This window comes from Stenotrophomonas sp. INTA L402-1 (assembly GCF_059295135.1).
The window spans coordinates 1-96554 of record NZ_JCAFWP010000015.1; the positions used below are offsets into that span (position 1 = coordinate 1).

The window sequence follows — 96554 nt, forward strand, 5'->3', positions numbered from 1 at the left end:
ACCTCCACCCATATGGGTCGCGCGCGATTTGTGGAGGGTTTCTGGCTGATGTTCACCTGGCAATGCGCCGTCCGCCTGCTGCGCTGGGGGGGGGGGGGCCCGGGGGTTGGGCCGGCCGGGGGCGGGAATCCCCATCGGTGTACAGAGATGGCTAATCTGCCGGCCAGCGGCCGGCACTACCGGGAAACAGAACAGAGCTTCACGCGCTCTCGTGCGCGGCCACCGCGTCCATCACCCGTGCCGAGTACACCAGCGCGGCGCCTGCATTGAGCGACACTGCCACGCCCAGCGCCTCGGCGATTTCCTCGCGGCTGGCGCCGTGCTTCAGCGCTGCATCCACATGCACGGTGATGCAGCCGTCGCAGCGGGTGGTCACTGCCACGGCCAGCGCGATCAGCTCGCGGGTCTTGGCATCCAGGTGGTTGGTCTGCGCGCCGGCATTGGCCAGTGTGGCATAGCCCTTGACCGTATCCGGCGAGAGCTTGCCGATCTCGCCGATGCGGCCCTTCAGTTCCTTGCGGTAGGTATTCCAGTCGAGCATGGTCGTGACTCCTGTGAAAGGAGCTCCACGCTACCACCGGGAATGTTGCGCCGATGCCTGCACCGGCGCGCCACATCGTTGCATTGCCGGCCAGCGGCCGGCACTACCGGGTTCAGCGGTTGCGCAGCGCGTGTACCGCCGGCGCCACCTGGGCCTGGCGACCCAGCTCCAGACCCACCTGGTCCAGTGCATCGGCCAGTGCATCAGCAGCATCATCGCGCAGCGTGGCATGACCGACCTTGCGGCCCTCACGCGGCTCCTTGCCGTAGTCGTGCCAGTGGCCGCTGGCCTGGGCCAGCACCGGCGCCGGGTCCGGCATCGCGCCCAGCCAGTTCAGCATGCAGGCATGGCCGAGCATGCGGGTGCTGCCCAGCGGCAGGCCCAGCACGGCGCGCAGGTGATTCTCGAACTGCGAGGTCTCGCTGCCTTCGATGGTCCAGTGGCCGGAGTTGTGCACGCGCGGCGCCATCTCGTTGGCCAACAGCTCGCCATCGCGGCAGAACAGCTCCAGCGCGAACACGCCGACATACTGCAGGTGCTCGGCGACGCGACGGGCATAGCCGATCGCGGCCTCGTGCTCGGCGGCCGACAACACGGCCGGCGCCACGCTGGCCGACAGCACGCCGTCGACGTGCCAGTTGCCGGTGACCGGCCAGGCCTCGAAGCTGCCATCGCGGCCACGCACGGCAACCACGCTGACCTCCCGCTGGAAGGCCACGAAGCCTTCCAGGATCAGACCAGTACGCTCGACCTGCGCACCCAGCGCATCCCATGCGGCATCGATGTCGGCCTCGCTGCGCAGGCGGAACTGACCCTTGCCGTCGTAACCGAGGCGGCGGGTCTTGAGGATGCACGGCAGACCGAACTCGGCAGCCTTCGCGGCCAACTCGTCACGGCTGCGGATATCAGCGAAGGCCGGCAGCGGAATGCCCAACTGCTGGAACAGGGTCTTCTCGCTCAACCGGTCCTGGGCCACGGCCAGTGCGGCCGGCGGCGGGTAGACCGGCACGCGGTCGGCCAGGAACTGCGCGCTGTCGGCCGGCACGTTCTCGAAATCGAACGTGACCACGTCGACCTTGGCCGCGAAATCCGCCAACGCCTGGCGGTCATCAAAGGCACCGACGGTGAGCGGTGCCAGCGGGCCGCTGCAGGCGTCGGCTGCGGGGTCGTACAGTTCGAAGCGCAATCCCAGCGGCGCACCGGCCAGTACCATCATGCGGGCGAGCTGGCCGCCACCCAGGATGCCTACGGTCAGGCTCATTGGCGCGGATCGTCGTGGGCCATCACGTCTTCGGTCTGGCGTGCGCGGAACGCGTCGAGCGCCTGGCCGATCGCCGGCTGGTCACTGGCCAGCATCGCGGCGGCGAACAGCGCGGCGTTGGAGGCGCCGGCATTGCCGATGGCGAAGGTGGCGACCGGGATGCCGGCTGGCATCTGCACGATCGACAGCAGCGAATCCATGCCGTTGAGGGCCTTGGACTGCACCGGCACGCCCAGCACCGGCACGGCGGTCTTGGCGGCGATCATGCCCGGCAGGTGCGCGGCCCCGCCGGCACCGGCGATGATCGCGCGCAGGCCACGCGGGCCCGCCTGCTCGGCGTAACTGAACAACACATCCGGCGTCCGATGCGCGGACACTACCTTCACTTCGAACGGAACACCCAGGGCTTCAAGCTTCTGGGCGGCGTGCTGCATGGTTTCCCAGTCGGAACGGGAACCCATGACGATGCCGACAAGCGGCGCGATCGGGTTGGGGGTCATTGGCCGTCACCTGCCTTAAAGACGTATTCTAGCCATCTTCCACGCAAGACGAAGAACCATGGATCGCAAGCTGCTCGACCTGCTGGTGTCACCGGACACCCGCCAGCCCCTGTCCCTGCTGGATGGCAAGGGCCTGGAAGCCCTCAACAAGGCCATTTCCACCGGCGCGGTGAACAAGGCCGATGGCAACCCGCTGGCGCAGCCGCTGCGCGAAGCGCTGGTCACCCGCGACCGCAAGCAGGTGTTCCGCGTTGACGACGGCATCCCGGTGCTGCTGGCCGAGGAAGCCATCCCGACCGCCCAGATCGCCGACTTCCCGGCCGCATGAGCGCGCTGCCGACGCCGGATGCGGCCGTTGTCGCCGCCGATGTCGCGCGTGCGCTGGCCGAGGACCTGGGTAGCGGCGACGTCACCGCCGCCCTGCTGCCCGACCAGGCCGACAGCGCCTACCTGCTGTGCAAGCAGGACGGGGTGATCGCCGGCCGCCCCTGGTTCGACGCCACCCACCGCGCACTCGATCCGGACGTGCGCATCGAATGGCATGTCTCCGAGGGCGACACGGTCACCGCCGGCACCGTACTGGCGCTGCTGCACGGGCGCAGCCGCAGCCTGGTGAGCGCCGAGCGCACTTCGCTGAACTTCCTGCAGACGCTGTCCGGCACCGCCACGACCACCGCGCGCTACGTGGCGGCCGTGGCCGGCACCGGCACGCGCATCCTCGACACCCGCAAGACCCTGCCCGGCCTGCGCCTGGCGCAGAAGTACGCGGTGCGCTGCGGCGGTGGAGAGAACCATCGTTTCGGCCTGTACGACACGGTGATGCTGAAGGAAAACCACATCCGCGCTGCCGGTTCGCTCGCCGCAGCCGTGGCTGCCGCGCGCCGGCAATGGCCCGCGCTGCCGCTGGTGGTCGAGGTGGAAGACCTGGCACAGCTGCGCCAGGCGCTGGAAGCCGGTTGCGAACGCATCCTGCTGGATGACTTCGGCCCCGACCTGCGCCGCGAGGCGGTGCGCATCACGGCGGGCCGCATTCCGCTGGAAGTGTCTGGCAGCGTGGGCCTGGGTGGCCTGCGTTCGATCGCCGAGGACGGCGTGGACTGCATCTCCATTGGCGGCCTGACCAAGCACGTGCAGGCGATTGATCTGTCGCTGAAGCTGGGCCCGCCGCCGGGCTGAGGCCTGACCCGGTTCTCACACCCGGCGTTCACGACAGCGCTGCGACGCTGCGGTCATCCCCCACAGGAGCCGCGCATGCGCCGGATGCTCTTGCCTGCCTGCCTGCTGCTGGCCGCAGCCCCCTTGTCCGCAGCGGCCGCCGAAGCCTGCGATGTGCCGCCCCGCTTCGGCCTGAGCCCGTTGGCGGTGGCCATCCGCGATACCGCCTGCAACGAGCACCGGCTGTGGTTCCGGCCCTTCATTGATCGCGATGGCCGCGCCGCCAGCCTCAGTGTCACCGAGGCCGAAAGCGATCACCTGGCCGACAACGGCCTGATCGCCTGGCAGCGCGTGGCCGGCTACTGGCGCAACAGCGGCACGCTCAACGCAATGGGCAGCATCGCCGGCGCCAGCAGCTGCCTGGCACCGCTGGGTACGCGCTACACCGACAGCGACTGCCGCGCCTTCCTGGTCGACAACCCGTGGTCAGCCGCGTTCATTTCCTGGGTGATGGTGCAGTCCGGCGTTCCTGGCTTCAACACCTCGCCACGCCACATCGACTACATCCGTGCCGCGTACCAGGGCGGCCCCTCGGGCGTGCCGTACCGGTTGGTCGATCCCGCGACCGCAAAGCCCGCACCGGGCGACCTGCTGTGCTTCCTGCGCGACCGCAGCACCACGCTCAGCTACAGCGGGCTGGTGCAGGCACTGGGCAATGGCTCGGTGGGCCACTGGAAATCACATTGCGAAGTGGTGGTAGCGGCCAATCTTGGCGGCGACCAGACCCTGTACCTGGTCGGTGGCAACGTGATGAACACCGTGGCGATGCGGCTGCTGCAGCTGGACCGCACCGGGCTGATCAAGCTGCCGCCCGCGCGCGAACGCAACAGCACCGGCATCGACCCCAGCTGCACGCCGGGCCGCGAGGACGAATGCAGCTTCAACCGGCAGGACTGGGCAGCGCTGCTGCAGTTGACCGCCACATCACCGCTGGTGATGCCCTCTCCCACTGCGACGCCGATGCAGCCCGCCCCGACACCGCAACCGGTCATCGTGCCCGCGCAACCGGTATCCAGCGAACCGCAGCCGCGGCGGTGAATCCAGCGCTTGATCCAGCGCACGTTCGCCGCCATCTTTGCGGAATCGACCTCTGACGGCTGACGCCATGCCCACCCTGCTGCTGTTGCTGATTGCCGGCGGAATCATCTACTTCTTCTGGAACGCTGCGCGTTCGGCCGCCGAGCGCGCGGTCGAGCTGGGTCGCAATGCCTGCCGCGCAGCCGACGTGCAATGGCTGGACCAGGCGGTGCATGCCACCGGCCTGCGCCTGTCGCGCGGCGAGGATGGCCGGCTCGGTTTCGAGCGCACGTTCAAGTTCGAGTATTCCTACGATGGCATCGATCGCCACGTGGGCCGCATGGTGCTGCGCGGCGACCAGTTGATCTCGTTCACTGGCCCGGGCGCGGCGCGGATCAGCCAGATCCGGCCGGATGCGGAGGATGCCGAGGATGTCTAAGGGCTTTGAGTGCCGACCAACGGTCGGCACCCACCGGTAAATCCTGTAAAGGAAAACGCCGCCCATCGGGGCGGCGTCAGAGGGATTACTTGACCACGCGCAGGTTCGGGCGACCCTTGGGCGGCGGACTGGCCGGCGGGGTATCGTCCGGCGGCGTGCCTTCCTCGTGCAGCAGTTCGTCGCTGGTCGGCGCAGTTTCGCTGCCCGGAATGTCATCCGGCAGTGCCATGCCCTGCCCGGTCTCGCGGGCGTAGACGGCCAGCACGGCGCTGATCGGCACCTGCACCGGGTAGCTGGTGCCGGAGAAGCGCGCCGAGAAGCTCACCATCTCGTTGTCGATCATCAGCCGCACGACAGCGCGTTCGGCGATGTTGAGCACAACCCGGCCATCCTTGACCGCCGAAGGCGGGACCTGCACGCCGGGGACGCCGGCGTCGACCAGGATGTGCGGGGTCAGCTGGTTGTCGTTGATCCATTCCACCAGCGCCCGCAGCAGGTACGGGCGGTGGCTGGTCATGTGGAAGAAGTCTTCGGTCATGCGTGAAGTGTACGCGCCCGGCGCCCCGCCGGGGCGGATCGCCTGCACGCCGGTCGGCGTGCAGACGGGTAAAGCAAGACGGGATCAGCCCGGCAGATCGCGCAGCTTCTTTTCCTGGTCGGTCAGGCTGCGGACAAAACCCGGATGGCGGAAGATGCGGTTGCCGTAGTCTTCAATCGCCTTGCCGTCCTTCGGCAGCGGCACATCCAGCGACTGCAGGCGCCAGATGATCGGCGCCATCGCGCAGTCGGCCAGGCTCATTTCCGGGTTGAGGAAGAACTTGCTGGCCTTGAACAGCGGCAGCGAGGCCGTCAGCAGTTCTTTCAGGCGCTTGCGACCGGCCTCGGCCTGGGTCTTGTTGCCCAGCTGGATGGCCTGCACCTGCGGCACCCAGTCGTGCTCGATGCGCAGCATGGCCAACCGGATGCGGGCACGCGACAGCGGATCGACCGGCATCAGCGGCGGATGCGGATAGCGCTCATCGAGGTATTCGCTGACCACCGACGCGGCGTAAAGCACCAGTTCGCGTTCGACCAGGGTCGGCACCGAGTGGTACGGATTGAGGTCGATCAGGTCTTCAGGCGGGTTCTGTGGATCGACCGGAACGAAGTCGAAGGTCACACCCTTGGCCGCCAGGACCAGGCGTACACGGTGGCACAGTACGTCGTCGTTCGAGGAAAACAGCGTCAGTGTATTGCGCATGCGTACGCTCGCCGCCATCAAAGGCTCTCCCACGACAGGAGACCGCCTGCCGCATCGGCGCCGCCGGCACCGTGCCAGCGATCGACTCCTCCCCGAGTGTGCAACCGACCATCACAAAAGCCAATAGGCCCGTGCGATGGTCGGCGGCAGATTCAGTGAACGTCCTTCCAGTATTCCTTCTTCAGCAGGTACAGCAGGAAGGTCAGCAGGGCCAGGAACAGGATCACCCACACGCCCAGCTGCTGGCGCTTGAGCGCGGCCGGTTCACCGGCGTATTCGAGGAAGTTGGTGATGTCGCGCACGGCCTGGTCGTACTGTCCGGCATCGACGTTGCCTGGCGTTTCCAGGCGCAGGCCGGTCACCGGCGGGTCCATGCCCGGCGCCTCCGGTTTGCCATGCACGGCATGCTGCAGGCCCTGCATTTCCCACAGCGGGTTGGGCATGGACGCGTTGGCGAACAGCGCGTTGTTCCAGCCCAGCGGCCGGCTGCTGTCCAGGTAGAACGACTTGAGGTAGGTGTAGACCCAGTCACTGCCGCGCACGCGCGCGATCAGGCTGAGATCCGGCGGCATCTTGCCGAACCACTTCTCGGCGTTCTCCTTGGGCATCGCCACCGGGATCGGGTCGCCGATCGCCGAGCCGGTGAAGTTGAGGTTGTTCATCACCTCTTCCTCGGTCAGGCCCAGGTCCTGCGCCATCCGCGAATAGCGCAGGTACTTCAGCGCATGGCAGCCGGAGCAGTAGTTCATGTACAGCTGCGCGCCGCGCTGCAGCGAGGCGCGGTCACCGAGATCGTTGCCGGCCTGCAGCAGCTTGGTGCCGCCTTCGGCGGCGGAGGCCAGGAAACTGCCCAGCATCAGGGCGGCCGTCAGGGCCAGCCGGACCATCCAGCGTTCAGTCATGGGTGGTCACCCTCTCCGGTACCGGCTTGGTCCTGTCCAACCTTGTCCATAGCGGCATGGTGATGAAGAACGCGAAGTACAGGAAGGTCAGCACCCGCCCGATGTAGGTCTCGTGCACGTCGGTGCCTGGGCCGGAACCGATCACGCCCAGCCAGACGAAGCACACCGCCAGTACGCCCAGCATCACCTTCGAGATCCAGCCGCGGTAGCGCACCGATTTCACCTTCGCCTTGTCCAGCCACGGCACCAGGAACAGGATCGCGATGGCCGAGAACATCACGAGCACGCCGCCCAGCTTGTTCGGCACCACGCGCAACATCGCGTAGTACGGCGTGTAGTACCAGACCGGCTTGATGTGCTCCGGGGTCACCAGGCGGTTGGCCTCGGTGAAGTTGTCGTGCTCCAGGAACAGGCCGCCGAAACCGGGCGCGAAGAAGATGATGAAGGCGGCGATGATCAGCAGGAAGCCGGCGCCGACACCGTCCTTGAGCGTGTAGTACGGGTGGAACGGGATGCCGTCGGCCGGCGCGTTCGGCGACCAGCGGTTGCCCTTCGGCCCCTTCTTGATCTCCACGCCGTCTGGGTTGTTCGACCCCACTTCGTGCAGCGCGCCCAGATGCAGCACCACCAGCAGCAACAGCACCAGCGGCAATGCGATGACATGCAGCGCGAAGAAGCGGTTGAGCGTGGCGTCACTGGGCAGGTAGTCGCCCATGATCCATTCGGTCAGGCCGTTGCCGATCACCGGTATCGCGCCGAACAGCGAGATGATCACCTTGGCGCCCCAGAACGACATCTGGCCCCACGGCAGCACGTAGCCCATGAACGCTTCGGCCATCAGCACCAGGTAGATCAGCATGCCCAGGATCCACACCAGCTCGCGCGGCTTCTGGTAACTGCCGTACAGCAGGCCGCGGAACATGTGCAGGTAGACCACGATGAAGAACAGCGAGGCCCCGGTGGAGTGCATGTAGCGGATCAGCCAGCCCCACTCCACATCACGCATGATGTATTCGATGGAACCGAACGCCTCGGCGGCGTTGGTCTTGTAGTGCATCGTCAGGAAGATGCCGGTGACGATCTGGTTGACCAGCACCAGCAGCGCCAGCGAACCGAAGTAGTACCAGATGTTGAAGTTCTTCGGCGCGTAGTACTCGCTGACGTGCTTGCGGTACACCGGCATCAGGCCCGGTGCGCGGGCATTGACCCAGTCGGCCACGCCGCTGGCGGTACGGCTGAGGATATTGGCCATCAGGCAGCCCCCTGCGGATCGACACCGATGATGATGGTGTTGTCGTCCTGGTAGTGGTGCGCGGGCACCTTCAGGTTGATCGGCGCCGGCACGTCCTTGAAGACGCGGCCGGACATGTCGAAGCGCGACTTGTGGCAGGGGCAGAAGTAACCGCCCTTCCACTGCGGGTCGTAGGGTTCAGGCCGGATCTCGGCGACCATTTCCGGCGAGCAGCCCAGGTGCGTGCACAGGCCGACCAGCACGGAGATGTCCGGCTTGATCGAGCGCAGCTCGGGGTTCTGCTTCAGCACGTACTCCGGCTGCTGGTCCTTCTCGCCGGACTCGGGGTCCTTGAGACGGCCATCCAGCCCGTGCAGCGCATCGAGGATCGCCTTGGACCGTTTGACGATCCAGATCGGCTGGCCACGCCATTCCACGATCAGGCGTTGGCCTTCCTGCAGGGCGCTGATGTCGGCCACCACCGGTGCGCCGGCAAGCTTGGCGCGGGCACTGGGGTTCCAGGATTTGATGAAAGGAACTGCGGTGAATCCGACGCCGACGGCGCCCACCACGGCTGTGGTGGCAGAAAGAAAACGCCGACGTCCGGTGTTGACTGGATCGTGTACCCCATCGTTGGCCATCCGGCACTCCGATATTGATTAGGTAGCTTTAAGGCTGCCAGCGGATCCGGTGGGGGCCAGAGCCGCATTGAATCACGGTCGAGTGTAGCGGAACCGTCGCGCGCCACACAACGCATTGCAACAACATTGATTGCGGGGTTGCCGGCCAGCGGCCGGTCGGTACCGGCCATTGCCCAGGGGTTGCCGGCCAGCGGCCGGCACTACTGGTGCGTCAATGCGGTGCGGTAACGCTCGGCCAGCTGCCCGACCCGGCGCACGTAGTACTGGGTTTCGCTGTAGGGCGGCACGCCACCGTGGCGGTCGACCGCGCCTTCGCCGGCGTTGTAGCCGGCGGCAGCCAGGGTCAGATCGCCGTTGAAGCGCTTCAGTAACCACGCAAGATACTGCACGCCACCGCGGATGTTCTGCCCGGCATCGTAGGAATCACCGACCCCGAAGCGGGCGGCGGTGGGGGGCATCAGCTGCATCAGGCCCTGGGCGCCGGCGCGGCTGAGCGCGGTCGGGTTGTAGGCCGACTCGGCATGGATGATCGCGCGCACCACCGCCTCATCGACGCCGAACTCGCGTGCGGCCGAGGTGATCTCGCTCTGGAACGCGGTGGTGTTCAGGCGCACGGTGCCGAAGTCAACGCGTGGATTGACCCCGCACGCGTAGCAGCGCTCCATGAAGCTGTAGCGGATGGTCCGCACCGGGCCGAGGTTGGCGACCTGGGTCGGGCGCGCACTGGTGTAGTGGCGCACGCCGTCCTTCATGAAGGAATAGACCTGGCCGCTGACCATGCGTCCGGCGCGCGAGGCGACCGGCTGTGCCGGAGCAGCTGCGGGCGCGGATGCAGGCGCAGGCGCAACCGTTGCCGGCGTGGCGGCGCTGGCGGCAACGGCAACCGGGTTGCGTTCGATGCTGGCCACCGTGGTCGGCGCCGGCCTGGGCACGTCCACCACCGGGCGCGGTGCCGGACGGGTGTCGCGGCTGTAGCTGATGGTGCTGCAGCGCGCACCCGCCACCCGCTTGCTCACATAACTGGTGACGCCGTCAGGGCCCTGGCACTTGTACAGGGTTCCGGCGCTGGCCGGCGCAGCGGTCAGCGCAGCGATGATGATCGCCGTTGTCCCCAGTATCCCCTTCATGGCGGCGAGTGTCCCAGCTTCGCCGGGGCTTGCCAAGCGATGTGGCTCAGCCTGTGACCGGCGGCACAGCCAGCACCCGGCCGAGCCCGGCCAGGCGCTGGGCCAGTTCGTCGCGCAGGCCTGGCGGCGTGGTCCACAGCGCCACCGGCACGCGGTCCAGGCTCAGGATCTGCGCCAGCATCATGCCCCGGCTCTCAGCACCCATGCGCAGCAGGCAGTGCTCGGCGCCGTCCGCCTCCAGCACCCCGCACCAGGGCGGAATGCGGCCTTCCAGCTCGGCGCGACTGCCGGCCAGGCGGACGATGGCCTGCAGCGCGAACGGGGCCTGGCTGACCGCCTGCCGCACCATCACATCCGGCGGCGCCGGGGTGCGCCGGTGCATGCCCGGCTCGGAGCACTCACGCACCGCGCCCATCCGGTCCACGCGCAGGGTGCGCCAGTCCTGCCGGCCCAGATCCCAGGCCAGCAGGTACCAGCGCCGCCCGTAGTTGACCAGGTGCTGGGCCTCGACCTCGCGCTGGGTGACGGCGTCCTGTGCGCTGCGGTATTCGAAGGCCAGCCGTGACGCCTGCCGGCAGTACTGGGCCAGCCGCCCGAGCACGCGCGCATCGGTGGACGGAAGATCGGACAGGGTGGCCGTCGCTGCATGCACCTCGCCGGCCTGCTGGCGGCGACGGGTCGGCACCAGCGGATCGAGCTTGGACAGCAGGCCACGCGCGGTGTCGTCAATGCCGGCGACGGTGGCCGAGGCCGCGCGCAGGGCGATGGCCAGGGTGGTCGCCTCTTCCTCATCCAACAGCATGGGAAGTACGGGTGCCCCTGCCCCCAGCTGGTAGCCGCCGCCGACCCCGGATGAGGCCTGCACCGGATAGCCCAGTTCGCGCAGGCGCTCGATGTCACGGCGGATGCTGCGCCGGTCCACGCCCATGCGCTCGGCCAACTCGGCCCCGGACCACTGGCGACGGGCCTGCAGCAGGGCGATCAGGCGCAACAGTCGATGGGCGGTATGGCGCATGAAGGATCGAGGACAGAAGTCGTCCGCAATAGTGCCCCAGGATGAGCTCCAGTTCACCACCCACCGCAAGGAGCAATGCCATGACATCCCGCCAGATCACCCTGTACCACGCCGCCCGTTCACGCTCGAGCGGCGCCGTGGCCCTGCTCGAAGCGCTGGGTGCCGACTACCGCATGCAGGTGCTGGACCTGAAGGCCGGCGCCAACCTGGCCCCGGCCTACCTGGCCATCAACCCGATGGGCAAGGTACCGGCCATCGTCCACAACGGCGCACTGGTGACCGAGCAGGTGGCGATTTACCTGTACCTGGCCGACCTGTACCCGGAAGCCGGGCTGGCCCCGCCGATCGGCGACGCCCTGCGCGGCCCCTACCTGCGCTGGATGGCCTTCTACGGCGCCTGTTTCGAGCCGGCGATGATCGACAAGGCAATGCACCGCGAGCCGCCGCCGCGCCTGATGTCGCCCTACAACGACGCGGAGACCGTGCTGCAGGTGGTCGAGGCCCAGCTGGCGCAGGGGCCGTACCTGCTCGGCGAGACGATGAGCGCCGCCGACGTGCTGTGGGGCAATGCGCTGGCCTGGACCACCGCCTTCGGCCTGGTGCAGCCGGCGCCGGCCACGGCTGATTACATTGCACGGATGAGTGCGATGACCGCTTTCGACCGTTCGCGGCAGATCGATGCGGAGCTGGCAGCGGCCTGAGGCGTGTCGACGGGCGCGGCCGGGCGCTACCGGGGGGGCGGACCCGGAATTCCAGTAGATCCACGCCATGCGTGGATGACCCGCCCGCCGTGCCTGCGGGACGGAAAGCAGCCAGGCATGGCCTGGCTCTACTGGGCCGGCGCACGCGCTGGGATGCGGGTAGAATTGCCCGCTTTCCCGCCACCCGAATGGATTAAGCGCCATGACCGGGACGCCAGACGTCTTTCCGCCCGCCACGCCGGGCGGTACCCCGCTCGTTGCCCTGCCCGCCGGTCCGCGCAAGCCCGACCAGGTGAAAGGCAAGCTGTACATCAAGACCCACGGTTGCCAGATGAACGAGTACGACTCGGCCAAGATGGCTGACGTGCTTGCCGCCAGCGATGGGCTGGAACTGACCGACAGCCCGGACGACGCCGACGTCATCCTGGTCAATACCTGCTCCATCCGCGAGAAAGCGCAGGAGAAGGTATTCAGCCAGCTGGGCGTATGGAAGGGCCTGAAGAACAAGGGCCGCGAGGTCATCATCGGCGTGGGCGGCTGCGTTGCCTCGCAGGAAGGCGAAGCGATCATCAAGCGCGCCCCGTTCGTGGACCTGGTGTTCGGCCCGCAGACCCTGCATCGCCTGCCGGAACTGATCCGCGCACGCCGCGAGCAGAAGCGCCCGCAGGTGGACATCAGCTTCCCCGAGATCGAGAAGTTCGACCGCCTGCCCGAGCCACGCGCCGAAGGTGCTTCGGCCTTCGTCTCGATCATGGAAGGTTGTTCCAAGTACTGCTCGTTCTGCGTGGTGCCCTACACCCGTGGCACCGAAGTCAGCCGTCCGTTCGAGGACGTGGTGGTGGAAGTGGCGCAGCTGGCCGCGCAGGGCGTGCGCGAGATCAACCTGCTCGGCCAGAACGTCAACGCCTATCGCGGGCCGTATGGTGAGGGCGAATTTGCCGACCTCGGCCTGCTGATCCGCACCATCGCCGAGATCGATGGTGTCGGCCGCATCCGCTTCACCACCTCGCACCCGCTGGAGTTCAGCGATTCGCTGATCGATGCGTTCCGCGACGTGCCGCAGCTGGCCAACTTCCTGCACCTGCCGGTACAGGCAGGCAGCGACCGCGTGCTGTCGGCGATGAAGCGTGGCTACACCGCACTGGAATTCAAGTCGAAGATCCGCAGGCTGCGCGCGGTGCGCCCGGACATCTCGATCAGCTCGGACTTCATCGTCGGCTTCCCCGGCGAGACCGATGCCGATTTCGAGAAGACCATGAAGCTGATCGAGGACATCGGCTTCGACCACAGCTTCTCCTTCATCTATTCGCGTCGCCCGGGCACGCCGGCCGCGGATCTGGAGGACACGATCAGCGATGCCGAGAAGCACGCTCGCCTGTCGCGCCTGCAGGAACGCATCAATGCGCACGCTGCCGGCATTTCCGAAAAGATGGTCGGTACCGTGCAGACGGTGCTGGTGGAAGGTCCTTCGCGGAAGAACCCGAACGAACTGACCGGCAAGACCGAAAACATGCGTTCGGTGAATTTCCCGGCGCCGGCACGATTGATCGGCCAGTTCGTGGACGTGGTGATCACCGAAGCGCTGACCAATTCGCTGCGCGCGCGCGTGGTGGCGGAATAAGGTTAGGGTGTGCCGACCAACGGTCGGCACCCACCGCGGTAGTTGTGGATGCCGACCGTTGGTCGGCATTCCCTAATCCAATCGCTTGCGGAAACGCAGGATCGCCAGCGTCATCATCACCACGATGAAGGCCAGCAGCGCCAGCGCATCGTGCCACAGCTCCCACAGCGAGGCGCCACGCAACATGATGCCGCGCACCAGGCGCAGGAAGTGGGTCAGCGGCAGCACTTCGGCCAGCCACTGCACCGGCCGTGGCATGCCGGCGAACGGGAACATGAAGCCCGACAACAGGATCGACGGCAGGAACAGGAACAGCGTCATCTGCATCGCCTGGAACTGCGAGCGCGCGCGCGTGGAGATCAGCAGGCCCAGCGCCAGGTTGGCCAGCACCAGCAGCACCGCGGCCAGATAGATGTCCAGCAGGCTGCCGCGGATCGGCACCTGGAACAGCCAGGTGCCCAGCACCAATACCAGCGTGGTCTGCAGCAGACCGATAGCCGCATAGGGCAGCACCTTGCCGACCATCAGTTCGCTGCGCGACACCGGTGTGGCGATCAGCAGTTCCATGTTGCCGCGCTCGCGTTCGCGCACCACCGCTACGGCCGTGAACATCACCAGGGTCATGGTCAGGATCACCCCGATCAGGCCCGGCACGATGTTCACCGCCGAACGCCGCTGCGGGTTGTAGAAGCTGGTCACGCTGATCGGACCACCAGCGATGCTGCCTTCGCGCAGCGGCCGCGTGTTGCTGGTCGGACGCGTATCCAGCGGCACCTGTGCCAGCTGGATCGCTGCGCTCTGCACCACGGTGTCGCTGCCGTCGACCAGCACCTGTACCGCTTCGCGTCCATCGAAGCGACGACGCTCAAAGTCGGCCGGCACCACGATGCCGACACTGATTTCGCCACGGCGCAGCGCCTGCATCAGTTGATCGGGCGTGTACGCCTCGCTGCGCGGCGTGATCACGCCGGTGGCGACCATGTCCTGCACCAGCGCGCGTGACGCCGCGCTGTTGGCCTGGTCGGCGACACCGGCGTTGAGATGACGCAGGTTGAGATTGATCGCGTAGCCGAACAGCAGCAGCTGCATCACCGGAATGCCGACGATCATCGCCAGCGTGATGCGGTCGCGGCGCAGCTGCCGCAGCTCCTTGAGCATGATCGCCCACAGGCGGCGCAGGTTCATGCCGCCGGCTCCCGGCCACGGCCGCGGGTGGCGGCCACGAACACGTCTTCCAGGTTCGGTGCCACCGCCTCGATGCGGGCCTGCGGATCGGCGCTGGCCAGCGCGCGCCGCAATGCGGCGGCGTCCGCGACATCCTCGCTGCACAATACCCGCAGCTGGGTGCCGATCTGCGCCACGCTCAGCACGCCGGGCAGCTCAGACAGTGCGCGGCTGGCCTGGCGCGGCTGCGTCGAGGTGACCTGCAGCGTGCGGCCGTCCAGCCGTGCACACAGTTCGGCCGGCGTGCCGTCGGCGACCAGCGCGCCTCGATCGAGGATCGCCAGCCGGTGGCAACGCTCGGCCTCGTCCATGTAGTGGGTCGACACCAGCACCGTCGTACCGGCATCGGCCAGCTCGAACAGGGCTTCCCAGAAATCGCGGCGCGATTCGGGATCGACCGCACTGGTCGGCTCGTCCAGGAACAGCAGTTCGGGCGAATGGACCACTGCACCGGCCAGGGCCAGGCGCTGCTTCTGGCCACCACTGAGCGTGCCAGCCAGTTGTGGCTGGCGGTCCTGCAGCCGGTATTGCTGCAGCAGCGTGTCGACCCGCTGCCGGGCCTGTGCACGCGGCAGGTCCTGGATGGCGGCGAGGAATTCCAGGTTCTCGCGCACCGACAGATCTTCGTACAACGAGAAGCGCTGGGTCATGTAGCCGATGCGTCGGCGCAGCGCTTCGGCCTGCTCGGGAACCGCCAACCCCAGCACCTCGATCTGCCCTGCGCTGGGTTCCAGCAGGCCGCACAGCATGCGGATGGTGGTCGACTTGCCAGACCCGTTCGGGCCCAGAAAACCGTATACCTGTCCGCGCGGTACGGTCAGGTCGACGTTGTCCACGGCCAGCAGCTCGCCGAAGCGGCGGGTCAGGCCCTGCGCATGCACCGCGATGTCCGCACCGGTGTTCAGAAGCGCACCTGTACCGGAAGACCCGCTGGCAGTTTCTGCATGTCGCTGTTCCCGTCCACTTCAATCTCGGCCAGATAGCTCAGCCGTTCGACGTCATCGCCGGTCAGTGCGTAGTACGGCGTGAACGATGGTTCGCTACGGATTGCACGTACATGCCCCTTCAGCACGGTGTTGCCGCCTTCCAGCTGTATCTGTGCGGCCTGCCCGACCTTCACCTGCAGACGCAGCGGTTGCGGCAGGTAGACGCGCGCATAGGGGCGCTCGCCGACCAGCATCACTGCCAGCGGCGCACCGATCGGTGCCTGGTCCCCCTGCCGGTAGGGCAATGCATCGACTACCCCGTCGCGCGGTGCACGCAACTGCAGCTTCTGCAGGTTCACGCTCTGTACCACCTGCTGTGCCCGTGCGGCATCGGCGGCCGCCTGGCCCTGGGCGATATCCTGCACACGGCTGCCGTGCACCTGCTCCAGCCAGGCCTGCTCGGCAGCACGCACGCTGGCTTCGGCATTGCCGGCGGCGGCGCGTGCTCGATCCAGTTCAGCGGCGGCAATCAAGCGCTGCTGGGCCAACGGCTGGACCCGTCGGTAATAGGCACTTGCTTCGGCAGCCTGTGCGCGCAACGCGGCCAGTTGTGCCTTGGCCTGAGCGATCTGCTCCTGGCGTGGGCCGATCTGCAGTTCTTCCAGCTGCGCCTGCGCACGCGCCGTATCAGCCTGCGCTGCGGCGAACTGCGCGTCTCCCCGCACCGGGTCCAGCTGCATCAGCACGGTCCCGGCCTTGACCTGCTGGCCCTCGCGCACCTCCACCGTGGCGATCACTTCGGCCGCCGGTGCCGGCAACGTGATCCGGTCCCACTCCAGCGTGCCCAGGGCAGTCGGCGTTGACTGCCCACACCCCACCAGCAGGCCGATGCCCGCCAGTCCGATTCCACGCATCCCGTTGCCGATGCCCATGCCATCCCCTCCTGCGACGGCGACACGGTGCCATGTGCCCCGTGCACCCTCAATGATTCCAATCAGCCCTGACGGTTTTTTCACCACGCGTGGGCAAGCCTTTTGCTGCAAGGCTCCGCACCAGCTATCCACAGGTTGATTCGGCATCATTCCACAACCGTTGTGGAAATCCGGCACGACCTCGCGCTGTTGCTCGCCGGGCAACGAAACCTGCACTGCCATCACGATGAATGCCCCCCGCGCAGGCCACCCGTGGCAGTGCTGCCGTAGCGACCGGCGACCATGACGTTTTTTTCACCAGGACCTCATGGGCCTTGTGGCACAAGCATTGCGAAGGTCTATCCACAGGTTTCCGCGTGCCCCGTCCACACCGGGTGTGGAAAACGCTGTATCGACCGTCTGCTGGCCGTGTGCCCCGCACGCGCGCTACCCTTGTCCTCCCTGAATACACTGCGGTGGAAGGCGTCAGCCCCACCCCAAGCAATGAAAAGCATCGATCATCGAGACTTCACCCTGTCGCCGGAAGACAACGAGCGACTGGCCAACCTGTGCGGCCCCTTCGACGGGCACCTGCGCCAGATCGAGCTGAAGCTCGGTGTGGAGATCGCAAATCGTGGCTTCGTGTTCCGCATCAGCGGGCCCAACGAGGCCATCGTCGAGGCGCAGAAGCTGGTTGAAGCGCTGTACGCCGAAGCCGGCGAAACCACCTTCGACAACCACGCCATCCATCTGCGCCTGGCGCAGGCCAATGTCGAGCAGATCGCCGAGCGCTCCTATGAAGCACAGGACGTGGCGATCAAGGTCAAGCGCGGCACGGTACGCGGCCGCGGTGCCAACCAGGGCCGCTACCTGCACCAGATCGCCACCCACGACATCAACTTCGGCATAGGCCCGGCCGGTACCGGCAAGACCTTCCTGGCCGTAGCCAGCGCGGTCGAAGCCCTGAACGAATCGCGGGTGCAGCGCCTGATCCTGGTGCGCCCGGCGGTGGAGGCCGGCGAGAAGCTGGGCTTCCTGCCCGGCGACCTGAGCCAGAAGGTCGACCCCTACCTGCGACCGCTGTACGACGCCCTGTACGAGATGATGGGCGTGGAGAAGGTGGTCAAGCTGCTGGAGAAGAACGTCATCGAGATCGCGCCGCTGGCTTACATGCGCGGCCGCACGCTCAACGATGCGTTCGTGATCCTGGACGAGGCGCAGAACACCACCATCGAGCAGATGAAGATGTTCCTGACCCGCCTGGGTTACGGCTCCACTGCGGTGGTCACCGGTGACCTGACCCAGACCGACCTGCCCAAGCATGTGAAGTCCGGCCTGCGCGACGCCATCGACGTGCTGCGCGAGGTCGAGGGCGTCAGCTTCACCTTCTTCGAATCCCGTGACGTGGTCCGCCACCCGCTGGTCGCGCGCATCGTCAGCGCCTACGACCGCCGCGACCTGCATCAGATCCAACCAGGAGCAACTCCATGACCCGTGGCCCCGTGCGATTGGACGTCGCCGTCAGTTATGCCCTGCCGCGTGCCGGCCTGCCGGCGGCGGTGAGCTTCCGCAAGTGGGTGGCCGCCGCGTTGAAGGGCCGCATCCGCGAGGCCGATCTGGCCATCCGCGTGGTCGATGCCAAGGAAGGGCAGTCGCTGAACCGCCATTACCGCGGCAAGGACTACGCGACCAACGTGCTCAGCTTCCCGGCCGAAGTGCCCGAAGGCCTGCCCAAGGGCGTCAAGTTCCCACTGCTCGGTGACCTGGTGATCTGCGCACCGGTGGTGGCCCGCGAAGCCGACGAACAGGGCAAGGCGCTCAACGCCCACTACGCGCACCTGACCGTGCACGGCGTGCTGCACCTGCTTGGCTGGGACCACGAGGACGACAAGGAAGCCGAGGCGATGGAGCAGCTGGAGCGCGACATCCTGGCCGAGCTGGGCATCGCCGACCCGTACGCGGGCGAGCGCTGACACCGGGCTCTGTTCCGGGCCCACGCACTCACGGAAGAGGAGCGCAGCATGACCCTGCCCGCACTTGTGCTTGCCGCGCTACTGCAGTCCGGGGCAGGCCTGATGCCCGATCCTGACCGTCCTTCACCGTTCCCTACCAGCGACAGCGAGGCCGACATCGCCGCAAAGGTCGCCGAACTACGGGCGTTCTTCGGCAGCAGCGAGCGCGACACCCGCAACACCGTCGCCACCGCCCAGCAGCGGGCGCTGATCGAGCGCCTGGAAGCGCGGCACGCGGCACGTCTGGCCGGCATCTGGGTGGACAATGCGAGGGGCTGGAACGTTGTGGTGCGACTGACAGGCGCCGCACCCGAGGCCGATGAGACACACCCAGGGGCGGATGGCCCGCAACGTGTGCACTACATCACCGGTGCCGCGATGACCGAAGCGGAGATGACGCGCCGCCTGCATGCACAGCGGGACTGGCTGCGGGCCCAGCTGCCCGACCTGTTCGGCTATAGCCTGGATGTCAAGACCGGGGAGCTGGAGGTTGAGCTGCGGGATACCCCAGCCAACCGCGCGACCGCAGCGGCCCTGCGCGACCACCTGCAGGTGCAGCTGGGCTACCCGGTCAGGCTGCGCTGGTACCCGGCGACCACGCGCCGGAATCCGCCCTGACTGCGCCCGGGCTGAGTGCCAGCCCATGCGCTGCGCTATTGTTCAACACCGGCCAGGACGCGGAAGGAAAAAGGATGAACCCAGGGAACGGCTTCATGACGATCATGATGGCTGCCGGCCTTCTCGCCATTCTGCTGGTGCTGGGCGCGCATGCCGTTCGCCGTGTAAGTGCACGCGACCCCAGCGGGCAGCACTGGCTGCTGCGCACGCTGGCACTGCTGTCACCGGCGTGCGTCATTGCCAGCCTGGTCGTCGGCGGGATCGGGCCTCACCTGCTGCAACAGCGGCACGGGATGAGCACCACGACGGGCCTGGTGACGGGGGCCCTGCTGCTGATGCTGATTGGCGCGTTCACCGCGCCGGTGGCCTGGCGCGTGGTAGTCCAGCAGCGCCTGCGACGCTCGGCGGCGACGTTGCCGTTCTTCCATGCCTCAACCGCCTCACTCTGGCTGTTGTACGCGCTCTGCGCAATGTACGTGCCACTGGCAAAGGCCGCCGAACCGGCACTGATGCCCTGGTTCGAACAAACGGGCCTGCTGCAGTTCGCGGCCCGCGGGCTGGTCACGGTCCTCCACGTTTCGATGCAGGCGGTGCTGCTCACGCTGCCGGTGATGGGTCTACGTGCCCTGCTGACCCGCGGCCGCCGCCGCAACAAGGCTGAGAACCCGCGCCCGTCACCGTTATGATGTCCGGCCCGACTGCGGAACCTGCCCGTGTCCCTGCGTTGCTGCCTGCCCCTGCTGTGTGCCTTTGCGGTGCCTTCGGCCCTCGCCTCCAGTCTTGACCTGCCGGCCCTGATCGAATGCCGCCAGGGCGTGGCCGAGCAGGCCGCGCTGGCGCCGCTGCTGGCCGATCCGCTGAAGGCCGTGGCCCAGGGCCTGCAGCCGCTGCCGCAGGGCAACCAGTTCATGAGCGAGTACCGGCTGGCCAGCCCGATCACCGTCTTCGGCCAACAGACCGAGCGGGTGGCGGTGGCCGGCGCCAGCATCATGGCCGTCCTCGACCAGGCCGACCCACGCCCGCTGGCCAAGCGCCTGGCGCTGGAGACCGGCTACGACCAGAACGGCAAGTTCATGGCCGGCCGCGAGGTGGTCAGCCGCGACGTGACCGACCCGAAGACCGGCGAGGCCCAGATCGAGTCGATCATCCTCAGCGTCTCCACCGTGGCCTCCCACCCCGGCAAGACCCTGGCCGGCTGCACCTACAGCCTGGACCTGCCCGAGGACGAGCCGGCCCCGGCCGCCCCTGCCCCGGCCACCGGCAGTCACTGACAGGCCGTCACATCCTGCTAGACTTGGGCCAACGCCCGGCCTGCCGGGTGCCTTTTTTCCAGAGATGTCAGAAGACGACAGTAGTAGCTCCCCTGCGGAGCACAGTGAAAAGAAGCGCGGCTGGCTTGAACGCCTGACCTCCGCCTTCTCCGGCGAACCCCATACCCGCGACGAGCTGGTCGCTGTCCTGCACACCGCGCAGGAAGAGGGTCTGATCGCCGCCGATACCCTGAAGATGATGGAAGGCGCCATTTCGGTCGCCGAGCTGACCGTGGGCGACGTGATGATCTCGCGCTCGCAGATGGTCTCGCTGCCGGTAGAAGCGCCCTTCCTGGAACTGATGAAGCAGGTGGTCGAATCCGGCCATTCACGCTTCCCGGTGCACGGCGAGAACAAGGACGACATCCTTGGCATCCTGCTGGCCAAGGACCTGCTGCGCGGCGTGGTTGCCGACAACGGCCCGGCCAACGTGCGCGAGCTGCTGCGCCCGGCGGTGCTGATCCCGGAGGCGAAGAAGCTCAATGTGCTGCTGAAGGAATTCCGTCTGTCGCGCAACCACATGGCCATCGTGGTGGACGAGTACGGCGGTGTCGCCGGCCTGGTCACCATCGAGGACGTGCTGGAACAGATCGTCGGCGAGATCGACGACGAGCATGACGAGGCTGAAGATCCCTCGGCGCAGATCGCCATCCAGTCCGACGGCCAGTACGTGGTCGACGCGCTGACCCCGATTGGTGACTTCAACGAGCGCTTCGGTGCCACCTTCTCCGACGAGGACTACGACACCATCGGCGGCCTGGTCACCGAGGCCGTGGGTCACCTGCCGGAAGTCGGTGACGAGCTGGCGCTGGACCGTTTCATGTTCCGCGTGGCCCGCGCCGATGCGCGCCGGGTACAGGCCTTCCACGTGACCGTGCTGCCGCCGGACGCGCAGGACGACGCTTGAAGCGCCGCGGCCTGATCCTCACGGTGTGGCTGGCACTGTGCGTGCTGGCCATGGCCCTGCCACTGGCCGCGTTCGCGCAGCCGGCGGCAGCCACACCTGCCGTACCCGCGACCAATGCTGAAGCCCCTGCCCCGCGCATCGGCGTGGTGACCATGCAGCCGGGCACCGTGTTCTTCGAACGCTTCGGCCACGACGCCATCGTGGTGCTCGATCCGGTCAGCGGCGAGGCGACCTCGTACAACTTCGGCTACTTCGATCCGTCCGAGGACGATTTCATCAGCCGCTTCGCACGCGGCGACATGATGTATTACCTGGTGGCGCTGCCGTTGCAGCAGGACCTGTCGTACTACGACGAGACCGGCCGCGGTGCCAGCGTGCAGTGGCTGGACCTGCGCCCCGACCAGGCGCGTGCGCTGGCGGCCGACCTGGCCGAGCGGGCCAAGCCGGAGAACGCGCGCTACCACTACGATTACTACACCGCCAACTGCGCCACGATGGTGCGCGACACGGTGGACAAGGCATTGGGTGGCGGCCTGCAGTCGCAGCTGTCGGGGCGCTCGCGCGGCAATACCTACCGCAGTGAATCGGTTCGCCTGGCATCGCCGGCACCGTGGATGTGGCTGGGCTTCGATGTAGGCCTCGGGCCGTTCGCCGACCAGCCGCTGTCGCGCTGGCAGGAAGCGTTTGTGCCGATGCGTCTGGCCGATGCGCTGCGCCAGGCACGCAACAGCGATGGGCGTCCGCTGGTGCAGTCCGAACAGGAACTGCTGCCGCACCGCATCGACCCGGAGCCGAAGGAGTTCGCACGCCGTTGGTGGCCGTGGCTGCTGTGCGGCCTGGTAGTCGCCGCTGGCGTGATGGCGCTGCGCAACCGCCCGCGCCTGCTGGCGGGGCTGGCCCTGCCGTTCTGGCTGCTGTGCGCCCTGTTCGGTGGCGTGCTGGTGTTCCTGTGGAGCTTCAGCATTCACTACGCCGCCTGGGCCAACCGCAACCTGCTGTTGCTCTCGCCGCTGGCGGTGCTGCTGCTGCCGGGTGCGATCGCCCTGCTGCGCCGGCGCGTGCCGGGCCGCATGTTCAGGATCGTGCTGTGGCTGCTGGCGGTACAGGCAGTGGCCGCGCTGGTGCTGCACTGGCTGAGCCTGCAGGCACAGTACAACGTGCAGTGGATCGTGCTGCTGCTGCCGGTGCACGTGGCGCTGGCCTGGGTGCTGGGGCGGCGTCCTCACTTGTCGGAAACACGGCACTGACGCACGATGGCGGGCATGTCACTGCCCGCCTCCGCTTCCGCCCCTGCTTCGGCCAACCCTGCCTGCGTCATCAACTGCGTCCACTACGATGACGAGGGCAAACGCCACGACATCAGCCTGGATGCCATCAGCGATGTCATCGCCAGCGGCAACGGCTTCGTCTGGGTCGGCCTGTATGACCCCAACGACGATGTACTGCTGAAACTGCAGGAGGAATTCTGCCTGCACGACCTGGCCATCGAGGATGCGCGCAACGCGCACCAGCGTCCCAAGGTCGAGACCTACGGCAATTCGCTGTTCGTGGTGGTAACCACCGCACAGATGGTCGACGAACGCATCCAGTACGGCGAAACCCACGCCTTCCTCGGCCCGCGCTTCCTGGTCACGGTGCGCCACGGTGCCTCGCTGTCCTACGCGCCGGTGCGTGCGCGGGTGGAACGCGAGCCGCAGCTGCTGAAAATGGGCCCGTCGTACTGTCTGTACGCGGTGACCGACTTCGTGGTCGACAACTACCTGCCGATCGTGCACCGCTTCCGCGACACCCTGGACCTGTTGGAAAAGGACATCTTTGCGGACAACTACAAGCGCAGCACGGTGGTGCGGCTGTACGAGCTCAAGCGCGAGCTGAACAAGATGCGGATGGCGGTGGCACCGCTGCAGGACGTACTGGCGCAGCTGCGCCGCTACCAGGGCGAGCTGATCCCCGACGAAGTGAAGCTGTACATCCGCGACGTCCACGACCACGCAGTACGCATCAGCGATGTGATCGACACCCTGCGTGAGATGCTCGGCACCGCGCTGAGCGTGAACCTGTCGCTGGTGACGCTGGCGCAGGGCGAGACGGTCAAGCGGCTGGGTGCATGGGCCGCGCTGCTGGCGGCGCCGACACTGATCACCAGCTGGTACGGCATGAACTTCAGCCACATGCCTGAGCTGAGCGAGCCGTGGTCGTACCCGCTGATGATCGTGGGCGTGGGCGGTGTGTGCGTGGGGCTGTACCGGTTGTTCAAGCGCGCGAAGTGGTTGTGAGGGGTATCGACCAACGGTCGATACCCACCAGGCACGGGGGGCGTCGATACCCACCGAGCACGTGGGCATCGATACCCACCAAACCGGTAGGCCACGACCGTGGGTCGTGGCGAATGACCCGCTTCTGGTAGTGCCGGCCGCTGGCCGGCAACCAGGCAATGCCTGCCAGCGGCCGGCACTACCGTTCGGAATCAAGCCACGTAGACGGTCTTGATGTTCATGAACTCATGGATGCCGTGGTCGGCCAGCTCCCGGCCGAAACCGGACTGTTTGCTGCCGCCGAACGGCAACCGCGCGTCGCTCTTGACGATGGCGTTGACGAACGCTGCACCACACTCCATGCGCTGCGCGAAACGTTCGCCGCGCACTGGATCGCGCGTCCACACGCTGCCGCCCAGGCCGAAGCGGGTGTCGTTGGCCACGCGCAGTGCCTCGGCCTCATCCTTGACCCGGATCACCGCAGCGACAGGTCCGAACAGCTCCTCGTCGTAGGCCGGCATGCCCGGGCCGACCTGATCGAGCACGGTGGCCGGATAGCCGGCATGTGTACCCGCAATCGGCTCACCACCCAGCAGTACCCGCGCGCCCTTGGCCACGCTGGCCCGCACCTGCTTGTGCAGTTCGTCGCGCAGGTCCGCGCGCGCCATCGGCGCCAGCGTGGTACCGCGCTCGTCCGGATCACCGTACTGGCGCTCGCCCGCGGCTTCCACGAAGCGCCGGGTGAACTCATCGGCCACCGCCTCGACCACGATGAAGCGCTTAGCTGCGATGCAGGTCTGCCCGCTGTTGTCGAAGCGCGACTTCACCGCCGCCGCCACGGTCTTGTCGAGGTCGGCATCGTCGAGCACCACGAAGGCATCGCTGCCACCCAGCTCCATCACCGACTTCTTCAGCTGGCTGCCCGCGTTGGACGCGATCGAGCGCCCTGCCCGCTCGCTGCCGGTCAGCGTCACCGCCTTCACCCGTGCGTCGCGCAGCACCTCGGCCGCCTGGTCGTTGTCGATGTGCAGTACATCGAACACGCCGTCAGGCAGGCCACCGTCACGGCATACCGCCAGGATCAGGTCGGCGCACTGCGGCACGTTGCTGGCGTGTTTGAGCAGGGCCACGTTGCCTGCCATGAACGCCGGGGCGAGGAAACGGAACACCTGCCAGATCGGGAAATTCCACGGCATCACCGCGAACACGCAGCCGATCGGCTCGTAGCGCACATAGCTGCGCTGGGCTTCGGTGTCGATCAGCTGCGGCTTGAGATAATCAGCTGCGTGGTCGGCGTAGAACTCGCAGGCCGCCGCGCACTTGTCGACCTCGGCCAACGCCTCTGCCTTGAGCTTGCCCATCTCGTGGGTCATCGCCTGCTGCAGACCATCGCGGCGCGCACGCAGTTGGCCAGCGATCTGCTTGAGGATCGCCCCCCGCTCCTGCAGCGAGCGCTCGGCCCAGCCGGGGAAGGCATCGGCAGCAGCCTGCAGGCGCTGCTCGACGTCGGCAGCACCCATCAGTTCATGGCGGTAGGTCACCTGGCCGGTGGCCGGGTCGACAATCTCGACGGTCATGGGGGATCTCCATCTGGAAGACCCCCATTGTGCGCCGCCGCCCGTGAGCCGGATGTTGCCGGCACTGTCGACAGACCGTGTGCTCAGCCGTTTTCCTGCCGCGCCAGCTGCAGGTCGCGCTGGCGCCGTTTCTCGGCGCGGGCGTTGATGTACCAGCCGATCACCGCGGCGATCGATACCGCCGACACCAGCAGCGTGGCCAGTGCGTTGATCTTCGGGCTGATACCCATGCGCACCGAGGCGAACACCTTCATCGGCAGCGTGGTCGAGCCCGGCGTGGCGACGAAGCTGGCCACCACCACGTCATCCAGCGACAGGGTGAACGCCAGCAGCCAACCGGCCACCAGCGCCGGCGCGATGATCGGCAGCGTGATGCGGCCGAACACGGTCAGCCGGCTGGCGCCAAGGTCCATCGCGGCTTCTTCCAGCGACAGGTCCATTTCCTGCAGGCGCGAGGACACCACCACGGTGACGAAGCACAGGGTGAAGGTGACGTGGGCGATCCAGATGGTGGTCAGGCCGCGCGCCGGAAAGCCGGGAATCGCGCCCATCGAGGCCAGCAGCGCCATCAGCGAGAAGCCCAGGATCACATCCGGCATCACCAGCGGCGCGGTCACCAGCGCGCCGAACAGCGGCTTGCCACGGAAGCGCTTGAAGCGCGTAATCACCATTGCCGCCAGCGTGCCCAGCACGGTGGCGGTACAGGCGGTCCAGAACGCGACCACCAGGCTGGTCCACATCGCATCCATCAGCGCGCGGTCGGCGAACAGGTCGCTGTAGGCGCGGGTAGAGAACCCGGCCCAGACCATCGCCAGCCGCGAGCTGTTGAACGAATAGAACATCAACAACAGGATCGGCAGGTACAGGAAGGCGAAGCCGAGCAGCAGCACACCCAGCCCGAGGCCCTTTGCGCTACGCGGGCTCATGCCTGCTTCCCTTCCAGCAGGCGCTGCTGGGAACGGTTGAACAGCAAGATCGGCACCAGCAGCAACAGGATCATCGCCACCGCCATCGCCGAGGCACCCGGCCAGTTGCGGTTGTTGAAGAATTCATTCCACAGCTGGCGGCCGACCATCAGCGTCTCCGAGCCACCCAGCATTTCCGGAATCACGAATTCGCCGATCGCAGGGATCATCACCAGCATGCAACCGGCGATGATGCCGGCCTTGGACAGCGGCAGGGTGATGCGCAGGAACGCCTGCCACGGCTTGGCACCGAGGTCGTAGGCCGCTTCCAGCAGGCGGTGGTCGTGCTTGACCAGATTGGCGTACAGCGGCAGCACCATGAACGGCAGGTAGCAGTAGACGATGCCGATGTAGGCGGCGGTCGGGGTGTCGATCAGCTGCAGTTTCGGCAGGCCCATCGACGTCATCAGCGTCTGCAGGCCGGTGAACTGCAGGAACTGGTCGAGCAGGCCATTGCGGTCCAGGATCGCCTTCCACGCATACACGCGGATCAGGAACGAGGTCCACGACGGCAGCACCACCAGCATCATCGCCACGTTGCGCGCGGCCGGCGACAGGCGGGCGATGGCATAGGCCATCGGGTAGCCGATCAGCAGGGTCAGGAAGGTCGAGATCGCCGCGATCTTGATCGAGCTCAGGAACGCCTGCGCATAGATCGAGTCGCGGAACAGCGCCAGGTAATTTTCCAGGTTCAGCTTCAGCGAGAAGCCGCCATCGGCGTACTGCAGCAGCCAGGTGTACGGCGGCGAGCCGACCCGGCTGAGCGAGAAGCTGATCATCAGCACGATCAGGAACGGCACTGCGAAGAACAGCAGCAGCCACAGATACGGAATGCCGATCACCGTGGCACGCAGCCCCGGCAACCAGCGCTTCAGGCCGGCGACGCTCATGAGGTCAGCACCACGCCGTCGTTGTCGCGCCAGTGCACCCACACCTCGTCGCCCCAGGTGAGGCCATCACTGGCCCAGCGCTGCGAGTTGGCGAAGTTGGCCAGTACCTTGGCACCGCTGGGCAGGCGCACGTGGTACACCGAGTGGCTGCCGAAGTAGGCAATGTCCTCGATCACGCCCTGCGCCTTGTTGGTGTGCCCTTCCGGCTCGTCCTTGCCGATCATCACCTTTTCCGGGCGCAGCGCGAACGCGACCGGCTGCCCTTCATAGCCGGTGATGCCATGGGCGATGTAGATCGGCGCAGGGAACAGCGGCGAGCGCACGGTCACGTACTCGGGAAGGTCCTCGTCGATCACCCCGTCGAACAGGTTGACCGAACCGATGAACTCGGCGACGAAGCGGTTGGCCGGCTGCTCGTAGACCTCGTCCGGCTTGCCGACCTGCTGGATCCAGCCGGCATCCATCACCGCGATGCGGGTGGCCATGGTCATCGCTTCTTCCTGATCGTGGGTGACCATCACGCAGGTCACACCCGACGATTCGATGATGCTGACCAGTTCCAGCTGCATCTGCGAGCGCAGTTTCTTGTCCAGCGCGCCCATCGGCTCGTCCAGCAACAGCAGCTTCGGCCCTTTGGCCAGCGACCGCGCCAGCGCCACGCGCTGCTGCTGGCCGCCGGACAGCTGATGCGGCTTGCGCTTGCCCAGGTGGCCCATCTGCACCAGGTCGAGCATCTCGCCGACGCGCTTGCTGATCGCGTCCTTACCCAGGCCATCCTGCTTCAGGCCGAAGGCAATGTTCTGCTCGACCGTCATGTGCGGGAACAGGGCATAGGACTGGAACATCATGTTGACCGGCCGCTGATACGGCGGCAGCGCGTCCAGGCGCTGGCCGTCGAGGGTGATGCTGCCCTTGGTGGGCGTCTCGAAGCCACCCAGGCAGCGCAGCAGGGTCGATTTGCCACTGCCGGAGCCACCGAGCAGGGCAAAGATCTCGCCCTTGCGCACGTCCAGATTGACGTCGTCAACGGCGACGAAACCGTCGAATTCCTTGCGCAGGTCACGAATGGAGAGATAGCCGGGCGCACCGGTCGTGTCGACGACGGTGGCTACCGGCTGGGCTTCAACGGGCATGGGGGCTCCGGGAGCGGGCGGTGGACAGCGGCCGCCATTCTAACGGCCGGGGGGCCCAGGGGATATGACGGCGGCAGGCGGAAGCGGCCGCTGGCCAGCCCCGGGGGCCCTGGGAGTGTCGGTTTTCCCCCGCCATGGTGGCCTGTCCGCGCAAAGGCCCGGGCTCCCCTGGACGCCCCTGCGGTCGTCCCGGCCAGACACCACAGGCGACGCCTCGATCTGCAACGTTTTTCAGAACCGGATCTGTTGATGGCCCGGGGCATTCCCCGCGCAATGGCCCGGATCAAGCCCTTGCATGGACCCACCCTGGTGACTTCCCCGGACCGCCCCTCCCCTTTCCCGCCCCGCCTGCCGGGCTCCCTGCCTGCAACGCTGCCGCTGGTCATCATCGGCGCCGGCCAGGCCGGGCTGTCCCTCAGCGCGCTCCTGCAGGAAGCCGGCGTCGAGCATCGCGTGCTGGAGGCCGAAACCGTGGGCGCCAGCTGGCAGCGCCGCTGGGATTCGTTCCAGACCAACACCGCCAACGCGACGATGGCCCTGCACGGCCATGCCTATGCGGGTGACGACCCGGAAGGTTTCATGGGGGCCCCGGAGGTGATCCGGCGGCTGCGCGACTATGCCGACGAACGTTCGTTGCCGATCAGCGAAGGTTGTGCGGTTCAGCGGGTCACGCCCGAATCGGGCGGCTATGCCATCGAAACCAGCCACGGATTGATCCGGGCTGGGGCGGTTGTGGTCGCTACCGGCGAATACCGGCGCGCGCGGATGCCCCGGGTCCCCTTCGCGCCCGCACCGGGTCTGACGCTGCTGCACTCCGGCGACTACCGCAGCCCCCGCCCGCTGCCCGACGGCGGCGTGCTGGTCATCGGTGGCGGCCAGTCCGGCGCGCAGATCGCCCAGGACCTGCGCGACAGCGGTCGCAGCGTGCACTGGTCACTGGCCCAGCGGCATTCGCATACCCGCCGGCTGCGCGGCAAGGACTCGATGACCTGGTGGGACATGGCCGGGCGTATCCACCAGCATGTGAGTGAAGCGGCCGCCGTCCTGGCCGGAGAACCGGATGCGCTGCGCAAGGCCCGTACCGCCGAATTCCCGCTGATTTCCGGCAAGGGGCGTGCCGGCCTGGGCAGCTCGATCAGCCTGCTGGCGATGCACCGCGCAGGCATCAGGCTGCTGGGTCGGTTGCAGGGCTTCGATGGAAACGTCGCCCGCTTCGCCGATGTGCGCCCGCAGCTGCGCACCGCGATCGAGGCGACACGGACCGAATATGCCTATCTCGATTCGCTGGCCAGCGCGTACTACGCCACGCGGCCCGAACCGCGCACCGACGATGCCCGCTACATTCCCGACGAGGTCTATCTGCATTGGGAGCCGGACGCCGCCCCGCGTGAACTGGATCTGCGGACGGAAGGCATCCGTTCGGTGGTGCTGGCCACCGGCTTCGTCGCCGAATGGCCGTGGCTCGACGTGCAGGGCGTGCTGGACGCACATGGCTATCCGCTCGGCGAGTTCGGCGTTTCACCGCATCCGGGGCTGTTCTTCATCGGCATGCACAACCTGCAGCGGATGAGTTCGTCGTTCTTGTGCAACGGCGGTCGCGATGCACGTGACCTGTTGCCGGCGATCCTGCGGCACCTTGACCAGGGCGGCAGTACCGCGCCCGGCCAAGGATGAAGCAATCCGCCGGGCATGGCCCGGCGGCGCCAGACCGGCTTAACGGCCGGTCTTCACCTCGGTCCACAGCCGGGTGTAGAGCTTGTCGGTTTCCGGCGTATTGATCGAATAGGTGAACATCTTGTCGGCCACGTCGGCCGGCGGGTAGATGGTCGGGTCGGTACGGATCGCCTCATCCACCAGCGGGGTCGCGGTCGGCACCGGGTTGGCGTAGTGGATGAAGTTGGTGTTGGCCGCGGCAACCTTCGGCTGCAGCAGGTAGTTGATGAACGCGTACGCGGCTTCCGGATGCTTGGCATCCTTCGGGATCGCCAGCATGTCGAACCACTGCGGGGCGCCTTCCTTCGGGATCGAGTAGGCCACGTGCACGCCATTGCTGGCTTCCTCGGCGCGGTCGCGGGCCTGGATGATGTCACCCGACCAGCCCACCACCAGGCAGGTGCCGCCATTGGCCAGCGAACCCACGTACTGCGAGGAGTGGAAGTTCTGCACGTACGGACGGATCGACTTCAGCAGGTCGGCCGCCTTCTGCAGCTCGGCCGGGTCGCCGCTGTGCGGGTCCAGGCCCAGGTAATGCAGCGCGATCGGGATCATGTCCGCCGGCGTGTCCAGGATGGTCACGCCGCAGTCCTTCATCTTGCTGATGTTCTCCGGCTTGAACACCAGGTCCCAGCTGTTGGCGATGTCGGTGCTGCCGCCGAAGCGCTGCTTCAGCATCTCCACGTTGTAGCCGATGCCAGTGGTGCCGATCATGTACGGCACGCCGTACTGGTTGCCCGGGTCCTGGGTGGCGATGCGCTTCATCACCGCCGGATCGAGGTTGGCCAGGTTCGGGATCTTGCTCTTGTCCAGCGGCAGGAACACGCCGGCCTGGATCTGGCGACCGAAGAAGTTCAGGGTCGGCACCACCACGTCGTAGCCGCTGTTGCCGGCCAGCAGCTTGGTCTCGACCATCTCATCACTGTCGAACACATCGTAGGTCACCTTGATGCCGCTCTCCTTCTCGAAGGTCGGGATGGTGTCCTCGGCGATGTAATCGCTGTAGTTGTAGACGTTCAGGACCTGGCTGTCCTGCGCGCCGCCGTTGCCACCGCTGCAGGCGGCGAGCATGGCGGAGGCCAGGCCGAGCGTGAGGATACGCAGCTTCATCGGGTGCTCCAGAATGCGGGAAGGGGGGCCGGCGGGGCCGGCAACGGGTGCCAGCCTACCCCCCGGCGGCGGATTTTTCTATTCCAGATGCTCAGACGTTCAGCAGCAGGAACTCGCGCTCCCACGAACTGATGACACGGAAAAAGGTCTCGTATTCCTTGCGCTTGACCGAGATGTAGGCACGGCAGAAGCGCTCGCCCAGCAGGGCCTGCAGCTCGCTGCACTGCTCCAGCCCGTCCAGCGCTTCGCCCAGCGAGCGCGGCAGGTTGTAGCCCAGTTCCTTGGCGCTGCCGGTCACCGGCGCATCCGGTGCCAGCCGCTCGCGGATGCCCAGCAGGCCGCAGGCCAGGGTCGCCGCCATCGCCAGGTACGGGTTGGCATCGGAACCGGCGAAGCGGCTTTCCACGCGCATGTTCTCCGGCGTGTCCAGCGGCACGCGCAGCCCGCAGGTGCGGTTGTCATAGCCCCAGTGCACGTTGCTCGGCGAGACCTCGCCGAACACCAGCCGGCGATAGGAATTCACGTTCGGCGCAAAGAAGGCCATCGCCTGCGGCACGTACTTCTGCAGGCCGCCCAGGTAGTGGCCGAACACCGGGCTGAACTCGCCCTCGGCATGGGTCTCACCGGCGAACACATTGCTGCCATCGCTCACCCGCACCAGGCTCTGGTGGATGTGCATGGCGCTGCCCGGCTCGTTTTCCATCGGCTTGGCCAGGAACGTGGCATACACCCCGTGGCGCATCGCCGCTTCGCGCATGGTGCGCTTGAACAGGAATACCTGGTCGGCCAGGTCCATCGCATCGGCATGGGTGAAGTTGACCTCCAGCTGTGCCGCGCCGGATTCGTGGATCAGCGTGTCCACGTCCAGCTTCATCGCATCAGCGTAGTCGTACATCAGGTCGAGGATCGGGTCGAATTCGTTGACCGCATCGATCGAGTACGACTGCCGCGCGGTTTCCGGACGCCCGGAGCGGCCGGCCGGTGGCAGCAGCGGGAAGTCCGGGTCGGTGTTCTTCTGCACCAGGAAGAACTCCAGCTCCGGCGCCACCACCGGGCGCAGGCCCAGCTCGGCGTAGGCCGCCAGCACGCGGCGCAGCACGTTGCGCGGTGCCAGCTCGTGCGGCTCACCGCTCTTGGTGTAGCAATCGTGGATGACCTGCGCGGTGGCATCGGCCGCCCACGGCACCATCCGCACCGTGTCCGGATCGGGGCGCAGCATCATGTCCGAGTCCGACGGCGAGGTCAGGTCGTAGTAATCGTCAGGGAACTCGCCGGTGACGGTGGTGGCGAAGATGCCTTCGGGCAGTCGCGTGCCGTAGTCGTGCGAGAACTTGTCAGCCGGAATGATCTTGCCGCGCGCGTTGCCGGTGATGTCCGGCACCAGGCACTCGACCTCGGTGATGCGCCGCTCCTTCAGCCAACGCAGCAGACTGCTTTCCTGCGGTGCGGGGGGCGTAGCCGTCTTGCGCGGGCGCGTTCGGGAACTCATCGGGAATCCAGTCGGTTCTGTTGGTGCTGCCGGCAAGCTTGGCCGAACGCACGGAAAATAGCGTGATAGAACGGCGAATCCATGACACGCCACTCCGGGTGCCACTGTACGCCGAGCACGAAATCATGGTGCAGGCTGCGTGCCGCCTCGACCAGGCCATCATCGGCCACGGCTTCGACCTGGAGCCCCTGCGCCAGACGAGCGATACCCTGCCCGTGTACCGAATTGACCTGCGTCCGGTCACTGCCGCTCCACCGCGCCAACCAGCCATCAGCGGCCAGGGTGACCGTGTGGGCCGGCCCGTACTGCACCTCCACCGGCGCCTGCGGGTCTTCGCGATGGTCGGCCAGACCAGGCACCGCGTGCACCTGCGGATGCAGGTTGCCACCCAGCGCGACGTTCAGCTCCTGGAAGCCGCGGCAGATCGCTAGCACCGGCAGGTCCAACGCCAGCGCTTCGCGCAGCAGCCCGAAGGCATTGGCATCGCGGGCCGGGTCGTGCGGATTGCCTGGCCAGCTGCGGCCGCCCTCGTAGTGCTGCGGTTCGATGTTGCTGACCGCCCCGGTCAACAGCAGGCCATCGAGCCCCTGCAGCCATTCGCCAGCCGGCAAAGGAGGCTGCAGGCTCGGCAACACAACCGGGGTCACCTCGGCCGCCTCGGCCAGCGCGCGCACGTACTTCTCGCCGGCCACCGCGAAGCGGTGATGGCCGAGCACGGTGCTGTCGGTGGGCAGGCCCACCCAGGGCAGGCGGCGCATGGGAAAACTCCTTGGCGTGCCGACACGTTACCCGTCGCCCGGCGAACGCGGCAAGTCGTCGCCGTCACACCATGGCCGTCACGCATCGGCGAAACTAAGCGCGTGAACGCTGATCGCCCTCCCCCGCTCCGCCCGTCCGTACTGCGCCCGCAAGGCCTGCGATGAGCGCCGCCTTCCCGCCCAGCTGGTACGCCGCCAGCTTGCCCGAGCCGCCCGCACTTCCCTCGCTGCAGGGGAATGTGCAGGCCGATGTCGCAGTGCTTGGCGCGGGCTACACCGGCCTGACCGCAGCACTGGAACTGGCTACGCGTGGCCAGCGCGTGGTGGTGCTGGACGCGCAGCGGATCGGTTGGGGCGCGTCCGGTCGCAACGGTGGCCAGGCGCTGGTGGGCTATGGCTGCGAGGTGGACGAGCTGGAGCGCCAGCTCGGCCGCGACGATGCACGCCACCTGTTCGACTGGTCGCGTGACGCGGTGCAGGCGATGCGCACCCGCATCGATCGCCACGGCATCGACTGCCATTGGGTGGAAGGCCATGCCAGCGTCGCCATCCGCGAACGGCATGAGCGTGAACTACTGGCCAACTGCGAGCACCTGCAGCGCCACTACGACTACCCGATGCAATGGTGGAACCGTGATGCCCTGCGCGCGCAGCTGGACAGCCCACGCTACCGCGCCGCGATGTTCGACCCGCTCAGCGCGCACCTGCAACCGCTGGCGTATGCACGCGGGTTGGCCGACGCGGCGCGCGCCGCCGGCGTGGTGATCCACGAGAACTCCGCGGTGACCCGCGTGCAGCGGGGACCACAGCCTTCCCTGCATACCGCTCAGGGCAGCGTGCGCGCTGCGCATCTGGTGGTGGCCGGCAACGCCTGGCTGCAGGGCCTGCTGCCCGTGCTGGAGCGGCGGATCATGCCGGTCGGCACCTATATCGGCGCCAGCGAACCGCTGGGTGCTGAACGCGCCCGGGCGCTGATCGGCAACAACATGGCCGTGGCCGACACCGCATGGGCTCTGGACTACTTCCGCCTCAGCCACGACCACCGGCTGCTGTTCGGCGGCCGCGCCAGCTACTCGGCCCTGCCCCCACCCGGCCTGCGCGGGGTGATGCAGCGGCGCATGCACCAGGTGTTCCCGCAGCTGGCCGACGTGGCACTGGACCAGGTCTGGGGTGGTTATGTGGACATTACCCGCAACCGCGCCCCGCATTGGGGTCGGCTGGACGGCAACCTGTACTTCGCGCAGGGGTTCTCCGGCCATGGGGTGGCCGCCGCCGGGCTGGCCGGCGAGGTGATCGCCGCCGCCATTGCCGGCCAGAGCGAGCGTCTGGACGTGTTCCAGCGCCTGCGGCACGCGCCCTTCCCTGGTGGGCGGCTGCTGCGGATGCCGCTGCTGGTGGCAGCGATGTCGTGGTACAAGCTGCGGGATGCGTTGTGGTGAAGCAGTGAGCTGACACGGAGAGATTCCGAAGAACCGGCAATTCCTGGTCCTCCACGGCATGTGAAGAGCACTCATCCAGGAGGGCGTGACGGAATTCTCATTTGATCGGCAGATCGCATCGGCAATTGCATTATCTATTTCATGCCGATACCGTCCCTCAGAACCGGGTCCCGCGGCGAATGGATACTGACAGGGAACGTACTAGAGGGAGATGTGCGATTGAACTGGTGGAATGAAGGCCTGCAGTTGAAGTTGCGTATCCGCCCGGCGGGGCTGGTCCTTGCGCTGTTGTACGCCATCGCATGCTGGGCGTCTCGTCAGTTGTCGCTCGACCAGTTCTACCTGCCCGCCGGCGTCCGCGTGGCTGCGGTGCTGTTGTTTCCCCCCCGATGGTGGCCGTATCTGCTGCTGGGCGAATACGCCTACTTTGCACAGATGCGCGTGCCAATGATCGAGAAGTATGGACTGGCCTGGATAGTGCTTGGTTCGGCACTGCTGATGCCTGCAGTGATGCTGATCGTGCATCTGCACCGGAAAATGATGGTGACCACGAAGAATGCGTGGCTGATTTCAGTCGCGGCGGCTTCGGCCATGGTCGTCACAGCGCTCAATCTGATGTTGGCGCACCTTCTGTGGCCGACACCGCCGGAGATGCCGGTGCTTGCCAGCATCGCGCGCTTGGTCGTTGGCGACTTCATCGGCATACTAACCCTTGCACCGCTTGCGTTGCTGTGGACACGCCGGACCGGCAACGCCCGTTGGACATCAGGTTTCGCCCCGCCTGCACTCGCTGCCCTGACGCTGATGGCGATGATTGGCCTGTATGCCGCACAGCTCCCCCTGGACGAAGCCAACGCCAAGACATCGATGCAGCTGCTGATGGCTCTGCCTGTCGTCGTGCTCACCTGTCTGTATGGCTGGCGAGGTGCGGCGATCGGAGTACCGTCGCTCAACCTGATCATTGGCCTGACCACCCCAAGCCCCTACACGGGTGCATTCGATCCAGCTGCGTTCGCGACCCAGCAGATCATGGCGGTCACCGGCGCTGCACTGCTGGTGTTAGGGTCGCGCATCACCCACTATTACCACCGTTCGCGATTGGGCGAAGTGGGTGAAAGAGATGCGCTCAAGCACGCGCGGAATTCACTGGTCGCAAGCGAGCTTGATCTCCGTGAGCGCGCGCGGCACCTGAGGAAGCTGGGGGACGGCATCGACACCTCGCTCGGCGAGGTAGTGAATTGGCTCAATGCGCATGGCCATCCCACGATAGCGAACAGTCTCCTGCATATGGCTTCGGTCCATTCGCGACAATTCCGCGAACAAACCAGCATGGTCTACCCCGCAGCATTGGAACATCTTGGGCTCTACGTCGCCCTACAGGCCGGCGGCGTACGCGAAACCTGGGACCTGAGCCATCGCGTGATGCGCCCTCGATTGCTCGGCGATCCCTGTCAGCTCAGTGTCGGCCTGCAGCTGGCCGCCTATCGCGCCCTCACCGATGCCGTTTCGCTGTTGATCAACAGTGAATCCGGCCAGATCAGCATCCGCGTGCGTTGCGGCAGGAGAGGAGGACGCCGCGGCATCCTGATGACGGTCGCACTGCTGGATTCATACCGCAGCCTGTCGCCGTCCACTGTCACCGCCACTGTCGAGCGCTTGGCTGGCCGAACGATTGCCTATGGCGGAACAGTGCAGTGCCATCGGAATCGGATACGAATGGCGATGGTGGAAACGGGGGACTCCGCCGCCATCGGCATTGCGTCGTTCAACGCTATGGATCACGTGACGACCTCCGGACAAGGAAACTCGCAGACCCAGATCTGATGGCCGGTGTCCGCCAAAAGGCCGGCCTTACCATAATCGCCCTCTGCCCGCGTTCATCGCGGCAAGCGCAGCGGCGCAGAAGATCCCGACGCCGCTGCGCACTTCTGCGCCTTTACGGTGTTTCAACCGACCAGATGACTTCGCCGCCACTACGATAACGCACCAGCGAAAAATCGCTGCCGCTGTAGATCTGCGAGCGGCTGGCGCCTGCCGGTATCTGGATCTTCTGCTGGGGCAGCGAAACCCTGGCCACATTGTTGCCTGCCGGCAGCACCCAGTAGGCCCCACCTGCGTTGCCGATGATCAACTGCACGTTTCCGAGGAGGTCGTTCACCTGCAAATAGGTGATGCCGTCACGCTGGAATCCATACAGCTGCCAGCTGGGATCCTGGCTGAGATTGACTGCAGCCGGACTGGCCTGCCCCAACCCAGCCGTAGCCAATGGCTTTCCATGAAAATCCGAGGGACCGCCCGCGATTGCCGGGGCAGCGGCAAGCATCAGAAATCCAGTGGCCGCACCAAAACATGAAAATCGCACAGTGACCTCCAGGTCGAAGTTGAAGTCGAGAACCTCCAGCTGATACTAACCGCTTCCCATCTGAGCAATAGGCCAAACGACGAGCACGGACGTTTTCGTCCTAAAGTTACACCCGAAACCGCCGCTATCCGTGCCGAGCCCTCCTTCGTGAGCCACCGCATCATGCCCGTCCTGCCGCAGGCCGCCGTCGATGGCGACCTGACCGATCCGCTGCCACAGCGGATCCTGCTGGTCGAAAACTCCCGTGCGTTCACCGGCATGCTGCGCGAGGCCATCGAGCAGCGCCTGGAACTGCCGGTGGTGATCGCCTCCACCCTGGCCGAGGCCGATCGCCTGCTGAGCGAGGGTGGCGGCTGGTTCCTGGTGCTGACCGGGTTGGTGCTGGCCGACGGCGACCGCGATGCGGTGGTCGAGTTCTTCCTCAAGCGCGACCTGCCGACCGTGGTGGTCAGCGGCGTGTACGACGAGGACCTGCGCAAGCGCGTGCTGCAGCAGCAGATCATCGACTACGTACTGAAGAACACCCCCGGCAGCATCGACTACCTGGTGTGGCTGGTACAGCGGCTGGAACGCAACCGTCGCATCGCGGCGCTGGTGGTGGACGATTCGCCGTCCGCGCGCGGCTATGCCGCCGCCCTGCTGCGTATGTACGGCCATGAGGTGCACGAAGCGGCCGATGGCAACGAGGGCCTGGCCGCGATCGAGGCGCATCCGGCGATCCGCCTGGCGGTGGTCGACCAGGAAATGCCCGGCATGCAGGGCGTGGAATTCACCCGCCGCCTGCGCACCCTGCGCTCGCGCGACAAGGTGGCGGTGATCGGTATCTCCGGCAACACCGACGCCTCGCTGATCCCGCGCTTCCTGAAGAACGGTGCCAACGACTTCCTGCGCAAGCCATTCTCGCGCGAGGAATTCTTCTGCCGGGTCTCGCAGAACGTGGACCAGCTGGAACTGATCGGCACCCTGCAGGACCTGGCCACCCGCGACTTCCTCACCGGCCTGCCCAACCGCCGCTGCTTCCTGGAACAGAGCCAGCGCCAGTTGCCGCAGCTGCAGCTGCATGGCCAGTGCGTGGCGGTGGCGATGATCGACATCGATCACTTCAAGCACATCAACGACACTCACGGCCACGAGGCCGGCGATGATGCGCTGCGCGCGGTGGCCGGTGCGGTGGCCGCGCATGCACGCAGCCAGGACCTGATCGCACGCTTCGGTGGCGAGGAGTTCTGCCTGCTGGTGCCGGACATGGAACAGGACGAGGCACTGCAGTACTTCGAGGAGCTGCGCCAGCGCATCGCCGCGCTGGAAGTGGACATCGGCACCGCGACGCTTCGCATGACCGTCAGCATCGGCCTGTGCTGCCTGCGCCCGCAGCGCGATGCGCTGCACCGGCTGATCTCCGAGGCCGACCGCCAGCTGTACCTGGCCAAGGCCGGTGGCCGCAACCGGGTCAGCTGCACCACGGTGGCCAGTCAGCTGCGCCCCCGCGAGCCCGCCCTGCCCTGACCGGCCTGCTTTGATCCAGATCAACGCCGCCCAGTCGCGGCGGCCCTACAGTCGGCCCCGACATACGCATGAAGGGGAGCCGGGGATGGCACTACTGGTCTGGCAGGACGATCTGAACATCGGCATCGATGTGATCGACCAACAACACCGCCGCATCATCGAAATGCTCAACCACCTGCACGTGGCACAGACCAGCATGCAGCGTGCGGCAGTGGGTGAAGTCATCGACGAGGTGGTGGACTACACCATGTCGCACTTCGCGTTCGAGGAAGAGCTGATGGAGGAAGCGGGCTATCCGTTCTGTGCCGCGCACAAGCGCGTGCATGAGGTCTTCATCAAGCGCGTGGCCGAGTACCGGCTGCGCTTCCAGGCTGGCGAAGACATCAGCGACGAGCTGCGCACCATGCTCTCGCGCTGGCTGTTCAACCACATCCGCGGCGATGACCAGGCCTACGCCGATCAGGTCAAGGCACACCTGAACCAGTTCGCCCGCGAACACCAGAGCGGCGGCTGGCTGGGGCGCACGCTCAAGCGCTTCTTTGGTTGAGCCGCAGTGCGCGCCGATGCAGCGCGATCAGCGCGCACAGGGTCGCCACCGCGGTCAGGCACAGGTAGTAGCCCACCGCGACCAGGCCGAAGCGTTCAGCCAGCCAGGTGGCCAGGTAGGGCGCCGGTGCCGCACCCAGGATGCCGGCCAGGTTGAACGACAACGAGGCACCGGTATAGCGCACTTCCACCGGGTAGATCTCGGCCAGGAAGGTGCCACAAGGGCCGTAGGTCAGGCCCATCAGGAACAGGCCCAGGCACAGGAAGCCGGTGACCAGCCACGGGCTGTCCGGCTGGAACAGCGGTGCGAACAGCACACCGAAGCCGACGATCAGTACGCTGGCGACGATCATCGTGCGCCGCGTGCCCCAACGGTCGCCATAGCGCGCCGACAGCGGGATACCCAGCGCGAAGAACAGCATGCCGGCCATCTGCATCAGCAGGAACTGCTCGCGGCTGTAGCCCAGCACCGCGGTGCCATGGCCGAGACTGAACACCGTCATCAGGTAGAACAGCACGAAGGTGGCGAACGCACCCAGCGTGCCCAGCAGCATCGGCACCGGATGGTCACGCAGTACCGTCCACATCGGCAGCCGCACCGGCGCCTTGCGCTCCAGCGCTTTCTTGAAATCGGGCGTCTCGTGGATGTTCAGGCGCACCCACAGGCCAAGGCCGACCAGCAGAGCGCTGGCCACGAACGGGATACGCCAGCCCCACTGCAGGAAGTCGTCCTGGCTCAGGCAACGGCCGAGCACCAGGAAGATGCCGGCTGACAGCAGGAAGCCCAGCGGTGCGCCCAGCTGCGGGAACATGCCGTACCAGGCGCGCTTGCCCGGCGGCGCGTTCTCGGTGGCCAGCAGCACCGCCCCACCCCATTCGCCACCCAACCCCAGGCCCTGGCCGAAACGGCACAGCGCCAGCAACGCCGGGGCCCACAGGCCAATCTGCGCGTGGGTTGGCAGCAAACCGATCAGCACCGTGGACAGGCCCATGGTCAGCAGCGCGGCCACCAGCGTGGCCTTGCGGCCGATACGGTCACCGAAGTGGCCGAATACTGCCGAGCCCACCGGACGCGCGATGAACGCGACCGCGAACGTTGCCAGTGACTGCAGCAGCGCCGCCTGTTCGCTGCTGTCCGGGAAGAACAGGTGCGGGAACACCAGCACCGCGGCCGTGGCGTAGATGTAGAAATCGAAGAACTCGATGGTGGTGCCGATCAGGCTGGCCAGCAGGACTCGACTGGGGGAATTCACGGAAGGCGCGGCAGCGGTGATCGTCGACATCGGCAACACGGGTAACGGCGGATCGCCCGATTCTGCCACGGGCCGGTGGCCGCACGGGGCGATGGTTTCAACCGACACCGATGCCAACAAGGATGGCAGGCGCCATTCTTCTGCAGCGTCGAGCAGCCGCGTCGTTACAGCTGGATCCAGGTGGCCTTGATCTCGCTGTACTTGTCGAACGCATGCAGTGACTTGTCCCGGCCGTTGCCGGACTGCTTGTAACCACCAAACGGTGCGGTCATGTCGCCGCCATCCCAGCCGTTCACCCAGACGCTGCCGGCGCGCAGCTGGCGCGCAACCCGATGCGCGCGGCCCAGATCGCGTGTCCAGAGACCGGCGGCCAGTCCGTAGCGGCTGTCGTTGGCCACGCGCACGGCTTCGGCCTCGTCGTCGAAACCGAGCACCGCCAGCACCGGCCCGAACACTTCCTCGCGTGCCAAGGCCTGCTCCGGGCGCACCTGGTCGAACACCGTGGGCTGCACATAGCTGCCACCCGCCTCCACCTCGGCACGATGCCCGCCCAGCAGCAGGCGGGCACCTTCAGCTTCGGCGCGTGCGATATCCCGCATCACCTTGTCCAGATGCGCGGCGTCCACCAGCGCGCCCATCGGCGCGTCGGCGTCCAGCGGATGCTGCGGCTGCATGTGCTGGCCATAAGCAACCACCTGGTGCACGAAATCCTCACGGATCGAGCGCTGCACCAGCAAGCGCGACCCGGCGGTACAGACTTCGCCCTGGTTGAAGAAGATGCCCTGCGCCACGGCCTTGGCCGCCGCGTCCAGATCGGGAGCGTCGGCGAACACCACGTGCGGGCTCTTGCCGCCGCATTCCAGCCAGACCCGCTTGAGGTTGGATCGCCCGGAATGCTCCAGCAGCTTCGCGCCGGTGGCAGTGGAACCGGTGAACGCCAGCACATCCACGTCCATGTGCAGGGCCAGCGGTTCGCCAACGCGCGCGCCATGGCCCGGCAGCACGTTCAGCACGCCCTCCGGCAGGCCCGCCTCGGCGGCCAGCGCCGCCAGCCGCAGCGCACTCAGCGGCGACCGCTCCGAAGGCTTGAGCACCACCGAGTTGCCCATCGCCAGCGCCGGCGCGATCTTCCAACAGGCCATCAGCAACGGGAAATTCCACGGCACGATGGCCGCCACCACGCCCGCGGCTTCGCGGGTGACCAGTCCGAGTTCGTGCGGGCCAGTCGGCGCGATCTCGCCGTACAGCTTGTCCACCGCTTCGGCGGTCCAGCTCAGGCACCGCACCACGCCGGGCAGGTCGATACGGCGTGCGTCACGCACCGGCTTGCCCATGTCCAGGGTTTCCAGCAGGGCCAGTTCATCGGCGTGCGCTTCCACCAATGCTGCCAGCGCCAGCAGCACGCGCTTGCGATGGGCCGGGCTCGCCTGCGACCAGTGGCCCGCCTCGAAGCTGCGCCGCGCGGCCAGTACCGCGCGTTCGACATCCTGCGCGTCGCAGTCGGCAACCGCACCCAGCACGCGACCATCGATCGGGCTGATGCAGTCGAAGCGGGCGCCGCTGGCGGCATCGACATATCGGCCATCGATGAAGGCCTGGCCCGGCATCGAGAGCTGAAGGGACAGCGCCTGCCAGTGGCTGCGGTCGGGGAAATCGGCCATGGGAAACTCCAGCGGTCAACGAGCTTTGGTTATACCGGGACCGCCGCGACTCCACCGTGACGCGGCTGCGCTACATTCGTCGCATCGGACCCGATGGAGCTGGCATGAAGCGTCCCGAAAGCGACCTGCACGACCTGGCCACCCAGCGCCCCGAGTCACTGGACGCGTACTGGATGCCGTTCACCGCCAACCGCCAGTACAAGGCCGCGCCGCGCATGCTGGTACGCGCCGAAGGCATGCACTACGAGGACGTTGACGGCCGCCAGATCCTCGACGGCACCGCAGGCCTGTGGTGCTGCAACGCCGGCCACGCCCGCCCGCGCATCGTCGAGGCCATCGTCGAGCAGGCACGCACCCTCGACTATTCGCCGGCCTTCCAGATGGGCTCGCCGCCGGCCTTCGCGCTGGCGCAGCGGCTGGCCGCGCTGGCGCCTGCCCTGCTCAACCATGTGTTCTTCACCAGCTCCGGTTCCGAGGCGGTGGATACCGCGATGAAGATCGTGCTGGCCTACCATCGCCAGCGTGGCGAGGGCCAGCGCACCCGCTTCATCAGCCGCGAGAAGGCCTATCACGGGGTCGGCTTCGGCGGCATGGCGCTGGGCGGGCTGCCCAACAACCGCAGGCCGTTCGGCCTGCAGCTGGGTGGCGTGGACTACCTGCGGCACACCCTGGACCTGCAACGCAATGCGTTCAGCAAGGGCCTGCCACGCCAGGGTGCGGAGCTGGCCGACGACCTGGAGCGGCTGATCGCGCTGCACGATGCCTCGACCATCGCGGCGGTGTTCGTCGAGCCCATTGCCGGTTCGGCCGGGGTGATTCTGCCCGCGCCCGGCTACCTGCAGCGCCTGCGCGAGCTGTGCGACCACCACGGCATCCTGCTGGTGTTCGACGAGGTCATCACCGGTTTCGGCCGGGTCGGCATGCCCTTCGCCGCGCAGCGCTTCGGGGTCACCCCGGACCTGCTGACCTTCGCCAAGGCGGTCAGCAACGGCGCGGTACCGCTGGGTGGCGTGCTGGCCAGCGACGCCGTGCATGCAACCCTGATGCAGGCACCGCCGCAGGCCATCGAGCTGTTCCATGGCTATACCCATTCCGGCCATCCGCTGGCCTGCGCCGCAGCGCTGGCCACGCTGGAGGTCTATGCCGAGGAGCGTCTGTTCGAGCGTGCCATCGAGCTGGGCGAATACTGGCAGGAACGGCTGCATGCGCTGCAGGGCCTGCCCAACGTGATCGACATCCGCAACTTCGGGCTGGTCGGCGCGGTCGAGCTGGCGCCGCGCCGCGATGCCCCCGGCAGCCGTGGCTACGAGGTGTTCCGGCGCTGCTTCCAGGACGGCCGGCTGCTGGTGCGCTGTACCGGCGACATCATCGCGCTGTCGCCACCACTGATCGTGGACAAGGCGCAGATCGACCAGATCACCAGCACCCTGGGCGAGATGATCCGGGCCACCGCCTGAGCCCGGGCCGGCGGTGGCGAGCGGGTACAATGCGCGGTTCCGCTCCTGCTCGCTGCCGTGCCCATGGATATCGTCGTCAAAGAAGAACTCAAGGCCTACATCGACCCGCTGACCGCGGACGAACATGACGCGCTGGAGCGCAGCATCCTGGCCGAAGGCTGCCGCGATGCGCTGGTGCTGTGGGGTGATGTGCTGGTCGATGGTCACAACCGTTTCGGCATCTGCCAGAAGCATGGCCTGCCCTTCAATACCGTGCAGAACACCCGCTTCCAGAGCATGGAAGACGTGCACCTGTGGATGATCGAGCAGCACCTGGGCCGCCGCAGCGTGTCCGACTTCCAGCGCGGCGTGCTGGCGCTGCGCAAGCGCGACATCCTGGCCGCCCGCAAGCAGATCGAGCAGGCGCAGCTGCAACGCGAGAGCGACGGCACCGCCGAAGCCATCGAGGACGCGGGTGAGGACAGCCCGCCGTGGGAACCGGCACCGAAGATCAGCCGCGCCGAGCTGGCCCGCGAGGCCAAGCTGAGCACCAGCCAGGTCGGCATGATCGAACGCATCCACGCCCAGGCCGCGGCCGAGGTGGTGGAAGCGGTGAAGGCCGGCGTGATCTCGATCAGCGCTGCTGCTGCCGTGGCCGACCTGCCGGAAGACGAGCAGCGCGCCGCTGCCGCCGGTGGCAAGGATGAGCTGAAGCAGGCCGCCAAGCGCGTGCGCGAGTCCAAGCGCAAGCCGCGCGCACCGAAGCCGGAAGCAGCCGAGATGGACTTCGAGGAAGCGGACGAAGAGCAGATCGCCAGCCGCGACGCCGAGGTGCTGTCGGCACTGGAGCAGCTGGGCGAGGATGCCCCGGCGCTGCGCCGCCGCGTGGTCGCCCTGACCCGCGAGAACGACACCCTGCGCGCGCAGCTGGCTGCGTTGCGCAAGCAGCTCGAAGCGCTCTGAACCAACGGGTAGTGCCGGCCGCTGGCCGGCAACCCCATGAACGTTCCGGGTGCGTTGCGGATGCCGGCCAGCGGCCGGCACTACCAGATGCTCATGCCGTGCCGGTTAGACTTCCGGCATGACGTCTGCCAACGATCCGCGCCGCGCACAGCTGCGGCGCCTGAAAGCCCTCGCGCTGGGACTGCTGCTGTTGATGCTGGCCGGTTTCGCGGTCAGCCACTGGCAGGGCGAGCGCGGCATCTGGGCCTGGGTCTCGGCCTTCTGCGAAGCAGCGGCCGTCGGCGCACTGGCCGACTGGTTCGCGGTCGTCGCGCTGTTCCGGCGGCCGATGGGCCTGCCGATCCCGCATACGGCAATCATCCCACGCAGCAAGGAACGCATCGGCGACAGCCTGGCGCTGTTCGTGCGCGACCAGTTCCTGGAGCCGGGTGTGCTGCTGGCCAAGCTGCAGGTGTTCGATCCGGCCAGCCGCCTCGGCAGTTGGCTGGCCGATCCGGCGCGCTCACGGATGCTGGCCGACATGGCCCGCGGCTGGGCCTTGCAGGCACTGGACTTCTTCGACGAAACCGCGGTGCGCCGGCAGCTGCACGCCTTCGTGGTGCAGCAGCTGCGGCAGTGGAATGCCGCCGCCACCGCCGGTGAGCTGCTGGCCCTGCTGACCGCCGATGGGCGCCACCAGCGCGTGCTGGACGAGGGCCTGCAGCGCTTGGGACGCTGGCTGGAGCAGCCGGAAGTGAAGGAGCGCGCCTCGCAGCTGATCGTGCGTTACATCCAGCGCGAGTGGCCGACGCTGTCGAGCACGGTGAACTGGGTCAAGCCGATCGATGAGATCGGCGACAGCCTGGCCGAGCGACTGGCGCGGGCGGTGCTGGAAGAACTGCAGCAGGTGCTGGCCGAGCCGCAGCATCCGCTGCGCCAGGACTACGAGAGCTGGCTGCAGAACTACGTGCAGCGCCTGCGCGAGGACCCGGTCCTGGCCGAGCGCATCGAACAGCTCAAACAGGAAATGATCGACCACCCTGCCCTGCAGGAGTACGTGCAGGGGCTGTGGGCGCGCATCCATGCCAGCCTGCGTGCCGACCTGCAGCGTGAGGATTCGGCGCTGGTCGGCCACCTGCAGCGCAGCCTCGCGTCACTGGGCAGCAGCCTGCAGGCCGACCCGGCCCTGCGCGACGCGCTGAACCAGCATCTTCTGGAGGGCGCCCAGCGCCTCACCGGCCGCCTGCGCGAAGGCGTGACCACGCATATCGCGCAGACCGTGAAGAGCTGGGACGAACGGCATCTGGTCGAACAGCTGGAACTGAGCGTGGGCCGCGACCTGCAGTTCATCCGCTTCAACGGCACCCTGGTGGGCGGCCTGATCGGCCTGCTGCTGCACGCCGCGACGGTGGTGTTCAGGTTCTAGGACCCCATCCGGCAGTCGATCCACGCCCTGCGTGGAGACGGAATTCGTCACGCTTGATTAACGAAATGCGAATGCCTATCATTTGCCGATCGGTTGTACGCTTAGCCAAGCGGGGCACGGAAGCACGCACCCACCCGCCCCTTCGCCCGTGTACATCCCCCGACTACCGGGTCGCCCGCACCAAGCGGGTGGCGCACCGTCGATGGGACTCGCTGGGCGACGTGCGCGGAGCGCACGGCTGCTGTGTCTGCGCATTCCATCGCTTGTTTCGTCCTGCATGGAATCGCACCGATGGCAATGCCGCTGAACCACCCTCGTCCCACTCTGCTGGCCCTGGCCGTGACCGCACTGATGATCGCCCCGCTGGCCCACGCCGACGGCACTGCCGATCCTTCCGCGCGCACGCTGGATACGGTCCAGGTCACCGCTGACGGCGATATCGTCGACAGCTATACGGTCAAGCGTGCCAGCACGGCCACCAAGCTCGGCCTGTCGCTGCGCCAGACGCCGCAGTCGATGACCGTGGTCACCCGCCAGCGCCTGGACGACATGGGCCTGTTCTCGCTGTCCGATGTGATGGGCCAGGTCACCGGCGTGGCGGTATCGGTTACCGACAGTGAGCGCATCAACTACGTCTCGCGCGGCTACAACATCACCAATTTCCAGGTCGATGGGATGCTCAACACCTTCGGTGGGTACATCAAGACCAACACCGACAGCGTGATCTATGACCGCATCGAAGTGGTGCGCGGCGCAACCGGCCTGACCACCGGTGCCGGCGATCCCTCGGGCACCATCAACTTCGTGCGCAAGCGTCCTACCGACAGCTTCCAGATAAGCGCCAACCTGACCCTCGGGCGTTGGGGCAACCAGCGCCTGGAGGCCGACCTCGGTGGCCCGGTTGCGCTCGACGGCCGCATCCGCGCGCGCGTGGTGGCGGCCAAACAACAGAGTGACTCGTTCCGCGATGTCTACAAACTGGACAAGGACGTGTTCTACGGCATCGTCCAGGCCGACATCACCGACACGACCCTGCTCGAGGCCGGCTACGAATACCAGTCGCCGCGCACCACGGGCGTGACCTGGGGCGTGGTGCCGTACTGGGGGTCCGATGGCCAGCCCGCCAACCTGCCGCGCTCGACCAACCTGTCCGCCCGCTGGAGCAGTTGGCCGATCATCGAAAAGAGCGCATTCGCACGCCTTGAGCAGCAGTTGGGCAACGGCTGGACCGCGAAGGCCGCCTATACCCGCTCCAAGCGCGAAACCGACGGTGCGGTGTGGTACGGGGCCTCCGGCTACCCGAATGCCGATGGCAGCGGCATCAGCGCCTTCGTCGGCAGCTTCGGCGAGAACGGCGATATGCAGGTGTTCGACTTCAACGTTGGCGGTCCGTTCCGGCTGTTCGGCCGGGAACACGAGCTGGTGCTCGGTTTCGGCCAATCGGTGCGCAAGGGTGACGTGCCTGCCACCGACACTGCTGCCTACCCGGACAGCTACACCCGTGTACCGGATTGGCATCGCTGGAACGGCGACGTCGCGCCGCTGCAGGTCACCCGCCTGGGCTATCTGGCTTCTGAAGACGAACTGCGCCAGCGCGCGGCCTATCTGGCGACGCGCCTGCAGCTGGCCGATCCGTTGACCGCGGTGCTCGGCGCGCGCTACGGCAGCTGGGAAACGCGCACCTGGAACTACACCCATGACGCCGCCGGTCGCCTGACCGATACGCGTCGCGGCGGCTACAAGCCGGACGACTCGCTCACTCCGTATGCCGGCTTCATCTACGACTTCAACCGCTACTTCAGCGGCTACGTCAGCTACACCGACATCTTCCAGCCGCAGAACTACCGTGACCGGGACAACAACTACCTCGAACCGGTGGTCGGTGACATGTGGGAGGCCGGCGTCAAGGCCGAGTTCTTCGACGGTCTGCTGAATGCTTCCGCGGCCGTGTTCAAGGGCCAGAAGGACAACGTTGCCGAGCTCGACGACTCGGTGCCGGAAAACTCGCTGCCGGGTGGGGTCAGTGCCTACCGCTCCACCGGCAAGGGCAACAAGGTCAAGGGCTGGGAGATCGAAGCACAAGGCAGCCTTGGTGAGAACTGGAACCTCGCGGCCGGCTTCACCCACACCGTCAGCCGCAATGCGCAGGGCGTGCGCCAGAACACCGTCGTCCCGGTCGATCTGTTCCGCCTCAACGCCAGCTGGCGACCGGGCGGTGCTGAAGGCCGCTTCTGGCTGGGCGGTGGCGCCACCTGGCAGAGCGGTATCTGGAGCCTGAGCAACAAGCCGCGTGCGGATTTCCTGACCAGCGGCAAGCGCGACCGCGTGGCAATCGAACAGGGCGACATCTACCTGCTCAACCTGTCGGCGGGCTATCGCTTCAACGAGAACTTCACCGCGCAGATAAACGTGAACAACCTGCTCGACAAGAAGTATTACAACCGCGTCGGTTTCTATGACGGCGTGTTCTGGGGCGAACCGCGCAATGTGACGATGACACTGCGCTGGAAGCTCTGACCCTCGATGGATGGCACCGGTTCTGCGACCGGTGCCCGGCCACGGATGGCCAACCCCGGCGCGCTGCGGTGCGCCGGTTCCTTTTCACTGAAACCTGCAGGAACGCCGTGGACCGCTCGCCCGCAACCGCCAGCCCCCGCACCTTCTTCTCCAACCCGCGCTGGGGCGTGCTGTCACGCTCGCTGGCGGCGATCTTCGGCGGCTACGCGCTGGCTTCCGTGACCAGCGTATTCTGCGCGGTGGCGCTGCCCGGCGCACGTGGCCAGACCGTGCTGACCGGCATGCTGCTGGCCATTCTGGTGGCCGCCTGCGCGGCGCTGTGGGCGTTCGCCACCCGCAGTGCGCTGCGTGCGTGGGTCGGCATCCTCGCCCCCACCCTGCTGATGGCAGTCATCGCGCGCATGCTGGGGGCTTGGGCATGAAGAACGGATTCCGCCAGTCGATGGCCTGGCTGCACACCTGGACCGGCCTGCTGGTCGGCTGGTTGCTGCTGCTGATCTTCATGGCCGGCACGGCCAGTTACTACCGCGAGGAAATCAGCCGCTGGATGCGTCCTGAGCTGCCCTCCAGCAACGTCAGCATCGACGTCGCCGCGCAGCGTGCCGTGGATTACCTGCAGGCCAATGCCGCGCAGGCCGAGAACTGGTTCGTAACGTTGCCGCAGCCGCGCAATCCCGCCATGCAGATGTTCTGGCGGCTGCCGCCGGAGCTGGCCGACCCCAGCCGTGGCCGTCGAGGGGGCTTCGGCGACGCAACACTGGACCCGAACACCGGGCAGGCGCTGAAGGCCCGCGAGACCCGAGGCGGTGATTTCTTCTACCGCCTGCATTTCGACCTGCACTACATCCCGGTGCTGTGGGCGCGCTATCTGGTCGGCTTCTGCGCGATGTTCATGCTGGTGGCAATCATCACCGGCGTCATCACCCACAAGAAAATCTTCAAGGACTTCTTCACCTTCCGCAAGGACAAGGGCCTGCGTTCCTGGCTCGATTTCCACAACGTCAGCGCGGTGATGGCCCTGCCCTACCACGCGATGATCACCTACACCGGCATCGTCACCCTGATGATCATGTACCTGCCGTGGGGCGTGAAGGTGGCCTACCCGCAGGACGAGGATGCCTTCTACAGCGAGGCCTTCGGTGGCATGCCGGAGGTGACTGCACCTGCCGAAGGCCGCGCCACCCCGCTGCCGATCGCGCAGCTGCTGGACAGCGCGCGTGCACACTGGCACGGCGTGGAAGTGGCCGGCTTCACCGTGTCCAACCCCGGCGCGGCCAATGCAGTGATCGACATCCGCCAGCGTGACGGCAAGCGCCTGTCCACCGACACCCCGGCCGTGCGCTACGACATGGTCAACGGCACGCTGCTGGAAGAAACACCGCCTTCCGGTGGCGCCACCGCCACCCGCGGCGTGCTGTACGGCCTGCACCTGGCGCGCTTCGCCGACTGGGGCCTGCGTGCACTGTTCTTCCTGTCCGGACTGGTCGGCTGCCTGATGGTGGCCAGCGGCGTGGTGCTGTGGGCGGTGAAGGAACGGCCCAAGCACGCCAAGAGTGGCCGCACAGGCTTCGGCCTGCGCCTGGTCGATGCGTTGAACATCGGTACCGTGGCCGGCCTGCCGATCGCCTTTGCAGCGTACTTCTGGGGCAACCGCCTGCTGCCGCTGGACATCGCCGAGCGCTCCAGCGCCGAGGCCAACGTGTTCTTCTACGCCTGGGGCGCGGCACTGCTGGCCGCCTTCATCTGGCCGAAGCGGATGATGTGGGCCTGGCAGCTGTACCTGGGCGCAGCCGCGTTCGCGCTGGTGCCGGTGGTCAATGCGCTGACCACGCATGCGCACCTGGGCAACACCATGCGCAACGGGGACTGGGTGCTGGCTGGCTTTGATCTGTCGATGATCGCGTTCGGCGCGATGCTGGCGCTGTGCGGCTGGCGCATGCAGCGCTGGACACCACCGCTGAGCGCGGCCGAGAAGAAGAAGCGTGCAGCGGCGGCGGTGGCGCCCAAGGCCCCGGTGGACGCTGCAGAAACCGCCGAAGCGGAGGCCAGCGCATGATGCTGCTGGCGTTGACCCTGTCGTTCTCTGCGTTCACCGCGCTGTCGCTGGCGATGGAGAAGCACCAGCACGACCTGCACGGCAAGGCTGCAGCCACCTCGGCACGGCGCACGCAGTGGCGGGTGCTGGGTTGGGTGCTGCTGACGGTAGCGTTTGCACTGTGCGTGGTCGACCACGGCTGGGCGATGGGCCCGGTGCTGTGGCTGGGCGTGATGACCGTGGGCGGCGTGGTGCTGTCGTTCGGGTTGTACCCGTACCGGCCGAAATGGATCGCGCCGCTGGCGATCGCGCTGCCCGTGGCCGGGCTGCTGGTGGCGTTGCTGTAACCGCCATCCACGCATGGCGTGGATCTACTGAACAGCCCTCCACGCATGGCGTGGATGTACCGGCCAAATATGGGGAGTGCCGGCCGCTGGCCGGCATCCCATGAACCCTCTGCGGATCTGACACCGTTGCCGGCCAGCGGCCGGCATTACCGGACTTACCCCAACCGCTTCAGTTCCCACGCGCGGTGGATGCGCGCGTTGCGCTCGAAATCCGGGCCGATGGTGCGTGCGGTGATCTCGCGGCACTGGGCAAATTCGGCGATGGCGTTCTCTTCCAGCTTGAAGCGGCGGAAGTTGTTGGAGAAGTACAGCACGCCACCCGGTGCCAGCCGCGCCACCGCCGCGCGCAGCAGCTTCAACTGCTCGCGCTGCACGTCGAAGTCATCGGCGCGTGCGGAGTTGGAGAAGGTCGGCGGATCGCAGAAAATCACGTCGTACTGGCCACGGTCGCCTTCCAGCCAGGCCATGGCATCGGCCTGCACCAGCAGGTGCTGGTTGCCGCCCTGCCCGTTCAGCGCCAGGTTGTCGTAGCACCACTGCAGGTAGGTCGCCGACAAGTCGACGCTGGTGGTGCTGGCCGCACCGGCCACGGCGGCCTGCACGCTGGCCACGCCGGTGTAGCAGAACAGGTTGAGGAAACGCTTGCCACGCGCCTGCTCGGCCATCATCCGGCGCAGCGGGCGGTGGTCGAGGAACAGGCCGGTGTCCAGGTAGTCGAACAGATTCACCTGCAGCAGCGCGTTGTTCTCGCGCACCACGATGAATTCGTCACGCTGCTCGAAGCGGCCGTACTTGCTGCCGCCCTTGCCGCGCTCGCGCGACTTCATCGAGACCTGCTCCGGCGGCACGCCGAATACTTCCCGTGCAGCGGCCAGCAGTTCGTTGCGGCGACGGCGCACGTCGTTCTCCGGAATCGCCGCCGGTGCCGCGTACTCCTGCACATGCAGGAAGGTACGGCGCTTGCCACCGTCTTCCTCGTAGACATCGATGGCCGCCGCGTACTCCGGCAGATCGGCATCGTAGGCGCGGAAGCAGGTGATATCCTCGCGGGCACGCCAGCTCTTGAACTTCTTCAGGTTCTTGCGCAGGCGGTTGGCCACCATCTGCGCACCTTCGCTGAGTTCGCGCGGCTGCGCCGGGTCGCGGCCCGGCACGGCGATCGGGTCGCAGACGATCAGCGCGCATTCCAGCGCACCGTTGAACATCTGGTACTTCTTGCCCGCACGCAGGCCGGTGGCAAAGGCCAGTTCGTCGTTGCCGCACAGCAGGCTGGCGCGCCACTGCGGCACCGCCCTCTGCAGGGCATTGCCCAGTGCGCGGTACAGCGCCGGGTCGGCGGCCAGGCGTTCGTCATACGGCGGGTTGCAGACCACCGCACCGATCTCCTGCTCCGGTGCGGCCAGGTCGGCCACATCGGCGCGGGTGAAGCGGATCGCGTGGGCGACACCGGCCACCTCGGCATTCTCGCGTGCCGCCTGGATCGCGGTCGGGTCGATGTCGCTGCCGTGGATGACCGGCTTCAGCGCAGCCAGGCCAGCCGCTTCGCGGTCACGCGCCTCGCTCTGGATGCTCTTCCAGGCGGCCTTGTCGAAGCCCAGCCAGCGGCTCGGCGGCAGGCTGCCGTGGCGCATCAGGCCGGGAGCAACGTCGGCGGCCATCAGCGCGCCTTCGATCAGCAGCGTGCCGCTGCCGCACATCGGGTCCAGCAGGCCGCCACCGGCGGCGTGCAGCCGCGGCCACTGCGCGCGCAGCAGCAGCGCGGCGGCCAGATTTTCCTTCAGCGGTGCCTCGTGAGCGGCGCCGCGCCAGCCACGGCGATGCAACGGGCCGCCGCCGAGGTCGATCGACAGCGAGGCACGGCCTTTGCGCAGTGACAGGTTGACCCGCACATCCGGCAGGTCGGTGTTGACCGACGGGCGCTCCAGGCCTTCATCACGCATGCGGTCGACGATGGCGTCCTTGATCCGCTGCGCGGCAAAGCGGGCATGGGTGATCTTGTCGCCGGACACGTGCGCGTCCACCGCCAGGGTCATCTCCGGCTTGATGTGCTCGTGCCACGGCAGCGCACGCACGCCGTCATACAGGGCCTGCTCGTCCGGGCAGTCGAACTCGTCGATCGGCCACAGCACGCGGCTGGCCAGGCGCGACCACATCACGATCCGCAGCGCCTGCTCCAGTTCGCCCTCGGCGTTGACGCCGGCAATGGTGGCAGTGGCCTTGCCAAGGCCCAGGGCCGACAGTTCATCGGCAAGCAGGTATTCCAGGCCCTTGGCGCAGGAGACGAAGAATTTCACAGGATCGGTTCGCAGGTGGTCGGGCGCGGCACAGGGGCCGGGCCAGTCGGAAAGGAGGGCCGTAGGCACGGCCGGCAGGCCCGCGCCGGGGGCGGCGGGGCTGCCATTGTAGTCAATGCGGGCGGGCGCGCCGTGCGCCCGGGCTTCACAGTTGCCGCAGCAGGCGCTCGAAGGCCTGCGCGGAGGCCTCCACGTGGTGCTCCAGGCGGTGGCCGTCGTCGACCAGCAGCAGCTGCGCCGAACGCGCCTGCGCCCAGGCAATCACCCCGGCGGCCGGAACCACGTCGTCATGCCAGGCCTGGACCACGGTGGTCGGCACGGCGGCGGCGTCCAGCGCCGGCATCGGGCCCATGGTGGTCGGCGGCACCATCAGGAACAGGCCGGCCACCGACACCTGCAGCGAGGCGACGGCAGAGATGTAGGCACCCAGGCTGGAGCCGGCCAGCACCACCGGACCCTGCTGGGCAGCGATGGCGGTGCGTTCGACCAGGCGCTGCAGGCGGGTGCGCACGTCTCCCACCCGGCTGACCTCGCTCATCGCATCGAGGTCGGTGTAGTCCGGACGCTCATGGGTCCAGCCCAGGCGCTGCGCCACGTCGGCCAGCGCGGTGACCTTGGTCGCCTCCGGGCCGCTCTCGAAACCGTGGGACAGGATGCAGTGGCCGCGGCTCATGCGCGCGCTCCATGGGAGCGGACCGACGAGGAAAGGGAAGGAAGGTTCATGCCGCAATGCTAGCATCGCCGGATGCCCAACCCGCTCCTGCCCGGCCTGCAGCTGCAGCCCCTGCCCTACGAAGACCGTCTGCCACTGCGCGACCCGACCACGCTGGAGATGGTGGTGATCCACTGCACCGAGCTGCCCGATCTGGCGATGGCCCGTGAGTACGGCGAGCGCGTGCTGTATGACAGCGGCGCCGGCAACAGCGGCCACTTCTACATCGACCGCGATGGCAGCGTGGTGCAGTACGTGGCGCCGGAACGCGTGGCGCATCACGTGCGCGGCATGAACGCGCATACGCTGGGCATCGAGCTGATCAACACCGGGCGCTACCCGCACTGGTTCGACAGCCGCCAGCAGGCGATGGACGAGCCCTACACCGAGGCACAGCTGCAGGCGCTGGAAGGCCTGCTGCAGGCGCTGGTGGCGCACTATCCGTCGCTGCGGCGGATTGCCGGGCATGACCAGCTGGACCTGGAGCAGGTGCCGGCCAGCGATGACCCTGCGCTGATGGTGGCGCGCAAGCGTGATCCGGGGCCGTTGTTCCCGTGGGCGCGGGTGCTGGCGAAGGTGCCGTTGCAGCCGGTTGGGTGAGGGTTTGCAGGGCTGCGCCCTGCACCTGCAGAAGCCTAAGCCAGAGCAACAGCAGAAGCTGACTTCCTGAGGGGAGGCGGGGTGGGTCCGGTTGCGGGGGGCGCTGCAAGTACGTCCATGGGGGCTTGGCCGCGGCTTGCTCGTGTGCGCTGTCCTGCGCACACGGCAAGACCGGGGTTGGGCGTCCTGCCCAACCCGCCCGAGGCATGCCTCGGGCCCATGCGGCTCACGCCCCCGCAACCGGACCCACCCCGCCTTCGACAGATTCCGGCTGCTGTTGGTGGGTGCCGACCGTTGGTCGGCACGGGATCGAATCGATCGGAGGGTGCTTTGTAGAGTCGAGCCACGCTCGACTGCTCTTTGCATGCGAATCGGGCACGAGGGGGGTCAGAGCCGTTTTCCGTTGGAAAACGGATCCGACCCCGCGCGCCTCAGGCGCCGCTGGCCACGGGGCGGCTGCTGTCGCTCACCCAACCGCTCCACGAATCGGCGTAGATGCGCGCGCCGGAGAGGCCCGCCGTTTCCATCGCCAGCAGCAGGTGGCAGGCAGTGACGCCGGAGCCGCACATCAGCACCACCTGCTGCGGATCACGGTTGCCGATAACGCCCTGCAGTTCGGCGCGCAGTTCCTGTGCATCACGCAGGCGGCCGTCGGCGACGTTCAACGCAAACGGACGGTTGACCGCGCCGGGCACGTGGCCGGCGACCGGGTCCAGCGGCTCCACTTCGCCGCGGAAGCGCTCACCCGCGCGTGCATCGACCAGCCAACCGGGTGCATGCTTCAAGCGTGCAGTGATTTCATCGGCATTGGCGATCTGGGTGGTGTCGAAACGGCCCGGGTAAACCGGCAGCGCGGTCACCTCATCCTGCCCCGTCGCCAAGGGATGCCCTGCGCCCTGCCATGCGGCGATGCCACCATCAAGCACGGCCACCTTGCTGTGCCCGATCAGGCGCAGCAGCCACCACAGGCGCGCGGCGGCCATGCTGCCATCGCTGCCGTCGTAGACCACCACCTGGGTGTCGGGACCGATGCCCCACTGGCCCAGTTTCGCGGCGAAGGCATCGCTGTCCGGCAGCGGGTGACGGCCGTGGCCGCTGCGGGTCAGATCCGACAGGTCCCGATTGAGGTCGGCATACACCGCGCCCGGAACATGCCCCGCCAGATACTGGCCGTTACCCGCCTGCGGATCGGCCAGCGAGGAACGTGCATCGACCACGCGTACGGCGGTACTGGCAGTAGCACGTGCGTCGACCACGCGAACGCCCTCGCCCAATGCAGCGGCCAGGGTGGCGACATCGACCAGGGTGGTCCACGGCGGATCGATCGGCTTCATTGCACTTGCTCCAGGCGGCGACGCAGGTTGTAGAGGATGGCGGCGGTGGCGCCCCAGATGCGCTGGCCGGGCCAGCCATATTCGAGGACGTGGCGGACGCGGCCGCGATGATTGATTTCGACCTGGTGCAGGTTGTCGGCTGCCATCAGGTAATCGAGCGGCACTTCAAACACTTCGGCCACTTCACTGGGCTGTGGCACCGGCACGAAATCCGGATCGACCACGGCCACCACCGGCGTGACCCGGTAGCCGGTGATCGTCACGAAGGGATCGAGATAGCCCAGCGCCTGCACCTGGCCGGGCGCCAATGCGATTTCCTCCTGGCTCTCGCGCAGTGCAGCGGCCAACGCATCGCGGTCATCGGGTTCGGTGCGGCCACCGGGGAAACCGACTTGGCCACCATGGGTACGCAGGGTTTCGGTGCGACGGGTGAGAATGACCTGTGCGCCGTTGGCGCGCGGCACGATGCCGGCCAGTACGGCGGCTTCCACCGGGGGCCCGGGCGGCAGCAGGTCACTCAGTTCACTGCGGTTCCAACCGTCGCCGGCCGGCGGCTCGGCCAGTGGATGCAGCGCGCGCATCAGGCGTTCGTGATCAGCCAGCGAGCCGCGCAGTGATTGCTGCAGCTGTTCACGCAGAGGTTGCACGCGATGCAGGATGCGGCTGCGTTCCTCGTTGCTCATCGACGACCACCGCGCGATCTCATCGATATGCCGCCCGCAGCCGGTGCATTGCCGGTGCGGATCCAGCGTGCACACTCCGATGCAGGGACTTGCGACAACACGCGCCGTTTTTTCCATTGTTTGCACCCGGCAACAGTAGCGCGATCGGGCTGAATTTGCGCGGGGTCAATATGCAGTGCACGGCAGCGTCGCGCTCCGCGCAAACAAAAACGCGCCGGTGGGATCACCGGCGCGTTTCGTTTACCACTTCGATTTACTTGACGCTGACCAGCTTGATCTCGAACTGCACAGCCACGTTCGGCGGGAACGGGGTGCGCGGGTCGGCACCGTAGGCCTGGTCCGGCGGCAGGGTGACTTCCCACTTCGAGCCTGCCGGCATCTGCAGCAGGGTCTCGCGCATGGCCTTCATTTCGACTTCGCTGACCTTGATCGACGGAATCTGCTGGGCCGGGCGCGCTTCGGTCGGGCGCTGGCCGTACGGGAACGGACCGGCCACTTCCAGCTGCACGGTGCTGGCCTGGGTCGGCTTGGCGCCCTTGCCGGCTTCGATCACGCGGTACTGGACGCCGCTCGGCAGGGACTGCACGCCGGCCTTGGCCTTGTTCGCCGCGATGAACTGATCGCTCTTGGTCTTGTTTTCGGCAGCAGCCTTTTCGTACTCGGCCTTGGCAGCCTGGGCACGGCCCTGCTCGCGCTTCTGGAACGCTTCAACGGCCGGCTTCAGCTGGTCGGCGGTAATCGCCGGCTGCTTCTTGGCGTAGGCGTCCTGCAGACCCTTCACCACCGAGTTGATGTCCAGCTGCTCACCACGACCGGTCAGCTCCGCCAGGTTGTTGCCGTAGTCGTAACCGAAGTAGTAGCTCAGCTTGCCCTTTTCGGACGAGACGTCCTGGGCGAAGGCATTGCCCGTCAGGGCCAGGGCCGCGACGGCGACCGCGATAGAACGCAACTTCATCAAACAGTTCTCCAGGGGTGGTAACTCAGGGACGTTCTGCGCCGCCCTGAGGCGACGGGTTAGGATAACGGGCACAACGTGTAACCGCTACTCACGATGCAGGCTAAGACCCGTCTGCGTTGGCGGAGTTCAATCTCACTTTTTTTTAACGTTTCAGGAGTTTCCCCGTGGCCGATGCCCTGATCGCTGTCGCCGACGACGGCGCCATCCGCACCGTGACCGTCCAGCGCCCGGACAAGCTCAACGCCTTGAATGCCGCGACCCTGCAGGCGCTGACCGAGGCGTTCAGCGCCGCCGCAGCCGACCCGGACGTGCGCGTGGTGGTGCTGACCGGTGCCGGTCCGAAGGCTTTCGTGGCCGGGGCCGACATCGCCGAGATGAACACACTCAGTGCGGTTCAGGGACGTGATTTCTCCCTGCTCGGCCAGGCCCTGATGCGCCAGATCGAGCGCATGCCCAAGCCGGTGATCGCACGCGTGAACGGCTTCGCCCTGGGCGGCGGGCTGGAGCTGGCCATGGCCTGCCACCTGCGCATCGCTGCCGATACGGCCAAGGTCGGGCAGCCGGAGATCAATCTCGGCCTGATTCCCGGCTTCGGCGGCAGCCAGCGCCTGCTGCGCCTGTGCGGCCGCGCCGCCACCCTGGAGCTGTGCCTGCTGGGTGCACCGATCAACGCCGCGCGTGCACTGGAACTGGGCATCGTCAACGAGGTGGTGCCCGCCGATGCGCTGGACAACCGTGTACAGGACATCGCGCGCCAGCTGGCACGCTCGGCCCCGCTGGCCCTGCGTGGCCTGCTCGACGCGGTACACGTGGGTGGCGAATGCAGCCTGGAGGCTGGGCTGGAGTACGAAAGCGCGCAGTTCGGCCTGCTGTTCGCCACCGAAGACATGCGCGAAGGCACCAGCGCCTTCCTGCAGCGCCGCCCGCCGGCCTTCCAGAACCGCTGACGCCATGGCATCCCGACCCAACCCCGCGCAGCTGTTCGCCCGGGTCCAGGCAGACGATCTCGATGGCGCCCTGCAGGCCGGTCTCATGGACTACGTTGCCCGTGCCGGCGACGAACAGCTGCTGCCCGGCCACCCGGACCTTCCACGACGCCTGCAGCAGGCCCAGCAGCAGCTGCACGCGGCCTGGGCCGCACGCGAACGCTACCGTGCCCGTGCCGTGCGCCTGGCGCGCCGCGAGGCCGAACGCGATGCGCGACGCACGCCAGCCCCGGCGCCGGACGTGAAGCCCGCCCTGCCCCCGGCCGCCGCCGCGATTCTCGCCCGGGCCAAGGCCCGCGCCACCGGCAAGGAGCAGTAATGGCCGCTGCGAAGAAGACCCCGCGCGCGCCGGCGCGACGCGGTGGCAGCATGCCGCGCGCCGATGTGGTGGAAATGTTCACCCGCCTGCGCGAACTCAATCCGCACCCGAAGACCGAACTGGAGTACAGCTCACCGTTCGAACTGCTGGTGGCGGTCGCGCTGTCGGCGCAGGCCACCGACGTGGGCGTCAACAAGGCCACGCGCCGCCTGTTCCCGGTGGCCAATACCCCGGCAAAGATCCTCGCGCTTGGCGAGGTCGGGCTGAAGCAGTACATCGCCACCATCGGTCTGTTCAACGCCAAGGCGAAGAACGTGATCGCCACCTGCGCGATCCTGCTGGAGAAGCACGGCGGTGAAGTGCCGCGCGATCGCGATGAACTGGAAGCGCTGCCGGGCGTGGGCCGCAAGACCGCCAACGTGGTGCTCAACACTGCGTTCGGTGAGCCGGTGATGGCGGTGGACACGCATATCTTCCGCGTCTCCAACCGTACCGGCCTGGCCCCGGGCAAGAACGTGCGCGAAGTGGAAGACAAACTGGTGAAGGTGATTCCGGCCGAGTTCCTGCTCGACGCGCATCACTGGCTGATCCTGCACGGACGTTATGTGTGCAAGGCGCGCAAGCCGGATTGCCCGGGCTGCGTGATCGCCGACCTGTGCCGGTTCAAGGAAAAGACCACGGCCGAGGCGTGACCGCGTTCGTGGTGTGACAAAACAAGGACGGCGGGCACAGGGCCCGCCGTCTTTGCTTGTAGACAAGAGTGCTTCAGGACATCAGAACGACAGGTCGCCCCAGACGCCGAACTCCTTGGTCTTGTCGTTCTTCTTGTCGCTGGCGTTGGCCAGGTGCGTGTACTTGTACACGGTCGACAGCTTGAGGTTCTTCATGACCGGGAACTCGACGCCGACGTTCCAGTACTTGTCGCTCAGGGTCGGGTCCAGCGTCTTGCTGACGTCGGTGTCATCGTAACGACCGAACACGTTGATGCCGCCGTCGGTGACGCGCACGCTGCCCCACACCGACCAGCCGCTGGTCTTGTCGGTGGCAACGGTCATCACGTTGTTGAGGTTCTTGGCCTGGAAGTACTCGCCACCGACGCGGAAGTCGCTGCTGGCGTAGGCCACCATCGCATTGGCGCGGGTGTAGGTGTTCTCGGCGCTCTGGATGTCGGTTTCCTTGCCCAGCTTGCCGCTGTAGCCACCGACGGCAACCACGAAGTTCTCGTTCGGGGTATAGGCCGCGCGGCCTTCCACGTCCATGCCCTTGCTGCGGGTCGGGTTCTTGTAACCAGCGCCGGACACAACCGAGACCGCGTAGTTGAAGTTGTTGCCCAGGTTGCCGAAGCCATGCAGGCCCCAGTCGGACGAGTTGCCGTACTTCAGGCGGTCGGTCAGGGTGTTCTCGACATAACGCATGCCGTAGAACTTCTCGACGTACGGAATCCACGGCATGTCGGCGGCACCGACGCGCAGGTTGAAGGCGGGGTCGAAGCTGCCCTGCACGTAGGCCTTCTTGACGAACAGTTCGGTGTTGCCGATGGCCGAGCTGTACTGGAAGTCGGTGGTCAGGTTGGCCGACCAGATGTCGTTGAACTTGTGGTCGACGGTCAGGTAGAAGCGCTTGACGTCCAGGCCGGTGCCGCTGGCGGCGGTGTCCTTGCCGTTGCTGGTCTTGTCGATGTTGGTCAGGTCGAAGAACATGCGACCGCCGATCTTGTTGTCATTGACCAGCTTGGCCAGCTTGTCGACGCTGGTCTGGGTCTTCTGCGCACCTTCCAGGGCCTGGGCCTGGGTGATGTTCACTTCGGACTGCGCGTCAGATTGTGCCTGCAGCGCCTGCGAATCGTTCTGCAACTGCTGGACCTGGGCCTGCAGGGCAGCGATCTGCGCCTGCAGCTGCTGCAGCTGTGCCTGGGATACGCCCGTGCTGGCGGGAGCTGCGAAGGCGTCGGCGGAAACCAGACCGAGGCTTGCAACGACCGCGGCGGCGAGCAAATGGGAACGCATTTTGGATTTCTCCAGAGGGTTGGAATGGCTTGGGCAGAACGCCACGCCGGCTGGCCGGTCAAGCGTTTTGCGAACATTCCGTTAAAACCATGACAGCCGAATGACAACCTGAGCACCAACCACAGATTTCTTCGTGCGGTCATGCGTACGACTCATTTGCCGCCACATGCTTGTCGATCCCTTGCCGCATATGGCGTCACGTATCAGCGTCCCGGCCCGGGCCGACCGCCGCGCAGCCCTCACCAGCAGCGATGGTTTCGTGTGGATGACGCGGCATCACTGCGGAATGCCAGGCCGGGATGGCATTGACGACCACAGCGGGCAGGCCATCAGCGACATATAGAACGTGATCGCAACCGGGCCAGGCCCGTCTCCGTTGCATTGGTCATCACGTTGCCCGCAGCACTCAGAACCTTCACGCCCCTGGCTGTGCGGGCGCCGGGCAGCGCTGTAATGGTTGCGTCATACAACGGTCCCTGCGCTGTCATCGAACCGTTATGGAATGTGCGCCGGGCGGGTAACCCCGCATCCCAATCAACCCAGGAGCCACCCCGTGATCCACGCCTTCAAGTCGCGCGTTGCCGTTGCCGTCTTCGCAGCGTCGTCCGTGTTCGCCGCCAACGCCGCTGAAATCACCGGCGCGGGCGCCTCGTTCATCTACCCGGTGATGTCGAAGTGGTCGGCCGACTACAACGCCGCCACCAGCAACAAGGTCAACTACCAGTCGATCGGTTCCGGTGGTGGTATCGCCCAGATCAAGGCCAAGACCGTTGATTTCGGCTCCTCCGATGCTCCGCTGAAGCCGGAAGAACTGGCTGCTGCGGGCCTGGCCCAGTTCCCGTCGGTGATCGGCGGCGTGGTACCGGTGGTCAACGTGGCCGGCATCGCCCCGGGCGCGCTGAAGCTGGACGGCACCGTGCTGGCCAACATCTTCCTGGGCAAGATCAAGACCTGGAACGACCCGGCCATCGCCGCACTGAACCCGGGCGTGACCCTGCCGAGCGCCAAGATCACCGTCGTGCACCGTTCGGATGGTTCGGGCACCACCTTCAACTTCGTCAACTACCTGTCCAAGGTCAGCCCGGAGTGGAAGAGCTCGGTCGGTGAAGGCACCTCGGTCCAGTGGCCGGCCGGCATCGGCGGCAAGGGCAACGAAGGCGTTGCTGCCTACGTGAAGCAGATCAAGGGCGGCATCGGCTACGTCGAACTGTCCTACGCGCTGCAGAACAAGCTGTCGTACACCGCGATGAAGAATGCCGCCGGCCGCTTCGTGCAGCCGAGCGACGCCTCGTTCGCCGCCGCTGCTGCCAGCGCCGACTGGGCCAGCGCCAAGGACTTCTACCTGGTGATGACCAACGCCCCGGGCGCCGAGTCCTGGCCGATCACCGCCACCAACTTCATCCTGGTGCACAAGAAGCCGAAGAACCCTGCCAACGGCAAGGCCACCCAGGAGTTCTTCCGCTGGGTCTACAAGAGCGGCGACGCCCAGGCCCGCCAGCTGGATTACGTGCCGCTGCCGGACAGCCTGGTCCGCCAGATCGAGACCTACTGGTCGCAGAACCTGAAGTAAGCAAGCGCGTTCCCCCGCAGGAACGGGATCGGCGGGTCCTCTCTCCCCCGCCGATCCCACCCCGGGCGCGAGATCCTCGAGATCTCGCGCTCTTCTTGTTTTTGGGGGCACCTGCCTCTGTAGAGCCGAGCCCACGCTCGGCTGGGTGCTGGAGCGTGCGGACCAACGGTCCGCACCTACCGAGGGCAGGGAGCAGCCGAGCATGGGCTCGGCTCTACCTTGCGCCTGCCGTCATACCGGTGCGCAGATCGGGGGTCTCCCGGCTCCTGCCGGGTCGGCGCCAACCCCGTGAAACCCTTGTCAGAACGTGATCCAGGACACCTCTGTCATGGTCGTAATACGGCTGTAACAAAAACATCATTTCATAGCCGCATCCGCCGACGACGTCGGCTCTTCCCCGCTATGGAGTGACCATGAAACTGCACTCGGCCGGCCTTGCCGCCCTTTCCCTGGCCATCGCCCTGGGCCTGTCGGCCTGCGGTGGCGACAAGCAGGCCGCGCAGCAGCCGGCTGCCGACGGTGCCGCCGCCCCGGCCGCTGCCGGTGCCAAGGTGACCGCCGAAGTGTCCGGCGCGGGCGCGTCCTTCATCTTCCCGCTGGTCTCCAAGTGGTCGGCTGACTACAACGCCAGCACCGGTGCCAAGATCAACTACCAGTCGATCGGCTCCGGTGGCGGTATCGCACAGATCAAGGCCGGCACCGTCGACTTCGGCTCCTCCGACAAGCCGCTGAGCAGCGAAGAGCTGGCCCAGGCCGGCCTGGCCCAGTTCCCGTCCGCCATCGGCGGCGTGGTGCCGGTGGTCAACATCGAAGGCCTGGAAACCGGCAAGCTGCGCCTGAGCGGCGCCCTGCTGGCCGACATCTTCCTGGGCAAGGTCAAGACCTGGAACGACCCGGCCATCGTCGCCGCCAACCCGGGCGTGAAGCTGCCGGACGGCAAGATCACCCTGGTCCACCGTTCGGACGGTTCGGGCACCACCTTCAACTTCTCCAACTACCTGTCCAAGGTCAGCCCGGAGTGGAAGAGCAAGGTCGGCGAAGGCACCTCGGTGCAGTGGCCGGACGGCGTCGGTGGCAAGGGCAATGAAGGCGTCGCTTCCTACGTGAAGCAGATCAAGGGCTCGATCGGCTACGTCGAACTGGCCTACGCGCTGCAGAACGGCATGCCGTACGCCGCCATGCAGAACGCGGCCGGCAACTGGGTCGAGCCGAGCGCGGAAACCTTCGCCGCTGCGGCTGCCAGCGCCGACTGGGCCAGCGCCAAGGACTTCAACCTGGTCATCACCAACGCCCCGGGCGAGCAGGCGTGGCCGATCACCGCCACCAACTTCATGCTGATGCAGAAGCAGCCGAAGGACGCCAAGCGCAACCAGGACACCCTGGCCTTCTTCAAGTGGGCCTTCGAGAACGGCCAGGCCCAGGCCAACGAGCTGCACTACGTGCCGCTGCCGGCCGAACTGGTCAAGCAGATCGAGGCCTACTGGGCGACCGACCTGAAGTGATGGACACGACGGTGCCCGCCCCGCGCGGGCACCGCTTCTTCCACGCCGTGCCGCCCCGCCCCTTCCTGGCCCTGCCGTCCCCATGAATGCCATCGCCCAGCCTGTAGCCGCCCCGTCCACGCGTGATGCGCGTGATGCCCGCAACGACAAACTGTTCCGATGGGTGCTGGTCGGCACCGTCATCTTCGTCCTGATCGCCCTGGCCTGCGCCGCGCTGTCCATGCTGTGGGGTGGCCGCCATGCCCTGCAGATGCAGGGCCTGAGCTTCTTCTTCTCCGCCGACTGGAATCCGGTCGAAAACAAGTTCGGCGCTCTCGCTCCGATCTACGGCACCCTGGTCACCGCGCTCATCGCGATGGTCATCGCCGTGCCGGTCAGCTTCGGCATCGCCTTCTTCCTCACCGAAGTCGCGCCGCGCTGGCTGCGTGGCCCGGTCGGTACCGCCATCGAACTGCTGGCCGGCATTCCTTCGATCATCTACGGCATGTGGGGCCTGTTCGTGCTGGTGCCGGTGATGACCGAGTACGTCACTCCGTTCCTCAACGAAACCCTGGGCGAGATGCCGATCATCGGCCCGCTGTTCCAGGGCCCGCCGCTGGGCATCGGCATGCTCACTGCCGGTTTCGTGCTGGCCATCATGGTCATTCCGTTCATTTCCTCGGTGATGCGCGAAGTGTTCCTGACCGTGCCGACCCGCCTGAAGGAATCGGCCTACGCACTGGGCTCCACCAAGTGGGAAGTGAGCTGGGACATCGTCCTGCCCTACACCCGCTCGGCGGTGATCGGTGGCATCTTCCTCGGCCTCGGCCGCGCCTTGGGCGAGACGATGGCGGTGGCCTTCGTGATCGGCAACAGCGTGCGTCTGTCGCCGTCGCTGCTGGAACCGGGCACCACCATCGCCGCGCTGATCGCCAACGATTTCGGCGAAGCCACTGAAACCTACCGCTCGGCCCTGCTGCTGCTCGGCTTCGTCCTCTTCATCGTCACCTTCGTGGTGCTGGCCATCGCCCGCCTGATGCTGATGCGCCTGTCCCGCAAGGAGGGCAACTGATGTCCACCACCGCTGATTCGCTGTACCTGCGCCGTCGCATCGGCAACGTCGTTGCGATCACCGCCTCCTGCGCCACCGCCCTGTTCGGCCTGTTCTTCCTGGGCTGGATCCTGTTCACCCTGGCCTCCAAGGGCCTGGCCGGCATCAACTGGGATCTGTTCACCAAGATGACGCCGCCGCCGATGCAGGAAGGCGGTCTCGCCAACGCCTTCTTCGGCAGTGCGGTGATGTGTGCGCTGGCGATCGGCATCGGCACCCCGCTGGGCGTGCTGGCCGGCACCTGGCTGGCCGAGTACGGCAACGCCCGCAAGGCCGGCACCGTGGTCCGCTTCGTCAACGACATCCTGCTGTCGGCCCCATCCATCGTGCTTGGCCTGTTCGTCTACACGCTGTACGTGATGCAGACCGGCGGCAACTTCTCGGCGTTCGCCGGTGCACTGTCGCTGGCCTTCATCGTGCTGCCGGTGGTGGTGCGCACCACCGACGAGATGCTGCGCCTGGTGCCCTCGCAGATGCGTGAGGCAGCCCTGTCGCTGGGCATCCCGCAGTGGAAGGTGATCGTGCAGGTGCTGTATCGCAGTGCGTCGGCCGGCATCATCACCGGCATCCTGCTGGCGCTGGCCCGCATCTCCGGCGAGACCGCACCGCTGCTGTTCACTGCCTTCGGCAACCAGTACTGGAACAACAACATCTTCCAGCCGATGGCCTCGGTGCCGGTGGTGATGAACCAGTTCGCCGGCAGCCCGTATGAATCCTGGCAGGTGCTGGCCTGGGCCGGTGCCCTGGTGCTGACTGTCTTCGTGTTGCTGGTCAGCCTTGCCGCCCGCGGCATCCTGCTGCGCAACCGTATCTCCCATGACTGACCTTTCCGTGGATAACGCCATGAACGACCTTTCCAACGCCGTGCCGATGCAGCGCATCGCCGTGCCGTCCTCGCACGAGAGCCTGCACACGCCGTCGCCGGTGAAGCTGGCTGCGCGTGGACTGGACTTCTACTACGACAAGTTCCATGCCCTGAAGGGCATCAACCTGGAGATCCCGGAAAAGCGCGTGACCGCGCTGATCGGTCCCTCCGGCTGCGGCAAGTCGACCCTGCTGCGCATCTTCAACCGCATCTACGCGCTGTACCCGAAGCTGGAGGCGCGTGGTGAAGTGCTGCTGGACGGCGAGAACATCCTGTCGCCGAAGTACCCGATGAACCGCCTGCGCAGCAAGGTCGGCATGGTGTTCCAGAAGCCGGTGCCGTTCCCGATGACCATCTTCGAGAACGTGGCCTACGGCATCCGCCACCACGAGAAGCTGAGCAAGGCCGACATGGCCGACCGCGTCGAGCAGGCACTGCGCCAGGGCGCACTGTGGGACGAAGTGAAGGACAAGCTGGGGCAGAGCGCACTGGGCCTGTCCGGTGGCCAGCAGCAGCGCCTGTGCATCGCCCGTGCCGTGGCCCTGCGCCCGTCGGTGCTGCTGCTGGACGAGCCGACCTCGGCACTGGATCCGATCTCGACCAGCCGCATCGAGCAGCTGGTGGAAGAGCTCAAGCACGAGTACACCATCGTCATCGTCACCCACAACATGCAGCAGGCCGCGCGCGTGTCCGACTACACCGCCTTCATGTACCTGGGCGACCTGATCGAGCACGACCGCACCGAAGTGATCTTCTCGCAGCCGTCGCAGCGGCAGACCGAGGATTACATCACCGGTCGCTTCGGCTGAAACGTCAGTCGACAGACAGACAGACAATGTCAGTCGAGCATGGCTCGACTCTACAAATCACGCCAGCCAGGCATGGCCTGGCTCTACCCGGATTGCAGACCATGAATCTTCCCAACGACCACATCGTCAAGAGCTACGACGAAGAGCAGCAGCGCCTGGTGGCCGAAATCGTGCGCATGGGCGAGATGGCCGTCGCCCAGCTCGAAGCGGCGATGGACGTGATCGAGAAGCGCGACGAGAACGCCGCCCATCGCATCATTGCCAACGACGAAGCGATCGATGCGCTGGAGCAGCAGATCAGCCACGACGTGATGCGCCTGGCGCTGCGTGGCCCGATGGCGCGCGACCTGCGCGAGATCCTGGCAGGCCTGCGCATTCCGGCCGACATCGAACGCATCGGCGACTATGCGGCCAATGTCGCCAAGCGCTCGATCGCGCTGGGCAAGGTACCGCCGCTGCCGCAGATCCAGGGCCTGCGGGCACTGGGCCGCCTGGCCGCACAGCAGGTCCGTCGCGCTATCGCGGCCTACCGCGACAACGACGCCGATGCCGCGCTGGCCCTGCGTGAGGACGACGCCCGCCTGGACGCGCAGTACACCGCGCTGTTCCGCGAACTGCTGACCTACATGATGGAAGACCCGCGCAACATCACCCCGTGCACCCATCTGTTGTTCATGGCCAAGAACCTGGAGCGCGTGGGCGACCACGCCACCAACATCGCCGAGAACGTGTGGTTCCTGGTGCATGGCGAGCAGCCGCTGCCGCCGCGTGAAAAACGCGATGAAACCTCCAGCACCGGCCAGCCCTGACGCTGCACTGCAACACCGGAGTTGACTCCAAGGTGGCCGCTGTCCTGGTGACAGCGGCCCTTTTGTTGTGGGCGTTCCGGCCACCGGTCTCCCCCTCTGTAACAAATCTCACGAAAATTTGAGTTCTTGGCGAGGATTCGTTGAGTAGGATCGCTGCACCATCGATTCACCCCGGGCACCTGCCCTCCACCTAGGAGTAAGACCGATGAGCAGTTCCAACAAGACCCTGTCCCTGCTGACCGCTACGGCCCTGGCCGCCGGCCTGGGCATGACCGCCAGTGCCTCGGCCCTGAGCATGAGCGACCTGGCCCAGGGCTACCTGGTGGCTGGCCAGGCGGCAAAGGCTACCGATACCAAGCACGCCGAAGGCAAGTGCGGCGCCGACGGCAAGACCGCTGAAGGCAAGTGCGGCGGTGACAAGGGCAAGGCTGCCGAAGGCAAGTGTGGCGAAGGCAAGTGCGGTGCCGACAAGGGCAAGGCTGCTGGTGCAGCCGCTGCCAAGACAGGCGACAAGAAGTCGGCTGAAGGCAAGTGCGGCGAAGGCAAGTGCGGTGGCAAGCACTGACGTCCGCGCCAGCCTCGTCCACCCGCGGTCTCCGCTTCGTGCGGCGGCCGCCGGGTTGGGCCTGCGCCGGGCGCTGCTACAGGACCTGCGTGACGCCCCGGCAGGCGACTTCGATTTCCTCGAATGCGCGCCGGAGAACTGGATCCATGTCGGTGGTCCCGCCGGGGATGCACTGGCCGAACTGGCGCAGCGCCATCCGTTGAGCTGCCACGGCCTGTCGTTGTCGCTGGGCGGCAGCGCGCCGCTGGATACGCAGCTGCTGGAACAGGTCGGCCAGTTCCTGGAAAAGCACCGCGTGCCGCTGTACAGCGAGCACCTGAGCTACTGCAGCGATGACGGTCACCTGTACGACCTGCTGCCGATTCCGTTCACCGACGAAGCCGTGCGCCACACTGCGGCACGCATCGCTCACGTGCAGGATCTGCTGGGCCGCCGCATTGCAGTGGAGAACGTGTCCTATTACCTGGCACCAGAACCGGCGATGGACGAACTGGCCTTCACCAATGCGGTGCTTGCCGAAGCCGACTGCGATCTGCTGCTGGACGTCAACAACGTCTACGTCAACGCCTGCAACCACGGCTACGATGCCGACACCTTCATCGCCGGGCTGCCCGCAGAGCGCGTCGTCTGCCTGCACGTGGCGGGGCACCTGGACGAGGCGCCGGACCTGAAGATCGATACCCATGGCAGCGCGGTGATCGACCCGGTCTGGGAACTGCTGGCGCGTACCTACGCGCGCATCGGCCCACGCCCCACCCTGCTCGAGCGCGATTTCAACTTCCCCCCATACGCCGAGCTGCAGGGCGAACTGCAGACCATCCGCCGCCTGCAGTCCAGCCATGCCGGTATCGCCCATGGCTGATACCTCCCACACTCTGCGCGCACAGCAGCATGCGTTCACCGCACACCTGCGCGATCCGCAGGGTGTGCCACCGCCGGTCGGGCTGGAGCCACGCCGGGTCGCGGTGTACCAACGGCTGCTGTTCAACAATCTGCTGGGCCTGTTGAGCAACGGCTTCCCGGTCTGCGTGCGCCTGCTCGACGAACCGGCCTGGAGCGACCTGGTGCGCCACTACTTCGCCACCCATCGCTGCCAGACGCCGCTGTTCACCGAACTGGCCGCCGAATTCGTGCAGTGGCTGCAGGCACAGCCGCAGCTGCCGCACCCGGCGTTGGCCGAACTGGCCCACTACGAGTGGGTGGAAACCGCGCTGTATCAGCTTCCTGCCGAGCCGCTGCCGGCGCCGGGCAACATCGATCCGCTGCAGGTACCACTGCAGCGCTCGCCGCTGGCGTGGCCGCTGCTGTACCAGTGGCCGGTGCACCGGCTGGGTGCCGAGGATGCACCAATGCACCCGCCAGCCGAACCGACCGGCCTGCTGGTCCGCCGCGAGGCTGATGGCGAAGTGCGCTTCGCCGTGCTCAGCCCGCTGGCGGTATACCTGCTGTCCAGCATCGGCGAACAACCCGGCCTCGATGGACATGCCTATCTGCGGCAATTGGCCGCCGCGAACGGCCTGGCTGAGGAGGCGCTGGCCGGGCCCGGTGCCTCGCTGCTGCAGCAGTTCCTGCAGGCCGGCGTGATCGGCCCGCTCACAGTCCCTGGCTGACGCCCCTTCCCCCACGGAGAACCACCGATGAACCTTCCGACCCTGGCCGCCACGCGTGGCCAGCTGGACCGTCTCGCCCCCTGGTTGGCCCCGCTCGGCCTGCGCCTGCTGCTGGCCTGGGAATACTTCGAATCCGGCCGCGAGAAACTGCACGGCCAGAACTGGTTCGCCGACCTGCAGGACGCCTTCCCGTTCCCGTTCGACCAGCTGCCGGCCGCGCTGAACTGGCAGCTTGCGACCTGGTTCGAGCTGATTGGCGCGGCCTGCCTGTTGTTCGGTTTCGGGACCCGTTTCGCCGCCGCCAGCCTGCTGGTGCTGACCGTAGTGGCTACCTATGCGGTGCATTGGCCGATGGAGTGGAACTCGCTGGCCGACCTCGCCATGGGCTACGCGATCACTGACCAGGGCTTCGGCAACTTCAAGCTGCCAGTACTGTTCATGGCGATGCTGCTGCCGCTGATCTTCACCGGCGCCGGCAGGCTGAGCGTGGATGCGTGGCTGGCGAGGTGGTCTCCCTCGGCCACGCCTGCGCGGCCAGCAGTCCGGTAATCGCCAACCCTGGTCGGCGCACCGTGTGCCAACCAAGGTTGGCACCTACCGGAATCCTGAGCGCGCGGTGCCCCGGTAGGTGTCGACCTTTGTCGACACACGCCCGCGCAGGGAACGCATGCACCGAGGGCTGGCCGGGCGCTCAGGGTCGCTCTGCTAGAATTCACGCATGACTGACCCCACCCCCGCACCTGCCGCCGCTCCCGATTCCGATTCCGCAGTCCCCCAGGCGCAGCGCGCGATGTCACAACGCTTCCGCGGCTTCCTGCCGGTGGTGGTGGACGTGGAAACCGGCGGCTTCGACAGCCAGCGCAACGCACTGCTGGAAATCGCCGCCGTGCCGATCGAGATGGACGAGAACGGCCTGCTCTACCCCGGCCAGACCGCCAGCGCCCACGTGGTGCCGGCCGAGGGCCTGGAGATCGACCCGAAATCACTGGAAGTGACCGGCATCATCCTCGACCATCCGTTCCGGCTGGCCAAGGAAGAGAAGGCCGCGCTGGACCACATCTTCACCCCGGTGCGTGCGGCGATGAAGAAATACGGCTGCCAGCGCGCGATCCTGGTCGGCCACAACGCCCATTTCGACTTGGGCTTCGTCAATGCCGCCGTGGTGCGCACCGGCCACAAGCGCAACCCGTTCCATCCGTTCAGCGTGTTCGACACGGTGACCCTGGCCGGCATCGCCTACGGGCAGACCGTGCTGGCGCGTGCGGCCACCGCCGCCGGGCTGGGCTGGGATGCGAACGAGGCACACAGCGCGGTGTACGACACCGAGCAGACCGCGCGGTTGTTCTGCACCATCGCCAACGCCTGGCCGCGGTAAGCCAGCCAACGGCGCAACCGCACCCACGCAGTGCGGACCAACGGTCCGCACCCACCACTCACCGGACGGTAGATCCACGCCATGCGTGGATGCGATCAACCAATGCTCGTACGATCGCGGCCGTCGCTCTTGGCGCGGTACAACGCGCGGTCTGCGCGCTGGTACAGCAGTGCCGGGGTGCGGTCGTCGGCATCCAGTTCCACCAGGCCCGCGCTGAAGGTCACGCGCAGTCCGTCCACCCCGGCCCAGTCGGGATGGTCGTGAAACAGGCCGCGCAGGCGCGCGCACAGCTGTGCGGCTTCCTCCAGGCGGGTGTCGTTGAGCAGCAGCGCGAACTCTTCGCCGCCGGTGCGCGCCGGCAGGTCCGAATCGCGGCTGGCGGCGGCGATCAACCGCGCCACCTGCACCAGCACCGCATCACCGATGCTGTGGCTGTGGCGGTCGTTGACGTCCTTGAAGTGGTCGATATCCAGCACCACCAGGCACAGCGGATGACCGCTGCGCTGCGAACGGGCGAAGTCACGCGCCAGCGTTTCATCGAAGGCACGGCGGTTGGCCAGGCCAGTCAGTGCATCCTCGCGGGCCTGCCGTTCGAATGCCTCGGCCTGGCGTGCGAGGCGCTCGGCCAGTTCGGTCTTTTCCTGGTTCAGCGCCTGCAGGTGCACGGTCTTGGCCTGCAGGTCGAAGGTCGCCTCGTCCACGCGCCGTGCCAGGCGCAGGTTGCTGGCCTTCAGCTGCTGCAGCAGCAGCCGGTACAGCGCCACCAGCCCGGCCAGCAGCAACAGGCCACCCAGCACCTGCACGCTGCGTCGCTGCCACCAGAACGGCTCCACGGTGAAGCTCCATACCGCTTCCTGCTGGCCCCAGCTGCCACTCGGATGGGCAGCGGCCACGTGCAGGGTGTAGTCGCCCGGCGGCAGGCCAACGAACTCCACGCTGCGCTGCGGGCCGCGTTCGACCCATCCCGTATCCAGGCCGTCCAACCGCGTGCGGTAGCGGATCCGGTCAGACATCAGGTAGCTCAGGCCGACATAACTCACCGCCAAGCGGCGGCCGCCGGGAATGTAGTTGCGGTCCGGGCCTTCCCAATGCACCGGTGCGCCATCCACCTGCACGCTTTCAATCGCTGCCGGCGGTGAAAGACGCTCGCGGAAACGCTGCAGGCGTTGCGGATCGACGGTGCTCAGGCCTCCGGCGGTGACCACCCAGAACGTGCCGTCCTGGCGCAGGATCGCCGATGGCCCGGAGCTGCCGTTGGCCTGCGCGTTGGCCATGCCGTCAATCTCGTTGTAGCGCTCCACCACCACCCGGGGTGCGCGGCCATCGGCCACGGCGTTGAGGGTGCCCATGTCGGTGCGCAGCACGCCGCGGTTGCTGCTGATCCACACGTTGCCAAGGCGATCCGGCACCAGTTGGAACACCGCATCCACCGGCATGCCCTGCTCCAGCCCCACCCGTGCCAGCGTGCCGTTGCGCCAGCGGTACAGGCCGCGATCGCTGCTGATCCACATCGCGTCACCCAGCTGATGGAAGCCGAACACGCTGCGGCCACCGCCCATCGGCGCGAGGTCGATCGACTGCACGTGGTCGCCGCGCAGTACGCGGATGCCCTCGATGGTGCCGATCCACAGGTTGCCCTGGTGATCGTGCTCAAGCGCGGTGATCAGGCCGCTGGGCATGCCCGCAACGCTTGATACCTGCACGCGGTCGCCGTCGATGCGGACCACGCCCTTCTGGGTGCCGGCCCAGACCACACCCTGCGGGTCCACGCTGATCGCGCGGATGTTGCCGCCCGGCATGCCATCGGCGGCGGCATAGTTGTGCCGCAGCCGGCCATCGGGGCCAAGACGGTAGACGCCATCACCGAACGTTCCGACCCACAGGTCGCCGTCCGGGCCCTGCGCCAGGCTGAGCACCGAAGGTGCCTTGCCGCCGCGGTTGTGCAGCGGCATCGCGCGGAAGCGGCCATCAGCAGTCTGCAGGTCGAGGCCGCTGGCACTGCCGACCCACAGCTGGCGTTCGCGGTCCTCGAACACGGTGCGCACATAGTCGCCACTGAGGCCATCGCGCTCGGTGTAGCTGCTGAACAGTGTTTCGCGCAGGCGGTACAGGCCACCGTTGGCACCCACCCAGATGCTGCCCTCGGCATCCTCGCGCAGGCTGACCACGCGCCCACCCGGCAGGTTCAGGCCCGCCGGCAGGCGCTCCAGGCCATGCGCTGAGATCCGCAGCAGGCCCTGGTTCTCGGTGCCCAGCCACAGGTCGCCATGGCGATCCTGCAGCATCGAGGTCAGGTGCAGCTGCCCCGGCAGGCGGTGCATCAGCACCAGCTGATCATCCTCCACCCGGTACAGGCGCTCGCCGGCGACGATCCACAGCGCGCCATCCGGAGCGCGGTACGGCCACGACAGGCCACTGCCGGCGCCCAGCCCCCACGCCGCGGGCGCCCGCTTGAGCACCCCGTCGTTGTCGCGCAGCACCAGTCCATCCAACGTGCCGGCCCAGACCCGGTCCTGCGCATCGACCACCAGCTTGGTGAAGCTCATCGCCATCGGCAGGTCGGCGGCCGGAGCCTGGTAGACGATGCCGGTGTCCGGCGTCAGATAGCCGATGCCCTTGCCTTCATACAGCAGCCACAGGCGGCCCTGGCTGTCCATCTGCATGGACTGGATCAGGACCTGCGGGGTATCGGCCTGGTGCTCCCAGACACGCCACTGGCCATCGTTGCCGCGATGGCTGACATTGCCCCGCGAATCACTGATCCACAGCCCACCCTGGCGGTCGACGAACAGCGCGCCGATGCCGTTGTCGCGCAGGCCCGGGCGGGTACTGCGGTCGAACACGGTGAAATCCAGCCCGTTGTAACGCACCAGGCCTTCCCAGGTGGCGAACCAGAGGTGGCCTTCGGGGGTCTGCGCGATGTCGCGCAGCGAGTTGTGCGGCAGGCCGTTGCGCGACGTCCATACATCAATGGCGTAGTCGCGCAGTGGCGGAGCCCCCTCCTGCGCTGCCACCGGCAGTGCAAGGGCCAGCAGCAGCCACAGCAGGCCCTGTCGCAGCCATCGACCGATATCTGATCCGCAGCGCTCCACCCAGCGCCCGATGTCCCCCTGTCCGGCCATCAGTGCAGCGGCGGCGGCCAGGCAGGGCTGCCGGGCCTGGCAGCATGCGGGAACTGCCGGGCAGCGCGGGACGGCATGCCGGCGGGGACGGGCTGGCTCATCGGGGGGGAACTGGGAAGATGCGCAGATGATAGGCCAAACCCGGCCCACGGCGTCACCATCGCCAGCCGCGAAGGCTCAGCCCGCGCGGCCCGGCGGCGTCACCTGTGCACTGGCCGGCCACTGCACTACCGCCTCCAGCCCACCTTCGGCGCGGTTGCGCAGCCACAGCCGCGCCCCGTCTTTCTCAGCCAGGGCGCGGGCGATGGTCAGGCCCAGACCGGCGCCACCGGTTTCGCGCGAACGCGAGGTTTCCACCCGCACGAACGGGTCGAACACGGCTTCCAGCTGATCCTCGGCCAGGCCCGGGCCGTCATCGGCCACCACCACGGTGATCGCGCCACCACTACGCTCGACCCGTACCCGCACCCGGTAGGCATACATCACCGCGTTGTCCACCAGGTTGGAAAACAGGCGATGCATGGCCAGCGGACGCAACATCAACACCGCTCCGCTGCCACCTTCAAAGACGACATCCCCGCCGCCCTCGGCCGTGTCTTCAACGATGCTCTCCAGCAGCGAATCCAGGTCCAGTGCGGCGCGCTGCTCGGCGCTCTCAGCGCTGCGCGCCAGCTCCAGGCCTTCGCGCACCAACGCCTGCATCGCGGCCAGATCGCCGATCAGGCGCTCGCGCAGCACCTCGTCGCTGACATTCTCCAGGCGCAGGCGCAGCCGGGTCAGCGGGGTCTGCAGGTCATGGGTGATCGCCGCCAGCATCTGCGTGCGCTCGGCCAGGTGCCGCTGCAGGCGATGCTGCATGGCGTTGAAGGCTTCGGCGGCGCGCTGCACTTCGCGCGGGCCGCGCAGCGGCAGTGGATCGCGCTGCAGGTCATCGCCCAGGTCTTCGGCGGCTGCGGCCAGTTCCTGCAGCGGCGCGCTGGCCATGCGCGCGACGATATAGGCCAGCACCGCAATCGCGAGCACCAGCAGGGTCAGGAACCACGGGTCCACGGCGAGGATGCCGTTGTGTGCCACCGCCGGCGAATCCAGCGCCAGCTTCAGCAGCGTGCCGTCGTTGAGGGTCACGTCGACCGCACGGCACTTGGGCGGGATGAACGCCGGATCACGTTCGCGCGGATGCTTTCGATGCCCCGGTGGCGGCGGGGGCAGCAGGTCCTGCAGCTTGGGAATGCAGGAGCGGAACGAAGCGAAGTGCACATGCGCGCGTGCGACCGGGCCGGGCCGGTCATCGAGCACTTCCATCAACGCGGTATCGGCCCGTCCCAGGCGTGCGCCGGGTTGCAGCGCACGCACGCTCGGCCCACCGATTTCGAGCAGGCGCTCGCGCAGTTCGGGGTTGCCGTCGAGCAGGTTGACGTAGCCCTGGAGGCGGTCGGCGATGCGGTTCAGGTTCTGCCGCTCGAACTCCTGCTGGCGTTTGGAGGTAGCCAGCATGGTCGCGCCGATCGCGGCCACGCTCATGCCCAGCAGCAGGATCACGAACAACCGCCCGACCATCGAGGACAGGAAATGGCGCAGGCGCTTCATCGCGGCTTATTCCAGGTTCACCGAGGAGGCCAGTACATAGCCTTCGTTGCGAACGGTCTTGATCAGTCCGTCAGGGCCACCGTCGTCGCCCAGCTTGTTGCGCAGCCGGCTGACCTGCAGATCAATGGCGCGGTCCTGTGCCTCGTAGTTGCGGCCGCTGCTGAGCGCGACCAGCTGCTCGCGCGACAGCACCTTGTTGGCGTGGGCGATGAACACCCGCAGCAGGCGGAACTCGGCGCCGGACAGCACCACCACGCGATCGTCCGGGTCCACCAGGTGGCGATGCTCCAGATCGAACACCCAGCGCGAGAAGCGCGCGCGGCGCACCGCCAGCGGCTCCAGGTTCGCCGGCAGCGCCTCGGTCCGGCGCAGCACGTTGCGGATGCGTGCCAGCAGCTCGCGCGGTTCGAACGGCTTGGCCAGGTAGTCGTCGGCGCCCATTTCCAGGCCCAGCACACGGTCGATCGGCTCGGCACGCGCGGTCAGCATGATCACCGGTGTGTTCGAGCGCGCGCGCAGGTCGCGGCACAGGGTCAGGCCATCCTCGCGCGGCAGGTTGAGGTCGAGCACGATCAGGTCCACGTGTTCGCGGTCCAGCAGCTGGCGCATGGCGGTGCCGTCTGCGGCCGTGCTCACCTGGTAGCCGGCCCGGCCGAGCTGTTCGGCCAGCAGGGTGCGGATGTCGTTGTCGTCGTCGACGATCAGCAGTCGATGCATCGTGTTTTCAGTCTCCATGTCGCGATCATCCCGTGTCGGCAGCTGAACCGCATCCGGGGCAATGCGTACCAGTGTATCCACCCATGGGCGGGATACCTGTGGTTACGCGTATTCACCGACAGTGTTACATAGAGACATACCCCGAGGATTGAGCCGCCCATCGCCCGGTCTTCACAATGCCCACCAACGCCGCCACCGCGGCCCCGAGAGTGAAGCCACGACGTGACGTTCCGCCTGCTGCCCGCGACCCGCCGGGGTCGCCTGATACTGATCGCCCTGCTCGCCCTTGCCATTGCCGCAGCCGCCTGGTGGCTGCTGCGCAAGCCCGCCGCCCCGGCGGTGGCGACCACGCCCGTCAGCCGTGGTGACATCGAGCAGACGGTGGAAGCCACCGGCGTGATCGACGCCTACAAGCTGGTCAGCGTCGGTGCCCAGGCCTCGGGCCAGATCAAATCGCTGAAGGTGCAGCTGGGCGACACCGTGAAGGAAGGCGACCTGATCGCCGAGATCGACGCCACCACCCAGCAGAACCAGGTGCTCAATGCGCAGGCCTCGCTGGACCAGGTCACCGCCCAGCGCGCCGTGCAGCAGGCCACCCTGCGCCAGGCCGAACTGGAATTCGCGCGCCAGCAGCAGATGCTGGCGGCCGAGGCCACCTCGCGGCAGGAATACGATGCCGCCGAGGCGCAGCTGAAGACCGCCCGTGCCCAGCTGCAGTCCTACGAGGCGCAGATCAAGGGCCGCGAAACCGAGTTGGGCACGGCCCGCGCCAACCTGGCCTACACCCGCATCACCGCGCCGATGGATGGCACCGTGGTGGCGGTGGTGGCCGAGGAAGGTCGCACCGTGAACGCCAACCAGACTGCACCGACCATCGTCATGCTGGCGCGGCTGGACGTGGTCACGGTCAATGCCGAGATCTCCGAGGCCGACGTGGTCAAGATCAAGTCCGGCATGCCGGTGTACTTCACCACCCTGGGTGACCCGGATCGCAAGTACCACGCCACGCTGCGCCAGATCAATCCGGCGCCGGCCTCGATCGCCAACGAGAGTTCGTCCAGTTCCAGCAGTTCGTCCAGTTCCAGTTCCAGCAGCGCGGTCTACTACAACGCGTTGTTCGACGTGGAGAATCCGGATGGCACCCTGCGCATCGACATGACCGCGCAGGTCTCGGTACTGCTGAAGCAGGCCAAGGGCGTGCTGATGGTGCCGGCGGTGGCACTGGGGCCGAAGCGCCGTGGCGACGAGCGCATGGTGCGGGTGCTGGACGACAAGGGCCAGCCGCAGCCGCGCAAGGTTACCGTGGGCATCAACAACGGCGCCTCGGCCGAGATCCTGTCGGGACTGAAGGAAGGCGAGCGCGTAGTGGTCGGCGAAGCCGGTGCGGCCGGTGCCAGCGCCGGCGGCGGCAACCGCGGCGGCATGCAGATGCGGGTCGGCGGCCCGGGCATGGGGCGCCGATGAGCACGACGGCGCCGCTGCTGCGCCTGCGTGACCTGCGACGCGAATTCCCGGCCGGCGACGATGTGATCGCCGTGCTGCGTGACATCAACCTCGACATCCACGCCGGTGAGATGGTGGCCATCGTCGGCCAGTCCGGCTCCGGCAAGTCAACGCTGATGAACATCCTCGGCTGCCTCGATCGTCCCACCCGTGGCAGCTACCAGGTGGCCGGCCGCGAAACCGGGAAGATGGAGCCGGACGAGCTGGCCGAACTGCGCCGCGAGCATTTCGGCTTCATCTTCCAGCGCTATCACCTGCTGGGCGACCTCGATGCGCGCGGCAACGTGGAAGTGCCGGCGGTGTACGCCGGCAGCCCCGGCCCGGTGCGCAACGCGCGTGCCGAACAGCTGCTGCAGCGGCTGGGCCTGAGCGATCGCATGCACCACAAGCCGGGCCAGCTGTCCGGCGGCCAGCAGCAGCGCGTGTCGATCGCCCGTGCCCTGATGAACGGCGGCGAGGTGATCCTGGCCGACGAACCGACCGGCGCGCTCGACACGAAATCCGGCGAGGAAGTGATGGCGATCCTCGGCGAGCTGCACGCCGAAGGCCACACCATCATCATCGTCACCCACGACATGAGCGTGGCCGAACACGCGCAGCGCATCATCGAGATCCGCGACGGCGAGATCATCGCCGACCGCGCCAATCCGAATGCACCGACCTACCGCGCGCAGCGCGAGGCCAGCACCGGCGTCGCCCGCGGCAACAGCTGGCGGGCCGCGCGCGACCGCTTCACCGAAGCATTCCGCATGGCGTTGCTGGCGATGAATGCACATCGGCTGCGCACCTTCCTGACCATGCTCGGCATCATCATCGGCATCGCCTCGGTGGTCTCGGTGGTGGCGCTGGGCAACGGCTCGCAGCAGCAGATCCTGCAGAACATCAGTGCGCTGGGTACCAATACCATCGACGTCTACCCCGGCCGCGGGTTCGGCGACATGCGCTCGGCCCGCGTGCAGACGCTCAAGGCCAGTGATGCCGATGCTCTGGCCCGGCAGAGCTACGTCGACAGCTCCACGCCCAGCGTATCGACCTCGGTCACCGCGCGTTACCGCAACCAGTCCTCCACCGCCCAGGTCAGCGGCGTTGGCGAGCAGTTCTTCCGGGTCAAGGGCGTGACCCTGCTCAGCGGCAGCTTCTTCGATGCCGATGCAGTGAAGGGCCTCGGCCAGGTGGCGGTGATCGACGAGAACACCCAGACCCAGTTCTTCCCCGATGTCGATCCGATCGGCCAGGTGATCCTGCTGGGCAACGTGCCGGCGCGCGTGGTCGGCGTGGCCAAGCGCCAGAGCTTCGGGTTCGGCGGCAGCACCAGCCTGAGCGTGTGGCTGCCGTACACCACGGTGATGTCGCGCATGCTCGGCCAGAGCCACGTGTCCAGCATCACCGTGCGCGTGGACGACGCCACGCCGATGGATGCCGCACAGGAAGCGATCACCCGACTATTGACCATGCGCCATGGCACCGAGGACTTCTTCCTCAGCAACAGCGCCGAAATCCGCCAGACCATCGAGCAGACCACGCGCACGATGACCCTGCTGATCGGCGCCATCGCCGCCATCGCACTGCTGGTCGGTGGTATCGGTGTGATGAACATCATGCTGGTGTCGGTGACCGAGCGTACCCGTGAGATCGGCGTGCGCATGGCCGTCGGTGCACGGCAGAGTGATATCCGCCAGCAGTTCCTGATCGAAGCAGTGCTGGTGTGCCTGCTCGGCGGCGTGCTCGGCATCGGCCTGGCCCTGCTGCTGGGCTCGATGATCGGCCGCTTCGCCAGCGACTTCCAGGTGCTGTTCTCCACCGCCTCGATCGTCGCCGCCTTTGCCTGCTCGACCCTGATCGGCGTGGCGTTCGGCTTCCTGCCCGCGCGTAACGCCGCGCAGCTCGACCCGGTGGAGGCCCTGGCCCGCGAATGAAGATGATGACCCGACTGCCCTTCCCTGCCCCCTCGCGCCTGCTGCTGGCGGGCGCTGTACTGCTCGCCCTGTCCGGCTGCGCATCGATGGGCCGCTATCCGGTGCAGGCCCCCGACGTGGCGGCGACTTACGGTCGTGGCGACGCCACCCTCAATGCGCCCGCCGACGATCCGCGCAGCGGCCTGGATACTCCGGGCCGCGACATCCGCCAGGACACCTGGTGGACCGGTTTCGGCGATGAACGTCTCGACCGTCTGGTGGCGCAGGCGCTGGCCGCCAACAGCGATCTTGCCGCCGCTGGCCTGGCCGTGCAGCGTTCGCGCCTGCAGGCCGGCCTGGCCAGCAACGCGTTGTGGCCGCAGCCTTCGTCTTCAGGTGTGAGTGGTAGCGCCAGCCGCGCCACCGACCAGGCCGACGACTGGCGCCGCAGCTATTCCACCGGCGTCTCGCTGGGCTGGGAAGTGGACCTGTGGGGCCGCCTGCGCACCCAGCGCGACATCGCCCGCTGGGAAGCCGAGGCCAGCGAGGAAGACCGGCAGAACACCGCGCTGCTGGTGATCAGCGACACCATCAACCAATACTGGAACCTGGCCTATCTCAACCAATCCATCGCCACCGGCCAGGCCAACCTGGAGCGGCTGGAACGTACCCGCGAACTGGTCCAGGCCCGCTTCGACGCCGGTGCGGTATCGCGCCTGGAAGTACGCCAGGCACTGCAGAACCTGCAGTCGCAGCGTTCCTCGCAGAGTGCGCTGGAACAGCAGCGGGTGGAGGCACGCAATGCACTGACCGTGCTGCTGGACGGCACGCCCTGGCCGCAGCAGGACGAACCGCAGGACCTGCTCGGCGCACGCAGCCCCAGCATCGCGGAGGGCCTGCCGACCGACCTGCTCGGTCGCCGTCCCGACCTGCGCGCGGCCGAACTGCGCCTGCGCAACAGCCTGAAGACCATCAAGGTGACCGCCACCCAGTACTACCCGGCGCTGAGCCTGACCGGCAGCCTCGGCTCCAGTGCAACGTCGCTGGGTGACGTGCTGCGCAACCCGGTGGCCACGCTGGGCGCCGGCCTGTCGCTTCCGTTCCTCAACCTGCAGCGCGCGCAGCTGGATACCGATATCGCCGGCACCGCCTACCAGATCGCCGCGACCAATTTCCGCAAGACGCTGTATACCGCGCTCTCGGAAGTGGACAACGCGCTGTCGGCACGCGAGCAGCTGGCGCGCCAGGTGGCGGCCTCGCAGGCTTCGTACGACGAAGCGGTGGAAGTGGAACGGGCGCAGGAAGTGCGCTACCGCGTGGGTGCCACCGACCTGCGCACCTGGCTGGAAGCGCAGCAGACCCGGCGCGATGCCGAGCTGTCGCTGGCGCGCGTGCGCCAGGGCCAGCTGAACAACGACGTGACCTTGTTCAAGGCACTGGGCGGCAGCGCGGGGTGAGGCGGCAAGAGCGCCAACCAAGGTTGGCGACTACCTGGTGGGAGTCGACCTTGGTCGACACAGCCGCTGCTGCCGATCAACCGCGCTGGCGCACGGCCTCGAACAGGCTGACGCCGGCAGCGACGGAGACGTTCAGGCTCTCGATCTCGCCCGGCATCGGGATCTTGACCAGGCCATCGCAGTTCTCGCGGGTCAGGCGGCGCAGGCCATCGGCTTCACCGCCCAGCACCAGCGCGATGTTGCCCTTCAGGTCCAGCTGGTACAGCGAGGCGGTGGCTTCGCCGGCCAGGCCGTAGATCCACACGCCCTGCTTCTGCAGGTCCTTCAGGCAGCGCGACAGGTTGGTCACCGCCACCACCGGGATCAGATCGGCGGCACCGGCCGAGGTCTTGCGCACGGTGGCATTGACCGTGGCCGACTTGTCCTTGGGGATGATCACGGCGGTCGCACCGGCGGCAGCGGCCGAGCGCAGGCAGGCGCCCAGGTTGTGCGGGTCCTGCACCTCGTCCAGCACCAGCAGCAGGGCCTTGCCCTCGGCTGCGGTGACCAGGCCTTCCAGCTCGTTCTCGCTGTAGGTGCGAGCGGCGGCATAGCGCGCGGCCACGCCCTGGTGGCGCACCGAACCGCCGACACCGTCCAGCGCCTGGCTGTTCACCTTGCGCACGTCGATGCCCTTGCGGCGGGCGTTTTCCTCGATCTCGGTCAGGCGCGGGTTCTTCGCACCGGCCTCGACCAGCACTTCGCGGACGTTCTCGGCGTCGTTCTCGATGGAGGAGGCGACGGCGTTGACGCCGACAATCCACTGGCTGTTCTTGCTCATGCGGGCGGGGACCGGAAAGGGGGTGGCTATGGTAGAGCATCGGCGCCGACCGCGCTGCGCGCTCGCCGGGCACGGCCCGGCGCTACCCGCCGCTCAGCCTTCGGCGGAGCGGCTGCGCGGTGGCCAGTGCAGGGTGTCCGCTCAGCCTTCGGCGGAGCGGCTGCGCGGTGGCCAGTGCGGGGTGTCGTGGTCGGGGTGCTGATGGGACACGATGGTGGCCAGGAAATCCAGCGCCGCGATGTCCTCCTCGGTGCGCCGCGCCGGCAGGCTGGCCAGGCTGTCGACGAAGGGCAGCTTGCGTTCGACTCCGTACTGGATGGTCGGTGGCAGGCGTTCGGGTTGGTCAAAGGCACCAGCGGCCACGGCCACGCCGTCGGGGGCTTCATAGGTCAACGGGGTACCGCAGTCGGCGCAGAAGCCACGCCGCACCACGTTGGACGACTGGAAATAGCGCGGCTGGCCGCGGGTCCAGTTGAACTGCACGCCGCGCACCGACACCAGCGGCGCATAGTAGGCACCGAAGGCCTTCTGGCACATCCGGCAATGGCAGATCGAGCTGTCGGTCAGCTCGCCTCGCGCCTGGAAGCGGATCGCGCCGCACTGGCAGCCGCCGCTGTATTCGGGTTGGCCCTGCATTGTGAGTTCCTCCGAAACGTCGTGCCAACCAACGGTTGGCACCTACCGGGTGAGGCGGGTGCCGACCGGGTGAGGTGGGTGCCGACCGTTGGTCGGCACACCTTTCAATACTGCTTCTTGGTGCGCTTGGCCGGCTTGCCACGCTCGGGCAGCGGCGGCAGGCCATCGCCTTCATCCTCACCCTTGTGCTCGACCAGGCGGAAGTCGATCTTGCGCTCTTCCATGCTGGCCTTCAGCACCAGGATGCGCACGCGATCACCCAGCCGGTAGCTGCTGCCACGGCGTTCGCCGGTCAGCGTCTTGCGGGTCGCGTCGAACTTGTAATAGTCCTGCGGCAGCTGGGTCACATGGACCAGGCCCTGCACCTTCGACTCGTCCAGCTCCACGAACAGGCCGAAGCTGGTCACGCCACTGATCACACCGTCGAACTGCCCGCCTACGTGCTTTTCCATCCACGCGGCGCGGTAGCGCTCGTCGACCTCGCGCTCGGCCTCATCGGCACGGCGCTCACGCTCGGAGCACTGCAGCGCCAGCGCAGCCATTTCGCGTGCGTTGTAGGTGAACTTGTCCAGCGGCTTGCCGGACAGCGCGTGCTTGATCGCGCGGTGCACCAGCAGGTCAGGGTAGCGACGGATCGGCGAGGTGAAGTGCGCGTACGCCTCCAGCGCCAGGCCGAAGTGACCGTGGTTTTCCGGGCTGTAGATCGCCAAACTCTGGCTGCGCAGCAGCACCGATTCCAGCAACGTGGCATCAGGACGGTCACGGATCTTCTTCAGCAGCTTGGTGTAATCGCCCGGACGCACCTTGGACCACGGCGGCAGGCTCAGCTTGAACTCCTTGAGGAATTCCAGCAGGTCGGCGTACTTGGTTTCCGGCGGCTTCTCGTGGATGCGGTACGGGGCCGGCACATGGCGCGACAGCAGGTACCTGGCCGCCTCGACGTTGGCCGCGATCATGCATTCCTCGATCAGCTTGTGCGCGTCATTGCGCACCAGCATGCCGGCCTGGGTGACTTCACCGCGGTTGTCCAGCACGAAGCGCACTTCGCTGCTTTCGAACTCGATGGCGCCGCGCTTGGCACGTGCCTTGGACAGCACCTTGTACAGCTGGTGCAGGCGCTGCACCTGCGGCAGCAGGTCGCCCATCCAGGCCTTGGTATCGGCATCGTCCTCGCCCACCGCCTTCCACACCTGGGTGTAGGTCAGGCGCGCGTGCGAGTTCATCACCGCCTCGTAGAAGCGCGAATGCGTGACCAGGCCGTCGCGGTCGATCTGCATGTCGCAGACAAAGCACATGCGGTCGACCTTCGGCATCAGCGAGCAGATACCGTTGGACAGCGTCTCCGGCAGCATCGGCACCACGAAGCCCGGGAAGTACACCGAGGTGGCGCGCTTCTGCGCCTCCTCATCCAGCGGCGTGCCGGGGCGCACGTAGTTCGAGACATCGGCGATCGCCACCACCAGGCGGAAACCCTCGGCATTCGGCTCGCAGTACACCGCGTCGTCGAAGTCCTTGGCATCCTCGCCATCGATGGTGACCAGCGGCGTGCTGCGCAGGTCGACGCGGTCGCCGATCATCGCCGGCTCGACCACCAGCGGCACCGAGGCCGCTTCGTCCAGCACCTCCTGCGGGAACTCGAACGGCAGCTCGTGGCCGTGGATGGCGGTCTCCACCACCAGCGAGGCGGTCAGCTTGTCGCCGAGCACGGCGATGATGCGGCCGATCGGCGGGCGGCGGCTGTCCGGCGCCTGGGTCAGTTCACAGACCACCAGCTGGCCATCGCGCGCACCACCGGTCTGGTCCGGCGGCACCTGCACGTTGCGCTGCACGCGCTTGTCGTCGGGCACCACGTAGTTGATGCCCATCTCGATGCTGAAGCGGCCGATCAGGCGGGTCATGCCGCGCTCGAGCACGCGGGCGATGCTGCCTTCGCGACGGCCACGATGGTCGATGCCGGTCACACGGGCCAGCACCTTGTCGCCGTGCATGACCTTGCGCATTTCATACGGCGGCAGGAACAGGTCGTCACCGCCCTCGACCGGGCGCAGGAAACCGAACCCTTCCGGGTTGGCGATCACCACGCCGGTGACCAGGTTCAGGGTCTGGATCGGGGCGAAACCGCCGCGACGGTTCTGCACCAGCTGGCCGTCGCGGACCATGGCGCCAAGCCGGCGCGACAGCGCCTCGGCCCGGTCCGGCGCGGTCAGGCCCAGGCGCGCGCCCAGTTCCTCGGCGGTCTGCGGCCCTTCGCAGCGTTCCAGCAGGGCCAGGATGGCCTCGCGGCTGGCGATGGGCTGTTCGTACTTCTCGGCTTCGCGGGCGGCATAGGGATCGTCGATCACCTTGCCGGTCGGCGGCAGCTTGCGGCCCGGGGCCGGGCCCGGAGCGGCGGCATCGGCGCTGCGGACCTTGCGACCACGCGGTGGTGCGCCGCCTTCATTCAATTCGGGGAACCAGCCCGGCAACGGCTTGCCCGGCTTGGTGGTGCGGGCCGTGCCCGCCTTGGCGCCCTTCTTCGGGGCCTGGCTGCGGGAGGTGCTCCCGCCCTTGCTTGGTTTTTTGGTAGTCATCGCCCTACATGGTAGCCGCTGACGGCGTGCAGAACGGGTCAGCGGCTGTCTTGAAGGCCTTGCATGAAAAATATTCAGGAAGTCGTTGACAGCCTGCGGATTCATCTTCACAATTGCGCCTCTGGAACGCCCAGGTGGCGGAATTGGTAGACGCACTAGTTTCAGGTACTAGCGGGTAAAACCGTGGAGGTTCGAGTCCTCTCCTGGGCACCAACGAAAAATCTCCTCGCTTCGGCGGGGATTTTTTTTGCCTGTAATCCGGCCCTGAGGCTCGACTCTTACTCCTGCAGGACGGAACTCCGACCCGGTATCGGCAATGATCTTCACAAGGGTGTTGACACCCCCGTAACAACACCCCATAATCTCGCTCCTCGACGCCCAGGTGGCGGAATTGGTAGACGCACTAGTTTCAGGTACTAGCGGGTAAAACCGTGGAGGTTCGAGTCCTCTCCTGGGCACCACGTCGAGAATGAGAAAAACCCGCGAAAGCGGGTTTTTTCATGCCCGTGATTCGGCATCGCCGCGACCGGCGACCGGCGGCCGGCATCACAACAGCGGCCGCAGCACCAGCTCCAGCCCGAGCAGCAGCAGGAAACCCAGGAAGCAGGCGCGGAACACCCGCGCACTGATGTGCTGCCGGATCACCTGCCCCAGCCACATGCCCAGCAATGCCGGCAGCACCGCCAGCGTACTCAGCCCCAGCTGCTGGATGCCGAATGCGCCGTGCAGCACCAGGCCAGTGGTCAGCGAAATCGTCGACACAGTGAACGCCAGTCCCAGCGCCTGCACCAGCTCCTCGCGCTGCAACCCCAGCGACTGCAGGTACGGCACCGCCGGCATCACGAACACGCCGGTGGCGCCGGTCACCACACCCGACAACGCCCCCACCAGCGGCCCCAGCCATCGCTCGCGCCGCTGCGGCACGCGGAACACCGGCGCAAGCAGGGCATAGGCCGCATAAACCACCAGCGCAACGCCCAGCGCAACACGCGACCAGGTGCGATCGACCCGCACCAGCAGCGCCGCCGAACCCAGCGTCACCACCACCACGGCCAGCATCATCGGCCACAGGCGCCGCACGATGTGGCCCAGCGATGGCCCGGACAACAGCTGCCACGCATTGGTGACGAAGGTGGGGATGAACAGCATCGATGCCGCCGCCACCGGCGACAGCGCGCCACCGAGCAGACCCATCGCCACTGTCGGCAACCCCATGCCGGTCACGCCCTTGACCACACCGGCCAGCACGAACACCACCACCAGCAGCACGTAGAAGTACATCGATTCATTCATGCCTTCATTGGATCGGCCGGCCGCTCGGCGCACAATGCGGTCTTCCCGGCCTCGCCTTCGGCTGATCCGAAGGCGCAGGCGTTGCGATGAGGGCATCACATGCGGATGGATATCGCCGACCTGCGCCTGTTCCTGGCCATTGCCGAGGCGGGCAGCATCACGGCCGGTGCCGCGCAGGCAAACCTGGCACTGGGCTCAGCCAGTGAGCGCCTGCGCACGATCGAAGCCGATGCCGGTACCCCGCTGTTGAACCGGCACCCACGCGGCGTCAGCCTGACCGAAGCCGGTGCCGCGCTCGCCCACCATGCACGCTTGATCCTGCAGCAGCAGGCACAGCTGCGCGGTGAACTGCAGGCGTTCGCGCACGGTGCGCGCGGCACCCTGCATCTGTATGCCAACACCGCAGCGCTGACCAACTACCTGCCCTCTCGGCTGGCACCGTGGCTGGCCGAACGCCCGCGCCTGCACGTGGAACTGCTGGAGCGCACCAGCCCTGAAGTCGTGCGTGCGATCAGTGCTGGCCAGGCCGAGGCGGGCATCATCAGCGATGCCGTCGACGCTGCCGGTCTGCAGCAGCATGTGGTCGCCGAAGATCCGCTGGTAATGCTGCTGCCCGCAAACCACCGATTCGCCTCGCGGCGCAGCGTGGCCTTCACCGAGGTAGCCGGCGAGACCTTCGTTGCCCTGGCCGATGGCAATGCACTGCAGACCTACATCGAGGACCAGGCGCGCGACATCGGGCGCCGCCTGGACGTGCGCATCCGCATGAAGACCTTCGAAGGTGTGTGCATCATGGTCGGCCACGGCATTGGTGTCGGCATCGTGCCGCGGACCATCGCCCGCCAGCATCGGCGCGGTACGCACACCGTCGCCGTACCGCTCGCCGATGCGTGGGCACAGCGCCGCCTGTGCGCCTGTTTTGCCGAATGGGCGCAGTTGTCATCGGCAATGCGCAGCCTGCTGCTTCACCTGGGCGTGCAGCCGCAGAAAAAGGTGTGAAATGTTGTTGACACATCTTCTGTCGCTCCCCATAATTCATCTCCTGAGTCGCCCAGGTGGCGGAATTGGTAGACGCACTAGTTTCAGGTACTAGCGGGTAAAACCGTGGAGGTTCGAGTCCTCTCCTGGGCACCACGACTCAAGATGATCAAACCCGCGAAAGCGGGTTTTTTCGTTTCCAGGGTTTGGCGAGCCTGGCATCGCATCTACCGCTGGAACTGTCGTATCTCGCACCACCCGACAGTCGCCTGCTGCGGCATACCGCCTCCCGGCGCGTCGTTACCACGCCTTGAACGGCCCCCTTTTTGGGGCGCATTTCACGTTAGCCGTTCAATTCGTACTTTTCCTAGTCGAGATTTACCCGATTCCTTTTCGGTGGAAGGCAGATTTACAGAAGCCGGTTGCAGGTGTATCGCCACGACCTGACCAGCGCCCCCCCCTTCCCCAAAGGACGCCCCCATGCAGCGCAGCATCATCTGCCCTCACTGCCATACCGGCTCGAACCATGGCGTACGCGTATGCGTGGGATGCCAGGCCGAGGTCCACTACGGCGCATCGAAGGAGGCCGTAATGCTGGTCTTTGTTGCCGCCATCATCTGCGGCGCACTGGTCGGCAGCCGATTGCAGGCCACTGCTGGCTGGGTCACATGCGGCGCCGTACTTGTGGCGGGAATGTGGGCCATCTCCCGATTGTTCTGCGATCGGGTGGAGTTCAAGCGCGTCTATCGCACGCGCTGAACCTGCGCCGCGGCAGGGCCCCAAGGGCAGGGCCCGTGCGACCCGCGGCGCACAAACAAAAACCCCGCCTTGCGGCGGGGTCAAAATACAGCACGTGTTTCCAGGGAGTTTCAGTGTCCGCCACCGGCGGCCGCACCTGCGCCTGCGCCAAACGGCGGTTTGGCCAGCCACAGGAACGCGATGATCGCCAGGAAGATCCAGCCCAGCAGGAAGAAGATGTCGTTGAAGCCCATCTGCGATGCCTGGTGGTTGATCATGTTGTTCAGTACCGCTGCGCCATGTTGCAGGTCGCCCTGCCCCATCGCTGTCACCTGGTCCTGCATGCCCGGCTGATAGACCGAGATGTGCTCGGTCAGGTCGGCGTGGTGCACCTGGGTGCGCCGCGCCCACAGCCACGTCGTCAGCGACGCCGCGAAGCTGCCGCCCAGCGTACGCAGGAAGGTGGCCAGGCCTGAGCCCGCCGCGATCTCGCGCCCATCCAGGTCCGACAGCAGGATCTGCAGCACCGGCATGAAGAACAGCGCGACGCCGATGCCCATGATCAGCTGCACGCCCGCCACATGGTTGTAGTCCACCTGCAGGTTGAAGTTCGAACGCAGGAAGCTGGTCATCGACAACACAATGAACGCAATCGTAGCCAGCATTCGCATGTCGAAGCGCGATGCATACTTGCCCACGAACGGGGTCATGATCACCGGCAGGATGCCGATCGGCGCTGTCGCCAGGCCCGCCCAGATCGCGGTGTAGCCCATGTCACGCTGCAACCACTGCGGAATCAGCAACGCCACGCTGAAGAACGCCGCGTAGGCCACCACCATCGCCAGCGTACCGGCGCGGAAGTTCCGATGCCGGAACAGCTTCAGGTCGACGATCGGATCCTTGTCGGTCAGTTCCCAGATCAGGAACACCGTCAGCGTGACCACGGCCACGCACGCCAGCACCACGATCTTCATGGACGAGAACCAGTCCTCGTCGTTGCCCAGGTCGAGCACCAGCTGCAGCGCACCGACACCGATCACCAGGGTGACCAGGCCAACGTAGTCCATCTTCGGCTTCTCGATGTGCTCCGGGCGCCCCTTCAGCTGGTTGCCCACAACGAGCGCAGCGAAGATGCCCAGCGGCACATTGATCAGGAAGATCCATTCCCAGCTGTAGTTGTCGGTGATCCAGCCACCGAGAATCGGGCCGCAGATCGGCGCCACCACCGTGATCATCGCCAGCAGCGCCAGTGCCTGCCCGCGTTTCTCCCGTGGATAGATCGAGACCAGCAGCGACTGCGTGATCGGGTACATCGGGCCGGCCACGAAACCCTGCAGCGCACGCGACAGCACCAGCATGCCCATGCTCTGCGCCAGGCCGCACAGCAGCGAGGTGATGACGAAGGCCAGCGTGGCCCAGACGAACAGCTTGCGTTCGCCGAAGCGGCGGCTGAGCCAGCCGGTCAGCGGCAGCGCGATGGCTGTGCTGACCGCGAACGAGGTGATGACCCAGGTCGCCTGCTGCGAACTGGCGCCGAGGTTACCGGCGATGGTCGGCAGCGAGACGTTGGCGATGGTGGTGTCGAGCACCTGCATGAACGACGCCATCGCCAGGCCGACGGTGCACAGGGCGACGCTGGGCGGCAGGAACCCGGAGGCCGCACCCGGCGCCGCCGGGGCGCCCGGAGCACCGGGCGCGGCTGGAGCTTGTGCGGACATGGCGACCTCAGCCCACCTTCGCCTGCTGCGGCAGGTTGCCCTGGATGATCGTGTGGATCACCTCGTCGGCATCATGCAGCTGCTTGGCATACACGTCGGTGTCGAACACCGTGCCCTTGGCCGGGGTGCTCGGCAGCACTTCGCCCTTCTGGTCGCGCAGGCTCACTTCGGCCTTCATCGACAGGCCGATGCGCAGCGGGTGTTCGGCCAGCTGCTTGGCATCGATGGCGATACGCACCGGCACGCGCTGCACGATCTTGATCCAGTTGCCGCTGGCGTTCTGTGCCGGCAGCAGCGAGAACGCCGAGCCGGTGCCCAGGCCCAGGCTGTCGATGCGGCCCTTGTACTTCACGTCACCGGCGTACAGGTCCGACTTCAGCTCCACTTCCTGGCCCAGGCGCATGTGGCGCAGCTGGGTTTCCTTGAAGTTGGCCTCGACCCACATCTGCTCGGTCGGCACCACCGCCATCAGGGCAGTGCCGGGCTGCACGCGCTGGCCAACCTGCACCGAACGACGGGCGACGTAACCGGTGACCGGCGCGACGATGCCGGCGCGGGCGTTGTTGAGGAAGGCCTGGCGCAGCTGCGCGGCGGCCGCCTGCACGTCCGGCTGGGTGGCGATCACGGTGTCGTCGACCAGCGCGCGGTTGCGCTCGACGGTCTCGCGCGAACCGGCCACGGCGGCTTCGGCAGCGGCCAGCTCGTCACGGGCATGGGCCAGTTCTTCATTGGAAATGGCGCCGGTGGCGGCCAGATCCTTGCGGCGGGCGAAATCGTCGCGCACGCGCTTCAGGGTCACCTGGCGGGCGTTCAAATCTGCCTGTGCGCCTTCCACGCTGCGGTACAGGCCACGGGTCTGGCGCACGGTCTTGGCCAGGTTGGCTTCGGCCTGCTGCAGCGCCACCGACGTGTCGGACGGGTCCAGCTGCACCAGCAGCTGGCCGCGCTCCACGCGCATGCCGTCATCGGCGTTGATGGCGACCACGGTACCGGCCACCAGCGGGGTGATCTGCACCTGGTTGCCCTGCACGTAGGCGTCGTCGGTCTCTTCGAACCAACGGCCGAACATGAAGTACCACAGCGCCAGTGCGGCAAGCAGCAGCACGACGATCACGAACAGGCCGCGCAGCAGGTTGCCGCGGCGGTTGGGGGCGGCCGGGGCCGCAGTGTCTTGGGTCTGGCTCATGGCGGAAGTCTTCAGGAATGCGAGGAATCGGAATGGGAGGCGATCGGTGCGCGGTCGGCGTCAGCGGGCTGGAAACCACCGCCCAGCGCCTTGCTCAAGCGCACCGAGGTCTGCACCTGCTGCGACTGCAGGCCGGCCAGCTGCTGCTGCGACTGCAGCAGGGTGGACTGCGCGGTCAGCACGTCCAGGTAGCTGCCGATGCCGGCGCGGTAGCGCTGCTGGGCCAGGTCGAAGGCCGAACGTGCGGTATCCACCGCCTGCTGCTGCGAATGCGCCTGCTGTGCCAGCGAACGCACCGCGTTGACCTGGTCGGCCACGTCGCGCAGTGCATCGAGCACGGTCTGGTTGTAGTTGGCCACCGCCAGGTCGTACTGCGCATCGGTGTTGGCCAGGTTGGCGCGCAGCTTGCCGCCTTCGAAGATCGGCAGGCTCAGCGCCGGTCCGATGTAGGCGAAGGTCGAACTGCTTTTCAGCAGATCGCCCACGTTCGGTGCGACGACGCCAGCCAGTGCGGTCAGGTTGAAGCTCGGGTAGAACTTGGTCCTGGCGACCTTGATCTGCTTGTCGGCCGCTTCCACGCGCCAGCGCGCGGCAACGATGTCCGGGCGACGACCCAACAGTTCGCTGGGCAGCACGCCCGGCAGCTGCAGCGCCATCGGATTCAACGCCTGCGGGCGCTGGATCGACAGGCCACGGTCTGGACCCTTGCCGACCAGCGCGGCCAGCGCGGTGCGGGCCGCATCGATGCGCTGCTGCGCGGCCTGCACCTGCTGCTGCGCGGCGGGCACGCGGGCCTCGGCCTGGCGCACCTGCAGATCACTGTCGATGCCGGCGCTGCGGCGCTGGCGGGTCAATTCCAGCGACTTCTGCGAGCGGCCCAGCTCTTCTTCGGCCACGTCATTGAGCTGCCATGCATATGCCAGGTCGGCATAGGCCTGGGTGATGCCGGTGGACAGGTTCAGGCGTGCAGCCTGGGCTTCGACAGTGGCGGCATGGGCGCCGTCCACGGCCGCTTCCCAGGCAGCGCGCTTGCCGCCCCACAGGTCCACGCCATAGCTGAAATCAAACGCGACCTGGCTGCTGCCAGCGTAATGGCCACCCATCTCGCTGCCGGCCATCGACTCGGGCAGGCGCAGACCGGTGTAACCACCGGACACCGACAGGCTCGGCAGGCGATCGGCACGCGCGGTACCGACCTGCGACTGCGCCTGGCGCAGGCGCGCATCGGCAGCGTCCAGGCTCGGGTGGCCAGCCAGGCCCTCGGCGACCAGCGCGTCCAGCTGCGCATCGCCCAGTGCCTTCCACCAGTCCTGCGCCGGGAAGCCGGTGGCGCTCAGGTCGGTGTCGGCCAGGGTGCGTTCGCTGTGCAGGCTGTCCACGTCGAGCACGTGGCCCTGCGGGTTGAGGCCACGACTGCTGGCGCAGGCGGCCAGGGCCAGGGCCAGCGCTGATACCAGCAGCGCGCGCCCGGACCGGCGGAGAGTGGATTGCGGGATCGGGTTCATGGGGTCGTCAGGGAATCGCGGATTCGGGTAAGGAGGGACAGCAGCTGCGTGCGCTCGTCGGCGGAAAGATCACGCAGGGCGTAATCCATCACCGCGTCGCCACGCAGCTTCAGCCGCGCCCACAGTGCGCGGCCTTCATCGGTCAGCACGATCTGCAGCGCACGCCGGTCCTGGGCATGCGGTTCGCGGCGGACGCAGCCCAGCGACTCCAGCTTGTCCAGCAGGCGTGTCACCGCACTGGGCACCTGGTCGATGGCCTGGGCCAGCTCGTTGGCCGTGCACGGAGCCATGTTGGAAAGCACCTTCAACCCGATGTAATGGGTGAAGCCGATACCCAGGTCTTCTTCAGCCATGGATGCGTCGAGTTGACGGACCAGGCCGTCGCGCACCTGGCGCAGCAGCAGGCCGAAGCTGGGGGGAGTGGTTGCAGGACAGATCATGGGGGAGCATTCTCTTCCAAAAAAAATATTTCTCAATGGAAATATTCGATCTGGCATCGAATGCTGTGTTGCAGCAGCGGGCTGGATCAACGAAGGCGCCTACCTTAATGATCTGGCCAGGTGGCCCGGTAGTACAATTCAGCCAATGGATGACACATTTCAGCCAGCGGATATGATGAACAAGGCAGAAATCCCCCCTCCCAAGCGGTTGCTGCGCGACGACGCCCTGGATTGGTTCGAGCGCAATGACGGGCCACCGGTTGTCGCCTTCCGCTTCGACAGCCCCTTGGGCCTGGTCCGTGAAGTGGACTGGCACCACCATCAGCGCGCGCAGCTGATCTGCGTCGAACGCGGCCTGCTGACCACCCGGACCTCGCACGGGACGTGGTCACTGGCGCCAGGCTCGGCCGGCTGGATGCCGCCGCTGGAGCCGCACACGGTCACCCTCGACGGCCCGCTGCGTGGCTGGGGCATGGCGCTGGCCGCACCGGCCTGCGCCACCCTGCCCGCCGATCCCTGCGTACTGGGCCTGTCCAAGCTGGCGCAGGCGCTGGCCGACCGCATCTGCGAATGGCCGCTGGGCTACGACACCACGCCCGAGCGCCAGCACATCATCGAGGTGCTGCTGGACGAGATCCGTACAGCGCCGCGCCAGCGCATGCACCTGCCGATGCCGCATGACCGGCGCCTGCTGAAGATCGCCTCGCAGCTGCTGGCCGATCCGTCCGACGAGCGCAGCCTGGCCGAATGGGCGCACTGGGCCGGACTGTCGCCGCGCAGCCTGACCCGCCACTTCCGCGACGAGACCACGCTCAGCTTCGCCCAGTGGCGGCAGCAGGCCCGGCTGTCCGAAGCCCTGCGCCAGCTGACCGACGGCCGCAGCGTGGCCGATATCGCCCACGCGCTGGGCTTCAGCAGCGCCAGCGCCTTTGTCACCGTGTTCCGCCGCCACTTCGGGCTGCCACCGGGGCGCTACCTGGCACGGGCCGGACACGGCCTGGAAACCGGGCTGGACCCTGCGCGCGGCTTGGCATCCCCCGCCGCATCCGGATAATCACAGGATTGCGAGCGGCGACCGCCGTCGCCGCCTCCCGACAACAGGTAACAACGCCGCATGACCGAACTTGCCCGCCCCGTGTTCCACGGATTCGAACAACTGCCGCTGCGCGAGTACGCCGAACGCGCCTACCTCGACTACTCGATGTACGTGGTCCTGGACCGCGCCCTGCCGTTCATCGGCGACGGCCTGAAGCCGGTGCAGCGCCGCATCATCTATTCGATGAGCGAGCTGGGCCTGAATGCCGCGTCCAAGCCGAAGAAGTCCGCGCGCACCGTCGGTGACGTCATCGGTAAGTACCACCCGCATGGCGACAGCGCGTGCTACGAGGCGCTGGTGCTGATGGCACAGCCGTTCTCGTACCGCTACCCGCTGATCGAGGGCCAGGGCAACTTCGGCTCCAGCGACGACCCGAAGTCGTTCGCGGCGATGCGTTACACCGAATCCAAGCTGACCCCGATTGCCGAAGTGCTGCTGGGCGAACTGGGCCAGGGCACCACCGACTGGGCACCGAACTTCGACGGCACCCTGCAGGAACCGACCTGGATGCCGGCACGGCTGCCGCACCTGCTGCTGAACGGCACCACCGGCATCGCCGTGGGCATGGCCACCGACGTGCCGCCGCACAATCTCAACGAGATCGTCAGCGCACTGCTGCACCTGCTGGACAACCCCGATGCCAGCGTGCGCGACCTGTGCGAGCACGTGCAGGGCCCGGACTATCCGTCCAGCGCCGAGATCATCACCGCGGCCAACGATCTGCGGAACATCTACGAAACCGGCAACGGCAGCGTGCGCGCACGTGCGACCTTCACCAAGGAAGCACACAACATCGTGGTCACCGCGCTGCCGTTCCAGGTGTCGCCGTCGAAGGTGATCGAGCAGATCGCCGCGCAGATGCGCGCCAAGAAGCTGCCGTGGCTGGAAGACATCCGCGATGAGTCCGACCACGCCAACCCGGTGCGCGTGGTGCTGGTGCCGCGTTCCAACCGCGTCGACGCCGAGCAGCTGATGGGCCACCTGTTCGCGACCACGGACATGGAACGCAGCTACCGCGTCAACCTCAACGTGATCGGGCTGGACGGCCGTCCGCAGGTGAAGAACCTGAAGATGCTGCTCAGCGAATGGCTGACCTTCCGCAGCAACACCGTCACCCGCCGCCTGCAGCACCGCCTGCAGAAGGTCGAGCGCCGCCTGCACCTGTTGGAAGGCCTGCTGGTCGCGTTCCTCAACCTGGACGAGGTGATCCACATCATCCGTACCGAGGACGAACCGAAGGCCGCGCTGATCGCGCGCTTCGGCCTGTCCGACGACCAGGCCGAGTACATCCTGGAAACCAAGCTGAAGCAGCTGGCGCGCCTGGAAGAGATGAAGATCCGCGGCGAGCAGGACGAGCTGGCCAAGGAGCGCGAGAAGATCCTCGGCATCCTCGACAGCAAGACCAAGCTGAAGAAGCTGATCCGCGACGAACTGACCGCCGATGCCAAGAAGTTCGGCGACGCACGCCGTTCGCCGCTGGTGCAGCGCCAGGCCGCGCAGGCCATCGACGAGACCGAACTGGTGCCGAGCGAGCCGATGACCGTCGTGCTGTCGGAGAAGGGCTGGATCCGTGCCGCCAAGGGCCACGACGTCGATGCGTCCGCCCTGTCCTACCGCGACGGCGACGCGCTGCAGGGCGCGGTGCGTGCGCGCAGCACGCAGCAGGTCGCGTTCCTCGACAGCGAGGGCCGCGCCTACTCGACGCCGGTGCACACCCTGCCCTCCGCGCGTGGCAACGGTGAACCGCTGACCGGCCGCTTCTCGCCGGCCGCGGGCACCAGCTTCGTGACCCTGGCCAGCGCCGAGCCGGACACCCGCTTCGTGCTGGCCTCCACCCACGGCTACGGCTTCGTCACCCGCTTCGAGAACCTGATCGGCCGCAACAAGGCCGGCAAGGCGATGCTGAACCTGTCAGCCGGCTCGACCGTGCTGACCCCGTCGGTGGTGGCCAACGTCGCCACCGACCGCATCGTGGCGGTCACCAGTTCCGGCAACCTGCTGGCGATCGCCGCCAACGACCTGCCGGAACTGGACAAGGGCAAGGGCAACAAGATCATCGAGATCCCCAAGGCCAAGCTCGCCACCGAACGCGTGGTCGCCATCGTGGCCATCAGCCCGGGGCAGACCCTGCAGGTGCGCAGTGGGCAGCGCACGATGGGGCTGAAGTTCAACGAGCTCGACGCCTACCTCGGCGCCCGCGCCACCCGCGGCCACCTGCTGCCGCGCGGCTGGCAGAAGGTGGAAGGGCTATCGGTGGAATAAAGGCTGGGGCCTTGCTCCTGGTGGATGTCAACCTTGGTTGACACGCCTTGCCGGAGACCAGACACGAAAAAGCCGGGGCATTCCCCGGCTTTTTCGTTGTCGGCTGGCGGGCGGTGGAGCGGCTGGCTGGCGAAAGCTGGCTGGCGATGCTCCGGTGCTGGCGGGCGACAGAACGCTGTGCTTCTTCTGGTAGAGCCGACCGCTGGCTGTCTCTTATACACATCT

The 96554-nt window shown here is 66.9% G+C and carries 88 protein-coding genes and 3 tRNA genes; 51 read left to right on the plus strand and 40 right to left on the minus strand.

The annotated features are described in order from the left end of the window. Positions 1 to 199 precede the first annotated feature (199 nt). From AC5O77_RS10450 to purE, 3 genes are all read right to left on the minus strand, one after another. Positions 200 to 541 carry a carboxymuconolactone decarboxylase family protein gene (locus AC5O77_RS10450; RefSeq protein ID WP_478057099.1) on the minus strand — a complete coding sequence of 114 codons (342 nt, stop codon included), beginning with the start codon at positions 539 to 541 and terminating at the stop codon, positions 200 to 202. Between the two features lie 112 nt (positions 542 to 653). Beyond that, complete coding sequence (locus tag AC5O77_RS10455; protein WP_032128885.1) at positions 654 to 1802, minus strand: 5-(carboxyamino)imidazole ribonucleotide synthase; 1149 nt, start codon at positions 1800 to 1802, stop codon at positions 654 to 656. Then, positions 1799 to 2302, minus strand: a complete 504-nt coding sequence (purE, locus tag AC5O77_RS10460; protein ID WP_005412808.1) for a 5-(carboxyamino)imidazole ribonucleotide mutase — start codon at positions 2300 to 2302, stop codon at positions 1799 to 1801. Before purE ends, AC5O77_RS10455 begins: the two co-directional genes overlap by 4 nt. A 58-nt stretch (positions 2303 to 2360) precedes the next feature. Here purE and AC5O77_RS10465 point away from each other — a divergent pair, with 58 nt between their 5' ends. From AC5O77_RS10465 to AC5O77_RS10480, 4 genes are all read left to right on the plus strand, one after another. Next, positions 2361 to 2630, plus strand: coding sequence for a Trm112 family protein (locus AC5O77_RS10465; RefSeq protein WP_032128883.1), 270 nt, complete (start codon positions 2361 to 2363; stop codon positions 2628 to 2630). Then, positions 2627 to 3478, plus strand: coding sequence for a carboxylating nicotinate-nucleotide diphosphorylase (gene nadC, locus AC5O77_RS10470; protein WP_478057100.1), 852 nt, complete (start codon positions 2627 to 2629; stop codon positions 3476 to 3478). Before AC5O77_RS10465 ends, nadC begins: the two co-directional genes overlap by 4 nt. A 75-nt stretch (positions 3479 to 3553) precedes the next feature. Next, a complete protein-coding gene (locus AC5O77_RS10475; RefSeq protein ID WP_478057101.1) occupies positions 3554 to 4555 on the plus strand; it encodes a DUF2272 domain-containing protein in 1002 nt (333 codons plus the stop codon). Between the two features lie 67 nt (positions 4556 to 4622). Then, a complete protein-coding gene (locus tag AC5O77_RS10480) occupies positions 4623 to 4973 on the plus strand; it encodes a DUF3301 domain-containing protein (RefSeq protein ID WP_049423257.1) in 351 nt (116 codons plus the stop codon). Positions 4974 to 5058: 85 nt separating this feature from the next. Here the strand turns inward: AC5O77_RS10480 and AC5O77_RS10485 are convergent, their stop codons facing one another. From AC5O77_RS10485 to AC5O77_RS10515, 7 genes are all read right to left on the minus strand, one after another. Continuing rightward, the gene (locus tag AC5O77_RS10485; RefSeq protein WP_019659028.1) at positions 5059 to 5511 is read right to left on the minus strand and encodes a ClpXP protease specificity-enhancing factor; all 453 of its coding nucleotides are present in this window, start codon (positions 5509 to 5511) and stop codon (positions 5059 to 5061) included. Positions 5512 to 5595: 84 nt separating this feature from the next. Then, the gene (locus AC5O77_RS10490; RefSeq protein ID WP_032128879.1) at positions 5596 to 6231 is read right to left on the minus strand and encodes a glutathione S-transferase N-terminal domain-containing protein; all 636 of its coding nucleotides are present in this window, start codon (positions 6229 to 6231) and stop codon (positions 5596 to 5598) included. 134 nt (positions 6232 to 6365) lie between these two features. After that, positions 6366 to 7115 (minus strand): cytochrome c1, encoded by a 750-nt coding sequence (locus tag AC5O77_RS10495; RefSeq protein WP_032128878.1) that lies wholly within the window; start codon positions 7113 to 7115, stop codon positions 6366 to 6368. Beyond that, positions 7108 to 8367 carry a cytochrome b gene (locus AC5O77_RS10500; RefSeq protein ID WP_032128877.1) on the minus strand — a complete coding sequence of 420 codons (1260 nt, stop codon included), beginning with the start codon at positions 8365 to 8367 and terminating at the stop codon, positions 7108 to 7110. The genes AC5O77_RS10495 and AC5O77_RS10500 overlap by 8 nt, the downstream gene beginning before the upstream one ends. Next, a complete protein-coding gene (gene petA / locus AC5O77_RS10505) occupies positions 8367 to 8987 on the minus strand; it encodes a ubiquinol-cytochrome c reductase iron-sulfur subunit (protein WP_010486121.1) in 621 nt (206 codons plus the stop codon). Before petA ends, AC5O77_RS10500 begins: the two co-directional genes overlap by 1 nt. Positions 8988 to 9187: 200 nt before the next feature. Beyond that, complete coding sequence (locus AC5O77_RS10510) at positions 9188 to 10114, minus strand: lytic transglycosylase domain-containing protein (protein WP_478057102.1); 927 nt, start codon at positions 10112 to 10114, stop codon at positions 9188 to 9190. A 46-nt stretch (positions 10115 to 10160) separates the two neighbouring features. Next, on the minus strand, positions 10161 to 11129 hold the full coding sequence (locus AC5O77_RS10515; protein WP_478057103.1) for a helix-turn-helix transcriptional regulator: 969 nt from the start codon (positions 11127 to 11129) through the stop codon (positions 10161 to 10163). Between the two features lie 80 nt (positions 11130 to 11209). On the opposite strand from AC5O77_RS10515, the gene AC5O77_RS10520 reads away from it, so the two are divergent. Together AC5O77_RS10520 and miaB are read left to right on the plus strand one after the other, a co-directional pair. Further along, positions 11210 to 11830: a glutathione S-transferase family protein gene (locus tag AC5O77_RS10520; protein WP_049414878.1), complete on the plus strand. Its 621-nt coding sequence runs from the start codon at positions 11210 to 11212 to the stop codon at positions 11828 to 11830. 202 nt (positions 11831 to 12032) lie between these two features. Further along, positions 12033 to 13451, plus strand: coding sequence for a tRNA (N6-isopentenyl adenosine(37)-C2)-methylthiotransferase MiaB (miaB, locus tag AC5O77_RS10525; RefSeq protein WP_478057104.1), 1419 nt, complete (start codon positions 12033 to 12035; stop codon positions 13449 to 13451). Between the two features lie 72 nt (positions 13452 to 13523). On the opposite strand, the gene AC5O77_RS10530 is transcribed toward miaB, so the two are convergent. Genes AC5O77_RS10530 through AC5O77_RS10540 form a run of 3 tightly spaced genes read right to left on the minus strand, consistent with a single transcriptional unit; the run spans position 13524 to position 16533 of the window. Then, a complete protein-coding gene (locus AC5O77_RS10530; RefSeq protein WP_049399908.1) occupies positions 13524 to 14636 on the minus strand; it encodes an ABC transporter permease in 1113 nt (370 codons plus the stop codon). Continuing rightward, positions 14633 to 15556, minus strand: coding sequence for an ABC transporter ATP-binding protein (locus tag AC5O77_RS10535; protein WP_478057105.1), 924 nt, complete (start codon positions 15554 to 15556; stop codon positions 14633 to 14635). The genes AC5O77_RS10530 and AC5O77_RS10535 overlap by 4 nt, the downstream gene beginning before the upstream one ends. Before the next feature lie 20 nt (positions 15557 to 15576). After that, complete coding sequence (locus AC5O77_RS10540) at positions 15577 to 16533, minus strand: HlyD family secretion protein (RefSeq protein ID WP_478057106.1); 957 nt, start codon at positions 16531 to 16533, stop codon at positions 15577 to 15579. 483 nt (positions 16534 to 17016) lie between these two features. On the opposite strand from AC5O77_RS10540, the gene AC5O77_RS10545 reads away from it, so the two are divergent. The 8 genes from AC5O77_RS10545 to AC5O77_RS10580 all read left to right on the plus strand — a co-directional run bounded on the left by AC5O77_RS10545 (position 17017) and on the right by AC5O77_RS10580 (position 23635). Then, entirely contained in the window at positions 17017 to 18003 is a 987-nt protein-coding gene (locus AC5O77_RS10545; RefSeq protein ID WP_005415936.1) for a PhoH family protein, read from the plus strand. After that, entirely contained in the window at positions 18000 to 18485 is a 486-nt protein-coding gene (gene ybeY / locus AC5O77_RS10550) for an rRNA maturation RNase YbeY (protein ID WP_019659039.1), read from the plus strand. Before AC5O77_RS10545 ends, ybeY begins: the two co-directional genes overlap by 4 nt. Positions 18486 to 18533: 48 nt before the next feature. Continuing rightward, entirely contained in the window at positions 18534 to 19142 is a 609-nt protein-coding gene (locus AC5O77_RS10555; protein ID WP_125430859.1) for a hypothetical protein, read from the plus strand. Positions 19143 to 19216: 74 nt separating this feature from the next. Continuing rightward, entirely contained in the window at positions 19217 to 19828 is a 612-nt protein-coding gene (locus AC5O77_RS10560; protein WP_094000132.1) for a hypothetical protein, read from the plus strand. A gap of 27 nt (positions 19829 to 19855) precedes the next feature. Continuing rightward, positions 19856 to 20413: a hypothetical protein gene (locus AC5O77_RS10565; protein ID WP_094000133.1), complete on the plus strand. Its 558-nt coding sequence runs from the start codon at positions 19856 to 19858 to the stop codon at positions 20411 to 20413. Positions 20414 to 20477: 64 nt separating this feature from the next. Next, a complete protein-coding gene (locus tag AC5O77_RS10570) occupies positions 20478 to 21359 on the plus strand; it encodes a CorC family transporter (RefSeq protein WP_005408827.1) in 882 nt (293 codons plus the stop codon). Further along, positions 21356 to 22606, plus strand: coding sequence for a lipoprotein N-acyltransferase Lnb domain-containing protein (locus AC5O77_RS10575; protein WP_478057107.1), 1251 nt, complete (start codon positions 21356 to 21358; stop codon positions 22604 to 22606). Before AC5O77_RS10570 ends, AC5O77_RS10575 begins: the two co-directional genes overlap by 4 nt. A 6-nt stretch (positions 22607 to 22612) precedes the next feature. Beyond that, positions 22613 to 23635 (plus strand): magnesium and cobalt transport protein CorA, encoded by a 1023-nt coding sequence (locus AC5O77_RS10580; RefSeq protein WP_494506791.1) that lies wholly within the window; start codon positions 22613 to 22615, stop codon positions 23633 to 23635. 191 nt (positions 23636 to 23826) lie between these two features. On the opposite strand, the gene AC5O77_RS10585 is transcribed toward AC5O77_RS10580, so the two are convergent. From AC5O77_RS10585 to AC5O77_RS10600, 4 genes are all read right to left on the minus strand, one after another. Continuing rightward, on the minus strand, positions 23827 to 25191 hold the full coding sequence (locus tag AC5O77_RS10585) for an NAD-dependent succinate-semialdehyde dehydrogenase (RefSeq protein ID WP_494506792.1): 1365 nt from the start codon (positions 25189 to 25191) through the stop codon (positions 23827 to 23829). 83 nt (positions 25192 to 25274) lie between these two features. Next, the gene (locus AC5O77_RS10590; protein WP_494506793.1) at positions 25275 to 26117 is read right to left on the minus strand and encodes an ABC transporter permease subunit; all 843 of its coding nucleotides are present in this window, start codon (positions 26115 to 26117) and stop codon (positions 25275 to 25277) included. Then, positions 26114 to 27046 carry an ABC transporter permease subunit gene (locus tag AC5O77_RS10595; RefSeq protein ID WP_049399899.1) on the minus strand — a complete coding sequence of 311 codons (933 nt, stop codon included), beginning with the start codon at positions 27044 to 27046 and terminating at the stop codon, positions 26114 to 26116. Before AC5O77_RS10595 ends, AC5O77_RS10590 begins: the two co-directional genes overlap by 4 nt. Continuing rightward, complete coding sequence (locus AC5O77_RS10600) at positions 27043 to 28179, minus strand: ABC transporter ATP-binding protein (protein WP_032130239.1); 1137 nt, start codon at positions 28177 to 28179, stop codon at positions 27043 to 27045. Before AC5O77_RS10600 ends, AC5O77_RS10595 begins: the two co-directional genes overlap by 4 nt. A gap of 273 nt (positions 28180 to 28452) precedes the next feature. Between AC5O77_RS10600 and AC5O77_RS10605 the strand changes: the two genes are divergently transcribed. After that, complete coding sequence (locus tag AC5O77_RS10605) at positions 28453 to 29853, plus strand: flavin-containing monooxygenase (RefSeq protein WP_494506803.1); 1401 nt, start codon at positions 28453 to 28455, stop codon at positions 29851 to 29853. A 39-nt stretch (positions 29854 to 29892) separates the two neighbouring features. Here the strand turns inward: AC5O77_RS10605 and AC5O77_RS10610 are convergent, their stop codons facing one another. The 3 genes from AC5O77_RS10610 to AC5O77_RS10620 form a co-directional block, all read right to left on the minus strand. Continuing rightward, on the minus strand, positions 29893 to 31002 hold the full coding sequence (locus AC5O77_RS10610; protein ID WP_032127877.1) for a polyamine ABC transporter substrate-binding protein: 1110 nt from the start codon (positions 31000 to 31002) through the stop codon (positions 29893 to 29895). A 91-nt stretch (positions 31003 to 31093) separates the two neighbouring features. Further along, positions 31094 to 32491, minus strand: a complete 1398-nt coding sequence (locus AC5O77_RS10615; RefSeq protein ID WP_049423285.1) for a glutamine synthetase family protein — start codon at positions 32489 to 32491, stop codon at positions 31094 to 31096. Then, the gene (locus AC5O77_RS10620) at positions 32488 to 33249 is read right to left on the minus strand and encodes a gamma-glutamyl-gamma-aminobutyrate hydrolase family protein (protein WP_125893499.1); all 762 of its coding nucleotides are present in this window, start codon (positions 33247 to 33249) and stop codon (positions 32488 to 32490) included. The genes AC5O77_RS10615 and AC5O77_RS10620 overlap by 4 nt, the downstream gene beginning before the upstream one ends. A 161-nt stretch (positions 33250 to 33410) precedes the next feature. On the opposite strand from AC5O77_RS10620, the gene AC5O77_RS10625 reads away from it, so the two are divergent. After that, positions 33411 to 34688 (plus strand): NAD(P)/FAD-dependent oxidoreductase, encoded by a 1278-nt coding sequence (locus AC5O77_RS10625; RefSeq protein ID WP_125893497.1) that lies wholly within the window; start codon positions 33411 to 33413, stop codon positions 34686 to 34688. Positions 34689 to 34901: 213 nt separating this feature from the next. Beyond that, complete coding sequence (locus AC5O77_RS10630) at positions 34902 to 36512, plus strand: MASE1 domain-containing protein (RefSeq protein WP_343205448.1); 1611 nt, start codon at positions 34902 to 34904, stop codon at positions 36510 to 36512. A gap of 112 nt (positions 36513 to 36624) precedes the next feature. On the opposite strand, the gene AC5O77_RS10635 is transcribed toward AC5O77_RS10630, so the two are convergent. Then, positions 36625 to 37011 (minus strand): hypothetical protein, encoded by a 387-nt coding sequence (locus AC5O77_RS10635; protein ID WP_258015752.1) that lies wholly within the window; start codon positions 37009 to 37011, stop codon positions 36625 to 36627. A gap of 201 nt (positions 37012 to 37212) precedes the next feature. Here AC5O77_RS10635 and AC5O77_RS10640 point away from each other — a divergent pair, with 201 nt between their 5' ends. Then, positions 37213 to 38556 carry a diguanylate cyclase gene (locus AC5O77_RS10640; RefSeq protein ID WP_494506794.1) on the plus strand — a complete coding sequence of 448 codons (1344 nt, stop codon included), beginning with the start codon at positions 37213 to 37215 and terminating at the stop codon, positions 38554 to 38556. Between the two features lie 85 nt (positions 38557 to 38641). After that, a complete protein-coding gene (locus AC5O77_RS10645; protein WP_012510567.1) occupies positions 38642 to 39103 on the plus strand; it encodes a bacteriohemerythrin in 462 nt (153 codons plus the stop codon). Here the strand turns inward: AC5O77_RS10645 and AC5O77_RS10650 are convergent. Beyond that, complete coding sequence (locus tag AC5O77_RS10650; protein ID WP_494506795.1) at positions 39084 to 40385, minus strand: MFS transporter; 1302 nt, start codon at positions 40383 to 40385, stop codon at positions 39084 to 39086. The two genes, AC5O77_RS10645 and AC5O77_RS10650, sit on opposite strands and share 20 nt — an antisense overlap. Before the next feature lie 134 nt (positions 40386 to 40519). Beyond that, a complete protein-coding gene (locus AC5O77_RS10655) occupies positions 40520 to 42016 on the minus strand; it encodes an aldehyde dehydrogenase (RefSeq protein ID WP_494506796.1) in 1497 nt (498 codons plus the stop codon). Between the two features lie 104 nt (positions 42017 to 42120). Between AC5O77_RS10655 and aptA the strand changes: the two genes are divergently transcribed. From aptA to AC5O77_RS10690, 7 genes are all read left to right on the plus strand, one after another. Beyond that, positions 42121 to 43473: an omega-aminotransferase AptA gene (gene aptA / locus AC5O77_RS10660; RefSeq protein ID WP_494506797.1), complete on the plus strand. Its 1353-nt coding sequence runs from the start codon at positions 42121 to 42123 to the stop codon at positions 43471 to 43473. Between the two features lie 63 nt (positions 43474 to 43536). Beyond that, a complete protein-coding gene (locus AC5O77_RS10665) occupies positions 43537 to 44415 on the plus strand; it encodes a plasmid replication/partition related protein (protein ID WP_032127886.1) in 879 nt (292 codons plus the stop codon). A gap of 118 nt (positions 44416 to 44533) precedes the next feature. Continuing rightward, positions 44534 to 45820, plus strand: a complete 1287-nt coding sequence (locus AC5O77_RS10670) for a DUF445 domain-containing protein (protein ID WP_494506798.1) — start codon at positions 44534 to 44536, stop codon at positions 45818 to 45820. 291 nt (positions 45821 to 46111) lie between these two features. Further along, complete coding sequence (locus AC5O77_RS10675; RefSeq protein WP_494506799.1) at positions 46112 to 48337, plus strand: TonB-dependent siderophore receptor; 2226 nt, start codon at positions 46112 to 46114, stop codon at positions 48335 to 48337. A 107-nt stretch (positions 48338 to 48444) separates the two neighbouring features. Then, a complete protein-coding gene (locus tag AC5O77_RS10680) occupies positions 48445 to 48759 on the plus strand; it encodes a DUF3649 domain-containing protein (protein WP_032127889.1) in 315 nt (104 codons plus the stop codon). Beyond that, positions 48756 to 50393: a PepSY-associated TM helix domain-containing protein gene (locus AC5O77_RS10685; protein ID WP_478057118.1), complete on the plus strand. Its 1638-nt coding sequence runs from the start codon at positions 48756 to 48758 to the stop codon at positions 50391 to 50393. The genes AC5O77_RS10680 and AC5O77_RS10685 overlap by 4 nt, the downstream gene beginning before the upstream one ends. Then, on the plus strand, positions 50390 to 50719 hold the full coding sequence (locus AC5O77_RS10690; RefSeq protein ID WP_478057119.1) for a DUF3325 domain-containing protein: 330 nt from the start codon (positions 50390 to 50392) through the stop codon (positions 50717 to 50719). Before AC5O77_RS10685 ends, AC5O77_RS10690 begins: the two co-directional genes overlap by 4 nt. A gap of 155 nt (positions 50720 to 50874) precedes the next feature. Here AC5O77_RS10690 and rlmKL read toward each other — a convergent pair whose 3' ends face one another. Together rlmKL and AC5O77_RS10700 are read right to left on the minus strand one after the other, a co-directional pair. Further along, complete coding sequence (gene rlmKL, locus AC5O77_RS10695) at positions 50875 to 53013, minus strand: bifunctional 23S rRNA (guanine(2069)-N(7))-methyltransferase RlmK/23S rRNA (guanine(2445)-N(2))-methyltransferase RlmL (RefSeq protein WP_317217752.1); 2139 nt, start codon at positions 53011 to 53013, stop codon at positions 50875 to 50877. 145 nt (positions 53014 to 53158) lie between these two features. Then, positions 53159 to 53686, minus strand: coding sequence for an alpha/beta hydrolase (locus tag AC5O77_RS10700; RefSeq protein ID WP_494506800.1), 528 nt, complete (start codon positions 53684 to 53686; stop codon positions 53159 to 53161). A gap of 72 nt (positions 53687 to 53758) precedes the next feature. Here AC5O77_RS10700 and AC5O77_RS10705 point away from each other — a divergent pair, with 72 nt between their 5' ends. Beyond that, positions 53759 to 54325 carry an N-acetylmuramoyl-L-alanine amidase gene (locus AC5O77_RS10705; RefSeq protein WP_317217753.1) on the plus strand — a complete coding sequence of 189 codons (567 nt, stop codon included), beginning with the start codon at positions 53759 to 53761 and terminating at the stop codon, positions 54323 to 54325. A 431-nt stretch (positions 54326 to 54756) separates the two neighbouring features. Here AC5O77_RS10705 and AC5O77_RS10710 read toward each other — a convergent pair whose 3' ends face one another. The 3 genes from AC5O77_RS10710 to AC5O77_RS10720 all read right to left on the minus strand — a co-directional run bounded on the left by AC5O77_RS10710 (position 54757) and on the right by AC5O77_RS10720 (position 57297). Then, positions 54757 to 55659: a sulfurtransferase gene (locus AC5O77_RS10710; RefSeq protein WP_478057912.1), complete on the minus strand. Its 903-nt coding sequence runs from the start codon at positions 55657 to 55659 to the stop codon at positions 54757 to 54759. Beyond that, positions 55656 to 56459, minus strand: a complete 804-nt coding sequence (locus AC5O77_RS10715; protein ID WP_277779355.1) for a CoA pyrophosphatase — start codon at positions 56457 to 56459, stop codon at positions 55656 to 55658. The genes AC5O77_RS10710 and AC5O77_RS10715 overlap by 4 nt, the downstream gene beginning before the upstream one ends. A gap of 136 nt (positions 56460 to 56595) precedes the next feature. Then, positions 56596 to 57297 carry an FKBP-type peptidyl-prolyl cis-trans isomerase gene (locus AC5O77_RS10720; protein WP_032127896.1) on the minus strand — a complete coding sequence of 234 codons (702 nt, stop codon included), beginning with the start codon at positions 57295 to 57297 and terminating at the stop codon, positions 56596 to 56598. A 167-nt stretch (positions 57298 to 57464) separates the two neighbouring features. Here AC5O77_RS10720 and AC5O77_RS10725 point away from each other — a divergent pair, with 167 nt between their 5' ends. Genes AC5O77_RS10725 through nth form a run of 3 tightly spaced genes read left to right on the plus strand, consistent with a single transcriptional unit; the run spans position 57465 to position 59297 of the window. After that, the gene (locus tag AC5O77_RS10725) at positions 57465 to 58247 is read left to right on the plus strand and encodes an enoyl-CoA hydratase/isomerase family protein (RefSeq protein ID WP_032127897.1); all 783 of its coding nucleotides are present in this window, start codon (positions 57465 to 57467) and stop codon (positions 58245 to 58247) included. 4 nt (positions 58248 to 58251) lie between these two features. Then, the gene (locus AC5O77_RS10730) at positions 58252 to 58605 is read left to right on the plus strand and encodes a hypothetical protein (RefSeq protein ID WP_049399879.1); all 354 of its coding nucleotides are present in this window, start codon (positions 58252 to 58254) and stop codon (positions 58603 to 58605) included. Beyond that, positions 58605 to 59297 (plus strand): endonuclease III, encoded by a 693-nt coding sequence (gene nth, locus AC5O77_RS10735; RefSeq protein ID WP_478057910.1) that lies wholly within the window; start codon positions 58605 to 58607, stop codon positions 59295 to 59297. The genes AC5O77_RS10730 and nth overlap by 1 nt, the downstream gene beginning before the upstream one ends. An 81-nt stretch (positions 59298 to 59378) precedes the next feature. Here the strand turns inward: nth and AC5O77_RS10740 are convergent, their stop codons facing one another. Then, positions 59379 to 60611 carry a porin gene (locus tag AC5O77_RS10740; RefSeq protein WP_032127900.1) on the minus strand — a complete coding sequence of 411 codons (1233 nt, stop codon included), beginning with the start codon at positions 60609 to 60611 and terminating at the stop codon, positions 59379 to 59381. A gap of 553 nt (positions 60612 to 61164) precedes the next feature. Between AC5O77_RS10740 and pstS (AC5O77_RS10745) the strand changes: the two genes are divergently transcribed. From pstS (AC5O77_RS10745) to rnt, 11 genes are all read left to right on the plus strand, one after another. Continuing rightward, positions 61165 to 62181, plus strand: a complete 1017-nt coding sequence (pstS, locus tag AC5O77_RS10745; RefSeq protein WP_049463600.1) for a phosphate ABC transporter substrate-binding protein PstS — start codon at positions 61165 to 61167, stop codon at positions 62179 to 62181. Between the two features lie 413 nt (positions 62182 to 62594). Further along, positions 62595 to 63683 (plus strand): phosphate ABC transporter substrate-binding protein PstS, encoded by a 1089-nt coding sequence (gene pstS / locus AC5O77_RS10750; RefSeq protein ID WP_423162651.1) that lies wholly within the window; start codon positions 62595 to 62597, stop codon positions 63681 to 63683. Positions 63684 to 63765: 82 nt separating this feature from the next. Beyond that, complete coding sequence (gene pstC, locus AC5O77_RS10755) at positions 63766 to 64734, plus strand: phosphate ABC transporter permease subunit PstC (RefSeq protein WP_049421601.1); 969 nt, start codon at positions 63766 to 63768, stop codon at positions 64732 to 64734. After that, positions 64734 to 65597 carry a phosphate ABC transporter permease PstA gene (gene pstA / locus AC5O77_RS10760; protein WP_032127902.1) on the plus strand — a complete coding sequence of 288 codons (864 nt, stop codon included), beginning with the start codon at positions 64734 to 64736 and terminating at the stop codon, positions 65595 to 65597. The genes pstC and pstA overlap by 1 nt, the downstream gene beginning before the upstream one ends. Before the next feature lie 19 nt (positions 65598 to 65616). Then, on the plus strand, positions 65617 to 66447 hold the full coding sequence (gene pstB, locus AC5O77_RS10765) for a phosphate ABC transporter ATP-binding protein PstB (protein ID WP_005408788.1): 831 nt from the start codon (positions 65617 to 65619) through the stop codon (positions 66445 to 66447). A gap of 101 nt (positions 66448 to 66548) precedes the next feature. Further along, on the plus strand, positions 66549 to 67256 hold the full coding sequence (gene phoU / locus AC5O77_RS10770) for a phosphate signaling complex protein PhoU (protein WP_008265615.1): 708 nt from the start codon (positions 66549 to 66551) through the stop codon (positions 67254 to 67256). Between the two features lie 205 nt (positions 67257 to 67461). Next, positions 67462 to 67821 (plus strand): HvfA family oxazolone/thioamide-modified RiPP metallophore, encoded by a 360-nt coding sequence (locus AC5O77_RS10775; RefSeq protein ID WP_478057908.1) that lies wholly within the window; start codon positions 67462 to 67464, stop codon positions 67819 to 67821. Then, positions 67808 to 68683, plus strand: coding sequence for an HvfB family MNIO-type RiPP peptide maturase (locus AC5O77_RS10780; protein WP_478057907.1), 876 nt, complete (start codon positions 67808 to 67810; stop codon positions 68681 to 68683). The genes AC5O77_RS10775 and AC5O77_RS10780 overlap by 14 nt, the downstream gene beginning before the upstream one ends. Next, complete coding sequence (locus tag AC5O77_RS10785) at positions 68676 to 69431, plus strand: HvfC family RiPP maturation protein (protein WP_478057906.1); 756 nt, start codon at positions 68676 to 68678, stop codon at positions 69429 to 69431. Before AC5O77_RS10780 ends, AC5O77_RS10785 begins: the two co-directional genes overlap by 8 nt. A 27-nt stretch (positions 69432 to 69458) precedes the next feature. Next, positions 69459 to 69980 (plus strand): HvfX family Cu-binding RiPP maturation protein, encoded by a 522-nt coding sequence (locus tag AC5O77_RS10790; RefSeq protein ID WP_494506801.1) that lies wholly within the window; start codon positions 69459 to 69461, stop codon positions 69978 to 69980. A 241-nt stretch (positions 69981 to 70221) separates the two neighbouring features. Next, complete coding sequence (gene rnt / locus AC5O77_RS10795; protein WP_478057915.1) at positions 70222 to 70806, plus strand: ribonuclease T; 585 nt, start codon at positions 70222 to 70224, stop codon at positions 70804 to 70806. Between the two features lie 95 nt (positions 70807 to 70901). Here rnt and AC5O77_RS10800 read toward each other — a convergent pair whose 3' ends face one another. The 3 genes from AC5O77_RS10800 to AC5O77_RS10810 all read right to left on the minus strand — a co-directional run bounded on the left by AC5O77_RS10800 (position 70902) and on the right by AC5O77_RS10810 (position 76250). After that, positions 70902 to 73928: a ligand-binding sensor domain-containing diguanylate cyclase gene (locus AC5O77_RS10800; RefSeq protein ID WP_201118577.1), complete on the minus strand. Its 3027-nt coding sequence runs from the start codon at positions 73926 to 73928 to the stop codon at positions 70902 to 70904. A gap of 177 nt (positions 73929 to 74105) precedes the next feature. After that, positions 74106 to 75515: an ATP-binding protein gene (locus AC5O77_RS10805; RefSeq protein WP_049421607.1), complete on the minus strand. Its 1410-nt coding sequence runs from the start codon at positions 75513 to 75515 to the stop codon at positions 74106 to 74108. A 6-nt stretch (positions 75516 to 75521) separates the two neighbouring features. Then, entirely contained in the window at positions 75522 to 76250 is a 729-nt protein-coding gene (locus tag AC5O77_RS10810; RefSeq protein WP_005408779.1) for a response regulator, read from the minus strand. A 204-nt stretch (positions 76251 to 76454) separates the two neighbouring features. On the opposite strand from AC5O77_RS10810, the gene AC5O77_RS10815 reads away from it, so the two are divergent. The 3 genes from AC5O77_RS10815 to AC5O77_RS10825 are packed head-to-tail and all read left to right on the plus strand — an operon-like array spanning position 76455 to position 81087. Continuing rightward, positions 76455 to 77696 (plus strand): efflux RND transporter periplasmic adaptor subunit, encoded by a 1242-nt coding sequence (locus AC5O77_RS10815; protein WP_478057904.1) that lies wholly within the window; start codon positions 76455 to 76457, stop codon positions 77694 to 77696. Next, positions 77693 to 79651: a MacB family efflux pump subunit gene (locus AC5O77_RS10820; RefSeq protein WP_494506802.1), complete on the plus strand. Its 1959-nt coding sequence runs from the start codon at positions 77693 to 77695 to the stop codon at positions 79649 to 79651. The genes AC5O77_RS10815 and AC5O77_RS10820 overlap by 4 nt, the downstream gene beginning before the upstream one ends. Next, positions 79648 to 81087, plus strand: a complete 1440-nt coding sequence (locus AC5O77_RS10825) for an efflux transporter outer membrane subunit (RefSeq protein ID WP_317216880.1) — start codon at positions 79648 to 79650, stop codon at positions 81085 to 81087. Before AC5O77_RS10820 ends, AC5O77_RS10825 begins: the two co-directional genes overlap by 4 nt. A gap of 76 nt (positions 81088 to 81163) precedes the next feature. On the opposite strand, the gene rlmB is transcribed toward AC5O77_RS10825, so the two are convergent. From rlmB to rnr, 3 genes are all read right to left on the minus strand, one after another. Then, positions 81164 to 81907, minus strand: coding sequence for a 23S rRNA (guanosine(2251)-2'-O)-methyltransferase RlmB (gene rlmB / locus AC5O77_RS10830; RefSeq protein ID WP_005408775.1), 744 nt, complete (start codon positions 81905 to 81907; stop codon positions 81164 to 81166). 141 nt (positions 81908 to 82048) lie between these two features. After that, entirely contained in the window at positions 82049 to 82543 is a 495-nt protein-coding gene (locus AC5O77_RS10835; RefSeq protein WP_317216881.1) for a GFA family protein, read from the minus strand. A 104-nt stretch (positions 82544 to 82647) separates the two neighbouring features. Then, positions 82648 to 85113, minus strand: a complete 2466-nt coding sequence (gene rnr / locus AC5O77_RS10840) for a ribonuclease R (RefSeq protein ID WP_032127913.1) — start codon at positions 85111 to 85113, stop codon at positions 82648 to 82650. 128 nt (positions 85114 to 85241) lie between these two features. Between rnr and AC5O77_RS10845 the strand changes: the two genes are divergently transcribed. Both AC5O77_RS10845 and AC5O77_RS10850 read left to right on the plus strand, forming a co-directional pair. Next, positions 85242 to 85326 (plus strand) — tRNA-Leu (locus AC5O77_RS10845). A 163-nt stretch (positions 85327 to 85489) separates the two neighbouring features. Then, positions 85490 to 85574: transfer RNA gene (locus tag AC5O77_RS10850), tRNA-Leu, on the plus strand. Positions 85575 to 85659: 85 nt separating this feature from the next. Here the strand turns inward: AC5O77_RS10850 and AC5O77_RS10855 are convergent. After that, positions 85660 to 86406: a sulfite exporter TauE/SafE family protein gene (locus AC5O77_RS10855; protein WP_317216882.1), complete on the minus strand. Its 747-nt coding sequence runs from the start codon at positions 86404 to 86406 to the stop codon at positions 85660 to 85662. A gap of 99 nt (positions 86407 to 86505) precedes the next feature. Here AC5O77_RS10855 and AC5O77_RS10860 point away from each other — a divergent pair, with 99 nt between their 5' ends. From AC5O77_RS10860 to AC5O77_RS10870, 3 genes are all read left to right on the plus strand, one after another. Next, on the plus strand, positions 86506 to 87405 hold the full coding sequence (locus AC5O77_RS10860; protein ID WP_317216883.1) for a LysR family transcriptional regulator: 900 nt from the start codon (positions 86506 to 86508) through the stop codon (positions 87403 to 87405). A gap of 50 nt (positions 87406 to 87455) precedes the next feature. Beyond that, a tRNA-Leu gene (locus AC5O77_RS10865) sits at positions 87456 to 87540 on the plus strand. Positions 87541 to 87864: 324 nt separating this feature from the next. Further along, complete coding sequence (locus AC5O77_RS10870) at positions 87865 to 88143, plus strand: hypothetical protein (RefSeq protein ID WP_197614903.1); 279 nt, start codon at positions 87865 to 87867, stop codon at positions 88141 to 88143. A gap of 110 nt (positions 88144 to 88253) precedes the next feature. Here the strand turns inward: AC5O77_RS10870 and emrB are convergent, their stop codons facing one another. From emrB to emrR, 4 genes are read right to left on the minus strand one after another with little or no spacing between them, the layout of a single operon-like run. Further along, positions 88254 to 89840, minus strand: coding sequence for a multidrug efflux MFS transporter permease subunit EmrB (gene emrB / locus AC5O77_RS10875; RefSeq protein WP_032127920.1), 1587 nt, complete (start codon positions 89838 to 89840; stop codon positions 88254 to 88256). A 7-nt stretch (positions 89841 to 89847) separates the two neighbouring features. Continuing rightward, positions 89848 to 91026 (minus strand): multidrug efflux MFS transporter periplasmic adaptor subunit EmrA, encoded by a 1179-nt coding sequence (gene emrA, locus AC5O77_RS10880; protein WP_478057903.1) that lies wholly within the window; start codon positions 91024 to 91026, stop codon positions 89848 to 89850. Between the two features lie 11 nt (positions 91027 to 91037). Further along, positions 91038 to 92531 (minus strand): multidrug efflux transporter outer membrane subunit EmrC, encoded by a 1494-nt coding sequence (gene emrC, locus AC5O77_RS10885; RefSeq protein WP_478057902.1) that lies wholly within the window; start codon positions 92529 to 92531, stop codon positions 91038 to 91040. After that, positions 92528 to 92971 carry a multidrug efflux system transcriptional regulator EmrR gene (gene emrR, locus AC5O77_RS10890; protein WP_032127923.1) on the minus strand — a complete coding sequence of 148 codons (444 nt, stop codon included), beginning with the start codon at positions 92969 to 92971 and terminating at the stop codon, positions 92528 to 92530. The genes emrC and emrR overlap by 4 nt, the downstream gene beginning before the upstream one ends. Positions 92972 to 93143: 172 nt before the next feature. Here emrR and AC5O77_RS10895 point away from each other — a divergent pair, with 172 nt between their 5' ends. Next, positions 93144 to 94025 carry a helix-turn-helix domain-containing protein gene (locus tag AC5O77_RS10895; RefSeq protein ID WP_049399506.1) on the plus strand — a complete coding sequence of 294 codons (882 nt, stop codon included), beginning with the start codon at positions 93144 to 93146 and terminating at the stop codon, positions 94023 to 94025. Positions 94026 to 94085: 60 nt separating this feature from the next. Next, positions 94086 to 96329 (plus strand): DNA topoisomerase IV subunit A, encoded by a 2244-nt coding sequence (gene parC, locus AC5O77_RS10900; RefSeq protein ID WP_478057901.1) that lies wholly within the window; start codon positions 94086 to 94088, stop codon positions 96327 to 96329. Positions 96330 to 96554: the final 225 nt, after the last annotated feature.

What these genes read in the sequence shown, in the direction of transcription:
- AC5O77_RS10450 (WP_478057099.1), bottom strand. Translation starts at nt 541, where the DNA reads ATGCTCGACTGGAATACCTACCGCAAGGAACTGAAGGGCCGCATCGGC.
- AC5O77_RS10455 (WP_032128885.1), bottom strand. Translation starts at nt 1,802, where the DNA reads ATGAGCCTGACCGTAGGCATCCTGGGTGGCGGCCAGCTCGCCCGCATG.
- purE (WP_005412808.1), bottom strand. Translation starts at nt 2,302, where the DNA reads ATGACCCCCAACCCGATCGCGCCGCTTGTCGGCATCGTCATGGGTTCC.
- AC5O77_RS10465 (WP_032128883.1), top strand. Translation starts at nt 2,361, where the DNA reads ATGGATCGCAAGCTGCTCGACCTGCTGGTGTCACCGGACACCCGCCAG.
- nadC (WP_478057100.1), top strand. Translation starts at nt 2,627, where the DNA reads ATGAGCGCGCTGCCGACGCCGGATGCGGCCGTTGTCGCCGCCGATGTC.
- AC5O77_RS10475 (WP_478057101.1), top strand. Translation starts at nt 3,554, where the DNA reads ATGCGCCGGATGCTCTTGCCTGCCTGCCTGCTGCTGGCCGCAGCCCCC.
- AC5O77_RS10480 (WP_049423257.1), top strand. Translation starts at nt 4,623, where the DNA reads ATGCCCACCCTGCTGCTGTTGCTGATTGCCGGCGGAATCATCTACTTC.
- AC5O77_RS10485 (WP_019659028.1), bottom strand. Translation starts at nt 5,511, where the DNA reads ATGACCGAAGACTTCTTCCACATGACCAGCCACCGCCCGTACCTGCTG.
- AC5O77_RS10490 (WP_032128879.1), bottom strand. Translation starts at nt 6,231, where the DNA reads ATGGCGGCGAGCGTACGCATGCGCAATACACTGACGCTGTTTTCCTCG.
- AC5O77_RS10495 (WP_032128878.1), bottom strand. Translation starts at nt 7,115, where the DNA reads ATGACTGAACGCTGGATGGTCCGGCTGGCCCTGACGGCCGCCCTGATG.
- AC5O77_RS10500 (WP_032128877.1), bottom strand. Translation starts at nt 8,367, where the DNA reads ATGGCCAATATCCTCAGCCGTACCGCCAGCGGCGTGGCCGACTGGGTC.
- petA (WP_010486121.1), bottom strand. Translation starts at nt 8,987, where the DNA reads ATGGCCAACGATGGGGTACACGATCCAGTCAACACCGGACGTCGGCGT.
- AC5O77_RS10510 (WP_478057102.1), bottom strand. Translation starts at nt 10,114, where the DNA reads ATGAAGGGGATACTGGGGACAACGGCGATCATCATCGCTGCGCTGACC.
- AC5O77_RS10515 (WP_478057103.1), bottom strand. Translation starts at nt 11,129, where the DNA reads ATGCGCCATACCGCCCATCGACTGTTGCGCCTGATCGCCCTGCTGCAG.
- AC5O77_RS10520 (WP_049414878.1), top strand. Translation starts at nt 11,210, where the DNA reads ATGACATCCCGCCAGATCACCCTGTACCACGCCGCCCGTTCACGCTCG.
- miaB (WP_478057104.1), top strand. Translation starts at nt 12,033, where the DNA reads ATGACCGGGACGCCAGACGTCTTTCCGCCCGCCACGCCGGGCGGTACC.
- AC5O77_RS10530 (WP_049399908.1), bottom strand. Translation starts at nt 14,636, where the DNA reads ATGAACCTGCGCCGCCTGTGGGCGATCATGCTCAAGGAGCTGCGGCAG.
- AC5O77_RS10540 (WP_478057106.1), bottom strand. Translation starts at nt 16,533, where the DNA reads ATGGGCATCGGCAACGGGATGCGTGGAATCGGACTGGCGGGCATCGGC.
- AC5O77_RS10545 (WP_005415936.1), top strand. Translation starts at nt 17,017, where the DNA reads ATGAAAAGCATCGATCATCGAGACTTCACCCTGTCGCCGGAAGACAAC.
- ybeY (WP_019659039.1), top strand. Translation starts at nt 18,000, where the DNA reads ATGACCCGTGGCCCCGTGCGATTGGACGTCGCCGTCAGTTATGCCCTG.
- AC5O77_RS10555 (WP_125430859.1), top strand. Translation starts at nt 18,534, where the DNA reads ATGACCCTGCCCGCACTTGTGCTTGCCGCGCTACTGCAGTCCGGGGCA.
- AC5O77_RS10560 (WP_094000132.1), top strand. Translation starts at nt 19,217, where the DNA reads ATGAACCCAGGGAACGGCTTCATGACGATCATGATGGCTGCCGGCCTT.
- AC5O77_RS10570 (WP_005408827.1), top strand. Translation starts at nt 20,478, where the DNA reads ATGTCAGAAGACGACAGTAGTAGCTCCCCTGCGGAGCACAGTGAAAAG.
- AC5O77_RS10580 (WP_494506791.1), top strand. Translation starts at nt 22,613, where the DNA reads ATGGCGGGCATGTCACTGCCCGCCTCCGCTTCCGCCCCTGCTTCGGCC.
- AC5O77_RS10585 (WP_494506792.1), bottom strand. Translation starts at nt 25,191, where the DNA reads ATGACCGTCGAGATTGTCGACCCGGCCACCGGCCAGGTGACCTACCGC.
- AC5O77_RS10590 (WP_494506793.1), bottom strand. Translation starts at nt 26,117, where the DNA reads ATGAGCCCGCGTAGCGCAAAGGGCCTCGGGCTGGGTGTGCTGCTGCTC.
- AC5O77_RS10595 (WP_049399899.1), bottom strand. Translation starts at nt 27,046, where the DNA reads ATGAGCGTCGCCGGCCTGAAGCGCTGGTTGCCGGGGCTGCGTGCCACG.
- AC5O77_RS10600 (WP_032130239.1), bottom strand. Translation starts at nt 28,179, where the DNA reads ATGCCCGTTGAAGCCCAGCCGGTAGCCACCGTCGTCGACACGACCGGT.
- AC5O77_RS10605 (WP_494506803.1), top strand. Translation starts at nt 28,453, where the DNA reads ATGGCCCGGATCAAGCCCTTGCATGGACCCACCCTGGTGACTTCCCCG.
- AC5O77_RS10610 (WP_032127877.1), bottom strand. Translation starts at nt 31,002, where the DNA reads ATGAAGCTGCGTATCCTCACGCTCGGCCTGGCCTCCGCCATGCTCGCC.
- AC5O77_RS10615 (WP_049423285.1), bottom strand. Translation starts at nt 32,491, where the DNA reads ATGAGTTCCCGAACGCGCCCGCGCAAGACGGCTACGCCCCCCGCACCG.
- AC5O77_RS10620 (WP_125893499.1), bottom strand. Translation starts at nt 33,249, where the DNA reads ATGCGCCGCCTGCCCTGGGTGGGCCTGCCCACCGACAGCACCGTGCTC.
- AC5O77_RS10625 (WP_125893497.1), top strand. Translation starts at nt 33,411, where the DNA reads ATGAGCGCCGCCTTCCCGCCCAGCTGGTACGCCGCCAGCTTGCCCGAG.
- AC5O77_RS10635 (WP_258015752.1), bottom strand. Translation starts at nt 37,011, where the DNA reads ATGCTTGCCGCTGCCCCGGCAATCGCGGGCGGTCCCTCGGATTTTCAT.
- AC5O77_RS10640 (WP_494506794.1), top strand. Translation starts at nt 37,213, where the DNA reads ATGCCCGTCCTGCCGCAGGCCGCCGTCGATGGCGACCTGACCGATCCG.
- AC5O77_RS10645 (WP_012510567.1), top strand. Translation starts at nt 38,642, where the DNA reads ATGGCACTACTGGTCTGGCAGGACGATCTGAACATCGGCATCGATGTG.
- AC5O77_RS10650 (WP_494506795.1), bottom strand. Translation starts at nt 40,385, where the DNA reads ATGTCGACGATCACCGCTGCCGCGCCTTCCGTGAATTCCCCCAGTCGA.
- AC5O77_RS10655 (WP_494506796.1), bottom strand. Translation starts at nt 42,016, where the DNA reads ATGGCCGATTTCCCCGACCGCAGCCACTGGCAGGCGCTGTCCCTTCAG.
- aptA (WP_494506797.1), top strand. Translation starts at nt 42,121, where the DNA reads ATGAAGCGTCCCGAAAGCGACCTGCACGACCTGGCCACCCAGCGCCCC.
- AC5O77_RS10665 (WP_032127886.1), top strand. Translation starts at nt 43,537, where the DNA reads ATGGATATCGTCGTCAAAGAAGAACTCAAGGCCTACATCGACCCGCTG.
- AC5O77_RS10670 (WP_494506798.1), top strand. Translation starts at nt 44,534, where the DNA reads ATGACGTCTGCCAACGATCCGCGCCGCGCACAGCTGCGGCGCCTGAAA.
- AC5O77_RS10675 (WP_494506799.1), top strand. Translation starts at nt 46,112, where the DNA reads ATGGCAATGCCGCTGAACCACCCTCGTCCCACTCTGCTGGCCCTGGCC.
- AC5O77_RS10685 (WP_478057118.1), top strand. Translation starts at nt 48,756, where the DNA reads ATGAAGAACGGATTCCGCCAGTCGATGGCCTGGCTGCACACCTGGACC.
- AC5O77_RS10690 (WP_478057119.1), top strand. Translation starts at nt 50,390, where the DNA reads ATGATGCTGCTGGCGTTGACCCTGTCGTTCTCTGCGTTCACCGCGCTG.
- AC5O77_RS10700 (WP_494506800.1), bottom strand. Translation starts at nt 53,686, where the DNA reads ATGAGCCGCGGCCACTGCATCCTGTCCCACGGTTTCGAGAGCGGCCCG.
- AC5O77_RS10705 (WP_317217753.1), top strand. Translation starts at nt 53,759, where the DNA reads ATGCCCAACCCGCTCCTGCCCGGCCTGCAGCTGCAGCCCCTGCCCTAC.
- AC5O77_RS10710 (WP_478057912.1), bottom strand. Translation starts at nt 55,659, where the DNA reads ATGAAGCCGATCGATCCGCCGTGGACCACCCTGGTCGATGTCGCCACC.
- AC5O77_RS10715 (WP_277779355.1), bottom strand. Translation starts at nt 56,459, where the DNA reads ATGGAAAAAACGGCGCGTGTTGTCGCAAGTCCCTGCATCGGAGTGTGC.
- AC5O77_RS10720 (WP_032127896.1), bottom strand. Translation starts at nt 57,297, where the DNA reads ATGAAGTTGCGTTCTATCGCGGTCGCCGTCGCGGCCCTGGCCCTGACG.
- AC5O77_RS10730 (WP_049399879.1), top strand. Translation starts at nt 58,252, where the DNA reads ATGGCATCCCGACCCAACCCCGCGCAGCTGTTCGCCCGGGTCCAGGCA.
- nth (WP_478057910.1), top strand. Translation starts at nt 58,605, where the DNA reads ATGGCCGCTGCGAAGAAGACCCCGCGCGCGCCGGCGCGACGCGGTGGC.
- AC5O77_RS10740 (WP_032127900.1), bottom strand. Translation starts at nt 60,611, where the DNA reads ATGCGTTCCCATTTGCTCGCCGCCGCGGTCGTTGCAAGCCTCGGTCTG.
- pstS (WP_423162651.1), top strand. Translation starts at nt 62,595, where the DNA reads ATGAAACTGCACTCGGCCGGCCTTGCCGCCCTTTCCCTGGCCATCGCC.
- pstC (WP_049421601.1), top strand. Translation starts at nt 63,766, where the DNA reads ATGAATGCCATCGCCCAGCCTGTAGCCGCCCCGTCCACGCGTGATGCG.
- pstA (WP_032127902.1), top strand. Translation starts at nt 64,734, where the DNA reads ATGTCCACCACCGCTGATTCGCTGTACCTGCGCCGTCGCATCGGCAAC.
- pstB (WP_005408788.1), top strand. Translation starts at nt 65,617, where the DNA reads ATGAACGACCTTTCCAACGCCGTGCCGATGCAGCGCATCGCCGTGCCG.
- phoU (WP_008265615.1), top strand. Translation starts at nt 66,549, where the DNA reads ATGAATCTTCCCAACGACCACATCGTCAAGAGCTACGACGAAGAGCAG.
- AC5O77_RS10775 (WP_478057908.1), top strand. Translation starts at nt 67,462, where the DNA reads ATGAGCAGTTCCAACAAGACCCTGTCCCTGCTGACCGCTACGGCCCTG.
- AC5O77_RS10785 (WP_478057906.1), top strand. Translation starts at nt 68,676, where the DNA reads ATGGCTGATACCTCCCACACTCTGCGCGCACAGCAGCATGCGTTCACC.
- AC5O77_RS10790 (WP_494506801.1), top strand. Translation starts at nt 69,459, where the DNA reads ATGAACCTTCCGACCCTGGCCGCCACGCGTGGCCAGCTGGACCGTCTC.
- rnt (WP_478057915.1), top strand. Translation starts at nt 70,222, where the DNA reads ATGTCACAACGCTTCCGCGGCTTCCTGCCGGTGGTGGTGGACGTGGAA.
- AC5O77_RS10800 (WP_201118577.1), bottom strand. Translation starts at nt 73,928, where the DNA reads ATGGCCGGACAGGGGGACATCGGGCGCTGGGTGGAGCGCTGCGGATCA.
- AC5O77_RS10805 (WP_049421607.1), bottom strand. Translation starts at nt 75,515, where the DNA reads ATGAAGCGCCTGCGCCATTTCCTGTCCTCGATGGTCGGGCGGTTGTTC.
- AC5O77_RS10810 (WP_005408779.1), bottom strand. Translation starts at nt 76,250, where the DNA reads ATGGAGACTGAAAACACGATGCATCGACTGCTGATCGTCGACGACGAC.
- AC5O77_RS10820 (WP_494506802.1), top strand. Translation starts at nt 77,693, where the DNA reads ATGAGCACGACGGCGCCGCTGCTGCGCCTGCGTGACCTGCGACGCGAA.
- AC5O77_RS10825 (WP_317216880.1), top strand. Translation starts at nt 79,648, where the DNA reads ATGAAGATGATGACCCGACTGCCCTTCCCTGCCCCCTCGCGCCTGCTG.
- rlmB (WP_005408775.1), bottom strand. Translation starts at nt 81,907, where the DNA reads ATGAGCAAGAACAGCCAGTGGATTGTCGGCGTCAACGCCGTCGCCTCC.
- AC5O77_RS10835 (WP_317216881.1), bottom strand. Translation starts at nt 82,543, where the DNA reads ATGCAGGGCCAACCCGAATACAGCGGCGGCTGCCAGTGCGGCGCGATC.
- rnr (WP_032127913.1), bottom strand. Translation starts at nt 85,113, where the DNA reads ATGACTACCAAAAAACCAAGCAAGGGCGGGAGCACCTCCCGCAGCCAG.
- AC5O77_RS10855 (WP_317216882.1), bottom strand. Translation starts at nt 86,406, where the DNA reads ATGAATGAATCGATGTACTTCTACGTGCTGCTGGTGGTGGTGTTCGTG.
- AC5O77_RS10860 (WP_317216883.1), top strand. Translation starts at nt 86,506, where the DNA reads ATGCGGATGGATATCGCCGACCTGCGCCTGTTCCTGGCCATTGCCGAG.
- AC5O77_RS10870 (WP_197614903.1), top strand. Translation starts at nt 87,865, where the DNA reads ATGCAGCGCAGCATCATCTGCCCTCACTGCCATACCGGCTCGAACCAT.
- emrB (WP_032127920.1), bottom strand. Translation starts at nt 89,840, where the DNA reads ATGTCCGCACAAGCTCCAGCCGCGCCCGGTGCTCCGGGCGCCCCGGCG.
- emrA (WP_478057903.1), bottom strand. Translation starts at nt 91,026, where the DNA reads ATGAGCCAGACCCAAGACACTGCGGCCCCGGCCGCCCCCAACCGCCGC.
- emrC (WP_478057902.1), bottom strand. Translation starts at nt 92,531, where the DNA reads ATGAACCCGATCCCGCAATCCACTCTCCGCCGGTCCGGGCGCGCGCTG.
- emrR (WP_032127923.1), bottom strand. Translation starts at nt 92,971, where the DNA reads ATGATCTGTCCTGCAACCACTCCCCCCAGCTTCGGCCTGCTGCTGCGC.
- AC5O77_RS10895 (WP_049399506.1), top strand. Translation starts at nt 93,144, where the DNA reads ATGATGAACAAGGCAGAAATCCCCCCTCCCAAGCGGTTGCTGCGCGAC.
- parC (WP_478057901.1), top strand. Translation starts at nt 94,086, where the DNA reads ATGACCGAACTTGCCCGCCCCGTGTTCCACGGATTCGAACAACTGCCG.